This is a genomic window from Lentilactobacillus parabuchneri DSM 5707 = NBRC 107865, from assembly GCF_001435315.1.
GTDB classification, from domain to species: domain Bacteria; phylum Bacillota; class Bacilli; order Lactobacillales; family Lactobacillaceae; genus Lentilactobacillus; species Lentilactobacillus parabuchneri.
In genome coordinates, this window is record NZ_AZGK01000002.1 from 57,672 (window position 1) to 173,014 (window position 115,343).

A 115,343-nucleotide genomic window follows, 5' to 3' on the forward strand; every position below is an offset into this window, starting at 1 on the left:
ACGTTTATGAGCCGACTTTGGATAGTGCTTGTTCTTCTTTGTCAAATTGACATTGGCATACCGATTGATGGCACCTTTAGCTCGAACCGATTTTGGCAGTCTGCGGTGTCCCATCTGAACTAATTTTCGATTGGCAGTGACGTATTGACCATTATCCAAAATGAATCGGGTTGTCAGATGATAATTAACCACCTTTTTAACCTTGAGAACCGATCCCTGCTTATAATTTTTAACCTTATCACTTAAGTTCACCTTTCGATATCCGTTCACGCCCCGCGGGTTGATGACCGTAATCGTTTTCTGGCGGCTTTGATAATATACTGGGCGAACATACTTCCAACTCGCCGTGATGTAGCCGGTTTGGTTGCGATTCTTTGTCAGGTGGTTTACGTCTCGAACCTTGTAGCGTAGATTTCCGTTTCCATCACGGCTGTATCCAGTGACGACAAACATCGGTCGATAAATCCGTGGCTTTTGCACGTACCATGCTTTTCGACTACGTTGCTTAAAGTCCTTTGAGCCATACAAGCCAATCTTCTTAATCGCATAGACTACGGCACCTTTTTTGGCGACAGTACTTGGTTCAACAATTGTCGAACTGGAGGAACTGCTGTTGTCGTTGGAAGAAGGGGTGCTTGGCGTTGTTGGCGTTGCGGAACTACCCCCACCCCCATTGCCGCCAGGAGTTGGCTTAGGTGTCGGTTGGGCGGTAATCGTATAGGTTGCTTTGACCGCATTTAAATTAAAATCATCGTTTGGATACTTTGCCTGCAACGCTTTGATTTCTGCAGAAGTTAAGGTGATCGAATAACTGCCGACAGCCGATCCATCATTTTCAATGCTGTATTGGTCAGCCGTCAATTTGATGGTGGCTTGCGTCGTACCATTGGCATCCCTCAAAGTCAGCGTTGGCTGATAATTGCTTTGGCTGACTTTTTTGCCATCATAGACTTTGCTGCCATCGGTTAACGAGGCCGTCCCCTTTTGCTTGGTGACCGTCAATGTTGCTGTGGAAGTTCCATCGACCAGCTGATTGCTGGCACCCAGGATGCCGGCAATTCTTGTTTTACCGGAATCACTTAATACGACCCGGTAGCTTCCCGCATCGGTTACACCATTCTCGTGGTCAGCGACCATCAAATCAGAATCTTGAAGGGCGACCTTTGTCCCATCGCTCATGGTGATCGTAAAGTGACTAGCCGCCGGCAAATGAACTTTACCATCAAATCCAACGCTCTGTGATCCTTGAATGGTATATGAAACCTGATGAGGTGCCAAAATCGTATAGGTTGATTTAACGCTAGTTAATTTTGACAAGTCGTAATCTGAATAGGTGGTTTTTAATTGAGCAATCTCACTAGCTGCAATCGTGATTGAGTAGCTGCCAACTTTCGAGTCATCGTTGGCAATGTCGTACTGTCCCTTTTCAAGCTTAACCGTGGCAATCACGTTGTCGCCGTCCTTCAAGGTTAAGGTTGGCGTGAACCCACTTTCGCTGACTTTTTTGCCATCATAGGTTTTTGATCCACCACTCAAAGTTGCAACAACATTTTCGTTAGGGGTAATGGTATAAGTTGCACTTACTGCACTCAAATCTGAAAACGAAACATTTGAAAAATGTGCTTCAATTGCTGCAATGCCCGTTGCAGTCAGTTTAATTGGATAACTGCCAACCTTTGAATCATCGCCGACAATCTCATACTGACCGGCCGAAAGCGCCAGAGTACCCAAGGTATTGCCACTGCTATCTTTAACCGTCACAGTCGGCTGATAACTCTTGCTAGCGACCTGACCATCATAAACTTTGGTTCCGTCATTCAGACTGGCAGTTGCATTTCCGTCGCGAATCGTAAATGTAGCACCACTGCTATCCTGAGTCAGGTTATATTTATCGCCATAAGCGGCTTCAATATTTTTCTGTCCCTGATCAGTCAGATCAACCTGGTAAGTCTTTGCATCAGCGGCGTTATCTTTAACCGCAATGTCGCCGTCTTTTAGCGTGTAACTATCACCCGAGCTTAAACTGACACTATAGTTTGAAAGCGTTGGCTGCTGTACTTGACCATTATAGTCAACGGTTTGACTGCCAATTAATCCATATGTGATCGATTTTTTGGCAACCACAACGGGTACGGTTGTTGAATCATTGCCATAAGCATAAGTCACGTAATAGGTGCCAGCCTTGCTTGTATCAACACTGGTTAATGTCTTGCCAGACTGGTCTTTAACCGTCACCGTCATTTTATCGAGATCTTGGCCATCGTAATTATCAGCAGCCTTCCAGGAATCACCAATATAGATGGTGGAAGGGTGCGCCTTAATGGTCGGCACTGTTCGATCGACCGTGTAGTTACCAGAATATAGTTGATTATTATTATCTTTAAGTGTCCAAGTGAACGAAAATTGGGTTGTTTTGGCGGGAACATCAAACTTGCCGGTACTTTGATCGTAAGTGACGCCATTGGTTAAATTAGAAATGTCGATATTTTGATTCGTCTTCCCGTTGGTATCGATACTAAAAAGGTCACCAATCGATACTGTCGCCTGATCGGCAACAATTGTTGCGACCTGACCAACAGCACCACTCGTTGGCAGCTGAGCTGACGGGCTCGAAATCTTGGTAATATTATTTTGAGTAAACGCATCGGCTCCAATTGATGAGCTTCCTAAAAGGTCAACTTCTTTGATCAGGTTGCCAACAAAAGCCTGGATCCCGACTGATGTCACACCTTTAGGAATTGTCACCGTGTTTGTAATTTTATTGTAGGCAAAAGCAGATGTCCCGATAGTTTTAAGTGCATCATCAAACGTGACCCCGGTAATTTGATTACCAGCAAACGCCTGATTGCCAATGCTTTGAACAGCAGCAGGAATTGGAATCGTTCCTTTAAGTCCCGCATACACAAAGGCGCCTTCGCCAATATCTTTAAGTGAGGTTGCATCCGACCAATTAACGTCAGAGAGTTTACTATCATAAACAAAGGCTTGATCCCCGATGCTCACCAAATTGGAATTAAGCGATACTTTTGCCAAATTGTCCATCGCAGCGAAGGCTTTCTCGCCAATTGTTTGAACGCTTTGTCCCAAGTTCACTTGAGAAACGTGGGCATACGCAAACGCCAGTCGGCCAATAGTTGTCACTGAGTCCGGTAGTGTAATTGATGTCGTCTGTTGAAGGCCGACAAAAGCCAAATTACCAATTGTTTTTAAATTCGTTGCTTGAGAGAAATCAACATTGGTCAAATTTTTCAAGTACGCAAAAGCCGACTCTCCGATCGTTGTTAAGTATTTCGGGAGGGTCACACTCACAACGCCGTCCTGGTAGTCAAATGCATGACTACCAATACTGGTTACTTTATATGTTTGGCCATCATTGGTAACCGTATCAGGAATCACGACGCTACTTTCGGTATTTCCAGACTGACCAAACCAGACATTAGCGCCCGTTACAGTTGCTGTTTTGTTTACAGAATCAAAGGACCACTTAAAATCAGACTGTGGTGTTGATTCCCCCGTTGTCGCTGTGTCAGCGGCCAACGCATCACGAGGGGACATCAAATAACCAGTATCAACAATACCGGTTCCAATCCCCAATGTAAGTGTTAACAACACTGCTGTCAGCTTTGATTGTTTCATTTAAATTCCCCCAGAAACAGGTTGTCACTATTGCATTAACTAATTAATTATATTGAATCAATCTTAAGTTACCCTTAAAAAGCCAACAAATTATTTCCGATCTGGCCATTAAGCCCCTATAACTTCTAAAGAGACCTGATCATTGGCCGACAGCTGTAAATCGTTCATTATGATGAGTTGGATGTTCCATTTCATCATTAATCACTTTAGCCATCGTTTCCGAAGTAATTTCTGATTTGCCAGCTGCATTGGTCAACAAACTGTCTTTCCCAAGCACAAAATCTGTCGCATCCCCCGGCTTAAAATTAGCGCTCGGTGAAACCGCAACCCAATTGACATTCTTGGTATTCATTAACAGTTGGTATTCCTTAAACTGTTGGCGTGGCACCTCAATAAACGATTCGTTATTCGGCATCTTTTCAAGCTTGTCAATTAACCGATGTCCGTTGCCGGTTTCAAGGCTGGCAGCCCCCAGTATGAAGAACAGCCGGGGCTTGTCAGTATCCTTTGCCAATTCAACCAGTCGAGCAGCCAAGTCAACGTGCTTATATGCCTGACTCATATCGTGGGTGGCAAATGCGTCGACTAAGACATCCAAGTCTGAAATATCAACGCGTTGAATTTCAAAGGCGTCCTTCGTCACGAGTTTGACCCCGTCCGGCAGCATGTCCCTTGCTTTATCTGCATTGCGAACAAATCCTGTTACTTCAAAGCCACGGCGAACAGCTTCGTTGACAATTGCACTGCCAGCCATTCCGGTTGCCCCAATTACGCCTACTTTAAGTGTCAAGTTCAAGCCTCCCAAAATAATCAATCGCGTGTCATATTATTGTGCAAATTGTTTTAAATTATATGATTAGTATCCGCTGATTTGTCACGGTGGTCAACTATTTTGACTGCGCTACGCCTTGTTGCAACTGCGTTTACGGCCACAAAAAATCAGGAGCTTATCGACAGCTCCTGACTTGTTTAATGAATATTCAACTATTTATTAAGCTAACTTAACCGGCTTTCCGGCTACATCAATTGTGATCGGCTCACCACTGATTAATTTGAAGTGTGACCCATCCTGGTCGACGTCAACTTCAATCAGACGATCACGGAAGACCTGTCTGAATGAGTAGTGTGACCATTTCTTCGGTAGGAATGGTGCGTAATGAAGTTCGCCATCCCGAACCCGCATGCCGGCAAATCCTTGAACGACTGCAATCCAGCCACCGGTCATCGCTGTAATATGCAGGCCATCGACGGTGTCGTTATTGTAGTTATCCAAATCAAGCCGGGCAGTCCGTTCATACAATTCAACGGCCTTTTCTTCATAGTGAAGATCAGCTGCCAAGACTGAGTATATAGCAGGTGACAAGCTTGATTCATGAACCGTGTATTGCTCGTAGAAGTCAAAGTTCGATTTCTTCTCTTCCGGCGTGAAATCATCGATGAAGTCCCAAATTCCTTGGAGGACATCTCCCTGCTTGATGTATGGCGAACGCAAGATTTTATCCCATGACCAATTCTGGTTAAGCGGCAATTGGTCGGCAGGAATCTCTGAGACCGGCTTGAGGTCTTTGTCCAAGAAGCCGTCATGTTGAACAAAGATATTAAGATCCTTGTCATAAGGCAAATACATATTATCGACAATATCTTGCCAATGCTTCTTTTCGTCATCGCTCACATTTAACTTCTGAGCCTGTTCTGGTGAAACTTCTTTGAGAATTTCAAGTGTGTATTTCAACGTCCACTGGGCCAAAATGTTGGTGTACCAGTTGTTATCAACGTTGTTTTCATACTCGTCCGGACCCGTAACACCGTGAATCATGTAATTCTTGTTTCGTTGGCTATAGTGAACCCGATCAGCCCAGAAACGGGAAATCTCAGTTAACACCTTTGAGCCTTCGTTCAGCACATATGACGTATCGCCCGTGTATCGGGTGTAATTATAAATCGCAAAGGCAATGTCACCATTCCGGTGAATTTCTTCAAAGGTGATTTCCCATTCGTTATGACACTCGATTCCGTCAAATGTCACCATTGGGAACAAAGCGCCCTTGAGGCCCTGCTGTTTGGCGTTATGGTAGGCACCATCAAGCTGCTTGTATCGATACATCAATAAGTTGCGTGTCACTTTAGGGTCGGTGATTCCCAGATAAACAGGAACGGCGAACGCTTCGGTATCCCAATAAGTGGCGCCACCGTACTTCTCACCAGTAAAGCCTTTAGGACCGATATTCAACCGTGAATCTTCACCGTAGTATGTGGAGAAGAGTTCAAACAAGTTGAAGCGAATTCCCTGTTGTGCCTCGGTATCCCCATCAATGACGATGTCAGACTTATTCCAACGATCTGCCCAAATCTTTGTGTGAGCAGCAAACAACTCGTCATAGGATTGACTTGCGACTTGATCGCTTAATTGAGTCATGGCAGCCGTTAAAGATTCTGTTGAATCATAATCCCGTGAGGTCACGACAATCACACGTTTTTCAAGTTGAGCCGAGTCGTTTGGTGCCAACTCGCCTGTGAACTGATTAACAACTTCTTTGTCGTTTGGCTGAGAAACATTTACTGCCTTTAAATCCGTCACATTGCGCATTTCCATCCCTGAGGTAAAACGTGGGGTGCCAAATGCATTCGGCGTCGTTTTAGCAACGACATTTCCACTTTCGGTTCCCTGCTTGGTTGAAAGGACTTCCCAGAACCGTTCGTCATAATTGGCGTCTTCGTTTTTCACATCCGCGTCAATCGAAGAATCAATTGTCAGATCAACTTTAGTTGAACCAAGATTCTCAACGGATACCCGCTGGACGGAAAGTTCTTGCTGCGCAACACTCAAGAAACGTTCAAATTTAACGCCAACTTTGGCATCTCCTTTAGTAACGGTAAATGAGCGGGTTAACAATGCTTGTTTCATATCCAGGTTCAATTCAAAATCGCTGAATTGATCCTTAGCGAGGTCAATGGCGTCACCATTAATCTTGATGTTCATCTTAATGAAATTAACCGCGTTGACAACTTTACCAAAGTAATCTGGATAGCCATTTTTCCACCAGCCAACCCGGGTCTTATCAGGATACCAGACACCGCCGAGATAAACGCCGGCAAGACTGTCACCGCTATAATTCTCCTCGAAGAAGCCACGCATCCCCATATAACCATTTCCAAGGCTGGTCATTGATTCCTGCAGGCGTTTGTCTTCAGGCTTGAAGTCATGGGTAACAATATTCCAGGGCGCTACTTCAAAAGTTCTTTTCATAAGTTAATGTCCTTTCTATGCTCGATAAGTTTCTTTAATAAATCCAACTGAGACTGCTCCCAAGGCCATGATGATACCGGCTAACAGGAACATGTTTGGTTGTGCGTTTCCAAGTAATGGGAACAAACCAAAGCTGGCAAGTGAGGCAACAATTTGTGGCAGGCAGATTGAACCGTTGAATAGTCCGAGATAAGTCCCCATGTGCTCACCAGACAAGGCGTTGGTAACCATTGTTAATGGGTAAGTGTTCATAGATGCCCATGCCATTCCAACGAGGGTAAATGACACGATCAAAATGTACTGTGAATGAACGAAGAAGACGGAAATAAATCCAATTGCACCAAGCGCCAAGCTTAATGAATAGCCTAACTTATGGTGGTTATTTGGTAATTTAGCCAAAACGTATGACCAGATAACGGCGGCAATTGATTGAACGGCAGCGAGAACACCGTACCAGTTTCCGGCAGCTTGATAACCTGCAGAAGTTGCGTTGGTTGTGTTCCAAACGTTGCTGGCAATGGCTCCGGCAGAGTATGTCCAGAGGTATTGGAAGGCAACCCAGCAGAAGAATTGAACCAAGGTAACAGTCCAGAATACTTTTGGTGCCTTCTTCAGTAATTTCCACCAGTTGCCACCAGTTGAGTTGGCTTCTTCAGTAATGCCGTGATACTTGGCGTAAGTTTTCGGATCATATTCATGAACCTTGAAGATCGTTAACAGACTGGTAAGTAGTAGGATTGCGGCCCCAACGTAGAATGAAATCACAACTGATTGTGGGACAACCCCCTTCTTAGCGGTGTTGGCCACACCTAATGAGGTAAAGATGAATGGGAAGATGGCTGCGATGACCGCACCACCATTTGATAAGAAACTTTGAATTCCGTATGCGTAACTCTTTTGATCATCGTTAACCATGTCACCAACCATCATCTTAAATGGCTGCATCGCAATGTTTGACGACACATCCAGTAAGGCAACGGTAACGGCCCCAAATACCAAGGCTGTAATGGACGCGTACCCGAACCCGAAGCTTCCCGAGTTAGGCAACAGACACATGACGATAATGGCAATCAGAGTTCCAAGTGCCAAATAAGGTAATCGACGGCCACCCAATTTTGGTGCCCAAGTTCGATCTGAATAGTAACCGATAATCGGTTGAACAATTAATCCGGCAAGTGGTGGCAAGATAAAGAACCACCCCAACTTATTAGGGTCTGCCCCGATGGTTTGGAAGATCCGACTCATCTGTGAGCTCTGCAGGGTAAATGCAATCTGCACACCCAAGAAGCCAAAGTTAATCATCCAAATTGTGCTGGCAGGAAGCGTGGGTAAACCAGACTTCTTAGTCGCTGCTGAACTACTTACTTCATCCATTTGTGATTCCTCCAATTCAAAAATATAAATTATAATAGCGTTTACATTTTGTATTATGACACCTTTTAAAATAAAATGCAAACGGTTGCATGAAATTGAGTGAGCATTTTGATCAATTTGTTCTCCGATTCTTTCTGGTACCGATTCCATTGCGGCTCTTCTTACTATTGAAGGAATGGATTTCGGATGAGTCTGTCACCAGGTAAATGAGTGCCAAAATATTAAAGAAAAAAAGTTTTTTGACGATTTTCACTGATATATAACGTTTGTGGTCTAGACCTGAAGACAATTATGAAAAAGACGTATGTAAATACCGTCACTGTTTTCATTGCACTTCGATCAAAAATGTTTTATATTGAACAAGCATTCACAAGTAACTTGATGAACAACAATTTCATAAGGTGGTGAGATTTACATGTTGTTAGGTAGTGTTGAAGCTGGTGGTACAAAATTTGTTTGTGCCGTTGGTAACGAGGATTACCGGATTTTGGACCGGACGCAGTTTCCTACGACCACTCCAAAAGAGACCTTACAAAAGACTGTTGATTACTTCAAACAGTTCAAGGATCTCAAGGCAATCTCGATTTCTTCATTTGGACCAATTGAGCTTCGTAAGAACTCGCCTAAGTATGGGTACATTACAAATACCCCAAAAAAAGGCTGGGCCAATACAAACTTTGTAGGTCGGATTAAAGAGGATTTTGATATCCCAATTAGTTGGACAACCGATGTTAACGGCTCCGCTTATGGCGAGTACGTGATGGCAACGCTGTTCAACGAAAAAATTAATTCGTTGGTTTATTACACCATTGGTACCGGAGTTGGTGCTGGTGCAATTGTCAACGGAAACTTCGTTGGTGATATCGGCCATCCCGAAATGGGGCACGTTCGTTTGAAACGTCATCCGGACGACCTTAACTTTAAGGGAATCTGCCCTTACCATGGCGACTGTTTGGAAGGTTTGGTTTCAGGACCAACATTTGAACCACGAACTGGTAAGAAGGGGCAAGACGTTCCGATGACGGATCACACTTGGGACATTATGGCGTTCTACGTTGCTCAAGCAGCAATTCAAGTCACCTTAATGCTCCGTCCAGCCAAGATTGTCTTTGGCGGCGGTGTTGTCAGCGAGGACTTCTTGAAGAAGGTTCGGGCACAGTTTAATGACTTACTGAACAATTACGTTGACGTTGGTGACCTCGATAAATATATCGTGATGCCGCTGGTCAAAGAAAATGGTTCGGCAACAGTCGGGGACTTTGCCTTAGCTTTGAAAGAATACAACAAGTAACAAGTTATTTTTTTGACACATTCCGCAAACGTTTGTGGAATAACGGATATTAAAAGGAGATTATTTATATTATGAAAGCACTTGTATTTACTGGAAAACAACACATGGAAATTCAAGACATTGACAAGCCAGAATTAAAGCCTGACGAAGTACGTGTCGACACTGCTTACGCTGGTGTTTGTGGTACTGATCACGCCCTTTATAACGGCCTTCCAGGTTCAGCTGATGCTGTTCCTCCAATCGTCTTTGGTCACGAAAACTCAGGTGTTATTTCCGAAGTTGGTTCAAACGTTGATGGCTTCAAAGTTGGCGATCGTGTCACTGTTGACCCTAACATCTACTGTGGCAAATGTTTCTACTGCCACACTGGCCGTCCAGAACTCTGTGACAACCTCTCAGCCGTTGGTGTAACTCGTAATGGTGGCCTTGAAGAATCATTCACTGCTCCTGCCACAAACGTTTACCCTATTCCTGACAACGTATCTTTGAAGGATGCTGCTGTTATCGAACCAATCTCATGTGCCGTTCATGGTATCGACTTACTTAAATTGACACCATACCAAAAAGCCTTAGTTATTGGTGATGGCTTCATGGGTCAATTGTTCGCCCAAATCCTCCAAGCTTATGGTGTTCATCAAGTTGACTTGGCCGGAATTATCGACGAAAAGTTGGATCTCAACCGTGAAAAATTAGGTGTTACCAACACATTCAACACAACTCGTGACAAGCTTCCTGCTGACTACGATGTTGTTATCGAAGCCGTTGGATTACCACAAACTCAGGAACAAGCAATTGAAGCTACTCGCAAGGGTGCTCAAGTATTGATGTTCGGTGTTGGTAAGCCAGATGCTCATTTCTCAATGAACACTTACGAAGTTTACCAAAAGCAATTAACTGTTCAAGGTTCATTCATCAACCCTAATGCATTCGAAGACTCAATCGCCCTTCTCCAAAGTGGTGACTTGAACGTTGATGCCATCATCAGCAACGTCTTCGACTTAGACGAAGTTGAACCATTCTTGCAAGGTAAGACTAAGGGTGTTTCAAAGGCTGTTGTTAAAGTAGGTGAATAGTTTGAAAAATACCGAGGAATCAGCCAGCCAAGTATTAAATGGCCGGACGATCTCGATGTCCAAGTCGATTACCTTCTTCATCATTTCACTGGTAATCAACTCTGCCGGAAATGTACTGACACTGGTAACGAGTGCGCAAATCCACCCTTCCTACTTGGGATCGGCTTACTGGACTGCCGCAGAAGCTAACCTGGCTGTCGCATTTGGCTGGAATCTGTTTTGGACATTCTTAATTCTTGGAGTTGTGATTACAATTTTAAACGCCATCCTAGTGGGTCACTGGAGTTGGCGAAGAGCTTTAGGTAACTTGGTCTTCATGGTTCCTTTCTCCGCGTTGATTCAAGTATTTGAAGACTTCTTCCTTGGTAAGTACCCAGCATTGTTCAGCGGGTTTCCACCTGCAAAGACCCCATTCATGATCGGATTTTACATCGTCTTGAACTTCTTGGGTGTCGCAATGATTGGGACTGCAATCTCAATTTACCAGCGTGTCAACTTAGTGTTGCATCCTGCTGATGACTTAATGCAGATTCTGCGTTTTAAATATTTCAAAGGAAATGCCAACACAGCAATGTGGGCTTCTTACATCCCACCTACACTGATGGCGATCCTGGCATTCGCAATTACCCGTCAATTCACCAACTTCGGAATCGGAACCATTTTCGCGTTCCTATTCCAAGGTGGTATTACAGGAATTGCGGATACAAAAATCTTCCCTAACCTAAAGCATCAAGCGCTCGATGTTGGGAAAGATGAGTAAAGCTCGCATCAAATCGGCCTAAGATATTTCATCAAAAATCAAACACGATTTTAATGGACCTATCTTAGGTTTGATTTTCATAACAAATGTACACGGTTACAAAATTTGATACAAAAGAGGAAATTAATCATGGCAATTAAAGATGATATTACCGGAATCCAACACGTTGGTATTCCATCAGTTGATTTGGACAAAACAATCGAATTTTACAAGTCACTTGGCTTTGAAGAAGCCGGCTTGTTCCATAATGGTGAAAACCGTTGCGCATTCATGCGTTTCGGCAACTTAACCATTGAAACATGGGAAGGCGACCCAACTGCTCGTAAGGCTGGTGCAATCAACCATATTTCATTGAACACACCAGACGTTGAAAAAGCATTTGCTGACGCCAAGGCCCAAGGATTACGAATGGTTAACGACGAAATCCAATCAATTCCTTCATTCTGGGATAAGGGGATCAAATTCTTCAACATCCTCGGCCCTAACGAAGAAACAATCGAGTTCTGCCAAATTCTTTAGTCCCCGTCGGATGATTTGTTTTTGAAATAACTCTCAAACTACCTGATGGGACTCGTGCCATCAGGTAGTTTGTTTTATAATGAACTTAACTAATTAATCTATTCTTGAGAGGAAGTACTATAATGGCTCATATTTCTTTTGATGGCTCAAAATTATCAAAGTTCGTTCACGATAATGAACTTGGCGAAATGCAGGCATTGGTGAACGCTGCTGACGACGAATTGCGTAAAGGAACAGGTGCCGGCAGTGATTTCCGTGACTGGCTGACGCTTCCTAAAGACTACGACAAAGAAGAATTTGCTCGGATTCAAGCTGCTGCTAAGCAGATCCAATCAGATTCAAAGGTACTGGTTGTTATTGGAATCGGGGGTTCATACCTGGGTGCCAAGATGGCCGTTGATTTCTTGAACGACACCTTCTTCAACTATCTGCCAGATGACCGCAGAAAGTTCCCTCAAGTGATGTTCGCTGGAAACTCATTGAGTTCTTCATACGTCTATGACTTGATCAATCTGATCGGCGACCGCGATTTCTCAGTTAACGTGATTTCCAAATCAGGAACCACCACGGAACCTTCAATTGCATTCCGAATCTTTAAGGAACGCCTCATTGAAAAATATGGTGCAGAAGGTGCCAAAAAGCGGATCTACGCCACAACTGACAAGGCTCACGGTGCTTTGCGCCAAGAAGCTGATGCCAGCGGCTACGAATCATTCATCATCCCAGACGGTATTGGTGGCCGATACTCCGTCTTAAGTCCCGTTGGCTTGCTGCCAATCGCCGTTTCCGGCGCCGACATCGAACAGTTAATGAAGGGTGCCGCAGATGCTTCTGATGAGTACACCGACCCTGATTTAACCAAGAACGAAGCTTACCAGTACGCTGCGTACCGAAACATTTTATACCGGAAGGGCTTTACCACCGAATTGCTGGAAAACTATGAGCCAAACATGATGTACTTCGCTGAATGGTGGAAGCAACTCATGGGGGAATCAGAAGGTAAGGATGAAAAGGGCATTTACCCATCATCAGCTAACTTCTCAACTGATTTGCATTCCCTTGGCCAATATATCCAAGAAGGCTTACGTAACTTGATGGAAACCGTTGTTAAGGTTGATAAGCCAAACCACGACGTTGACATTCCTAAAGAAGCCGACAATCTCGACGGTTTGAAGTATCTTGAGGGCCGCACCATGGACTACACCAACACGGAGGCCTTCCACGCCGTTGTTCTTGCCCACACAGATGGTAGCGTGCCAAACATGGCCGTCCACATTCCAGACCAAACGCCATACACGTTGGGCTACTTGATCTACTTCTTCGAGGTTGCAGTGGCAATTTCCGGTTACCTTAACGGTATCAACCCATTCAACCAACCAGGTGTTGAAGCATACAAGCAAAACATGTTCGCTTTGCTTGGCAAACCTGGATTTGAAGAAAAGGGTAAAGAACTTAAGAAACGAATTTAATTTGCTGAGTTATCCAAATACAAAACGCCCGCTGGCATCTCTGAGATGCGGCGGACGTTTTTGCTTTGAAATGTGTTTGACCAAATATTCGAGAATAACCGTATAATCAACTTATAATGAAAAATGGAGTGAATGCAGATGCTTAAATTAATCTCAGATCTATTGATTATTTTGGTCGCCATCGAAGCCCTCTTCATCATGGGACTGGAGATGTTTGGCAACCAATCCAAGCTGGCACAAAACGCGTTTCACGTTTCTGCCAACTACCTGGCGCAACCAGAGGCCAGGACAAGCATGGCCAATCAAGGGCTTTACAATGGCTTCATCGGGGTTGGCATTTTGCTTGGCCGATTTGCCTTCCCAGGGGATGCAGTCTACCCCACCCTGCTGCTGTTTATTAGCTTTGTCGTCGTTGCGGCAATTTTCGGAGCGCTCACTGCTAATAAGCAAATTTTGTTAACTCAAGGGGCACCCGCCATTGTTGCGCTGGTGCTGTTGATTTGGGCACATTAGGGACTGTTGGTGGTCAAAAATCTTGTTATTTAAGCCTCATTACACCGGCATCCCAAGAAAAGTGATTAAGGATAAAATAATGAGTCCCACTGAAATGAAAAAATTCCCAGAACCAGCTTATTGACTCGATGCCCTTTGATTTTTGTTGTTAGAAGAATAATAAAGGATAGAACGCTAATAGGTAAACTAAGCTCTAACAATAATGAATACCTCCTCAAAGTTTGAGTTCATTAAATCTCGATTTCTCCGTCTCTATAAAACTTTTCTTAAAACTAACATACCATTTTGTCGCTAATTTATCAGGGTAGATAAAAAATAGTTCTCCCATAAGAAAACCCCAGGGAAGAATCACCCTGAGGCCTTTTGTTGTTTTTATAATCCCTTATACGTCTAAAATCATCTTGTGATTAGTGTCGAATTTTCCTTAATGAAAAGTGAAGCTTTTACCATCTGCTCTTCTGTATCAGGGGATAGGGTAGTTTCCATAACTAGATCTTGACCATCCTGCTCAGATACTTTTAAAGCGTAATTATTCATGTCCAAAAAGAATGCAGTGGCCATAAATGCGATTCGCTTATTACCATCAAAGAAGACGTGTTTCTTGGTTATTTTTTGAAGTAGAAATGCGGCTTTAAGCCAAATGGTCGGATAAGCTTCTCGCCCGAAGAATTGTTGGCTAGGTTGTTGCGCAATGGCTTCTAATCCGTGCGGGTCTGCCACACCAAACGTTCCTTCTTGAGCCGCTTCAATTACTAATCGGTTGATTTCAATTAAATCGTCCTTAGTTAGATAATTCATAGGTTTTTCAATCTTTCCATCAAACCTGCGTTCTCAGCATAAAGACGGTCAAATCTTTTTTTAAATTCTGGACTGATTTTTGGGTCGGTGGTGATCTTAGATATTTCAATCTTATTAGTTGAGGGATTAAATAGCAATTCAACATCGTCACCGGCAGTTAAGTTCATGGCTTCTTTAAGTTTTTTAGTAATTCTAATGGCATCTGAATTACCGTTCGAAAAAACCTTGGTGGTCGTTTTGATATCTGATGAATTTTGCATAATAATGGCCCCTTTCCTGTATGTACATACTATATTTATGTACATACAATGTCAATAATTAATCTTTTAATCCGGACAGACTACCTTATGTTCAGATTCCACTGTTTTTTAAAAATATTTAAGCCTTGAAGTGTGCGGTTCAATGATTTTCATGATTGTAAACGACACCCGTAAAATGTAGAAATGGGGGTCACTTCATAATAGTGGTATGCAGTACCAGATGCACAGTTCCAAGAGTATCACGACAAACAAGTGTAAACTTTGTTTGCAGATATCTTCTCAGAACTTGAGGCCCGAATTGATTCATTTGAGAAGATTGGTGATGTAAAAAACTTCTTGTTTAAGCATTTTAATCAAGGCGAAAAAAATAATTTAACCCCATATTTATTCCCAATCAGTCCCTCTACAGCCACCTGATGCGATACAATAGTATTAAATCACATCATAAGGCAGGTAATTAACATGCAAGCAAGCGGCATTGCCCATCGAAAAATTGATGAATCCTTCATTGTTTATGACGGCGAAAATCAGAAAGCTGTCATGGACTTTTTAAAGCCGCTGGAAAGTCATATCACTAAGAAGAAAAATAAAATTCAGGTGATTACACAAAACGGCGCCACCTCCATCGAAGCGGATCAAGTCGTCGTCAAGGGCTATCAAGATCGCATTGAGATCTTTTCTCAACCGGATTTTCTAGAAACCTATGAGATTCAAGGGGAATAGCCACCGGAAGCCAAATCAAAAGGGACGCTCATGTGAGTGCCCCTTTTTCTGATTCTGCATTTACATAACCCGCTTCTCTTTGGCTGCCCGTCGATACAATACGACCGCCAAGAGGATAATCGCTAAAATAATCATCCCCAACGCAAACCGATAAGCAAAGTGCATCCCGGCCACAAACCAGTCCGGATGCGCGTCGGGGTATGTTGTCACCCGTCGGCCAGCCTGGCGACTGATTCCAAAGTACAGTAGAGACGTGGCCAAAGAAAGTCCAATCGTCATGCCAAAGTTGCGCCCCAATGCCGCGATCGATCCTGCAATTCCTTGAAACTCCGGTGACGCATTGCCCATGATCATCGGATTATTTTGAAAGGCCCCGTTTGCCGTTCCAAACAACGCCAGGCCAATGATGAGCCACCAAATTGACCAGGAAGGCTGAATCGAAAGAAAGATAACTTCTGGAATCAAGAAGATAAACAGGGCATAAAAAGAAACCTTTTCGGCGCCAATGTGATCGGCAATGTATCCGCCCGTGGGTGCGCTGAAAATATTGAGCAACGGCACTGCCATCAAGATAAGCCCTGCAATCGCTGACGACAATAATAATCGATCCTGCAAGTAAAATGGCATGATAACGTTATTGAAATAACCGCAAGCATAGACCAGCATTGCCGACAGAATACCAAACGTAAATCCAAGGTTATGAAATATTTTAAGGTTGATCAGTGGCGCAGCGACTCGCTGTTCAATCACGAAGAATGCTGCGAACAATCCAATCGTCACTACCAGCAAGCTCAAAATTCGCCAATCGCCAAAGCCAATCATTTGCCCCCAAAAGATCATCACAAAGAAGCTAATCACAGCACCAGCGTAAGTCGAAAAACCGGGAACATCAACTTGAATTTTTCGCGTTGAGCGGGGTGTCCGTGGAAAGAAATGATGACCCAATAAATATGCGATAATCCCAATTGGAACGTTGATATAAAATATGTAATGCCAATTTAACCACGTCAAAATAAGCCCGCCAATTCCCGGGCCGGCGATGTTTCCCACCTGAACAAACGAACTATTAACCCCTAAAGCAATCCCATGCCGATGGGGCGGAAAAATATCGGTGATGATCCCAAAATTAGTGGCCATCGTCATCGATGCCCCCAAGGCTTGGAGTAACCGGGCGCCCAAAATCATGGGTAAATTCAGACTTAACCCGCAAAACAGCGAGCCGGTGACAAAGATCAGTGTCCCCGTCTGAAAGATCCGAACCCGGCCAATTTGATCTGACAATCTGCCAAAGAAAATGAGCAAGACACAAATTGATACCAAATAAACCGAAACAACCCATTCCGCCTGATTATTGGGAACGTGCAAATCCCGTGACATTTTAGGGACAGCAATATTTACAATACTGGCATCGATTGTCGACATAAAGGACACAATCGACGTCGACATCAATAAGAGCCATTGATTCTGCTGTTTCATGTGATTTCCCTCTAACTCCTAGACAATTTGGTGGCCGACAATAATATGGCGGTTGGCCGCTTCACCATCTTCCGGCTTATCCAACAGCAGTTGAACTGCCGACTTGCCCATTTCCCCGGGATGAATGTCCACTGAATGAAAATGCGTATCGGTAAGCTCGGCAGGTAATGAATTGTTATAACCCAGTACCTCAATGTCTTTATCAGGGTAAATCATTTTGAAACGGTGGTACATCTTGAGACCGCTATAATCGTCGATAGCAACGATTCCGTCCATCTGTGGGTGATCCTTTATAAACTGGTCGGGAACGGCGTCATCGGCGTCAGGAATCGAAAAGACAATCGGTTGTTTGCCAGCTTGATTAATTGCGTCCAAATACCCTTTTCGCCGGTCAATTTCAAACGGCCAATCATTATGGGTTTGAACGAATACTGGATTTTGTGCGTGAAACTCATTAATCAAAAAATTGGCACCGTCAAAACCGGCTTTAACATTGTCGTTATCAACATAAAGCCAATCCTGCCCCGCCGCTGGTTTTCCGATAGTGACAAAGTCCACGTCTTCATTTTGGAGCATCTCGATCACTGGGTCATTTTGGTGTGAGTACAGCAAAATAAAATGTTTAATTTGAGCCCGGGTGATCATTGATTTAACGTTATCAATAACCTGTTCGGTACTGTCGCCAATTGCGATTGACAGGACATAGTTGCGCTGATTCAATTGGGCGTTCATCCCCCGTAAAATGCCGACGTAAAAGATGTTGTCGACGACCCGATTATTGACCGGGAAAACAACTCCGACGGTGTTCGCTTCACGGTTGGTCAGATTTTTAGCATTATAGTTAGGCTGATACCCCAGCTTTTCCGCCATTTGATGAACGTTTCTGCGAGTCTTGATGCTGATGCGTTTATTGTCATTGAGTGCCCGTGATACGGTCGAAACCGACAGGCCTAGTCTCTTTGCGATGTCTCGAATTGTAACCATTTGTACCTGCCTCCCCTCTCCTAAATTTTACCCTTTTTCGGTTGCGATCTGATTAAAGTTTTGTATCAATTATTAATATTGAAGCGTACGACTAGATTTTGCCAGTGTTATGTGATAATTTCAACATATGAGGTGATTATGGACATGAAAAAAAGCAAATCATTAGCCGCTATTTTAGTGGTCGTTGCAAGCTTTGCACTGGTATTGGCAGGCTGCAGCAGTTCCTCAAACAAAGGAACTTCAAAAAATGACAGCAGTAAGGCCAGCATGCAAAACGCGGTTCAACACAAGTCTGCAAAGGAAGTGCTGACTTCAAATAAGAATCTATGGTACATGAACGGCTCGATCAATTATAAGAGCAAGTCGGGAATTGATGCTTACAGATTTAATCGCAAGAACCACACTGTCACGATTTATAGCGTTAATAAAATGTATAAGACTTATGATCAAGCCAAGAAGGCTAATGATTTGGATAAGCAAGGAACACTGAAGTACGCGTTTAAAAATAACTCGGACAACAATCCAGTTATCTATATGAAGGGGAAATTGTCAGATATCCCGATGCACCAAACCGTTTCGGTAAAGGATACCGTGTCTGGCAAGAACCACGATGCAAACTTGAGTGTGACCGGCTATAAGGTCGTCCGCAATCTGGATGACGACCCGGCAACACAGGTATGGGTAACGCCGAAAAATTAGAGAGTGCGGAGCAAACCGTTTAACTTTCGAGCATTAATTGAATCATCAGTTTTGACGCGTTATCGCGTCGAAAGTGGTGATTGGATTAAGCGGAGAAAGTTGGTTTGCACAGCACGTTTAGTGCGGAGCAAACCGTTTAACTACTAGACGCTGCACTTCGTTTGCGGTCGTCGGAGCATTAATTGAATCATCAGTTTTGACGCGTTATCGCGTCAAAAGTGGTGATTGGATTAAGCGGAGAAAGTTGGTTCGTGGAGCACGTTTAGTGNCGTTATCGCGTCGAAAGTGGTGATTGGATTAAGCGGAGAAAGTTGGTTTGCACAGCACGTTTAGTGCGGAGCAAACCGTTTAACTACTAGACGCTGCACTTCGTTTGCGGTCGTCGGAGCATTAATTGAATCATCAGTTTTGACGCGTTATCGCGTCAAAAGTGGTGATTGGATTAAGCGGAGAAAGTTGGTTCGTGGAGCACGTTTAGTGCGGAGCAAACCGTTTAACTACTAGACGCTGCACTTTGTTTGCGGTCGTCGCCCACAGGACTAAACGCTACACTCCGTTTGCGGTCGTCGGCGCATTATTGAATCGAATACTTCAGCCGAGAGCACAATGCTCCCGGCTTTTTTTACGCGCACGATTCCTCACTATGATATCATGAAATCGTCTATTCAAAGAGGAGATAATTGAAATATGAAGGATCAAAAGCTTTTAAGAAACGCTACGCGAACTTTCTTTCACAATTGGGGTGCCTACGTCAGTTTGCTCATCGTCATTAACCTTTTATTGAGTATAATTGTCGTTCCAATCATGGAATTCATGACAAGTGTGATTTTAAAATCAAATGGTGTACCTTACATTTCATATACGAATGCCGTCTGGCTGCTCACGCAAAAACCACTTGCAATCCTCGAACTCCTGCTATTATTAATTGCCATTTTTGCATTGGTCTTTTGGCAATTTGCCTTCATCCTTTATGGGATTGACAATATTGCCCTTCAGCAGAACATGACGCTTTGGCAAGTTTGCAAAAGCGCGCTTTCAAACATGCGACGTCTTCGAATCGGCAGCTTTTTATTCTTTATCGGCTACTTTATTTTAATTCTGCCACTCTCATTTGTGTACCTGAATTCTCCGTTGCTGGCAAAAGCCACCATTCCGGTCTTTATCCTCGATGATCTTGAAAAAAATCCACTGATCGCAATTCTCCTTGCCGTGCTTGGTCTACTGATCTTTTACCTTGGACTTAGATTGATCCAGGTGTTGCCACTCATGATTATTCACCAACAACGGGGCTTTCAAGCCGCTCGAAATAGTTGGCAGTTAACCCGCCACAACGGCTGGCAGTATCTCTGGCGAATTTTCCTACTTGGCATTATCAGCTTTCTTTCAACAGCCATCGTTTCATATGGCCTTTACTTCCTCCAAAAATTTCTGGATACGCAATCCAAACTGGTTGCCTTTATTGGTGCGGTTACGAATATGGGCCTACTCACTGTCTGGCAACGACTTGTCGCCTCGTTTAGCATGGTTGTTTTCATGCTGATTTTGCTAATGGTGTTGGATCAATCACACTGGAAGCGAAACACCTTACTGACACGTTTGCCGAAAAAGAGTCGGGTTAAAAGACGCTGGGTTGGGGCAATTTTAATCGGGTTGTTCTTATTCGCCGGAATTTCTTATAATGTCGTTTACCTTAAAGGCGCTTTGTTCAGCCAACCGGTCACCATTTCCCACCGGGGCGTTGATGACGGAAACGGCGTTCAAAACACCATTCCAGCCCTCAACCGAACCAGCCGGGAAAAGCCCGATTACGTTGAAATGGACCTTCATGAAACCAAAGATCACCAGTTCGTCGTCATGCACGATGAAAATTTGGCTAAATTAACCGGCGTCAACGCTGCTCCTTATCAGTTAACGTTGGGCCAAATTACCAAGCTAAAGGCCCGTGAGAATGGCCATCAAGCTTATATCCCGAGCTTTGACGCGTACTTAAAGGCTGCAGAACACGACCATCAAAAATTATTGGTTGAAATCAAAACCACTTCTTATGATAGCAAGAACATGTTGCAATTATTTATCAATCGGTATGAAAAACGGCTTTTACGAGACCATGATCACGTCCATTCACTGGACTATCACGTCATTATGGGGCTCAAAAAGCACGCCCCTCGATTATTCGTCAGCTATATCTTACCTTACAATTTTTCGTTTCCTGAAACGAAAGCCAATGCCTACACCATGGAAGAAACCACGCTTAATCAGCAATTTGTCGGCGAGGCGCATCTTCATCGCCAACAAGTGTACGCTTGGACCGTTGACGACCAGCCGCACATGACACGGATGTTATTTCTAAATGTTGACGGAATTATCACCGACAATTTAACAGAATTGAAGGCCACCATTCGTTCAACCTTTGACCACCCGTCGTATGCGCAACGTTTACTCATTTACTCCAATGAATTACAAGATGTTAATAATTAACCCGAATACTAAAAAAGAACCCCAGCCGAGGTTCTTTTTTAGTATTTACGGAAATTAGGCCAAGGAATCCCAAGCCGGCAATTCGATTGGTGCTTGTTCAAGCAATGCCTGCTGATCCTCTGACAGGTACTTTTTGTGGACAACCACCTCATAGACATAATCATCCATCCAATCGTCGTTCATGGTAAAGTAACCTTTTTCTCCGTTCTTGTCGCCCCAGGAATTTTCAACTTTCCATTTGGTCGGTGTATCACCGTTTAAGTCGACACCAGTAAAGGTCATGGCATGAGATACTGCGGCTTGATGATACTTCAACCGGGTTGCTTTGTCCATTTCTAAATCGGTATCAAATAGTTCTGAATAGCGGTACAAGTGGCTATCCAAAAGCCCTTTTTTGCGGTCCATTTGCTCGAGGACATCGTTTCCAAACCACACCGTTTCACCGTCTTTAAGCTGGGCAATGGTGGCTTGTTTGAGCGTACTCATGGGTAAATTTAAAAATTCGATTTGTTTTCCGCCAGCCACGTTGTTTTGGCTCGGCAGTGAATAGAGCTTGTTGTAGGCTTTTTCCGGTGAATTCGACACCACCACATAATCGTCAAGGTCAACGCCAAAGTATTGATCGTAAAACGCTTTGGGGGATAAACCCGAAATTTTGTGGTACTTTTTGTCATCATCTCGATAAGCAAAATCAACTGTCGTGGGTGGCTCCCCAAAGGAGTAGGCCGTGATTCGATACACGGCGCTTAACATTTGTTTTCGAGCCGCATTAATTTCGTCATCGGATTTGCCATCGTGAATCATCTCACGGAGCTTGGCGGCGTCAATCCGGAGCTTGCGGTTCATTACCGTGTCAAAGGCCCCGGTATTCTCAACATTGGCGGTTTCTGGAAAATCGCTCACCGGCACGACGCCATACTTTTGAACCAGGGCAGCTGCCATGGCCCACTGGCCACCGTCATCGCCGGGAAAGCTCAAATAAGCTTCAACTTCTCGGTCATCGGCTGGTCGACTGGCTGTGGCAATCATCCGGTCATAAAAGATATTCGCCCGTTCAATTTTGTCCCAGAAAAATAAATACTTCTGCGATAAATTAAAATCCTTAACCTGATACTTCTTGGCAAATTGATGGCGTAACGTATTCACCAGCGAAAATAACCAGCAACGGCCACTTTGTTTTTGATTGGTCACCGTTCCGGTTTGTAAATCGACTGAGAACACCGGGTTTAATCGAACTTGGGCCTCTGGATCCTGGGCCGCTTGATTAATGCCGTTTTGGGTAATGATTTTAGAAAGGACGTCGCTTTTTGGTGCATCCTTAAATTCTTGATGTAACTGGGTTATATCTTCTGTTGTTAATTGATGGTTATCTTCTGTCATTGTAGACATCCCTCCTCACAAAAAATGATTGATCATTTTGCAGTTAAATTCGTTTCTTTAATTTTGGCGTGACCAAATATGCGATCAAAGCCCCAACCAATCCTTGAATCAAATTAGTACCTATCCCGATGTAGCCGGCATACAGATTGTAGAGCACCGAATCGGCCACAAAGTAGCCCACCACCATAATGGCAATTCCAACCGACACCGCGATGAGTTTGGTCCATTTGCGATCGGCGTTCTTACCCGCAATTAAGCCAACAATCAAGCCTTCTGCGCCATGGACAATGAGTGAAAACCACATGTACTGACCGTATCCGGAAATCAGATCCAGCAAGAATCCACTGGCCCCACCGACAACGCCACCAACTTTTGGTCCTAATAAAATAGCACTAATAAAGATTCCCGCATCACACAGATTGATATTTCCGTGAGTCATGGGAACCGGAATAATGAAGAACCGGCTGATTGCGACGGTAACCGCGATAAACATGGCCGTCAGTACCACCTTAAAAATGTCACTGCTGACCTTTCCTCCAACACTTTTTCGATCCATTATTGCTGTCCTCCCAATACATAATCTTCTTTATTTGCTGCCGTAAAATCATACATTGCCCGCTGACCACCAATCAGTTTAGGCCGTGATGATAGGCAAACCACGTTAGCCGCCCCGACCTTTTTATTGGTCATTCTAACCGGAATCTGAACGTATTTGACATGCATCCCAATCTCCGTGCCACCAATATCAATTCCGCCAAATGCGGTGATGTGCTCAACTTCAACCGGATCATCCATCCTCTCGTAGGCTGCAACTTGAGTGCCGCCGCCTGCGTGGATGGCCGGGACAACCGACACAATTTCCAGATTGTGCTGCTCAGCAACTGATCGTTCAACCAGAAGTGCCCGGTTAATGTGCTCGCAGCCTTGAATCGCCCAGTGAAGATTTCTGGGAAGTAAAAATTCCTCCAACGTTGAAACGACAGCCTTGCCAATATCCAATCGGGAGTTAGTTCCCAACCAATCACCCGAAATGGCGCTGGTACTGCAGCCAACGACAAAAAGTCCGTTTTTTGGAAACTGAACCTTGTCAAAATACTCAGTTAAGACATCTGATAAATCATGTTTGACCGTTGCTATATCCATCATTTACACTTCTTCCCCTGCTTGTCCTAACGTAAACTTTGCGACATCATACAATGTTTTGGTTAAATTCAACCCAAATTTGTGCTGAATGGTTGGTGCTTTACTGGTTAACCGAACTGCCTCATAGACACCATCAATCGACTTTTGAATCGCCATATCAAAATCCAAGTTGAGGTTTAAGTAACCAATCAGGAGTGCCGAAAATACGTCGCCAGTTCCATAAAAGTGACCATGAAGCCATTTCGACCCAACCCATTTGAGCTGACCATCACGCATATAAACACAACCAATGCCTTCATCTCGCAAAACGCCGGTCACAATCACCCGCGCCTTAGACTGGGTCTTCTCTTGACACTTTTTGATGGCGTGAACTAGTCGATCGTCATCGGCGTCAGATACCAATTTTTCACCGCTTAATAAACTCAGTTCCGTGATATTTGGCGTCATCAACGTGGCGACTTCCACCAGGTGTTTGATGCTTGCCAGGTAGGCATCGTCAAAGCCTTCGTACATCTGTCCCCGGTCACCTAAAACCGGATCAATTAGCAGCGTCGTTAAATTCGATTTTGAACAGTAGTCGTACAACAAGTCAGCTGTACTGGATTTTCCGACGTAGCCGACGATCGCTGACTTGAATATCAAATCATCCAGCCCATTCCAGTGACCGGTTGCTCGCCTCAAAAAGCCATCGGTGGTCAGAGTGGTTGGCCGACCAAACCCCTCCGTCTGAGTAGATAAAATCTCTGTCGGTAACGTGGCGGTCTGACTGCCAAAAGCCGACAAAATCGCAAGCGCAGCGGTTGCCGACAGTCGACCAACCGCAGAAAAATCTTCGGCAATTAGTATACTCGACTTGATAATCATCATCCTTCCAGTCATGATGCGTTACAAACATTGTACCCTATTAACGATCTAAAAGTTAGTAGCTTACACATTAAATGTAACAAGTTCTCATCAAAAGTAGTTTAAGTATAACAAGAATTTTCAAAGAAACAATGGACAGTTTCTTTTTAGTGTCGAACTCGCCGATAACTCTGTTATAGTAGACCTGTAATGACATAGAGAAATTAGGAAAGCGTGATTATCATGAACTTTTCCACTAAAAATAGTCTGACGACCCTGGCGCAAACATTTATTATGGGGTCCATTGATGCTTATACCTTTCAAAATTTTCACGGCTCATTTGTGAGCGCCCAGACCGGAAATCTGGTGGTCTTTGCCTATGAATGGGCAACCAAGGGATGGCATACGGCCTATATTCGCGTGCCGGTATTGCTGGGATTTTTACTTGGGGCGTTTATCTCTCAAGCCTGTAAACACATTAAGCTCGATACGGATCGGCGCTTTAACGTCTTTTTGCTCTTCAGCATTCTGTTTCTTGGACTTTTAGGCTTGTCGACCCTGAACCATTTATCGATGCTGACGATGCTCTTTTGCCTCGGCCTATTTTCGGGCTATGAACTGACCGTCTTTAACAAAATCGGCAGTACCAGCGTCAATAACGGGATCATGACCGGAAACTTGAAGAATTTTTCCAACAACGTTTATGAGGGGATCTTCAGCCATGATCGGACGGCGATGATCAAAGCCGGCAGGTTTCTCAGTGGTATCTTGATGTTTATTTTGGGGATCGTCTTCAGTGCCTACGTTCTCCATGCGGCTGGTGATAAAGTCTTTGCGGCCGCAATTATCATCAATGTGGTTTTACTGGCGATTATCTATATCGACTTCAAACGAACACATCATCAGCCAACAATTAATTGACATCCCATTGAATTTGAGTTAAATTAAAAAGCAATTAGAAAACTTACGAAATATCAAGCTATGAGGAGAAGAGTAGCCACTCGGATCGATTTCAGAAAGCCTGGCAGATGAGAGCAGGTATCGAAATGACGGTGAAGATGAGCTCCAAAGGGCATTGTTCCGTTCACGCGGAATAATCGGTAGGAACCGTTAACTTCCCGGGTATCAATGGGTACCGTTGAGGCGTTGTTTGCAAAAGCAACGCGAATAAGGGTGGTAACGCGAGCATTCGTCCCTTGATTGTCAATATGACAGTCAGGGGACGAATGCTTTTTTCGTAAGTGAAACTTTGCCAAATTTTAGGAGGATCTTCAAATGACAAATTCAATCGTTCAAACTAAATTTCCGTATCGTTATGATGTTGTTGGGAGCTTATTAAGAACACAAACCCTCAAGGATGCCCACGCCAAATTTAAAGCCGGCCAAATTACTGCCGCCGAGCTTCAACAAGTCCAACACAACGAAACCAGGAAAATTGTTGCCAAACAAGTTGACCTTGGACTCAAGGACATCACTGACGGCGAGTTTAACCGTAGTTGGTGGCACCTTGATTTTCTTTGGGGATTAACCGGCGTTGATAAATATGACTACCATAAGAGCTACAAATTCCATGGCAGCAAGACCCGTACCGATAATGCCGAATTATCCGGCAAGGTGGCCTTCAACCCCGACCACCCATTTTTTGAAAGCTTCCAGTTTCTTCAATCAATTACACCAGACGGGATCACACCAAAGCAAACCATCCCTTCACCAACCATGCTCTTCCGCGACAACCGCAGCGATAACTGGCCAAAGTTCTATGACACCTGGGATCAATATTTAGCCGACGTTGCCAAGGCATACCACGAAACCATTTTGCATTTCTACGAACTTGGTGCCCGCTACATTCAACTCGACGACACCACCTGGGCATTTCTAATTAGCAAGCTCCACGAAACCGCCGATGATCCGGATGCCCATGCCAAATATATCAAGTTGGCTGAAGACTCCGTCAAAGTCATCAATCAACTTCTTGAAGACTTACCTGCCGATTTAACCGTGACGACTCACATTTGTCGGGGAAACTTCAAATCAACCTTTCTATTTTCCGGCGGCTACGATGGGATTGCCGACTACCTCGGTCAGCTAAATTACAACGGCCTTTTTCTTGAGTACGACAGCGAGCGGGCCGGTGACTTCACGCCACTTGATAGGATCTGGAATGGCGACAAGAACAAGCGGATTGTTCTGGGATTAATTACGTCCAAGGCACCAAAATTAGAGGATAAAGATGCCGTCATTAATCGTATCAACCAAGCCAGTGCCAAAGTACCACTTGAAAACCTTGCACTTTCAACTCAGTGCGGCTTTGCTTCAACTGAGGAAGGCAATAAGCTGACCGAGCAGGAACAGTGGGCTAAGTTAAAGCTCGTTCGAGACATTGCCGAAGAAGTTTGGAACGTCGATTAAGCTGCTCATATCCGAAAAGAGGGATTCTCATGGATAAATCTACGCAAAAAAGCAATCGGACACAGACCGTTTATAATCACGAGACCCATTGGCTTGGGCTGGCCCTCGGACTGGGCTTTGGCCTAGCAATTGATGCCTTATCCGGATTTAAAACCGGGACGTTCTTCACATTTGTGGGGATTGTCTTGGGAATGAGCGGCTTGTTGGATTTTAAGAAAAAATGATCAGGTCCCTTCAAGCTGTCCGTTGTTGTCGGCTGGATCAATAAGGCATATACTTTTACCAATATCTTTCAGTAAAAAAGGAATGATCAACATGCTGGCTTGGATTAGTCTGCAACACAGCATTATAGAATTCAACGCACTTCAGTCATAGTCGAAACTTGGCACGCTACCAAACGGACCGGTACTAAATACCCCGTCTGGCCGTGCTCACCGTAACTGGAGTGCGTTATCATGAAAAACAAATATCCAAGTACCATCGCGAAAGGCTACACATACACATTTTTTTCTTTCTTTGGGATTACTTCACTGTGGGTCATCTACCTTCAGATGCAAGGATTAACCCTCGTTGAAATTGGTCTTTGTGAGAGTATCTTTCACGTGGCCAGCTTTCTCTTCGAAGTTCCGTCAGGTGTCTTGGCGGATCGATTTTCGTATCGCTTTTCCCTGTTTTGGGGCAGAATCGCAGCGATTTTATCAGCGGTTATTATTTTGATGGCCGATAGTTTTTGGCTGTTTGCGTTAAGTTTTGTCCTTAGCGCGCTTTCTTACAACCTCCAATCAGGGACGATTGACGCGTTGATGTATGACTCGTTGGTGGCACCAAAGCTTACTGATAGATTCCCAAAAGTGATTAGTAATCTCAATGTCGCCATTGAATTTTCCCAAACCTCCGGAGTCGTTATTGCCGGCTTTCTGGTTCACTGGCACTTTGAGCTGACCTACGTTGTAGCAATTATAATTGGTGTATTTGGCTTGATTACCGTTTTGTTAATGCAAGAGCCTAGGATTCCCAAATCAGTGGAGACCCCGGAACAAACCATCCGGACAATTGTAATCATGGCCTATCGCACCTTAAAAAACAACCGTCAACTTCGTGGCTTGATGGGCTTTCAGGCGCTCTTTGACGGTGTCTGTACCAGTTATTTTTTCTACTTTCAATCGTTAATGGAAACGCACCATTTCTCTGGCACCCTCATTTCACTACTGATGGTCATCTCAGCGGGAATGGATATAATCGGAATCAAATTGACTCCCTGGATCCAAAAACGATTGTCAAAATCAACTCTGGTCATGAGTTTAAGCGCTGCGCTCGTCTGCTTATTACTACTGAGCTGGTTTAACTGGATTCCGGGATTGACCGTCCTGTTTTTAACCTCGCAATTACTGGGCGCCTTAATTGAGCCAATTTTTAGCAGTTATTACAATGAACTCATTGACTCAGAGCAGCGGGCAACCCTGCTGAGCGTTGCGAGCGTTTTGTTTTCAGCTTCAATGATTGTCTTATTCCCACTCATTGGCTGGCTGGTTCAAACTTGGACGTTTTCCATGGGATTTGGTATTATCGGCTGCATCATTTTACTTTTATTAATCTTAAATAAATTCAAATTGAATTTTGCAAACTAAAAGGATGGTTCAAGAAGTCGTACACAAGCGATTTCTTGGACCATCCTTTTTGATTTGAGTTTTTAATTAACAATGACTTTACGATTTTAGGAGTGCTTCTCCTTTAGCATGGTCAACACGGCGTTCGCTTTCTGGCATCATACTGCCGCCAGTTGCCCAAACAATATGAGTGGCGTTTTCCGAATTGAAATCAGGCACTTCTGTAATTGCCCGTTCAATGGCGGTAAAGCCTGCAGCAGCTGATGGTTCAACGGTTATATGCTCGGTATCCATTAACTGGGCCTCGTATTTGTAAATTGTGGGGTCTTGGAAAGTCGTGCTGCCAAATAAAAGGGTTCGCATAACTTTGCCGGCAATTCGAGAGGGCCTTCCAACGGCCAAACCATCGGCAGCAGTCTTGCCATCTAAGCCAATATCAAAGACTGAAATCTCGTTGTTCAGCTTGGTCATCATCCCCAAAGTCACTGACGGCACGTGGGTCGGCTCACAGAAAATGGCATGAATATTTTCGCCAATAATTGTTTTCAGCCCAAACGTAACGCCACTTGGGCTTCCGCCAACGCCGGCTGGTAAATAAACAACAACCGGATGGTTCTGATCGACTTTAATATTTAAATCATCAAGTTGTTTTTTCAGGCGAACACCCGCGACTGCATAACCAATGAACAGGTCTCGGGACCCCTCGTCGTCAATGAAATGAATCTGATCATCTTTGGCCGCGGCTTCCCGGGCCTTTGGAATAACAGATGAAAAATCAGTGTCCAACTCAACGACATTCACACCACTAGCCCTTAACTTGGCCTTTTTCCATTCCTTGGCATCCCGCGACATATAAACGGTTGTCTTGAAACCAAATGTTGAGGCCGCAATCCCGACGCTTAACGCCAAATTCCCCGTTGAGGCAACCATGACACCATACTGGGCAAAAAGTTGCTTATACTTGGGTGATCGTAAAATTGCATAGTTATCAGTCGGCTTGAGGTCGCCCTTTGTCAAAGCCACGTGTTCAGCAAATTTCAGCACTTCATAGATACCACCACGGGATTTAATTGATCCAGAGATTGGCAGTTGACTATCGGCCTTCAAAAAAAGGCTGCCAGCGATAGCCGTTTGATGATCCTGATTAAATAACTGCTTCATCTTGTCCAATCTAATCAGTGGCGACTCAATGATGCCATGCATATTAGCAGTTTCGGGAAAGGCCGCCTCAATGAAGGGCGCAAAACGATCCCAGCGGGCAACTGCATCAAATATCTCTTCTTTAGAAAAAGGGAGGTCAGCAGATTTCCCATAGTCTGGATTCTTCCAAAAAATCGGCTTTTTAGCCATCATTTCTTTTACTTGTGGATACTGGTCGGTCAAGGTCTGTGTATTATCCATATCCGGTTATCTCCTAAAATTTAATTGCTGGTCATATTGTAGCCCTAATCAATAACGCTGATTGACTGACCCGACAACCTTTACCAAGGTTTAACCATGCTGGCAATTCCGCGTCACATTAAATACAAATAAAACTTATCATCTCCATGATAGGTTACTCATTGACTTGATTGGCACTTGGAGCGTTATTTTTAATGTTTTCGGGCACCTTAAACACCTTAACGCGGTTAACGTTGGTATAAGTTCCATCAATTTGTTCAGAAATTGACTTCTTAGACTTTTTATCCTGATACTGCATATAAATAAAAGTGCTCTGTGGCAAGTGCGTCTTGTTGTCTAACGTGTACTTATAGGTAAACTTCGTAATCTTAACGTTCTGAAGGGCATTTTTTGTGCTTTCACTATGGTTGGCTTCCGCCAAAATGATCTTCTTGGCAACCATCGAGCCCAGTTTGCCAGCCCCAGTATAAGACAGAACATCTGATGTTTTGGTCTTCTGCAGCTTGAGGTCATTTTTTAAATAATCCATCGCCCTGACAGTTGCACTGGCAGTCATTTGGCGGCGGACACTTTTAATCAATGGACTATTCTTTGGCAAGACCTGCTTGGACCAATTATTATCAGCGTGAATATAAACGGTCCGCCCCTCAATGAAGTAGTCGTAATTTTTGACCAAACCACTGACATTATTTAACTTAGCTTGAACAACCATCGGCTTTAAATGAAATTTGGCCGTGATTTTTCCCGTGTTCGTTTTATTATTTTGGGTATTTTTGGTTACCAAAACAACGTTGCCAGACTTCAGTTTCTTGGCAGCCTTTTGCGCCTGATTAACCACCTTCACGGCTTCAGTCGGTTTGGTCTTATTTGATTGATGTGATGAGCACCCCGTCAGTAAAAGTCCAAGAACTGCTACAAAAGCAATTGTTATCTTCTTCATCATATTTCTCCTTGAATAAATTCATTAAACCAAGCTAAATACAGACCACAGCACAACATAAGCGCCTGTCACAACTGTCAAAGACAACCAATGCGCACGCAAAACTCGCTTAACGGCCGTTGCCCATTTCGAAAAATAGTAATGAGACTTCTTCTTTCGTGTGACCTGAATAATCTGAAACGCCATCATTGTCGCACAATATATCAAAATAATGTAACTCATGATAAATAACAGGTCAATGGCAATTCCCCGCCAATTACGGCTAAGGGTCACGAGGGTTAACTGCCAAAGATAAGATCCAAGAATGCCGAAGTAAAGAAAGCCGGGAATCGCGATGGCTAATCTTGAAGAGAAAACGGTGAAAACAACGTATACCAATAACAGTAATCCGCCTCTCAGCAGTCCTGCAAGCAAACGGCCATCATTAATTGAAAAAGAGATCTTGATTGCCTGGCTCTTAAAAATTGAAGAAGCCACAAAAAATGCGGCCATCCCCCATAAAATAAAGATAATATAAGTGGATCGGCGTAATTTTAAGTTATCCAGCAAACCAGTCCCTCCTACTCCAATTGATTAATTCACTTAGTCCACCACAATCATTACTTCCGGCTTCCAGGACTTGGCAGTTTTATCAGGTACGACATATAAGCCATAGTGACCATTCACAGAACTATCCGCCGCACTGGAAACGTGGCTGGAAATAATAGAAGCGTAATATTTCAGTGCATTTGTTGTTTTATGCTTTGCCCAAAAAGCGTAGTACCCCGTCATTGTCTTGGGATCTACCTGTTTGACCGTAAAGCTGGTGGTCTTGGGATTGGAAATCCCCGCTTTTTCGGCGGCATCTCGGGTGCTGACATCCTGAGTAGCTAAAATTTTAGCCATCGCATCCAGCTTTTGATCTGAGACATCTTTAGTCAAATTGGCAGCCACCTGATCACTGATCAACTTTTGAAACTGGGACTGCGGCAAACTCGCCAGCGTCGTCAAATTATCCTGGAAGAACTGTAACGAGCGTTCAGACGAAAGATTCACAATCGACTTGGAAGCCGCGTTCTGTGAGGGATTAACACCCTTGGTTAAATAACCCCGCCAAATGAAGCCATCTGAGGCATTCCCATAGTTATAAACTTCATAGTAAACGTGCTTTTTGGTCCCATTTTGCATCACGACACTATTTTTAACGTACCAAGTTGTATTGGGGTAATTCTTGAGATTATGCAGTCGCTTGGTGTGGGTAGCATTCCACAAATATACCGGACTATTGGACTTGGCATGGTACGCCACCGCATGATTACGACTGAGGACTTTCGTCCAAACATAAGTCGATGAAGCAGTCGCTGCGGTATTCGCTGTCGCAATCAAATTGGTGTTTCCTGAAACTGGAAGACTCGTTGCGGCCACAAACCCAACCGTCATCAACGCGAGTAATAATAACTTTTTCATTGTGTTTTCCTCCTATGTACTAGCCAATTAATTATATCAGAAAACATCCCTAAAATATGGCCTATGTTAATTATATACGTAAAAATGCCCGCTAATTTTTTAGCAGGCATTTTTTTCAAATTGTTAACTTATTTACTTCTGATAGCTCAATCCTCTGCGTAGTCGTTTCCAAAATGACGTATCATCGGTCTGTAAAATCAAGCCTTCATAGATCTGGCCAATGTACCAGGTCAATAACCCAATGCTGACAACTAAGATGGCTAAGGAAATTGAAATCTCCATCCCACTGGCGTTGTCGTTAATAATTCTCATCGGCATAAAATAAGAAGAGAAAAACGGAACGTAAGACAAAATTTTGGCAATTAAGGCGTCAGAATTACTTTGAAACGGCATCGTCAAGAAGAAGGCAATCATACTCAAATAAATTGCCGGCTGGGCCGCCTTGGGTGCATCCTCTGCTTTGGCAACCAGCGCCCCGCTGAACGCCGAAATAATCGTGTAGATAATGACCCCTAAGAAGACAAATAACAGGTTGACGTTTAACATATTGCCGATAATCGCGTTCACCAATGACCGGTTATCAACGATGATCGTTTTGATGTTGTCAAGATGCATGGCAATCTGAAAGAAGCCGTAACCCCCGACAAGGTATACAAGAATCTGTGTCAAAATGACACCAAAGACGCCCAAAATTTTGCCAACAAAATATTTAGAGGCTTTGGTACTGGAAAAGATAATCTCCATCACTTTGGTCCCCTTCTCTGACGCAATTTCCTGGGCAGTCACTGACGAATAAGTAACTAAAATCATGTAAATCATGAAGACCAGAATCCAAAATGACGCAATCTTGGCAAAATTGGCGCCACTATCAGACTTCTTGATTTGCGCTTTAAATGACGGCTGCACTGCTAACGACTTCATCTGCTTGGCACTTAACTTGGCATTGGCTAAATTAAGTTGCTGCTGGGTTTGCGAAAGGAATACGTTAATTTTTGTTTTCATGCCGCCGCCCAGTGAATCAGTCGAATGATAGGTCCCGGTCACTTGGCGCTTATCAGAGGACAATACCAAGTAGCCGGCAAGCTTGTTGTCGTTAACGGCCTTTTGAGCCGCTGCCGTTGTTGTTACAGTCGTTTTAACGTCATCCCGATTTGCTTTAATAAATTGTTGGCGTAATGTTGGGTTATCTGAAACGACCGCAATCCGCTGTTGATCCGAACTGGAGGTTGCACTGGTGTAACCAATTCCAAGCGAAATCGCCAGCAAAATGAACGGCGACAGCACCAACACGATAAAACTCCAGGACTTGACCTGTCTAAGGTAGGTTTCCATGGCGACAATTAATGTTTTATTCATTGGTCATCCCCACTTTCATTCTGAAAATTTCATCCAGTGTTGGTGGCTGCTGACTGAATTCTTCAATATATCGACCCGCTGTCAACTTTTCGAACACTTCAGGCCCCGCACTGGGATCATCTACCCGCAATAAAAATCGTTTGCCACGAATATTTTGAACCATGGTAACGTGCGGTAGTTGACGTAATTGATCAGAAGTCCAGTCGGTTGTGACATAAATTTCTGATTTACCAAACTGGTCGCGGACTTCGCTGATCGTTCCATTTAAAACCATTTCACCCGTCCGAAGCATGACGAGTCGATCACAAACGGCTTCGACATTTCCCATATCATGACTGGAAAAAATAATGGCTGCGCCAAGGTCACGGGCCTCAAGAATTGCTTGTTTTAACAAATCCGCATTCACCGGATCCAATCCGCTAAAGGGCTCATCTAAAATAATCAATTTGGGCCGATGAATCAGCGTCACGATGAGCTGAACTTTCTGTTGATTTCCTTTTGAGAGATCTTTAATCTTGTCAGACTTCTTGCCCTTAACCGCAAACTTCTTCAACCAATCGTCAATCTGGGGCCGAATCACTTTGGCAGGCTGATTTTTTAATCGTGCCAAATAAACAATTTGCTGTTCAATTGTCAGCTTGGGCATCAAGCTGCGTTCTTCTGGCAGATAACCAATTGAATCAAAGTCAGCTTCTGAAATGGGCTGGCCATTCCAGCGAATCTCACCATCATATTTTAAAAAGTTGAGAATACTGTGAAAAGTCGTCGATTTGCCGGATCCGTTTTGGCCGATCAACCCGGTAATCTGTCCGTCCGGAACATTAAAACTCACGTCGTTGAGGGCTTCGACACTACCAAATTGTTTGTGGAGATGGTCGATTGTAAGCATGCAAGTAGCCTCCTTTGTTATCGCTTATCATACCATACGTGAAACTTTTTAAAAATAATTTGATTTATCGCTGAATCCGTTACCATCGTTAGTCCTATTGGAATTTGGCAACATTAATAATTTTCAATGATGACTCATAATATTTTAATTCAAATTTTGTTCAAATATAATTCATAAGTTTTTGCTAATATTTTCTCTGTACCTAAATCTTATGTAACTTTGGAGGAACATATATGAGCAAAAAACTAAGAAATAACGTTTTATTAGCGACAGGATTGTTGGTTGGCCTATCGACCACGTCTGCGATCGACCATTCCACGGTAAGCGCTGATGAAACATCCCCAACCGCAGCCGTATCTGAAACTGTGAATGCATCACAAGCCGAAGAACAGGCAGCTCAATCGGAAACCACAACCTTTCAGAAGCCAGCTGCAGCTGAAACTCCCACAACCGATAATTCGATACCACAAGCATATTCGACTTCGACAAATGCTACAACTACTCAACCAGCTTCGACGACGCCTGCCAACCAATCTCCCACTGAAGATACCACAGGCACACCAGTATCTAATCAACAAGAATCGAAATCGACACCAAGTTCTCAATCAACTAACATAAACAAGCAAGTATCATCTCAGACAAATCAGTCTTCAACAGGCAACTCGGTTCAAGAAACTTCACCTGATCAGTCCACTTCACAAAAGTCCCAAACTCAATCAGAAGCACAAACTGTATCAGATACTAATCCAACATCTGAAGACACTTCAACTACCAAACAAAATCAATCAAAGACGAATCAAGCGTCTCAACGCGCCAAAACCAAAAAATATATTCCTTATCATGAAGCGACAGGTGAAAACCAATATGGTCGCATCATTTATCGACAAACTGATTCAGAAAATAATTCAAAGTATTATTTGTATGACCAAGAGAAAGATCAATATTTTGAAATTGTTGACGATGAGACCATAGAAGAAGTTACTGGTGCCGACGCAGCTGGAGTGATTTCTAAACATTACTTTGGCGACCAAAGTGAAATTCCAGAAACTGACCGTCAGCAATTAGAAGATGCCATTGAAAATGGTGACGACAATATTAAAGAATATAAAGTCGTAACCACTGATGAAAGGCCCGCTGACAACATTCTGGTGTATAACCATGTTGATAAACAATACTACAAAGTTGGTGAAGGCCCTGCCGATGCCAAGACCGTCATCGCAGTTCAAATTGATGGTAAATACTACTCATATGACGGAAAAGACCAAAATGGCGACCCCAAATACACAGAAATAACAGACGAATATAACGAGGCTGAATCAGTCGCTCAGACTTTCTATGCTAATTCTGGCCCAACTGGTGACTTAGATACGATCAAGCAAGCATATGAAGCGGCCAAAGAAGACGGCACCGTATTGACTCACTATCATCAATATCAAATCGTGACAGGAGCAGAACAGCCTGATTTATCTGACAATCAATATTTCACCAATACGGAGACAACACTTTACCATCCTGATGAAACAAACTTACCGACCGACACAAAAATTGTAACTGTGTTTGAAGACGCTTCAGGTAACCTTCTAAAATACGAGAAAGATCGGTTTGAACCACTAAGTGCAGCGGAAAAGGCACAATACATGGAGGCCAAACAAAGTACCTCAGAGTCGTTTCCAAACGGCTTAGTGAAAACTGACACCCTCAAAGACAACCAAGAGTCCTTCGGGAACAGCCAAGCCATCGAAGAAGCCGTTCAAAATGGGCAGGACATCATTACAGTTGATGGCAAACAGTATAGGATCAATGGCGTCCACAGTAAGGAAACACTTGATGAGCTCGGAGAAAACGTTGCATATTATCTCGATGTTAAACCATTTGTCGAGAATGAGAGTGTCGTTCCAGAAGGCAATTTGACTGAAGTCGAATCCCCTGCAACAGCCGGTGTCAAAACGACAATTACCGATTACTGGATTTCAAGTGAGAGCGAAGATAAAGACAAATCCAAACTGATGCAATCTGGGATCAACGCTGGTCATACCCTTAAATTTTCAACGGGAACTGGAGATGGCGAAGAGTGGAACGACTATAACAGACACGTCATTTTCACCGGGATTGTCCAAAGTCAACTTGGAAGTGACGGCTATCCTGTCCTGAAGGTCGGGGGCACAACTGAAGCAAATGGTACATCGCCTGAATCATTAAGGTACCTCTTCGATGGCTCATCAGATCTTGGAGATGAGACCACCAAAGGATCACGAAAAAACTATGTATCAGGAAAAGAAATGCCACTGTTCTTAAGTGACGGCAAAGGAAACTATACTTTTGATAGTAGTTTGCATTACACACAACTGCAGGAAGACCAAAACGGCAATTACCGCTTGGTTGTTTATAATATTCCTAACAAGCCCAATCAGGACAGTACCGGCCAATTCTTCCCATTTGACGAAAAAGAGATGTTCTTCGATTCGCAAGGCCAGCCCATCAATTACAAGACAAGCAGCACGTCTGAGGTAACGCCAAACCATTATTTTGGCGTCAAAATGGAATTGGAATATATCCAACCCGAAAATGGCATGCTGGTTGAGAAACAGGATACAACCAACAAAGAGACGTCAGAAAAACCGATGACCTTTGATTTTAGCGGCGATGATGACTTCTGGCTGTTTATTGATGGCCATTTGGCACTCGACATCGGTGGGATTCATGACAAAGCATCAGGGACAATTGATTTCAGTACTGGAAAAGTCAAAATCACTGATGCAACCGGTCATGTAACCGAGCAGGCCAATCTTGATGATGTATTCGCCAATACAGGAATCGATTGGCGAGAAGCCGGCTCAAAACACACAATGAAAATTTTCTACCTTGAACGTGGAAATAACCTCTCCAATTTAAAGGTTCAATTCAATCTACAAATACCAACTTACTACTATGCCCAACAAAGTTCCTATGGTGTCCATGAAGCTGTTTCATACGTTTCTGCTGAAAACCAGCAGTACGATAAGACCGAAACCCCGCTTTACAGTTATGGGGTTAACGAAAAATATGGGGTTGAGCTTGTGGACGAAACCGTCCCTCCAGTCACACCGCCCGTCACACCACCGGTGACACCCCCGGTAACACCACCAGTCACACCTGAAACCCCGGAGCCCCCGACAACGCCAGAAATACCATCAATTCCTGAAGTTCCGGTCACCGAATCCCCTTCGACTGACCTCCCAGATGACATTGAAGACCCAATGGGAATTCCTTCAATTGATGACGAAACAACTGCCCCGCAATCAAGCAATGACAATTCCAATGTTGAATCCGATGAAGGGCTTCTTTACTTGAAAGCTGGTACTGATCTGGCAACTCCAAAGAAAGCCAGTCATTGGAACTACGAGAAGCATGGCACACCGCATGTTGATCTGCATCAATCAAAGATTAGCAAAGCAGGCATCGGCCAAACACTCCTTCCACAGACCGGAGATGCCCACCAGTTGAACTGGCTGGCAGCCCTTGGATTGTCACTTCTTGGCCTTATGGGTCTCTCAAAGCTAAGGAAGCGCCGTGAACAAACCAAATAAATAATTCTCTGATCCTCAACTTCTTGTTGGGGGTCTTTTTCGATCTATATAAAAAACCAGGACCCAAAAAGCCCCGGCTAGTTCAATATTCATCAATTAACGATACTGTTTCATTGGCTTAACGAAGTGCCAGCTGCGTTGCTGGTAAGCCTGGTCCCAGAACTCCCATTCCAGTTCACAGCTCTTCAAGAATTCTTCTTTGACAACGTCTAAATGATGCTGGTCATAGTGCTCGGATTCGCGGTCGATTAAAGCAAATAACTGTGGCAGAATGCTGTCATCGGAATCCTCCATATCGGCATAAAAGTCGATCCAAGGCTTGAATACATTGTCATCAGTATTCTTCCCCTGCTTCACAAACCGGTTTGCGATTTCCAAGTAAGTCCATGGACACGGCGTCATGGCGGCAACAATGTCAATCAAGTCGCCAGTTCGTGCAGATCGGTACATATGTTCATTGTACAGGTAGGTCCCCGGTGCTTGAGGATCATGTTGCAGCGTTTCGTATTGAACACCCGCGACATCGCAGAAGTTGTGGTGCGGATGAATTTCACTATTCAAAACAAAGTCAATTTGCTTGGCAAAAATTGCCATGTCTGCTCTGGTTTCCGACTTCTCGATCGCGGCAGCATACACCTTGATGAAAGCGTTCAGGTAATTGAAATCCTGACCAACGTAAAACGTCAGTGCCTCCTTGGGAAGATCTCCGTTGCCGATTCCTTCGACAAACGGATGTTGATAGATTTGGTTCAAAATCGGCTGTCCAGCTTCAACTAATTCTTCAGAAAATTTCATGGGTCAATGCTCCTTAAAGCAAAATTTTCAAACAGAACGTAACCGGACTTGGTACAGATTGTTCTCATTTCTTCCACTTCCCTACGTTGGTATTAACCAAATCAGGTTCAAAGGGATTGGCGAATTGCCATCTCAGCACAAGGCACCCCTAGTGATCTTATTTGAATATCCAAAGTCTAACATATTTGGGCGGGGGTTTTACGATTTTCTTTTAATCAAAAAGAATTCAGCAATAGTAACCAACGCATGAAAAGAAGCTGCTGATCTCATATTGAGATTTACAACGTCTTTAACTTTATATTGTTATTACACTTACGACCTATCCATTCTTCACCGCAAACATCGGTAACGTCTTCAAGAACACGCAGTCATTTCGATCAGCTGCGTGACCTTCGGCTAAAATTGAGCAACGTTGAACGACTTCGGCACCAACCTTTTTTAATAAGTGTTCAGCTGCGGATAATGATCCGCCGGTACTAATGACGTCATCCACAATAATGACCCGTTTTCCGCGCAGCATTTCGGCATCGCAGCCATCTAACACCAATTGTTGATGATAGTCCGTGGTAATTGACCGCATCCCAATCGCAATTGGATTTCGCATATACGCCTTCACACTCTTCCGCAGGACAAAATAACGCGGGTGATGCGTGATCAGGCTCAATTCTTGGGCGAGTGGAATTCCTTTGCTTTCCAAGGTGACCAGATAATCAAATGGAATATTGATCCGCTTAGCCAACTCTTCGGCAGCATAGTGAGTCAACTCGGCATCCCCCAGCAGCACAAATGAGGCAATTGCTGCCGTATCTGTAATCGGAATAATCGGTAATGTCCGCTTCATCTTGCCAATCGTCAGTTCATATTGTTTCTGCATTATTATCCCCCACGTCTATATATAGAAAGAAAAAGTGTAACGTGAAATGAAAGTTCCCATAAAATTTTTAAAATCCAAAAGATTCATCCATACAATATTTTACTTTTTATATTTTTCGTTCGTTTATAACTATGATAATACCTTACTTTGGCATTAATATCCATGCTTATATATTAAAAACCGAATTTATCCGTTTGAAACCATCAAAAAATGAAATTGGCACACAGTATGTTAGCTGGACCCGCACATAACGTGGTTCGTTTATCGTCTTCGAAACCACATACTGGGTGTGATTATCGCAAATTTCACTAACAATTTGTTGTCTCCAATCCCACTCAAAGTGTGATTAAAAAAAGTTTCAAATCGAATAATCCGCGACTCGACGCGATTATGCACGCTACAAGCAAATTTGCCAAATACACAATATATTGATTAAAGGTCGGGATAGAGATACTATATATAGTATCAACTCAAGCGAAAAGAGAATATAATTCTACATAGGAGGAATCATTATGCAAGCTATGAAACTTTCATCAGTTTCACTATCTGATGAATTTATAAACCAAGTTAAAAATGAAGTGACACCCCACTGGGGAGAATTAGGCTGGGTAACCTACAAGCGGACTTATGCGCGTTGGCTGCCTGAAAAAGGCCGGACAGAAAACTGGGACGAGACCGTTAAACGGGTTGTTGAAGGAAATATTAACCTTGATCCTCGTTTACACGAAGACAACGTTGATCCACAAGTTGTCAGCGACTTAACTGAAGAGGCTCACAAGCTTTACAAATTAATCTATGGGCTGTCTGCCACTCCATCTGGACGTAACCTTTGGATCTCTGGTACCAGCTATCAGGACCGTAACGGTGACGCCTTAAACAACTGTTGGTTTATCGCGGTTCGACCACAATCTTATGGTCACAGCCACATCCTGCCAGACTATCTTCAACCAGAAACGCCTGCCGTTTCGATGCCATACTCATTCATGTTTGACCAATTGATGAAGGGCGGCGGTGTTGGTTTTTCTGTGACAAAAAACAACATCCACAAGATTCCACTAGTTGATAACAAGATTGACTTGAAAGTGATCATCGACAAGAATAGCAAGTCCTACAAAGATTCACTCGAAATGGGCGCTATGGACAAAGACGAGTGGTTGAAGAATCATTCGATTAAAGACGTTCGCTACTATCGTCTTCCAGATACCCGCGAAGGCTGGGTAGTTGCCAATGCCCACTTGATTGATATGCATTTTAACGGCACAAATATTGATGGTAAAACTGACTTGGTTCTCGATATGAGCGATATCCGTGAAAAGGGTGCTAAGATCAAGGGCTTCGGTGGAACTGCTTCAGGTCCAATGCCACTAATCGAAATGCTCATTGATATCAACGAACTGCTCAATTCGCGCGTTGGCCGTCACTTGTCCTCAGTTGACGCTACTGATATTGGTAATTTGATTGGAAAAACGGTTGTTGCCGGAAACGTCCGTCGTTCAGCTGAATTAGCTTTAGGATCGGCTGACGACCAAGACTTCATCACGATGAAACAGGACAAAGACAAGCTGTACCATCACCGTTGGGCATCAAACAACAGTGTTGCTGTTGACTCTGCATTTGATGACTACGGCCCGGTTGCCGACTCTATTCAGCATAATGGTGAACCGGGAATCGTTAACTTGGAACTTTCACGAAACTATGGTCGAAAGATCGACGGTAAACAAAAAGATGTTGATGCCAACGTTGAAGGTACTAACCCATGTGGTGAAATTTCATTAGCAAACGGTGAACCATGTAATTTGTTTGAAGTCTTTCCTTATGTTGCAACTCAACAGGGCTGGGACCTCAATGAAGCCTTCACTTTGGGAACCCGTTTCTCAAAGCGGGTTACATTCAGTAACTACGATTGGGAAGTTTCCCGTAACGTCATTGAAGAAAACCGCCGAATCGGAATTTCGATGTCAGGTATTCAAGATTGGATCCTGGCAACATTTGGAAATCGGGTTGTGACTGGCTATAAAGATGCAACTGACCCTGATACTGGTGAAGCAATCAAGGAACCCATTTACGATCCAAGAATTGTTAAAGAAGTCGACGGTTTGTACAAAGCTGTTGTTCAGGCGGACAAAGATTACTCCGATACGCTTGGATGCAAGCCTTCTATCAAGCACACCACGGTTAAACCATCAGGAACCGTTGCTAAATTAGCCGGTGTTTCTGAAGGAATGCATTTCCACTATGCCGGTTACTTGATTCAACGGATCCGGTTCCAGGATTCAGATCCCCTGCTGCCAGCTTTGAAAGCTTGTGGCTACCACGTTGAACCGGATGTTTACACCAAGAGCACGATGGTTGCTGAGTTCCCAATCCGCGCATCCCATGCGGATAGTGAAAACTTCGCTTCTGCCGGAAACGTTTCAATCGCAGAACAATTTGCCACCCAAGCATTCCTGCAAACCTACTGGTCAGACAATGCGGTAAGTTGTACCGTTACTTTCCAACCAAATGAAGGTGACCAAATTGCGCCACTGATGAGACAATACCGGTTCACAACCAAGTCAACTTCATTGCTTCCTTACGTGGGAAATGAGTTCAAACAAGCCCCTAAGGAACCAATTGACGAAAAGACCTACGAAGACAAGGTTATGGAAATCCACGGTGATGTCGCAACGGTCTTCGCCAAGCAAAACGGTAACCATGATAAAAAGGATATCGAGTTGGTTGACCAAACCGATTGTGCAGGTGGCGCTTGCCCGGTAAAATAAGAGAGTGTGACAAGCAACGTTTTGACACGGTGAGCTAAGTGCGCTTTGATTTAAATCCTGGGTTTGGATTTGAATCAAAGTGTCTTAGATCGCAGTGTCAGTTGCGTCGGAACACGTTTAGAGTGTGACGAGGGCTGGGTGATGCGATTTCTAAGGCAGCTTTGGTTTAAACCCTGCTTTTGGGTTTGAATCAAAGTTGGCTTAGAAGTTAGCATCAGGCCCGTCGGAACACGTTTAGAGTGTGACGAGTAACGGGTGATGCGGTTTCTAAGAGTGCTTTGGCCTAAACCCTGGTTCTGGGTTTGAGTCAAAGCGCACTTAGAAGTTAGCAGCAGTTGCGTCGGAACACGTTTCCACTAGGTAAAATGGAGACGCGAAACCGAGATGCCCTATATATAACCAAGTCACCCAACTAAAACAGTGTTCAACCTTGGCCGATCGGTCCCCCGCCGTTTGGCCAAGCCCTAAAATAGATCATTTGCACGAAGGAGGCCAGGGCAGAATTTGAATTTTGCCCTGGCCTTTTTCATTACATACTTGATGGAGGTAAACAATGTTAAAAATTTATACCAAGGTCGGCGATCACGGGAAAACCAAACAGGTCACCGGAAAAATGGTTCCCAAATATGACTTACAAATTGAAGCACTCGGTGCCTTAGATGAACTGGATTCGTGGTTAGGCTACGTCGTTTCAGTGCTTTCGCCTAAAAGTGCCGAATTGGCCCCAGCAATTCAAACCGTACAGCGAAACCTATATGAATTGCAGGCTGACATCACGGTCAAACGGCATCACAATATCACGTTTGACGAAACCAAAAAGTTGGAGAATGAGATTGACGAGATCATGGCCAAACTACCAGCAATCAAAGCGTTCATCTTACCGGGTGGCAATCAAGCCGGGGCTTCACTCCAATACGCCCGAGCATTGGCAAGACGTGCAGAACGGATGGTCATTGAGTTAAATGATAAACAGCAACCGCTCAACGACGAAATCTTTGAGTACTTAAACCGACTCTCAGACTACCTGTTTGCCCTGGCCCGTTACGCAAACTATCTTGAAGGCTATGAGGAAATTAAAAGCAAATAACCGTGTACTCGAAAAGGAGAACCGAAAACCACGATGCTGGTTTCCGGTTCTCCTTTTTAGTGCAATCTAAACATTGATTGTGTGTTTAGTCGGCTTACCATTAATTAATTTCAACGTATCATCAAGTGACTGCTTGACCATATTTTTAACCGCAATATCTGTATAGAACGCAACGTGAGGTGTCAAAAAGACGTTATCCATGGATTTAAGCTTTGTATATGCCTTCAATGGAATGTCGCCTTCAAATGATTGATTAAAGATTTCCGTCTCGTCTTCGATCACATCAATGCCGGCACCGGCAATTTGCTTGTTCTCCAACGCATCAATTAAGGCATCGGTATCAACAATTGGTCCACGAGAACAATTAATCAAAAATGCGGAAGGCTTCATTTCGGCAAATTGTTCACTGCCAATCATATGATAATTATCCTCACTCATGTAAGTGTGCATGGTAATGATATCGGCATTCTTAAAAATATCGGCTTTAGATGTATATTCTACGAGATCTCGAAAATCATCATTTTCCTTAATATCATTTCCGAGGACCCGAGCACCAAACCGCTTAAATATTTTCGCAACGGTACTTCCAATTCGACCCACACCGATGATCCCGATGGTCATCTCCGATAATTCGCGTGACCGAAGTCCTTCAACGATGTAGTCGTTTTTCATCATTCGTGCTTGGAATTGAGGAATATGGCGGACCAGATTCATCGCATGGGTCAATGTCATTTCAGCAACCGCTTCAGGTGAATAAGATGGGACGTTCGTGATCGTTAGGCCGTTTTCCTTGGCCCATTTCAGGTTACAGGAATCAACACCAGCCGAACGTAATGCAAGTTGGGTAATACCAAATTCGTGCAGTTTGCGATACAGATCCGGCGTTCCGCTGAGCTTACTGCGTTGACGATAATCAATGCCGTCATAGCTCTTTGCCAAATCAACAGTATCGTCATGGAGTTCCACGGAATTAAAATCAACTTGTACGTCTGGATGCTCAGCTGCCCACTCCAACACGAATTCTTTCTCATAACCTAAAATGTTATACGCCAAAATTTTTTTCATTATTCCACCTACCACATTCGTTAATATTATAAAACAATTAAAATTTGCATATAATATAACTCATAATTGACGCCATGTCAAAGTCATTTTTCTACAAAAACCTTTCAATCTGGTAAAATTTACCGGCATTTTGAACCATGAATCGCAATATAACCGATTTCAACTTCCAGAAGGTACGGTTATAAGTTAGAATGAAAGTTATTAATAATCTATATTCATGGGAGAGGATAATTGAAATGACAAATTCGATTTTGAACGACCCCTTTAAAAATAAGGGAACAGGGTTTACACAAGCTGAGCGCCAACAATTGGGGATTATCGGCACGTTGCCCCCGAAAGTTCAAACTTTAGACGAACAGGCAACCCAAGTTTATCAGCAGTACCAAACCAAACCGTCAGCGTTAGAAAAACGCGTTTTTCTAATGAGTATCTTCAACGAAAATCGGGTTCTGTTCTTCAAAGTATTCTCACAACACGTCGCAGAGTTCATGCCAATTGTATACGATCCCACAATTGCGACGACTGTTGAAAATTACAGTCAACTATTTATCCAGCCACAAAACGCTGCCTTCCTTTCCATCGAAGACCCCGATTCAATTGAAGAAAGCTTAAAAAATGCCGCCGAGGGCCGGGACATCAAACTACTTTGTGTGACCGATGGCGAAGGAATTCTCGGCATTGGCGATTGGGGTACCCAAGGTGTCGATATCACCGTTGGTAAGCTGATGGTGTACACAGCTGCTGCCGGAATCGATCCGAGTCAAGTGCTGCCAGTTGTCATTGATGCCGGAACCAACAATGAGTCACTGCTTGAAAATCCACTCTATCTTGGGCTGAAACAGCACCGGGTTCGAGGTGAACAGTACGATTCTTATATTGATAAGTTTGTTGCTGCCGTCGAAAAGTTGTTCCCAGATGTTTATCTTCACTTTGAAGACTTTGGCCGCTCAAACGCCGCCAAAATTTTGAATCGCTATAAGGACCACCAACTGGTATTCAACGATGATATTCAAGGAACCGGAATTATTGTTCTGGCCGGAATTATTGGTGCTTTAAACATTTCCAAGCAAAAAATCATTGATCAAAAATACTTATGCTTTGGTGCCGGGACAGCCGGTGCTGGAATCACCATGCGAATCTTTAACGAAATGGTTGCTGCCGGCCTATCTCCCGACGAAGCCAAAAAACACTTTTACCTGGTTGATAAGCAGGGTCTACTGTTCACGGATACGCCCGACCTAACTCCGGAACAAAAGCCATTTGCCCGCTCACGTGATGAGTTCGAAAACCCTGATGAACTGACAGATCTTCTTGCAGTTGTCAAAGCCATTCATCCAACCATTATGGTCGGCACTTCAACACAACCCGGAACCTTCACTGAAGCCGTCATTAAAGAAATGGCCGCCCACACTGAACGGCCGATTATTTTTCCAATCTCAAATCCAACCAAGCTGATGGAAGCAACGGCTGCTGACTTGATCAAATGGACCGACGGTAAGGGCTTAATTGCCACGGGCGTCCCATCGGCTGCCGTTGACTATAAGGGTGTCACCTATGAAATCGGCCAGGCGAACAACGCCTTAATTTATCCGGGGCTGGGGCTTGGCGCCATTGCCAGTTCGGCCGCTGTCTTAAATGATCAAATGATTTCTTCGGCTGCCCATTCACTAGGTGGCATTGTCGATCCGAACCAGCCTGGTGCCGCAGTTCTTCCACCCGTTTCAAAGCTCAACCAATTTTCGGATACAGTTGCCAAAGCAGTTGCCCAAAGCGCGGTCGATCAGAAACTGAATCAAAAACCAATCGATTCGGTTTCCGATGCAATTCACAACGCCCAGTGGGAACCCAAGTATTAATCGGAGGGACATATGACTGAATATCGAATTGAAGCAGATACTTTAGGAAACGTGAAGGTGCCAAAAAACGCACTCTGGGGACCGCAAACTGAACGGAGCCGCCATAACTTCCCGACTGGTCCACAGATGCCGGTTCAGGTTATTCGCGCATTACTGACTATTAAAGCGGCAGCTGCCCAAGTCAACCAATCCCAAGAAACTTTGGCAACCAACAAAGCCGACCTAATCGAGACTGCTTGTCGTAAACTTTTATCACTAAACGATCCCGATTTAATGGCCGATTTTCCACTTCATGTCTACCAAACCGGCTCTGGAACGCAAACCAACATGAATGTGAATGAAGTTATCGCCAACCTCTGCAAACAATTGGATCCTGCCATCGAAATATTGCCTAACGATGACGTCAACCATTCCCAAAGTTCTAACGACACCTTCCCAACGGCAATGAATATTGCGGCAACGCTGGCAACCCTTAAGCTCAAACCGCAAATCGAACACTTGATTGCAGTTCTCAAACAGAAGCAGAGTGAGTATTGGGATGTCGTTAAAATCGGCCGAACTCATTTACAAGATGCCACCCCGATCACATTTGGTCAGGAAATCAGCGGTTGGGTCAGTGCCTTGGAACACGATTTGCACTTTATTGAAGAAACCCGTCAATCACTATTGGAACTTCCGATTGGCGGAACCGCTGTTGGAACAGGGCTTAACACAACTTCGGACTATGCCGATGCCATGGTTACGACCCTTAGTACGGAATATGCACTACCATTTAAACAGCAAAACAAGTTCTACGGTCTTGCTAACCATTCAGGTCTCGTCGCAACTCACGGCACCATTCGAACCCTTGCGGCCGACCTGGTAAAAATTGCCAACGACATCCGCTTTTTGGCTAGTGGCCCCCGGGCCGGCTATGGTGAATTAAGTATTCCTGCCAACGAACCGGGATCGTCAATCATGCCGGGCAAAGTGAATCCGACTCAGGCAGAGGCAATGACGATGGCCGCAACTCGTGTGATGGGAAATGACACGACGATTACTGTCGCTGCCAGCCAAGGCAATTTTGAAATGAATGTTTACAAGCCAGTCATTATTTTCAGCTTTTTGGAATCGGTTGATCTATTGACCGGCATCTTAGATAATTTTACCGAAAAAATGGTCGCTGGAATCACCGTCAATGTGGACCGAATGCAGCAATTGGTGGACAACTCACTGATGACTGTGACGGCGCTGTCCCCTCACATTGGCTACCACAAAGCGGCCGAAATTGCCCAACTCGCACATAAAGACGGCACAAAATTGAAAGTCGCCGCCCTGAAATTGGGTTATGTCAGTTCCGCTGACTTTGATAAGTGGATGCGGCCGATTGATATGACCAATAATGACCGAAAATAAATCAAATGGATTGCGACTTGCAATCCATTTTTATTTGGAACTATACTTCCATATTTTTAGGTATCTGTTTAAAAAGGAACTATACTTCCATTTTTGGGGATTTTCTCATATAATGGAAGTATAGTTTTGACTTGGGGGGCGAGATTAAATGCTTCAAAGACCAACGTACTTAAAACAATTAATCCAATTTAAAGATAATGATCATATTAAAATCATTACAGGCGTCCGTCGCTCTGGAAAATCCGTCTTACTGATGCTGTATCGCGATTATCTCATATCACAAGGAATCTCAGAGCAAAACATCATTTATCTGAATTTTGAAGACTTTGATCTGCTTTCGGTCCAGAGTCAGGACCAATTGAGTCAACTTCTTTCAAAACGACTTAACAAAAATGTCCGGACTTATCTACTTCTTGACGAAATTCAAATGGTCGATGGTTGGCAACGAGTCGTTAACGCTGTTAGAGTCAGCTTCAACTGCGATATTGTCATCACAGGTTCAAATGCACAAATGTTATCTGGAGAACTCGCAACTTTGCTAAGTGGCCGATATGTAGAAATTCCAGTATATCCATTTTCGTTCAAAGAATTTCTACTAGCAAAGAACATTGATCCAAACGCTAGGCAAGTTGATAATGCTTTCTCAGAGTACGAGCAATATGGTGGATTCCCATCTGTTGTCTTAGCGTCAAAAGAAATTAAGGATACCATTCTTTCCGGCATTTATGATACGATTATTTTAAACGATGTCTCGATGCGATCAGGAATTCGCGATACTGACATTTTAAGTTCATTAGTCGCATTTCTATCTGATAATGTTGGCCAGTTAGTAAAGCCAACCAAAATTGCGAATACATTATCGAGTAATGGCTTTAAAACCAGCAATCACACCATTGAACGTTACTTAACATTACTTGAAAATGCATTTTTATTCTACAGAACTCGACAATACAATATTCGTGGAAAAGAATACCTCAAAACCAGTGGAAAATATTTTATCGTTGATCCCGGCCTCAGGAGAAATGCCGTCAGCAAACATCCAGGAAATTATGGCGGTCAGTTAGAAAATATTGTTTTTCTGGAATTAATCCGTCGTGGCTACACAGTAGATGTTGGAAAACTAGACTCCAAAGAAGTCGATTTTGTTGCCCGAAAGGTTGATGAAATCCTTTATGTCCAAGTTACGTATGAGATTCCTAATAATACACATGAAACCGACAATCTTTTAAACATCCGCGACAATTACAAAAAAATACTCATTACACAAAGATATTATGAATTTAAAGAAATCGATGGGATACCAGTGATTAACGTTGTTGACTGGTTATTATCAGAAGATTAATTCGAAAATTTAAAAAGGGGTCTGCGATTTGACTGCAGGCCCCTTTTTAAGTTTAAACTTTGGGATCTCACGAATCGAAATGACAACTGAAATTGTCAATAATAGCTGATTTCAAAGGAATCGGCAAGCCTTCAAGCGCTAACCAGCAAACAAACTCACTAATAAGTAAAAAACATAGCTCCCCAGCAAGGGCTGCCAAAGCTCCCTCAACGACATTTTTAAAGCCCCAAACCACCTTACCAGATAATGATCACTCTGAATAAACATGTTATTATGAATAATTCGTAAGGTTATCAAAGAAAACACGTAAACGACGGCACCAAATACCAACGTGTGGAGCAGGTAACCCATCCCGTCAACAAATTGTCCTTTAGAAAAAAGTAATACCACCATCAAAGCCCGAATCGCAAACGCTGAATAGTACCAAACTGCTGGGACAACCACCGACCATTTCGTATGGATGAGTGAAAAAACCAGATATGTGAGTGGTAGCCGCCACGCAAAGTATAGTGCGTTGGAAATTTTCGTATCGGAAATCCCGATGCCACTGGCGACAGGGACAATTTCCTTAAAGTGCGGAATGATGATCAATAAACCAATCAACCAAATAAATGCGCCATACCAAAAAAGAGATTTCACAACTGATTTATTCACAGTCAGCTTTTCCATAAAGGAACACCTTCCAATATCAAATATTTCTTAATAGTTATAACGTACCACTAAATTGGACAAAACAAAACTGCCATCAGAAACCATCCGATGGCAGTTCTTTAATTAATCACTTCTTGATAGGTGCCCACATCCAGCACCAGTGTGACAGTCAATACCAGAATAATTTTGAATAGGTCCGCCTCTTGAAATTGTCGATAGACGATTGACATAAATGGATCGACTAATAGATAAGCGGCAACCAGATTCAAGATGATAAAAATAATCGCAAATATTATTCTCTTTGCAGTCATGAAAAAGCCCCGTTTCATTCCCTTACCGTTGTCTAAGTTGGTGTAAGTGTACAAAGATCCAATTCATAAGTCAAGCAACTAGCATATAGTTTCATAAACTCAATCTAATATACAACTTTTTTTCCAAAAACGGCTTATAACAACAATATTTGAAATGCAACAAGACATATTCACCTTAAGGTTAGCTATCCCGTTTTAGCCGATATCCTTTTGGTTCGTTTCATCACCAAATACCCAAACAACGATCCCGGCAAACAGCGCAATGCCGCCAATTGTCCAAAAAATCATGTTGGGACTTGTGACTTTGAGCATCCAAGCAACGACGATTGGCATGGCCACCGTGAACAACTTGGCTGCGCCATTAGCAATCCCTGATCCGCGGAACCGGAATTTGGTTGGGAAAAGTTCTGCCACGTAAACGGCAATCACTGAGGCCATCAACACATAGAAACATACTTCCAATAAGAACCCAATCGTCATAACGCCAGCAACCGTTGACTGCTGACCATACATGAATCCAAAGACGGCTGTCATGAAGAATGCTGGAGCAATCGTCTTTTTGCGACCAATTCGGTCAACTAAGTAGGCACCAATTGCACAGCCAACCGGAGCGCCGACCATCATAAAGGCCGACATCCACAAGGAACCAGAAATATTGATACCCCGATTGCTTAGCAAGGTTGGAACCCAAGACGTGAAGGTGTATTGGCAAATGATCGTAGCAGAGGCCGCAACCGTTGCGACAAATAAACTAACTCCAAGCGAATGGTGAACAACTTCATGCTTCTTAACGATTGGTGTTACGTCCTCATTAACGCCATTGACCTCCAACTTTTGAATAATTTCTTGTGCTTCATCGTTTCTTCCATGGGCCATTAACCAACGGGGAGATTCTGGAATATTTCGCCGCAGATACCACAAAATGGCAGCCACGATTCCGACACCCATAAACATTACCCGCCAACCGAAGCGGGGAATGATTGCACTCGCTAAAATCATTGTGACCGGAGCGCCACAGTTCGCAACCAATGACGTTGTGGCACACCACTTACCACGACTGTGGATTGGCGCAAATTCATTCACCATCGAATAACCAGTCACAATTTCAGACCCAAGGCCAATACTTGACATTAAGCGACAGAAAATTAAAAACGACATATTAGGTGAGAATGCCCCTAAAAAGGTAAAGCCGCCAAACATCAACAGGTTAATTTGATAAGCGACTCGGCGTCCCTTTAAATCACCAATAAACCCAGCAATCAGTGAGCCGATAAATAGGCCTAAAAAGCCACTGGATAAAAAGTAAGAGTTTTGCTGCAAGGTGGACCAGCCGTCTTTTAAAACAGTTGTTGCCACTGCGCTGGCTAAGTAAACGTCAACTGCGTCCAAAAACATGCCGCCGGAAACCAGGGCAAAAATTTCATAAAACAATGGAGATTCTTTCGTTCGGTCGATTCGACCTTGTAATGTGATCGGTCTTTCCATAGGCATCTGCCTCCAATAACGTCATTTTTCCATCAACTCAGGAGTTGATTCACTGAAGCCCGCCGCTGCTAATCAAAGCTTGGGATACTGGCCTCGTAGTCTTCAATCTGCTGCTTGTAATCCATCGTAATCGCAATATCATCGAGCCCGTTTACAAACTTGTGTTTCCACAGAGGGTCAATCTCAAAATGAAAGGCGCGTCCTTGATATCTGACTTCTTGATTTGGGAGGTCAACGGTAATTTCAGCATCTGCCGGGGCACTGGCTAAGAAGTCTCGTTGATCCTTGGGTAAAATAATTGCTAAAAAACCGTTTTTGGTACTGTTCATATAAAAAATATCACTATAGCCGCCAGCAATGACCACTCGAAATCCCCAGTCTTTCAGTGCCCAGACAGCATGTTCCCGTGAGGACCCACAGCCAAAGTTATCGCCGGCAATTAAGATTTCAGCCCCTTGGCGTTCCGGTTTGTTAAGAATAAAGTCAGGATTGGGTTGATGGGGCTTTTCATAGCGCCAATCGTAAAATAGATTTTTGCCATAGCCGGTCTTTAAAATATTCTTCAAGAACTGCTTTGGAATCAATTGATCAGTATCTATGTTGTCTCGCATAATTGGAATTGACGTGCTTTTGATAACCTTAATTTTTTCTACCATAATTTAGACCCGCTCCTTTGAAATATCGATAAAGTGACCGTTAATCGCGGCTGCAGCAACCATCGCCGGGCTTGCTAAATGCGTCCTGGAGCCTACCCCTTGGCGGCCTTCAAAGTTTCTGTTTGACGTAGAAGCGCAGTGGATTCCCGCGGGAACGTGATCGGGATTCATCCCCAAGCAAGCTGAACAACCAGGTTCGCGCCATTCACAGCCCGCATCCTTAAATATCTGGTCGATGCCTAATTCTTCGGCCCGTTCCTTAATCGTTCGTGAGCCCGGCACCACCCAAGCGGTTAATCCTTCGGCGATGTGGTGGCCCTTTAAGACCGAAGCGGCAATTTTCAGGTCAGACAAGCGGCCGTTGGTACACGAGCCGAAGAATGCCCACCGAATTGGAATTTCTTCCGGCTTACCACCCGGTTTTAAGCCAACGTACTCATAAGCCTTACGATCGTCTTCATCCTTAATTTCGGGAAAGCGGCCGTTTACAGGAATTGACATGCCGGGATTGGTCCCCCAAGAAATATATGGTGAGAGATCACTGACATCAAAATCAATCACTTTATCAAATGCGGCTTCATCGTCAGTCGTAAACTGTTTCCAGTATTCAATCGCCTTATCAATCTGTTTTGGTGCATATTTACGTCCGGCCACATAGTCAAATGTGGTCTGATCAGGCTGCACACTTCCCATCTTGGCGCCACCTTCAATCGCCATATTGCAAAGCGTCATCCGTTCTTCCATGCTCATATTCGAAATTGTGTCGCCATAAAATTCAGCCGCATAACCAGTTCCAAAAGCAACGCCTTCACGGGCAATAATGCCCATAATGATGTCCTTAGCGTAAACACCATGGTGTAATTTCCCATGAACGTGAATCCCCATCGTCTTTGGCTTCGTCTGCCAGATTGTTTGGGTTGCTAAAACGTGTTCAACTTCACTGGTCCCAATCCCAAAGGCAATTGAGCCAAATGCGCCGTGAGTGGCAGTATGTGAATCGCCACAGACAATGACCATCCCCGGCTGTGTCAGTCCAAGTTGGGGCCCGATCACGTGAATAATGCCTTGGTCTTCATCACCCATACCGGCCGAGCGGATCCCAAATTCATCGGTATTTTTTTGCAGGGTATCAATTTGTTTTCTGGCAATGGCGTCTTGAATATTAAAGATATCAACGGTTGGGACGTTATGATCCATGGTCGCAAAGGTTTTATCGGTTCGCCGGACTTTTCGATGATTTTCGCGTAACCCTTCAAACGCTTGTGGAGAGGTCACTTCATGAAGCAGATGCAAGTCCACGTATATCAGTTGTGGGTCACCGGGCTTTCCGGTAATGACGTGTTGATCCCAGATTTTATCGAACATCGTTTTCGACATAGTTGTGCCTTCTTTCGTAAATTTGTTGAATAATCGCGTTTGTCACTTGGTTGGTGGTTGCATTTCCACCCAAATCAGGAGTTACGGTGCCGCTATCGATCACCGCATCTACACTTTGGCTGATTTGATCCGCAAGGTCGGAACGATCAAATGTATGGGTTAGCATCATGGCCACTGAGTTAATCATTGACAACGGGTTCGCAATCCCTTTGCCTGCAATATCGGGGGCTGATCCATGAATTGGTTCATACAATGCCGGACCATCACTCCCCCGACTCATCGAAGGAATGGTTCCAAGAGAACCGGTGATTTCAGCGGCCTCGTCGCTTAAAATATCACCAAACATGTTCTCGGTTAAAATGACGTCAAACTGTTCAGGGGCACTAATAATCTTCATTGCCGCAGCATCAACATAACTGGTATCGTAGTGAACTTCCGGGAAATCGGCAGCGACTTCAGCAACCACTCGGCGCCAAAGGTTACTAGTCGCCAAGACATTGGCTTTATCAACCATGGTCACGTGTCGTTTGCGTTTCATCGCCATTTCAAATGCCACCCGGGCAACCCGGCGAATTTCATCGACTGTGTAGCGCATCGTATCAATTGCGTGGGTGTCATCAATTTCACGGGGCTTGCCAAAATAAATTCCGGAAGTTAATTCACGGACAATTACAAAATTAACTGGTTCCACCTGCTTAATTGGAGAATAACGTTGCATCGCCGCGCTAATCGACGTTGGTCGAATATTCGCAAATAAATTCAATTCTTGTCGGATTTGGAGTAATCCTTTTTCCGGCCGGTTGGGCGCGTCATCCCACTTAGGCCCGCCAATTGCTGCTAATAAAACCGCGTCACTCTGCTTGGCTGACGAAAGAGTCTCATCCGGTAGGGGAACGCCAAATTGATCAATACCGGCACCTCCAAAGGGTTGTTCATCGATTTGGTAATGAAATTGATCCTGACTGACGGCTTTTAGCACCGCTAAGCCGGCCTTCATAATTTCTGGTCCGATATAATCTCCCGAAAGAACGGTGATTTTTGCCACTTGGTTTGTCATTAACGGACGGCCTCCTTTACTTTGTTCATAATCACTCGTAGATCTGATTCATCAATAATGGATTTGGTATCCGCCATTTGTTTAAAGATTGGAAAAATTTGCTTCATATCATCTTGATCAACGTCAAAACCAATTTCCTTGAGCTTCGCCATTACAGCATGAGAGCCTGACAATTTTCCAAGTGGCAAAGTGGTCTTAGCGGCCCCGACTGATTCAGGTGTCAAAATTTCGTACGTTTGCGGGTTCTTCAACATCCCGTCTTGGTGAATCCCTGATTCGTGGGCAAAGGCATTAGCACCAACAATTGCCTTGTTATGAGGAACCGGCATGTTGGCAAAGTCACTGATGATATCTGAAACGTGCTTGGTTTCTTGCAGGTGAATGTTATTCGTTGCTTGATAGTAATCTTGACGAACATAAAGGGCGGCGGCAACTTCCTCCAATGCAGCATTACCAGCCCGTTCACCAATGCCATTGATCGTCCCTTCAATTCGAGTTGCACCGTTTTCGATGGAAGCCAAACTATTGGCCACTGCCATCCCCAAGTCATCGTGGCAGTGAACGGAGAAGGTAACGTCGTCAAACTCTTTCACATTTTCTCGGAGATTTTTGAAAATGTTGCCAAATTCAACCGGGTTGGTGTAGCCCACGGTATCGGGAATATTGATCACGGTCGCCCCAGCATGAATGGCGGTTTCAATCGATTCAACTAAGAAATCCGGCTCCGTTCGGGTGGCATCTTCTGGTGAAAACTCAACGATATCAAAAAATTGATGGGCATAGGCGACCGAATCGTGAATTGATTGGATAACTTGTTCCTTTGTCATGTGAAGTTTAGAGTCGCGATGAATTGGCGACGTTGCGATAAAGACGTGAATTTGTTTGTTGACGGCGTCTTGGGTTGCTTTAACGCAGGCATCAATATCACCTTTGCGCGCTCTGGCAAGTCCTGTTACTTGGGTGTGCTTGACGGCTTTGGAAACAGCTTGGACAGCTTCAAAATCTTCGGGGGAAGCCACGGGAAATCCAGCTTCGATCACATCAACGCCCCACTTTTCAAGAGCTTGGGCAATTTTGACTTTCTGGTCAACACTGAAGTTGACCCCAATCGTTTGTTCGCCGTCACGCAATGTTGTATCAAAAAATTGAATTTGTTTTGTCATAATCAAGATCTCCTTAGTTGATTACAAGTGTCATTTAGTCAAAAAGTTGTAAAAAAATAGTACCACCAGCAACCTGGGGTACTTTTGAGGGCCCCATTGTTTCTCAAATAGGACCCGACTATGATGTCAGAGTCCTGTTTAGAGTAATAAGGCGAATAATGTCGTTGCTTCAAACGAAGCTGGTTGAACGATTTCTGTATTGATACTTGGCATTTGAAACAACTCCTTTCTTAATTGCTAAAATACTGGCTTCTATGTCGTTATGTGAATTTTGAATAGGTGTTTTATGTGTGAATCAATGCCGTGGAATCACCGGCTATGTGAACGATTCTAATTGTGAGTTGCCTTTGACCATAAGTGTGGTCAACTCACATTCGTTGTTAAATTCATCTGATGCACGTTAACCATCTCCTATCTAAAGTTTCAATTTGACAAAAAAAGTCCCTTCCGGCCGAAGCCGAAAAGGACGTTTTCACGTGTTACCACCTAAATTTGTAAGACACTTGCATGCATTACCTCAATGAGTCCCATAGTTGGAACCCTGACATTCATACGGGAAGTCGCTCCCAAGTCTCTCGAAAAAGGCTTTCGCTCACATGCACTTTCACCCACCAGGAAGATACATCCTTCCATCAACGATGCTTGCTTTAAAATTCGCTGGCAGTTACTTAACATGTGATTAACACGTCATCGATCAAATTGAATGGTATCAGTATACATAGTACCTTGAGAAATTGTCAACCAAATTTTAATCATTTTCTTTTGATTTTCCAATATAAAATTAATCGTGCCCAATGTTTAAATAAACGAATTGGCATGTATGATCTCAATGTTTTTAGATCTCTTAAACACCAGAGAAAACATGTTATCAGAGGCAAAAGATTCAATTGCACAATTTAAAAATAAACGTTACATTATCAATATCCAATGTCATCAAAGTACAAAATTTAACTTCGTTGCACGAAAATAAAATGAGTGACTTTTGATTTTTCCTAACCCAATTCTTTTTAACGTTGAGCCTTTGCCATCGGGCTAAAAGATTGTTCAGATGACGGTAACGAAAGCCTTCTGAAAATAAAAATGGCTTGGCCCCTTTAAAAAAGGAAACCAAGCCACCTTTATTTGAATGACTATCTAATATAACTATTGTCGGACAACATCACCGTGAACTTGCTTATCTACGCGGCTTATTTGCCTTAGCTTCATGAATAATCTTCAAAGCGCGCTTGCGAACCTTGATACTTGGGCTCTTCAGCCGGCGATGGGCACTGGCTAAATCTTGTTTTTCCATATTCACCACTCCTTAGTAAAAATATTTACCAACTGGCTTTGTGGACACCTGGAATCTGTCCCAAATGGGCATACTTCCGGAAGTTCAAGCGTGACATGCCAAACTTGCGCATGTAACCACGTGGACGACCGTCTAATTCATCACGATTCCGAAGCCGATTAGGATTTGAGTCTTTAGGCAATTTGGCCAAGGCTTCATAGTTTCCCTGCTTCTTCAATTCTCGGCGGATATCCGCATACTTTGCGATCAGAGCCGCTTGCCGCTTGTTCTTTTCGATTTTTGATTTCTTTGCCATGTCATTCCTCCAAATAATCGTATTGTTGTTTTTGGGTTTTAGGTTATTTTGTGTACACTCAATAGTAACGATTACTATTATTACAATAAACTGGCATTCTGTCAATCATCGGACTTAAAAAATTTGTGTTTTAAATAAACAAAGTCACCCCAGTATCCCAAACACAGTGTAAAATCGTGCTCGGCCACAAGTTCTTCGTCCGGTAAAACATCCAGCCAAAGATCAAGCCCAAAGGAAAGACGTTAATGATGTTAATGAACCAAGACATGAGCGATAACCCCTCCAGGTAATATAGCGGAAAATGACTAATCTGAAACAGAATTGCCTGAGTGATATTGGCGGTCACAATCCCATAACGGGTCATTAAAAAGTTCATAAAGAATCCCCGAAACAAGAATTCTTCAATCAGACCGGCTCCCAGTGTGACGCTTAATAGCTCACCACTTTGAAGTAAATTGGGTTTAATGTAAAAGCCATGGTGTGCGCCAAACATTAGAAATATTAAGTAGGCAAGAAGCATCGCAAGAACAATCCAAAATTGAATCGGAAAGTTTCCGTTATATAGTTTGCGTTTTGATACCCATAATTGGTCGTTGGTCCGGCTGATAAAGAACACTCCCAGACCAACCATAATGACTGTTTTAATAATCAGGCTCGTCAAATCGCTTGCAAGCCCATCGGTAAAATGATGGGTGATAAAATCGATCAGCTCCCGACCGAAGAACCAAAGAACAATTAAGAAAACATAGCTCAGATAAAATGTCGTTAACGACCAAGTCTTTTTCAAGATGACTGCCTGCCCTTTCAGTTTATTCAGAGTTTGATTATATCATTAAACTGACATTGCATACCAACAATGGCGACAAAAAGACCGTGGCAAAACCATTCGTTTTGTCACAGCCTGTGTCATAAGATTATACCGGGTTGCTTTTAAGGCAGTTTGCAATAAAGGCGAACTAACTAGTTCTCTGTTTCCACCCATTTTTTTAGCAGGTAAACAATCCCAATCGATTCGAGCAGGCCAAATACGATTAGGTACAAGGATGCTAAGAATAAGTTGGCGTATAGATTGCTAGACATGCCTTCAAATAAGTGGAAATGCTCGATGATATCGCCAATCCGGTTTGCGAACACGGTGTAGATGTAGCCAAATGCGAAAACCACGACGATGTAAAGAACAAAACGGAAGAACTTTTGCCGGGCATCCGGTAAAAAGTTGGTTAAGGTATACCCTGTTAAATGAATGAGGCTAATTGACGTCCAGAAAAACAGTAACGCAACAACCGCCAGCACGATTGCACTAATGATCGATAGCGTGACATTCATCGCGAAGTGGGCCTTATTCGAGCTTTGATACAAGAAGTACATTGTTGTTTTAAACGCACTTCCGAACTGTCCCCAGTATGGGATCAAAGTCACGAGGTACAATACCAATTGAACGAGTCCGACGTAGATCATCGCAATGAAAGAAGATAGCAGATTAGCTGAAAATAAATTGGTATCACTTGTTGGGATTAGGCGGTAAGAATCACTCACAAAGATGTGTTCGCTATTTCTGGAAAATAGGATAAATGCAACGATCCCGACAAATATCGAAAATAACAAAGAAATGGCAATTGGGGTTTGAGTTTCCAGTTGTCCTTGATACACTTCATAAAGTAGCGCCACAACGATCGCAATTACATCTATTAGTAAAATTCGGTTTGCGATTCTGATTTTTGGTCTGGTTAACGTTTTATTGAGATTAAAAAAACTAGTCATCGAAGTCATTCCCTTCATATATGCTTTCGTAGTATTGCTGAATTCCCTCCGCGTACTTTGAACGGATCTCTTCGGTACTCTTGTGCGTATAAATGGTTTTATCTTTAATAATCACCACTTCGTCTAAGATACTTGATATTTCGGAAACGTAGTGATCGGAAACCAGAATGACGGCATCATCGCTTTTCCACTTAATGATACTTTGAATAATCCTTTTTCGGGTCATACTGTCAATCCCACCAAACGGTTCATCCAATAGATAAACTTTCGTATCTCTGGATAGTGTCAGTCCAATAACCAACTTCTCCTTCATCCCTTTTGAGAGTGCTGATAACCGCAAACCTTCATCAATCTGCAGGAAACCTGCCATTTGGTTATATTTCTCAGTGGAAAAGTCCGGGTACACATCCTCATAAAACCGAATGATCCGATCAATTCTCATGTTGGGATTAAACCCACCCAACTGCTCACTGAAACTGATATAGGATTTCATTATTGGGACTTTATTTTGCCCAGCAACTGTAATGCTTCCAACCGATCCCTTGGCAACACCGGCAATCAACCGCATCAACGTGGTCTTACCGGCCCCATTCTCTCCAAGCAACCCAACCGTCTTGCCAGCCTCAATAGTCAAATTTACATCTTCAAGAATACTGCGATAGTTCTTTCGATAGGTTAGATTCTTTATTTCAATTGTATTCGTCATAATTGCACCTGCTTTCTTTCGTTAATATAGGTTTGTAAATAGGTCACGATTTCGTCATCTGTAACATTCAGCTGATAGAGGTTTTCATATAATTCCTGAAGTTGTTCTGTAATCAACATTTTCTTTAATTTTTCAATGATTTCACGGTCCTCTGTGACAAAGTTACCTTTTCCACGCTGAGGTTCAATAATCTTCTCTGAAATTAATTCGCCAAGCGCTCGTTGGACCGTATTAACATTCACGGTTAAATCAACGGCTAACTGGCGGACCGCCGGCAATTTATCCCCTGGTGCCAGCTCACCGACAATAATTTCACGATAAATGTAGCTCTTGATTTGGTAATAAATTGGGATCTTATCATCAAATTTCATTGTGCCACCTCCCTAGTGTTATATTTTACTATTACACTATAACGCCAATTATCTAAGAGTGCAAGCCAAACTTATTTTGTTTTTAAAATAAGGCAAAAAGAAAACCGCTGCATCGCCACCTGAAACGGTTTTGGGGTCAGAGATAAATGCAGCTGACTTACTCCAACACGATCTTGTCAGCTAGATCACAACCCGACATTGTCCCACTCATCAACAACATCGTGCAACTCCCCTCCAAAATCTTACAGATCGATGGCGTGGTTTCCGCCGGGACTGGTGAAGAAGTGGTTGATGAACGTGATGAAATGGACTCCGAAGGTAAATTACCGCACGTTGATTATCTGGTTAAAATCAACGGTGATTCCATGGATCCCATAACGCGGTGTCGCAAGTACAACTCATATGCGGTCGAAATCACACCAGCGGTACCAAATATCTTGTCACGTAATTTTGATACGAGTTTGCCTAATCAAAAATGGGTCACTGATATCACCGAGTTTTCAATCCCTGCAGGGAAGGTCTATCTGTCTCCGATTGTAGACTGCTTTGACGGGGGCACCCCTAGCTGGTCAATTGGTACCAGTCCAAATGCAGAATTAGTTAATACCATGCTTAAGACCGCTGCCGATACACTATCAGAGAGCGAAAGACCGATCATTCATTCAGATCGTGGCGCACACTATCGCTGGCCGGAATGGATTGGCTTAATGAATCAATATGGGTTCACTCGCTCAATGTCCAAAAAGTCTAGTACACCAGATAATGCACAGGCTGAAAGTTTCTTCGGCCATTTAAAGACCGAGTTCTTCTACAACCAAAGTTGGCAGGGAAAGTCGGTGCAGGATTTTATGAAAGAACTTAACGACTATCTTGAGTGGTATAACACCAAACGAAGAAAAATTTCTTTAGGAGGAAAGAGCCCTCGTGAATACCGCCAAGCCAAGTCTGCATGACGGTTCTGGTCCAGAAAAAGGTCCGCACGTCTTTTCCACATTTTACGATTGCCATTTGCATATGGTACAATTTGTAATGTCGTTTTTTGTTAATCGACACAATTAATAATGTCTGGGAGGACAGAGTGCGATGCAATCAATAAAAGAATATTTCACAAAGATGTTTGTTTTTGGGGCCAGCGCCACGCGTAAGCAGTTCTGGATCCCATACTTCACGATCTGGATAATTACCGCCATCGTCCGGTTGGCGACGGGGGCCAATGATTTTACTAATGCGCAGGGCGAATTCGAGTTGGAATTGAACGGCCGGGCCATTGCGTTTGGCATATACTTAGTGGTGGTCTGGATCGCGAGCTTTACGCTCAAGGCGCGCCGCTTACATGATACAAACCGCAGCAACTGGTGGATCCTCATTGAACTCATTCCGATCATCGGATGGATTTGGCTTTTTATTTTATTCCTGTTACCGAGCAAACAGAATACCCGTTGGCCGATGAACCAATCCGATGTGCATTAGCGTTGGTGATGAACGCAATAGTTGAAATGGGATGAAAAAGAGTTTGGGACAAAAGTCCCAAGCAAAGAAAAATGACCTCCAGAATTCCTCCTGGGGGTCATTTTTTGTGGTTTCACAAAGTCGGCTTTGTTATCATTGTATTGACCAAAACACACTGAAAGAAGGCCGCTTTATGTACCTCCAGTATAACAACAACCAAACAACTTTAACAATCCCGGTGACAAGTACTCTTTTGTTTGGCGCCGAGCCGTCGAGAAAAATGAGGCCAGACTGGATCCCAAAATCGACGCTCTTTTCACTGAATTAGTGCAAAACAAAGTGGACTTGGCACTCGCTAAAGAAATGGACCCGATCGAAAAGCTGGTCACGGCTGACAACGCCCTCACTGCTGAAATCGTTCAGTTGGACGAAACCATCGCGCATGAGAAGGTGGAACCGGGCGGTTCCACAAATAAACAGCGGCGCCGTCAACTAAAACATTTCCACCATGTCATCACCACCGACTTCTTACCGCGGAAACAGAAATATGTCCAGTACAACGCGCAGTTCGGCGACCGTAACAGCTTTTCAAAAACCGACATCGATGCGACCTTCATGCGGATGAAAGAAGATGCGATGCAAAACGGCCAGTTGAAGCCGGGTTACAACCTTCAAATTGGCACTCAAAACCAGTTTGTTCTCTATTATGATATTAACCAGAGACCGACGGACCAGCGGACGCTAATCCCGTTTCTTGAACAGATCAATTTGGTGGATCATCCCTTTCAGTACACTGTCGCCGATGCTGGTTATGGCAGTGAACGCAACTACCGTTGGATTGAGGAGAATAGCGGCGCTATTGCTTTGATCCCGTACACGATGTACGACAAGGAACAGAGCCGCAGCTACCAGAAAGATCCGCATAAACGGATGAACTGGGACTACGATGAAGAAGCGGATGTTTACACTGATGATCGCGGCATCAAGTTTGCCTTCCAAAAAGAGTACGACAAAACGGAAAAGGATGGCACTGTTAAGCATTTCCGCCGGTATGAATCCCTTAATTACCAGGATCCGGAAGGATACTACTGGGCTACTACGCGCAATGGTTATCAACGCCGCATCGATATCAACCCAACTTGGGAACATTACAAAACAGACATGCGCGAAAAGCTTTCAAGTGAGGAAGGCCAACGTCTCTATGGATTACGGAAAATAGAGGACGAACCGGTTTTCGGCAACTTGAAGGCTCATTTGAAGTTCCTCAGATTATCGGTCAGAGGCATCGCGAAGGTCCGCAACGAAGTTGGTATCGCCCTGCTGGCATATAACATCATGAAATGGCAGCGGGCCATTTCGCTATATTCATTTCTGTCCGCCATGATTAGTGAATATATCCAAAAAATGGGAATTCAACCACTACTTATTGTTTCTAATAAATGCAAACCAAAAAAGATATGGCCTTCAACTGATATAAGATACATCATCATGTGTCAATGAACAAGTCATCAACCCATTCAACCCATTCATGTCACCGTTAGTTATGCACGATTCCTGGCAACTCCTGCCCATTAGCATCAATCGCTAATCGGACCAAGATCAGCTTGCCAGAATCAATTGGGACACCGTCAATGTAGACTTCACGGTGTTGATCATCTTGGAGCCTTTTAAAGCCCTTCTTTTGAATCGTGTCGGTTAATACTTTCAGTGCTTCGCTATCCGGTGTCACGGTTCCGGTGTTCACAGTTTGAATCTCAATGCCTTCAGCCAGGTGCTCGAACTTAATTTCTCCCAAGTTAAAATCCGAAAAGTCAGTTCGGGTTAAGGCAGCATCAAAGTCCTTTTCGTTAATGAAAAGCGGTTGCTTAATCCAAATCTTAAAATCTTCACCATCACTGGTCTTTGTCCAGACCGCCTGTACCGGGTATGGCCGGTATGCTTTGAAGCCTTCAACCGGAATCCCCTTGTCAGGGCCACCGCTAATGGTCTGAGCAACTTCAGCAGCTGCCCCCGCCAGCCTCAAAAAGTTGGAGTCATCCGTATGCTTGGTCGCGTGACCTTCAGCGGTAACGTAGCTTCTCGTGGTTAAATCCACATAACTTGGTTCTGGGTTGCGGCTATACTCGTCTGGTTCAAACGTCTCCCAATTAAACATATCGATTCCTCCTCAATTTAAGTTCGCGGTAAATATAGGCTAAATTGTGGGGGAAATCAAGAAAACAGACCTTTAATTACGCCTAAAATAGCCGTGAAATTAAGTCACGACGGACAGCGCAGATTTCAACAATGCATTTGGTTGCTTTCCATACCCGACCAATTATAATTAAGGTGAATGACGAAACCGCTTTCATTTCACAAGGGGGATATTATTATGACAATTAAAAACGTAACGGTTGCAGGTAGTGGTGTTTTAGGAAGCCAGATTGCCTTTCAAACCGCGTTTAAAGGGTTCAGTGTCACTGTTTATGATATTAATGAGGATGCCATCAACAAGGCAAAGGAGCGAATTAAGGGCCTTCGCCACATGTATAAGCACGATATTGCCGCAACCGACGAAGAATTTGAAGCCGGCCTATCACGAATCACTTATACTTGGGATCTTGAAGATGCTGTTAAAAACGCTGATTTAGTGATCGAAGCGATTCCGGAACGACTCGACATCAAGAAACCATTCTATGACAAGATTGGTAAGTTAGCACCAAAAGAAGCTATCTTTACCAGTAACTCATCTACGTTAGTCCCAAGTGCATTAATGGAAGATACCGGCCGTCCGGCACAATTCTTAAACATGCATCTTGCCAACCAGGTTTGGCTGAACAATACTGCTGAAATTATGGGGTCACCAAAGACCGATCCAGCCATCTACAAAGAAATTGTTCAATTTGCCCGTGACATTGGCATGATTCCAATTGAGTTGAAGAAGGAGCAACCTGGCTATATTCTCAACTCACTATTAATTCCACTCCTCAGTGCTGGTGAAGGATTATGGGTAAAGGGCGTGGCTGATCCTGAAATGATTGATAAGACCTGGATGGCAGCAACTGGCGCTCCAATGGGGCCATTTGCGATCTTGGACGTTGTTGGAATCAGAACTGCCTATAATATCACGGAAGCACAAGCCAAGGCCGGCGACTCAAACGCTCAAGTGCTTGCCGATAAATTAAAGGAATTGTTGGATCAAGGTAAGCTCGGAATGGAATCTGGCGAAGGATTCTACCACTATCCAAATCCGGCTTATAAGGATGAGAACTTTTTGAAGATTTAAACTAATGTTCATTAGATATATGAAAACCATCAAGATTTGAGTCTTGATGGTTTTTAGTATGCAATCATATTTGTTATACTTCAAGTTTCATAGCTTTTGAAGCATCAAAATTCGCTGAGACAACCCCTTAACGTTTCTTAAACAACGTCCTAAACAAGAAGAAGTTCACAACACCAATCAACGCCATCATCGCAAATGCCAACTGGCTTCCAGCGGCAACATTTTGAACATGGGAAAAGCTGGGGATATGAACTGACGTCATCATCGCTGCAATGATGGTCGTTCCAAGCGATCCAGCCAGCATATTTCCAGTTCCATAAATCGCGTTGGCGTCATTTTGCTCGTCACGGGACAGATGTTTCAAGCCGTATGCCATACTATTTCCAAATGCCATCGACCGACCGGTTGCGTAAACGGTATACAAAATTGTAATCAAGACAACGGACATCTGCTGGCCCATAATCGTCATGATCAACACTGGTAACAAGAACAGGGTATTCCCTAAATAAAGTGGCAACTTGCCACCAAAGCGATCCAGCATCCAGCCATAAATTGGTTGTCCCAACCCATTCAAGACACTACCAGGCAGCAGAATGACCCCACCGATGAAGGCCGTTGCACCATTTACCATCTGCACGTAGCTCGGTAACATGAAATTCATTCCAATGTTTGAATATTGCAGCAAAATATAAGGCAAGAAACTAAATAAAAACACCGGGCGTTTGAAGACCGATAACTTGAACAACGCTTTGTGACTGTATTTTGATAGCCAGCCAAATGTGCAAAATAGCACTGCACTGACGACCATATACAAGGCAAATTTAATCAGCACCCCTGGCTGACCCATGATGTTAAAGCCCATTAATAAGCTAATCATTCCAAGCGCAAGCACGCCAAAACGCAGCCAGTCAAAATCATAGTGCTGTGTCGGTGTGTACTGCTTAATAATGAAAATGCCCAAGATTAATAGGACAATGGTAACCGGAACGGTAATCCAAAAAATCATCCGCCAACTGGCAAAAGAAACCACCGAACCGCCAAAAGTAGGTCCAAGTGCCGGCGCAACCAAAACGATCAGGTTGGCCATTCCCATATAGGTTCCCAGCTTATGCGGGGGAACAACATCTAAGATAATGTTATTCATCAAGGGACCCGTTAGTCCAACACAACCGGCCTGAATCAAACGGCCCACTAAGAGCACCGGATAAGTTGGTGCCAAACCGCACATTACGTCACCGGTGATAAATAACAGTGCAGCTGAGATAAACAACTGCTTATTCGTAAATCGACGTTTTAAAAATGCCGATGTGATTGTAAGTAAGGCCACCGTGAGTAAGTATCCGGTTGTAACCCACTGGACGGTTGGCAACGAGATATTAAATTGCTTCATTAAGGTTGGAAGCGTAACGTTCATGGACGTTTCAGTCAAAACGCCCATAAATGTCATTAATGCCACAACCGTGATAACCAAAAACGGGTGTTGTTTGGCGTTATCCGTTTGACTATTAGCTGAAAAATCCACGCTGGTGCCCCCTGAATATTAGTTAGTCGAATTTACCTGCAACTAACATACTACCATTTACAGTGGGGCCCACACAATTAAATTTTTGGAGTATCAATGACCTCAAATAGCTCACAAATACAAGGGCTTTCTAGTGAAAATGTTTTCCCATGAATTTTTGCCTGCTTGCGGAAAAGTTGCTTATGCAGTTGCCGCCAGTATTTGAGTGAGCGATTCCCTTCGCCCTCGAGAAATGCGTGTTCTGAAGACACCCATTTAAACGGCACGATTTCAACGACTTTCAATTGAATGATGCAGGCCGGATCGCCATTTTGTTTGAGCACCATGCGGTAATCGCCCGCGGTGGGTACCACCTGATCTGCGTCGTAGAAGTTAAACCAAGAACTATAAGCAGTCTTTTGTCCTTTAACCACCATTTCAGCTAACATATCACTAGAGTTGGGACGATCAGAAAACGCCCAAGTATCGAAATTGGCATGATTGATGTTGTTTCGACGCATAAAATCTTCCCAGTATTCAGTTGCATCCATTTTTAAAACATCCATTTAGATTCCTCCATTCATTTTTAAATGATGGTAAGAGTTTAACTTGAAGACCTTAAGTGAAGCTTATATGGCATCGCGGGTTCATACTTGCACACAAAAAGACCGGGGCAAAATCATTTGTTTTGCTCCGGTCTCTTCGAATTTCATTTCATCATAATCTCAAATTTCTTCTATAATACATTCTATTTGGCGTGCTATGTGTCAGGATTTACCTGCAGGTCGACTGAGTGTCGCCAATATGTGGGTGGTACTTCTGAGTTGGTCCATTTTATTGATATAAATGCTGGTATCAACCCCCTTATCGGATGCGTTAAATTAACGGACACCGGAAGTTTCCGTTTGCGCAATGGTTTCCTTAATCGCGCTTCCCAATCGTTCGATGCCGGTCTGAATTTGATCTTCGGACATGTTGGAGTAGTTTAATCTAAAGGTGCCAGGCGTAACCTTGTCCGGGTAAAACGGCTCGCCGGGAACAAAGGCAACGTTGTGCTTGATGCAGGTATTAAATAACTCGATGGTATCGACATCGCCAGGTACTTCCACCCAAATGAATAAGCCGCCTTCTGGATGACTGTAGTTGACGCCAGCTGGGAAATACTTCTCAATGGCTGCCATCATAACGTTTTCACGCTTTCGATAAACCTTCTTGATTTTGTTCACATGTTCGTCAATGTCATATTCTTCCATGAATTTGGCGACAATGTGTTGGGTTAAGTTATCAGAATGAACATCGGCAGATTGCTTCATCACGCTATATTTTGGCATTAAGTCCTTATTCATCACAATCCAACCTAATCTCAAGCCGGGTGCTAAAATTTTCGAGAAGGTGCTGAGGTAGATAACCCGCTCCTGCTTATCATAAAATTTAACAGGTTCAATATCATCGCCGGCAAAGCGGATGGCACCGTACGGGTCATCTTCCATAATCATGATGTCGTACTTATTGGCAATTTCAATCATCTTCTCACGACGCTCCGCTGACATGGTGCGTCCAGTCGGGTTCTGGAAATTCGGAATCGTGTAAATGAACTTCGTGTTGGGATTATCGGAAACAGCTTTTTCCAACTGGTCCATCTTCATGCCGTCTTCATCCATTTCAACGCCAACAATGTGGGCACCATAGCTTCTAAATACATCTAAGGCGCACAGGTAGGTCGGCTTTTCGACAATCACCGTATCACCAGGATTAACAAACATTTTAGCGGTGATGTCGATCGACTGTTGTGAACCAGTGGTAATCATGATGTTATCAACGGTTGCTTGAATTCCCTGCTTATTCATTCGGTTTGCGATTTGTTCGCGTAAAGCTGGATAGCCGATCGCTGACGCATACTGTAATGCGGAACGACCACTTTCATCGAAAACTTCATTGGTCACTTTTTTTAAAGCGTCAATCGGAAATAACTCTGGTGCTGGTAAGCCGCCAGCAAAGGAAATAATGTCTGGACTGCCAGCCACTTTTAAAATATCCCCGACTGGATCACTGTCATTTGTTGGAACACGTTTCGAAAACTGGAAACTCATACGCGGACACCTGCTTTCTTTGAATCGTTCTGTTGATCTGCAACGTTGGTTTGTGGTTGGTGATACTTACGCATCATTTCGGCCATGTGGACTTCTTGGACCACGAATTCGTGGGTGCGGCAAACATAATCATGCTCACGGCCAATTTTGGCAATGTAGCCGTTAATATAATCAACTTCGGTTGGTCGACCTTTCGAAAAGTCCTGATACATTGATGGATAATGATATTTGTAATCCTGGCTGACGGTAATGACGGAATCAACCTGTTCTTGTCGAGTTGCGATTAAGTAAATCCCAGCCCGTTCACAAGCATCGTAGGCTTCATCGAATAATTGCCGAGACATTTTGCGAACACCCGGATACTCAATGAATTGGCCCATTTGCATTTCAAACATTGTGCATAATGTGTTGGTTACGGCGTTGAACACCACCTTCGACATACACATGCCCATCCATTCATCGGCGAATACTGGTCCTAACTTGGCCTTGGTAAAATCATCAAAGATCGCTTGGGTCTTTTCGTCCGGCTTTTCGTTGTTATAACGCGCCATATGCATGACTTCATCACCCTCAGCCCCCATAAAATCAACATCAGCGGGACCATCCATTCGAGTGGCGATCATTGCAGTTCCACAAATAATATTTGCCTTTGGGAAGTAATTGGCAATCTTCTCAAAGTGTCCCATCCCATTCATTGCGGAGAAGACATACTGGTCATCATGGAAAATTCCGGCTTTATTGTCGCGCTCTAATTCTTCAGCTAACTGCATCTGCTTTTTAAAGACAATCCAAACATCTGGATGTCCTTTATATTCTTCTGGATAGTAGATGTTGACGGGAACGATTCTGCGGTTTGCGTGATCACGGGCAACTGAAACGCCGCCTTGTTCGCGGATCTTTTCAACATTCGGCTCCCAAGTATCGATAAAATCAACATCGACTCCGGCATTTTCCTGTAACATTACGCCATACCTTACTCCCATTGCTCCTGCGCCAATAATACCGTACTTCATAACGACCACTCCTTTTTATTTTTATTCATCCGACTAAAAAAACGCCCCTTGGTTATAAAAACCAAAGGACGTTAAGTTAACGTGGTACCACCTTAATTTGAGTCATCTTCACAAACAACTCCTCGAAGCGTACGGGAAAATATTCCGATACGCCGGCACGTTAATGGGTACTACCATCTCACCTCGAAAAGTGAACTTATCGGGTTCAATCTTTTAATTCGTAGTTTTAATGCCCTCACACCATCCAGGCACTCTCTTTGTAAAGCTAAGAATCGACTCCATTGGACCAAATCAATTAGTCGTATTTAGATGTTGCATGAACTATAGCTCATGTTTGACGGATGTGTCAACAACTTTTTTTGAATTTAATTAGACCAATCTCATCAAAATGCCATTTTATCAAGGGGTTTGGCATTTTAAAATAATTTTATTTTCAATCCATCGTTGATTTCGGGTATACTCGAGATAACAAATGATTTGAAAGAGGTAAACTCAATGCGTGCAATAATTGGAATTGCTGGATTAATCTCAATGGCAATGTGTATTGGAGCAGTCATTTTCTTAATTATGGGAAATCGAACAGTCGCGGTCCCACTCGTTTCGGTCGGTCTCGTTATTTTGATTGTGAGTTATGGTGCTGCAACCTACATTTCGCATAATGACAAGGGAAGATAAATTGCGGTTTTTTACATAATCTGACATGTAAAGAAGGGTGCATATGCTACTAATTAGGACCATTCGCCAAAGTGACTACTCAGATGTCAGCGATTTAATCAGACTGGCATTTTCCAAAACACAAAACGGCTATCGAAATGAGGCAGCGATCGTCGATAAGGTCCGGGAAGATCCCACTTACAACAAACGTTTAGAAGTTGTCGCCGAAAATAATAACAGGATCATTGGCCACGGATTGCTTAGCGAAATCCAAGTTATCAACGCCAATTCCTCATCAACCGGGCTTTGCTTAGCACCGTTATCTGTGTCCCCGGAATTCCAAAAAAACGGGGTCGGCACTGCCATCATCAACGAACTTGATAACCGAGCGATTCGTTTAGGCTATAAGTTTATCGTCGTAACCGGCTGGCCTGAGTACTATCCACGCTTCGGCTACCAAAAAGCAAGTCGCTTTGGAATCAAATCACCATTTCCTGTACCGGATGAGGTCTTCATGGTGAAGCCACTGGTAAAAGACGGCCTTAGCGGTGTTTCGGGAACCGTCAAGTATCTGGAAGCATTTAACTAACGCTTATCGAGTAGCAAAGTAATATCAAAACTAAAGGGGCTGGAAGCTAAGCATAACTTGCTTACGTTTCCAGCCCTTTTTGAATACGGCCGGTCATATCTGCTTAGTTGAGCGCATCCCGTACTTCTCGAATGTCATTGGGAGTTGTTCGACAGCAGCCACCAATGATCGTTGCCCCGGCATTGAGCCATTTCGGTGCCAAATCTGAGAATGATTGCGAACTTGGATCGGGTTTCCACTTTTTGGTTTCCGGATTATAAATGTCGCCGTTATTCGGGTAAACAACAATCGGCTTTTCAGTGACTGACCGGATGGTTTTGACCGCTTCTTCGATATTTTCCATTCGGGTACAGTTCACCCCAATCGCCGTAATCTGTGGATAATCATTGAAGTAAGCGACGGCTTCCTCTAATGGGGTTCCATCACATAAATGCTTTGCATCTTTAACACTAAAGGACAGCCAGCCCGTTCGATTCGCAAACTTGGTTTCCAACAGGTTTGCGATTGCTTTTGCTTCTTCAAAGTTCGGTTGGGTTTCAAATGCAAACAGATCAATTCCGGCGGCGTCTAATAATCGCATTCGCGGTTCGTGGAATTCGAGATATTCACCCTCTGAAAGATCATAATCTCCCGTATACTCGCTTCCATCAGCTAGATACGCCCCAAATGGGCCAACACTTCCGGCAATTAACGGATATTTCGCCCGCTTTTGCCGTTCCTGAGTCGACAAGTTCGAATAGAATTCTGTCCTGACTTCTTGCGCAAGTTTCACGGCATTGGTCACCATTTTGCTGGCCTGATGAGGTGTGAAGCCGATTTGCTGGAATGAATCGAGGTTCGCTTGATACGTATTGGTAATCGCCACATCGGCACCAGCTTCAAAATACGAGCGGTGAACATCTTTGACTGCCTGTGGGTGATTAATCAGTGCGGCCGCCGACCATAATTGGCTGTCCGTATTCACCCCACGCTTTTCAAGCTCAGTTGCCATTGCGCCATCCAGCACCAAAGCTTTTTGATTTTCTAAATCTTTTTTGAGTAAATCAGGCATATCGAAAACCTCCAACTGATCAATTTTTTCTTGAATATTATCTTCATTTGATGCACTCTATTAACTATGAGACTTTACTCATTTTATTCTTATCAAATTAAAAGTGCAATATTGGAGGGAAATTGATGAACAATAAACCACACATTAATCTTGAGCGAAAGATGGAATCACGTCATCTGCTAATGATTTCCCTAGGCGGTGTTATTGGGACTGGTCTGTTTCTCAGTTCCGGATATACGATTCATCAAGCAGGGCCAATCGGGACGATTTTAGCATATGCCATTGGGGCCGTTGTCGTTTACCTGGTGATGCTTTGTCTCGGGGAACTCTCTGTGGCAATGCCCCAAACTGGGTCTTTTCATGTTTATGCCGATAAATACATTGGGCCGGGCACCGGATTTACCGTGGCAATTCTTTACTGGCTGACGTGGACAGTTGCTTTAGGGTCCGAGTTCACCGCTGCCGGTCTGATTATGCGGACATGGTTTCCAACCACTCCCACGTGGATTTGGAGCGCCTTGTTCATGATTGTTATTTTTACTTCCAATGCCCTGTCGGTTAGATTCTTCGCAGAAACCGAATTCTGGTTTTCAAGCATCAAAGTGATTGCCATTATTTTGTTCATTGTTCTGGGTAGCTTGGCCATTATCGGCGTCATCCCCATTAAGGGCGTCCAGCATGCGCCCCTTCTAACCAATCTAACTAAAGATGGACTGTTCCCAAATGGCTTTAAAGCCGTTTTTACGACGATGTTAACCGTTAACTTTGCCTTTTCAGGAACCGAACTGATTGGTGTAACTGCGGGTGAAACCAAGGATCCTTCCAAGAATATTCCGAAGGCCATCCACACGACATTGTTTCGGCTGATTATTTTCTTCATCGGCAGTATTACGGTTATGGCTGCCTTAATCCCCTGGCAAAAGGCCGGTGTTAACCAAAGTCCGTTTGTCTTGGTATTTAACAGTATCGGCCTCCCCTTCGCCGGCGATATTATGAATTTCGTGGTTCTGACCGCAATTTTATCGGCCGCAAATTCAGGGCTTTATGCCTCAACCAGAATGCTTTGGTCACTCGCTCATGAAGGCATGATTCCGTTGAAATATGCCAAAACCAATTCGCGTGGCGTCCCCATGCTGGCACTGGTTTTCAGCATGGCCGGCGGTATCTTGGCGTTGATTTCCAGTGTTGTCGCCGCTTCGACCGTTTATCTGGTTCTTGTCTCGATCTCCGGTCTGGCCGTGGTGATCGTTTGGATGGCGATTGCCCTTTCTGAAATTAATTTTAGAAAAACATGGCTGGCAACCGGTCATTCCGTCGATGAATTAAAGTTCAAGACACCTTGGTATCCAGTGTTGCCGTGGACCGCGTTTATTTTATGCTTATTATCATGCGTTTTAATCGTCTTTGATCCAACCCAACGACCAGCGTTATTTTACATGATTCCCTTCGTTGGGCTTTGCTACATCGTTTATTACGGTAAGGCTAAGCTTTCGGGACGAAAAAAAGGAACCATCAGCAAGGATGATTCCAGTGAAAACTAGTTAGTCTTTTGTGATCGTCTCGTTATCCGAGAGGGTCATTTTTTTATCTTCAATTGCTTGATTCGCAAGCTTAACCAGGAACTGACCGTATTTGATGACCACGAAGATAACCATGAACGTCGCTACGGTGATTTCCAAGTTCGCAATCACTCCAATGACTGAGTTCAAGCCGTTTGCCAAATGGAAGCTGTTGTTAAACAGGTTCAACGCAGTGGCTGAAATCACCAGTGGGAAAGTGAACGCACCAAAGCTTGGGTAAAACGATAAGCGAACATATTTGAAAATCTTGGTCAACGTGCCCCAATACAGAGTTTGTGCCAGAAGCACCATGACCAATGAAAAGGCCCATGACGGCGCTGTATTCATTGTTAAGTAACCTGTTAGGCAAAGTGATGCGGGTGCTGCCATGATTGTCAGCAGTGGCAGGGTTGCTTCAAACATAAACTCGCGTCGGAGCAATCGGATGCAAACGATTGGCAGAAGAATCGCGTAAAGTCCAAGGGAAAGCCATAAGATTGGCGTTCCGAGTGCTGGAATGAAGTTGTTGGCGGTGACCGGAATCACACCAATGCCGACAAAAGTTACAAACCAACTTGGGTACACATGATCCAATTCAACAGTTGGACGTAATAAATGGCGATAAATAAAGTAGCCCATAATGACGAATTGCAAAATCACTGCAAATGTCCAAACTGCTGTTGGTAATACCGGAATGCCCCATGATTTCAAGAATGTACTGATAATCATCAAAGACATCGTGAAGGTTGGTGCGACTGACGCAATAATCGGATCATTTAAATCATTCATGCTCAGCTTAAAATGAATGCCAATCTTTGCAATCACCAGTAAAATCAACACAAGTGACAAGATGCCCCAAGCATTCCCAATGACGGGCAAGCCAATTGCTTTAAACAAATTCCCCAGTGAGGCAATTCCAAGTATCAATCCACAAATTGGTAAAGGTAACTTCTTCAAAAATAACTTCATACGGTCCTCTCCTCTCTTAGATGAGCTTAATTATATCGTGTATGGTACAATAAATAAAATTGATAGTATTTATATTTATTATAGACGAAATCTATAAGGAGCCAAAACGATGTTCAAATTCCTCGAAACCTTCATGGTGGTCTACAAAACCCGCAGTTTCTCACTGGCTGCCCAACAACTATTTATCACCCAACCAACCGTGTCAAATCAAGTCAAACAACTCGAACTTCAGTTGCACACGGAATTGTTCGAACGTAAAAGCCGGCGGGAAATTGTCCCAACCGAAGCGGCCAATTTGCTATACAAACGTGCAGGAAAAATTCTCAAAAACTGGCAGGACGTGAACGATCAAATCACACGATTGGGAAATGAAGACAACGAGAAGGTCAAGTTTGGTATCTCGCAAACCGTTTCGAGGATCCTATTTGCTAAAATTGCCAATCAGTTGGTCGCGTCGTTACCCCACGTTGACTTCGATGTTACGGTGTCGAACTCTGAAGGTGTCTTAAACCAATTGGAAACCTATAAGATTGATATTGGCATTATCGAAAAACCACTTGTGACAGAAAACATCTCCCGGATTTCCATTGGTAAGGATCAACTTGTGAAGGCCGGTGTTGACAACGGGAACTGGATTACCCGTGAACCAGGATCCGGAATTGGCTACTATACCGAGCAGTATTTCCGCGAAGCAGATGTCCAGCCCACCAAGCTGATTCACGTTAATAATAGTGGCTTGATAAGGCGAATGGTGGCGCAAGGAGTCGGCCAGGCACTCCTATCAGACAAGGACTTACCGGAAAACGTGCCGGTTGAATCATTGGGGGAACATTTTGTCCGCGATTTTTATTTGCTGGCCAGAGAAGATAGTGAGCGGGATAAAACCCTGGCACACATTAGAAAGATTGTTGAATCGTTTAATTAGGCGTAAAAATGAACCACAAACTATGGATTTCAAAGTTTGTGGTTCATCTTTTTTGATATTAACTTTTAAATCACCATCTTAAGCCTGGTCGCACTTACAGCGGCGCTCCGGTAAATCTTTTCGATGGTCTTTTCGTAGTCACTGTTGGCCACTCCAAAGACGACTTTGATGTCGCTTCCTTCTTGGACCACCAAATGAATTTTGATTTGACTGTTATCCAATAAATCAAGAATCTTACCGGCAATTGCAGGTCGCTTACCCAGTTGGGACGAAACGGCCGCAACCATAGCGATATTTTTCTCCAGCTTGACGGCATCCAAATCGCATCCGGACTTCAAAGCCGTCACGATAGCCATCAACTTACCATCAACGTCAGCCCGTTTGGCAAGGAATTGAACTGAATCAGTTCCGGCTGGAACATAGTCGAATTTAACACCAAATTTTTGAATAACTGAGAACACTTTGGCCATAACGTCAAGGCGTTTATTCAGTTGATACTTTTGAATTGAAATAACCACGTAGTCTTTCTTACCGGCAATTCCGGTTACCAACTGGTTGGCATTACTATCCGCCGAATCAACTACCAGAGTTCCATCTTCTTCAGGATGATTCGTATTCAAGATGGCAATTGGAATCTGCTTTTCTTTAGCAGGCTGAATTGCCTCTTCCTGAAAGACGCTGATGCCCATATAAGAAAGCTCCTGAAGCTCTTCATAAGTCAGCTCGTTGATCTTACGGGAGTTATTGATAATCCGTGGGTCGGCCATTTTAATGCCGGATACGTCAGTCCAGTTCTCGTATAAATCAGCATCGACAAAGTTGGCTAATAATGCGCCGGAAATGTCACTCCCACCTCGAGGCATCAAGTGTGTCAATCCATTTTCGTCAACCCCGTAGAATCCGGGAACGACGATATGCTCATCATAGCTCATGAAATCACGCAGGCGGTTGATTGATTCGCCGTAGTTTACCTCATTTTGGTCAAATACCAAGAAGCGGGCAGCATCAATGAACTGGTAGCCTAAAAAGTCGGCCATTAATTTAGCGGTCAGAAATTCACCCCGAGACACTAAGTAATCATGACTGCAGTTGGGAATCTGCTTGGCAATCTTCTGCAGGTCGGATTCAATTGCGACCTTCAAACCAAGTGCATCTCGAATGCCCACAAAGCGACTTTGGATATGGTTAAATACTGGCATGTAGTCGTCACCTGCATCCCGCAACTTCTCTACTTGAATTAACAAGTCGGTGACCTTAACGGCCTCACTATCACTCTTACCGGCTGCGCTCACCACAATTACCTTGCGATCTGCGTTTGCTTCAACAATTGCGCGAACTTTTTTAAATTGGCCCGCGTCAGCAACTGAACTTCCACCAAATTTTGCTACTATCATTTTACTGCTCCTCCTTTCTTACTGGGTAAACTCGCCATAAAGGCTGTCTCATCTCGTTTAAGAACCTGTCTCATTAAGCTGTGCATCTCACCTACCGGAATGTCGTGAATCAACAGGTAGTCGCCACGAAGCTCCGGCTGGTACTCGCCAAACAGTTGAGAACAATCAATTTCCGACCTCACAATGTAATCGTGCATCGTCAAGTTGGGATCGAACTTAAAGCTGCTCTTGAACTCGCGCTTCAAATGCTCCTTATCTTGGAAAATGTCCAAGATATCTTGAATGACGGCGTTGGCAGTTGGCAACTGGCCGGCTCCCTGGCCCATAAACTTCAAGGTCCCAATGGTTTCACCAATCAGTGAAATCAAATTGTAGTTATCTCGAGTATGGGCTTCTAAAGCATCGCCATAATACAACGTGGGTTCAACCATATAGTCAAACCGATCACCGCGTTGGTGACTCTTTCCCATTAACTTAATGGTCAGCCCCAACTTATCAAAGTGGGTCATGTCATCTTCGGTGATGTTTCGAATCCCAAAGACCGGCAGTTCCGCCGTCGGCTTGATAAACAAGTCATAGGCGATATCAACGCTGATACATAACTTATTGGCAACGTCCAAACCATCAATATCGGCACTGGGGTCAGCTTCGGCATAACCAAGTTGCTGGGCTTCCATTAAAACCTCATTGAACGACTTGCCGGTGCGGTGCATCTGGGCAAGAATGAAATTACTGGTTCCATTGAAGATTCCTTGAATCTTAGTGACATCGTCAACCCGTAGTGCCCGTTCCAATCCTTGGATCCAGGGAATCCCACCGCCGACGCTTGATTCAAAGTAGAACTTGGCGTTATTCTCAGCGGCGACCTTCGTGAACTCATCCATATACTGTGCAATCACGGCTTTGTTAGCGGTAATAACGTGCTTGTGATGCTTCAGTGCGTCCACTATGTATTGATGGGCCGGTTCGATGCCGCCGATAACTTCGACGACAACGTCAACATCCTGATCGTTTAAAATTTCATCAATGCTATCCGTCATTTCCGGTAAATCCGGTTTTTTATTCTTTCTGATCAAAATATGCTTTACATGGAGGTTTTGGGCTTGGCGCTTGGCATTTTGGATAATTTTGTATACGCCTGATCCGACTGTCCCAAATCCTAATATTGCAATATTCACAGCTCCAACCTCCAATTTTTACGGTGTTCACAAATAATAAACACTTGTGTTTTACATGAAAACAGATTATCATATAAATCATAGAAATGCAAGGAGTAAAGTTGATGAATAAATATTATACGAGTACCAGAAACGATTCAATCCAGATTTCAGCTAAGGATGCCATCAAAAAAGGCTTCGCTGATGACAAGGGTCTCTTCGTTTATCCCGACTTGGAAAAGCTCCAAGTAAACTTCGAAAAATTAATTCAATTAAATTATCAAGATATCGCGCGCGCTGTCTTATCTATCTTATTGCCGGACTTTTCGGCGGACGAGATTGACGAGAGTATCGACGCCGCCTATCAATCAAGCTTCGATACGCCAAAGATTACACCGGTCGTCGACGTTGACAATTTCCATGTCCTGGAGCTCTTCCACGGACCAACCAGCGCCTTTAAAGATGTTGGCCTACAACTATTACCGCAGTTAATGAAACATGTTTTAACCGACAATAATAAGGTAATGATTCTAACAGCCACAAGTGGTGACACCGGAAAAGCCGCTCTGGAAGGCTTCAAGGACCTCCACAACATGGGGATTATCGTCTTTTACCCAGATGGCGGCGTCAGCCAAATTCAAAAGTTACAGATGATTACCACTGGTGGTTCAAACACAAAGGTGGCCGCAATCGAAGGAAACTTTGACGATGCGCAGACCAACGTTAAGCAGATCTTTAATGATAATGAGTTGAAACAATCCTTGGGAGACGGTGTCACCCTTTCAAGCGCCAACTCAATCAATATTGGCCGATTGATCCCCCAAGTCGTTTACTACTTTGATTCTTACAAACAACTGGTAAACAATGGCTCAATTCAAGTTGGCGACAAGGTTAACTTTACCGTTCCAACTGGAAACTTCGGCGATGTTCTGGCCGGCTACTATGCTAAAATGCTTGGCTTGCCCGTCAACAAATTTGTTGTTGCTTGTAACGAAAACAACGTTTTGGCCAACTTCTTCAACCATGGCGTCTATGATCGTAACCGGCCGTTCTTCCAGACGGTCGCCCCAAGTATGGATATCCAAATTTCCAGCAACTTTGAACGTCTTCTTTACTATAAGAGTGGCGAAGATACTGACTACGTGAAACAACTAATGGACGATTTGGAAGACAGTGGAAAGTACGAAGTTTCAAAGGAAGTCCTGGCAAACATCCAAAAGGATTTCTATTGTGGCTTTAGCACTGATAAGGACATCGAAAGCTCGATTGCCGATGTTTATGAACAAAACGGCTACCTGATGGATCCACATACCGCCGCCGGTTACAAGGTGATGCGTGATTACCAGGAAATGGATCCGGATACACCGATGATTCTCCTAAGTACTGCCAGCCCCTATAAGTTCGTTAACGCAGTGGCAAACGCCGTTTTACCCGAAACATCAGATGACGTTCAACAAGTCATGAAGGATCTGCATGCGGCAACCAACGCGCCGATTCCCGACAATTTAAGCAAAGTCTGGGACCTGCCAGTCCGTCATGAAAGCGTCATTCAAAAAGACCAGATGACCGAATATGTTAAGCAAAAAGTCGAGGAGGTATTCTATGATAAGGATCAAAGTTCCAGCAACTAGTGCCAATGTCGGTGTCGGATTTGACTGCCTCGGCTTGGCGGTATCGTATTATTCAACCATTTCATTTGAAACAAGTGATGCGCGGTTGATCATTACCGGATCGCCGAAAGAATTTCAAAACGCTGATAATTTAGTCTATCAAGCCTTCGTTAAAGGCTGTAATTTTTTGGACAAACCGGTGCCAAACGTTAAAATTAATATCGAAGGCGACGTTCCGGTTGCCCGTGGACTTGGAAGCTCATCCGTTTGTGTTGTTGCCGGATTAAAAGCCGCCAGTGTGTGGTACGGCGACGCCATCTCAACTGATCAATTGTTAGTCTTGGCAACCGAAATGGAAGGCCATCCCGATAACGTGACGCCGGCTATTCTCGGTGGCTTATGCGTCTCGTTTCTTGACGACCAGAACCTGCCTCAAGTGGTTCAGTATCATGTCAGCGACCAGTTACATTTTGTCGCCATGATCCCTGATTATGAGGTCAGCACTCACGCCGCTCGCAAGGTGCTGCCGACCACTTTAAGCTATGCCGACGCCATTCACCAGGTCAGTCACTGTGCGGCAATGACCAAAGCTTTGGAACTTGGTGATCGTCATATGATCCACGAAGCCTGTGATGATCGGATGCACGAACCATACCGGGCAAAATTAATTCCAGACTACAGTCAGGCTAAAAACATTTCAGAGCAATTTGGCGGCACGATGTACATTAGTGGCAGCGGTTCAACCATGATGGCAATCACCGCTAACGAAAACGACGCTGATAAAATCGTCGAAAATGCCCAAGCAGCCTTTCCAAAATGGACGGTTCGCAAGATGGCAGTCGATTCGACAGGCGTAACAAGTGAGGTAAGTGAACGTGGAAAAGTATTACATCGTTGATAGCTCCATTCTCCCTGAATCTTTTGACAAGGTCATTCAAGCTCGACAATTGCTGGAAAGCGGTAAAGTCAAGCAGGTCAGTGAGGCTGTCAAAGTTGTTGGTATCAGCCGGGGAACCTTCTATAAATATAAAGACCTGGTCTTCTTGCCCGAAGAAAACATGATGGACCGAAAAGCCGTTATTTCCTTAATGTTGGAAAACCAACGCGGCATCCTTTCGAAAGTCTTAACAACCATCTCAGAATCAAGTGCCAGCGTATTAACGATTAACCAAAACATCCCGATTCACAACATCGCAAGCATCGTCATCTCACTGGATTTAAGTCATTTTCAGGGAACTATCGATAACTTGTTAAATCATATCAGGAAAGTCGATGGCGCTAGTAATGTCCAACTGGTGTCAATTGAATAACAACGTACACGACAACCTCATCATGTGAGATTCTCAAAAAGGTCTTCGATCCATAAATATGGAATTGAAGACCTTTTTTGCGTTTAGCATTGTTTACGCCGAATCTAAAGACCCTTTTACTGCCGTTCGCGTTCTGGTTATGTTAGCCTTAAGTTAGATGTTTAATATGAATTGTTGAGTATGAGCCTCAACATATAGTTAATGGGGGTAACTAATGTGTAATTTCAAGAGATGGCTTTATGTAGGCTTTTGTTCACTTTTATGTATCATAATGAGCTGGTTAATGCTAGGCACACTGGCCCAAGCATCAACGACTGGCTTAGGTACCTTTTCAGCTGTTGAACAGACACCTCTCCAAACAGGATTTCAGACGGTCACACTCACCCCAGCAAACGATTCAAATACGCTGAAAACAAATGGTGGTGTTTTTCCAGACGAATCGACTCTGGCCATCAAATTTATGGATGGTGATCAACTGGTTGGCACAAAGACTTACACTCATGGCACCAACGCAAATGTTAACCTGATTATTAACAGCTGGATTCCCGATAACTACCAATTTAACTATGCCAACATTACTCCTGAACCTAATCAATTCGTTTACCTGAACGGAAATGAAGTTCATGTTTGGACGAACGTTTTCGATCAGACTGTCATTATCAATGTCTTACCAATTGCGCCACAAAAAACGACGATTTCGGTTCATTATGTTGATGAATCCGGAAGTCCAATTTCCGGGATTACTTCCAAAAGTTTTACCCAAGAAGTGAACAGCAGCTACGATGTTTCAGGTGCTGATTTTAAGCCTGTCATTCCAGGCTACACGTTGGACACCTCTAAGTTGCCGACAAATGCAACTGGAATCGTTGGCACAACTCCTATCTCAGTCACCTATGTCTACCGGAAAAATCCGGTGATTGCCCAGCCGGTGACCGTTAAATACGTTGACGAAAATCATCAGCCAATTGCCGATGATCAGATCATCACCGGCTATGTTGGCGATAGCTATAATGCCGCAGAGACACCGTACAAAGTCGATACGCTCACAAGCCACAATAATATCTATCAGTTAGTCACGACGCAGTTGCCAACGAACGCAACGGGACTACTGGGCAATGAGGCAATCACGGTCACCTACGTTTACCGAAAAGTGGCGACTACCGCAGACAACGCCACCGTAATCGTAAATTACGTTGATCGCGACAGCCATTTAATGATTAAAAACAGTCAATCGATTAGTGGAAAAGTTGGTGACCCATACCAGGCCACTGGGAACTATCAGCCCAGCACTATTGTCTACAAGGGCGATACGTATACGTTAGATACTAACCAGTTACCCGTTAATGTCACGGGAACTTTTAGCGATAGCACTCAATTTGTGACTTATTACTATTTCAAGAAACAAACGCCGACCCCACCGAACCCCAATCCGGAACCAACACCGAATCCACAACCGACACCCAGTCCAGCGCCCGATTCAGGGGGCGGAACAATCACCAATCCCAATGAAATTGTTTCACGTGGAACAGTCGTTTACGCAATCAATCGGATCTATCTCTACCAAAACCCAACTTTTAAAATTAACCAACGAACCGTTAGATACGTCAAAAAACCACGCATTTATCGACCAATGTTTGTCGTAACCGGCTACGGCAAATCAACAAGTGGCCGCCTTCGATACAAAGTCCGCGATGTTAATCACCTGAGTAAAACACGCTATAAGACCGGCTATATCACGACGCAAGCAACACATGTGGCACCGGTCTATTATCAGAAGTTGCATACGGCCATTTCCGTTATCAACCCAAATGGTGTCAATTCATATGTGTACAAGAATCTAACCGGCAAGGTTAAAAATTATAAACAGGGAACCGTCTTAAAAATCGACGGAATAGTTCAACATCGTCTGACTACCCGGTTTGTCCTCCGTAATGGGAAATTCATAACGGCAAATCGTAAATTAGTTCAATTAAGACACGCAAATTATCCCGTCAAAGTTAAAACAATCTCTGCCATCAATCGATACAGTAACGCCAATTTCACCAAAAAGAATGGCCGCTTTAAAGCAGGGACCATCTTAAAGGTTTATCATGTCGACTACTCATGGGGAAATAATTTCAATAAACGATGCACATTGAGGTATCGAATCGCTGGTGGCTACATCACTGCAAATACCCGATACATCAGACCAATTAAATAGCACAAGCCGAGCCCTTGATCGTCTATTATCAAGGGTTTTATAATCTCATTTAATAAACTTCCAACTGTAAGCCCTTTCCAACTTGAAACTTGTTTCATGGCACGCATATAATACAATATTGTATGCAATCATGAATTTTAAATTATTCTGGAGGATATCATGGCAAACAGCGAGGAACCAAGTGCACCAAAAAAATTCCATTTATCACAAAACCACCACATGACAATTCCCTGGAAATCATTCACACTTGACGAATCAGTCCCCGCAAAACAAGCCGGCTTGAGGGAACGGGCTTCAATTGTTGGTCGAGTCGGAATCGTGATGTTGTCGTGTGGCACAGGGGCGTGGCGGGTGCGAGATGCCATGAACACCATTGCCAGGGTCTTGGGGCTAACCTGCTCGGCAGATATCGGGTTGAGTTCGCTTCAATTTACCTGCTTTATCAATGATCACAGTTACTCCCAAGTACTGGCCCTGCCCAACACCGGCGTTAACACCGATAAATTGAACACGCTGGAAAATTTCGTCGATCATTTTGAACGAGACTTCGGCACCGCAACCGTTAAGCAAATCCACGCCAAAATTAGCGAAATTGAGCAGCGGCCGGTTCAATACACCCCCATTATTTCAGGCTTGGCGGCTGCTTTGGCCTGCAGCGGCTTTATTTTTTTGCTGGGTGGCGGCATTCCGGAAATGATCTGCTCCTTCATTGGTGCTGGAATCGGGCAGTATTTCCGGGGCCAAATGGGAAAGCAGCATATCACCACCATCGCCAGTATTTCTATTGCGGTTGCCATTGCCTGTTTAGCTTACATGTTCTCGTTTAAGCTTTTTGAGGCCAACTTCCAAGTTCTGGCTCAACATGAAGCGGGTTACATTGGCGCAATGCTGTTTGTCATCCCCGGATTTCCATTTATCACCAGTTTCTTGGATATTTCAAAACTAGATATGCGTTCCGGGCTGGAACGATTGGCGTACGCGATCATGATTACCGCTGTCGCAGCTTTAGTTGGTTGGCTGGTGGCGCTGCTATTTGATTTTCGACCAGAAAATTTCCTACCACTCGGTTTATCGCCGGTGTTACTCATGTTATTGCGGCTTCCCGCCAGTTTTTGCGGGGTTTACGGCTTCTCAATTATGTTTAACAGTTCCCAGAAAATGGCGATGACTGCCGGCCTGATTGGGGCGGTTGCCAACACGTTGCGATTAGAACTGGTTGATTTAACCTCCCTGCCACCTGCAGCAGCCGCCTTTATTGCCGCGCTGGTAGCCGGATTAATCGCTTCTTTAGTCAACCGATATAACGGCTACCCAAGAATCTCGTTGACGGTCCCATCAATTGTCATCATGGTACCGGGACTTTATATCTACCGGGCAGTTTATAACATCGGCATCAACCAAATAAGTGTCGGTGCCCTGTGGTTAACCAAAGCCGCCTTAATCATCATCTTCCTACCAATGGGCTTGTTCGTGGCAAGAGCCTTGATGGACAAGGAGTGGCGACACTTCGATTAAGGACGGTGAGCCGTGTCATGCACAATGGCAAAGCAACCACGAATTACTAAAAATACAACTTAAAAGCAAACGAAAACCGGATCTCACGCGAAAGCATGGCGACCCGGTTTTATTATTATTTATCACAATCATTCACTTATCCAGCTACAATCACCACACGGCCATCGTGTTTTTCCTCTAACAACTGGTGGCCCTTCACAAATCCTTCGCGGTCAAATGGCAGCTTATAGCCAATGTTAATATCTAATTTCCCGTCACGCATCAAATCAATGACTGCCTGAAGTGCTTCGCGGTCGGTCATCGCATCCGTCGGGTAAACATGGACAAAGTTTAACGGCTTGTCGGTAGTTGGCGAATTGTGGGCAACACTGACAATCGTACCGTTTGGCTTCACCATCTTAACGTCATCATCGGTGCCGGCACCATTCATCGCACTGTTTAATACAACGTCGCCAGTGTCAGCCAATTCGACTGCCGGATCAGTTTGATCATAAGCCACAAATTTGGTCGCCCCAATTGATTTGACATAATCTTCATTATGGCTGGATGCAATCCCAATCACCGTGGCACCCAGATCCGTCGCAATCTGAACGGCTAGTGACCCAACACCGCCGGAAGCGCCTTTAACAATAACGGTTTGGCCAGACTGGATATTACCAAAGTACTTAACGGCTTTATAGGCCGTCAGCCCCGGGGTAATCAATCCAGCTGCTCTGGTAGGCGTAATCCCGTCAGGAACGCCGACTGTCGCGTCCAGATCTCCCAAAACGAATTCCGCATAGCCGTGTTCCGTGTGGGTCATGACCAACTCACCAACGACAAATTGATCGACCCGATCGCCGACCTCAACGACTTCACCCACAACATCACGGCCTGGAATATTTGGTGTGGATAAGGTGCCAAATCCGCCGCTACGCTCAGCCCGCTCACGGTTATTCAAACCAATCGCAATTGTTTTGATCAGCACTTGATTAGAAGCTGGCTCCGGCTTTGGAACGTCGTATTCTTGAAATACGTCGGGTGTACCATGTTTTTCATATCCATATGCTTTCATAATCTCTTCCTCCTCATTTATCTTACTAGCGCAATTGTAAGCGCATTCACAGATGTGGGCAAGAATCTTGAATCGAAAAGCTTGCCTCTAACAATGTAAAAGTTAGGTATTAATCTTGTAAATAATGGGTAAAACAGTCCTTTTGACAGCAATTTTATGGCATGCTAATCCTATAAATTTAAATGATGGGGAGTTTATTGGATGTTAGATATTATTAAAGCAATTATTTTAGGCATCGTTGAAGGGATTACCGAGTTTCTGCCAATCAGTTCCACTGGGCATTTAATCCTGGTCAACGAATTTATCAAAATGAGCCAAAGTACCCAATTCACTGACATGTTTAACGTGGTCATTCAACTAGGCGCCATCATGGCGGTTGTCGTATTGTATTTCCATAAGCTTAATCCGTTGTCGCCAAAGAAAACCCACGTTGAGCAACACGAAACTTGGGTTTTGTGGTTCAAGGTTATCGTTGCCGTCCTGCCATCCGTCGTCATTGGCCTTTTGCTCAATGATTGGATGGACGCGCATTTAATGAACTGGCAAGTCGTTTCTGCCATGCTTCTGATTTACGGTATTTTGTTTATCGTGATTGAAAATCGCAACGCCCATCGGACCCCACAATTAACTGATTTGGGACGCCTATCTTACAAAACCGCGTTTATTATCGGCATGTTCCAACTGCTTTCACTGGTTCCGGGAACATCTCGGTCCGGTGCGACCATCCTCGGTGGGATCCTAATTGGAACCTCACGATACGTCGCAACCGAGTTTTCCTTTTTTCTGGCGATTCCAACGATGTTTGGCGCCTCATTGTTGAAAGTGTACAAATACTTTCATCACGGCGGCGTTTTCACCGGCATGCAGACCACCATTCTGCTCACTGGAATGATCGTCTCGTTCTTAGTTGCCTACGTTGCCATCCGCTTTTTGCTTAATTATATCCAACACAATAATTTCAAGGTGTTTGGCTGGTACCGAATTATTTTGAGCGTTATCGTCATCACCTATTTTGGCTTTCTCGCCAGGTAAATTTAATCGCATCAAAATGGGAGTGTGCCAAAAGGCGGGTTTGCTTCCGCCAAAGAGGCTTGGCATTTCATGGCCGGCGTAGCATAACCTAGAATGACTTTTTGAGCTGAAAGCTCGGAAAGTTATTCGTAGTTATGCCTAGGAAGCAGCCTTTTGGCACACGTTCCAGCTATATAAAATTGAAAAAGCAAGGGGCTGTTGGCAAAACGTTAGTTTTGTCACAGCCCCATTTTTTGCTATTTTCAATTAAAGTGGTTTTCCATCGCTTAGCCTGACGTGCAGTAACCATGTTAAAACATCCGGTAAAATCTTTTGCCAGTACAGCCAATCATGGCCGCCGGGTTCTGTTTGATAAGTCACATTTAAGCCAAGTCGATTGTTCAAATACGCAGCAAAGGCGTCGCTTTCGGGCTTCATCTCGTCTTGATCGCCCATTAGATAATAAAATCGCAACTTTCGAAGTGCTTCTTTGGGGGCTGCTTCTGCCAAATGCTGTAAATATCGATCTGGCAAAGCACCATCAAAGATCGCTCGAAAGTCCGGCATCATTTTTGGCAGGGTTGTCAAATCAACCACCGGAGACATCGGAATAACCGCACTAAACCAGTCCGGATGGGTGAAGGCTAATTTTAAGGCACCAAAGCCACCCATCGATACGCCGCCGACAAAGTTATCTGACCATTTTGTGGAAAGCGGCAGCAGTTTTCGCATTTCCGGGATCACTTCTTTGGTAAGGTAATCCCAGTATGGCAACCCATTAGCCATATTCATATAGAAGCTGCGATTCATTTCGGGGGTGATGACTGCCAAATTCGTATACTTGGTTAAAACTTCCAAATTCGTCTTTCTGATCCAGCCGCTGCCGTTATCTCCCAAGCCATGAAGCAGCCAAAGAACCTGCAGCTTATTTTTCGGATCAATTTGATTTGGCAGTACCACGTGAATTGTCGTTTGTTCTTCTAGTGCCTGCCAAGCCCGGGTAAAACTCAAGATGCTCATCAAAACGCTCCTTTGCCTTATCTAATTTTCTTCAACTGTTCATCGGCAATTTTTTCCAGCAGCTTCTTGTCCTCATCTTTGGTAACCTGGGCTGCCAGTTGGTGCAAACGGACGTAGTTCACGTGGGCATCCGTGATAGTTCCTGTAAGGTCTTGGATTTCTCTAGCAGACTTACCAGTCTTTTTTGCCTTGTTTGGGGCAAATTCAGAAAAATAGGTTGCAGAATACCGGAGCGTCTTGGATCGTTTCCGCACCTTGTGAACCATTGGGTAATCGGTAAAATCCAAATTTTGATAACGCTTGGTCAATTGCTTATCGCGCCGGGTAAGCTCGGAAGATACATATTGATGCCAACCGGTCATATCGTCAAACTTCAAGCGATTTAATTGCTGCCCAACTTGCTGCAGCCAGGTACTCAGTTCCTGCTGTGCTTGCTTGGACAGTGTCCGTTGCATTTCCTGCTCACGACTGTCCCGCAAAAGTTTAAATAAGTGTCGGTAGTTAACTTGCGCGTCAGGGTGGTTGTATGCATAAACGCCGGCTTCTTCAATCAATACGTCAAGTTCCCGCAGCGTCCCGAACAAATTGGCGGAACGGCTTAGCTCGGCATCCATTCCCGTATATATAACCGGATCGATTCGCCGTTTTAAGAACTTAATTAATCCACGCAATGTTCGAATCATCACCCGCAAGTCATGTGCGCGATTCGGATCATAAGGGTTGTTTAGGTACCGTGTCCACTCAACTTGGATGGCTTGGTAACGTTTTTCAATTATCTTTTGGATTGTCATGATGAACTGCCTCTTTTCAGCTCTAAAACAAAAGATTTAACATCACAAAAAGTACAACTTTAATCTAGCATAGTTTGATCTCAAAGCGGTAATAATTAGTCAAAAATTTGTTCATTGTTGATCATGACTTGCCTCGGCGATATCTCAGATATAGGCGTTTTGATTCCAAAATTTAAGCCCAGCAATCGATTATTCCTGGTTTTGGAATAAATGATTACTGGGCTTAAATGAAAGCTAATGGCTAAATGTCACAAGCACTTAAAATAATAGCATTTTGAACGGGTCGATACCCATGTTGTCAATGAATGAACGGTTACTCGAAGAATGAATCAAAAATCTTATCGGCCAAACTGCCACCAGTGCTTTTTCTTGGGTGCTTCTTGAAATCGCGCGTTACTCGGCTGGTAACTATCGGGAATTTTATCTCCCTTGGGTTGTTCTTCGTTCACGGTTTCTGGAATAGTTTGCTTTACCGAAGAAACACCCTTATTTTCGAGTTGTTTAAGCTTGTTTTGAACATCCAACTGCAGCCGCTGGGATTGGTCAAGCAATTGATGCAATTCAGCAATTTGCTTATCCTTGGCTTCAATCTGCTTTCGTTGATCTTCCAGCTGTTCAGCTAACAAAGCTGTTTGCTTGTTATCACCCTTAGTCGCAAGTTGGTTAGTGGTTTGCTTTTCGCGTTCTTGTTCCACGTGTCCGTCTTGGTTCTTGAATTGACCTTTGAGAAGCTCAACGCCCTCGTCTTTGATCAGAATCTTGTTTCCTTTTTTTATCGTATATGTATCTCTGAACTTATCGTCCATATGTTTTCTGATTGCAGTTTTCGATACCGATAATTCGTCCGCCAACTCTTTGATAGTCAGTTCCATAATGTCGCCCCCAACATAAATAGTATAGTTTGCAAACAGTGTGTTTGCAGTCGCACATCATTATTATAGTGATTAACATGCCGTTCGGCAAATAAATTCTGAAGTTTGCTCGGATTTTATTATAACAAATCCCCTCTTAAAATGAGATTTTAATTAGATTATTTGTTGACAATCTCATCTAAAATGCGGTAAACTACTCGCATGCTGAATGTGAACTGAAAGAAAACTGATTTTTTGCCATTATAATTTACATATTGTTGGTCGAGGAAGGAAACCGCGATCGTTTTCGTATTTAGTAAGTGTGGTTTCCAGATCTAAAGTTTTCGTTTAACGATTTTCTTAGAAATGAAAGTAGGAGTGATTGTATGAGCAGTTTAACTGAAAAAATGTTCCGTAAGGAAGATCCCCTTGTCTATCAAGATAAGGATTCTCATTTGATTCGAAGCTTAACAACCAAAGATTTCTTAGCCCTTGGTGTTGGAACAATCGTTTCGACTTCCATCTTCACGTTGCCCGGCGTTGTTGCCGCTCAACATGCCGGCCCAGCCGTTGCCCTTTCATTCTTGGCAGCTGCGATTGTTGCCGGAATTGTCGCTTTTGCCTACGCTGAAATGGCAGCTGCAATGCCGTTTGCCGGATCCGCCTATTCCTGGATCAACGTGGTCTTTGGCGAGTTCTGGGGCTGGATCGCAGGCTGGGCGCTGCTGGCAGAATATTTCATCGCCGTGGCGTTCGTGGCATCCGGTCTGTCGGCCAACTTCCAGGGACTGATATCTCCTCTGGGCTTTAAGCTGCCAGCTGCACTCTCTACAGCTTCAACCGGTAGTAACGGCGGCTTAATGGATATCGTCGCGATTATCGTTATTTTACTGGTTACAACACTGCTCTCCCGTGGTGCTTCACAGACCGCCCGAGTTGAAAACACGCTGGTTGTTTTAAAAGTGATCGCAATTTTAATTTTTATTTTTGTTGGCGCAACCGCCATTAAAATGAGCAACTACACACCATTTATTCCAAAGTATCACGTTAACCCGGATGGGTCCGCATTTGGTGGTTGGCAAGGAATCTACGCTGGGGTTTCCGAAATCTTCCTGGCCTACATTGGTTTTGATTCCATCGCTGCGAACTCTGCTGAAGCTAAAAATCCACAAAAGACCATGCCACGAGGAATTCTTGGGTCACTGGTTATTGCCGTTATTCTCTTCGTTTCCGTTGCTTTGGTTTTGGTCGGGATGTTCAAATATTCTGATTACGCAAACAACGCTGAACCTGTTGGTTGGGCGCTTCGTCAAAGCGGGCATGCCGTGATCGCAACGGTTGTTCAGGCAATTGCGGTTGTTGGGATGTTTACCGCCTTAATCGGGATGATGTTGGCCGGATCACGTTTGATCTATTCATTCGGTCGTGACGGCTTACTTCCTAAGTGGCTTGGAAAATTGGATCACAATTTACCAAACCGTTCATTGATCGTATTGACCATTATTGCCATCGCCTTAGGTGCATTCTTCCCATTCACCTTCTTGGCACAATTGATTTCCGCCGGAACTTTGATCGCCTTCATGTTCGTATCGCTGGGCATTTACGCTTTACGTCCTCGTGAAGGTAAGGATATTCCGATGCCAAGCTTTAAAATGCCGCTTTATCCAGTGTTGCCAGCACTTGGCTTCTTAGGTGCATTAGGTATCTTCTGGGGCTTGGACATCCAAGCTAAGACTTATGCCCTCGGCTGGTTTATCCTGGGCATGGTCATTTACTTCGCATATGGGATTACACATTCAACCGCGACTGTTGATAAAGCTGCGGAACACGAAAAAGACTAGTAAGGGGTTGAGGATTTCATGGGTAAGTTAGATAAGGCTTCTAAATTAATTGGTGAAGAAAATCAGTACTATGCACAATCCGCGCGAATCAACTACTATAATTTAGTGATCGATCACGCTCACGGTGCGACATTAGTGGACGTTGACGGCAACAAATATATTGATTTGCTGGCAAGTGCATCTGCAATTAATGTCGGCCACACCCATGAAAAAGTTGTTAAAGCAATCTCTGATCAGGCACAAAAACTGATTCATTACACCACCGCGTATTTTCACCACGTTCCAGGAATGGAACTATCTGAAAAGCTCGCTAAAATAGCCCCGGGAGAGTCACCAAAAATGGTGAGTTTCGGAAACTCGGGTTCAGACGCAAACGATGCGATTATCAAGTTTGCAAGAGCCTACACCGGTCGCCAGTACATTGTTTCGTATATGGGCTCGTATCATGGCTCCACGTATGGTTCGCAAACCTTATCGGGAAGTAGCTTAAACATGACCCGAAAGATTGGGCCAATGCTTCCAAGCGTGGTTCACGTTCCTTATCCTGATTCATACAGAACTTATCCCGGAGAAACCGAACACGATATCTCACTTCGTTACTTCAACGAATTCAAGAAACCGTTTGAGTCATTTTTGCCCGCTGATGAAACGGCTTGTGTCCTGATTGAACCAATCCAGGGTGATGGCGGCATTATCAAGGCACCGGAAGAATATATGCAGCTGGTTTATCAATTTTGTCACGAACATGGTATTTTGTTTGCGATTGATGAGGTTAACCAAGGCCTTGGCCGAACGGGTAAACTTTGGAGCATCCAACAGTTCAAGGACATTGAACCGGATTTGATGTCCGTTGGCAAGTCACTTGCATCCGGCATGCCTTTAAGTGCTGTCATTGGTAAAAAGGAAGTGATGCAAAGCTTGGAGGCACCGGCGCACGTCTTTACGACTGCCGGTAACCCAGTGTGTTCCGCCGCATCACTGGCAACTCTTGATGTCATTGAAGATGAGCATTTGGTTGAAAAATCAGCGAAGGACGGCGCTTACGCCAAGCAAAAATTCCTGGAGATGCAAAAACGTCACCCAATGATTGGTGACGTTCGCATGTGGGGCCTCAATGGCGGCATTGAATTAGTCAAAGATCCAAAGACAAAGGAACCCGATAGTGACGCTGCAACCAAAGTCATCTATTATGCATTCGACCACGGCGTTGTTTTAATCACGCTCGCAGGCAATATCCTGCGTTTCCAGCCGCCACTGGTTATTCCTCGAGAACAACTCGATCGCGCCCTCCAGGTGCTCGACGATGCCTTTACAGCCGTTGAGAACGGTGAGGTTGAACTACCAACGAATACTGGTAAGATTGGCTGGTAACCCACTACTATAATTAACTGAAAAATTTAAATCAACATGACAAAAGTCTGAGGGTAGTAAAATGCCTCAGGCTTTTTATTTCAATTCAAATTCCAGCACTTCAGGATTGTGGTCCGAATTTTTAAACCCTAAGGACTTAACGTGGACGCGCTTCACTTGAATATTATCTGAAAGCAAGAACCCATCAATCAATGATGTGTAGGTTTTTCCCGGGTAATATGGGGTCCCATTTGCGCGAACTGACGGGATTTTCTTCTCGGCTAAGCCTTGCTTGGCAATCCGAAAACCGGTTGGCAATTGATTTGCCGGAAATGGATGCGTCCAATTCATGCGTTTACGGGTTGTCTTAAAGACTTCCGGACTATTCCCCAACATATCATGATTGTAATCCCCCGCCACCATCACGTAATTGCCGGCTTGCCTTTCACTGGTCATTTTGGCAAAGAGTTTATTGATTTGCGCTTTGCGAACCTTGGCGTTTTTGGTGAACGCGGATAAATGCAGATTAATCACAGCCAATCGCTTACCGTTACTAACTGGAATGTGACTAACCGAAATCGCCCGATCCAAATCCATAAATTTGTTAAAATCGGTGTCAATCGGCAACTGGTAGCGGGTGCTATCAGTTATTTTCGCCTTTGCCAATGTCAGTAACCCTGATTTAGCTCGTCCAATCGGTCGATTGAGGGGATAAAACAGATAAGCCGAGTCATAATTTTGAGCGTAAACACTGGAATAATTAGCCATCCGGTTCTCGAGCCAACTGACTTCGTTAACGTGATAGGAGCGGTCGCCGTTAGTATCTACCTCTTGAAAAAACATCAACGTTGGATCTTCTTGTTTAACGGCTCTGTGAATGCCCGCCAAGTCCGCCATAACCGATTGGCGGCTAAAAGCCCGTGAATACTTGCCGCCATCCATGAAGAATGAATAATTATCAGGATAAGCCGCGTATCCAATGTTAAACGTCATCGCTTTGTACAGGTGGTTCGCTTTGAGAACTTGCTGATTTTGATTATGTGGTTTAAGTTTCACGTTATCAGGAATTCGATGGTAAGTTAAAAATACGTAAGCGGCGTACCCACCGACCATCACAATCAGACCAGATATAACCCACAGTACTACCTTAATTAATTGTTTCATATGATCCCTCCACATCTAATATCATATCAAATTCGCTAACGAACGATTGGAAATATTTTTAAACAATTGGTACCGGTTACAACGTTTTAATGATAAAATTTAGGTATCTTTGTTCATCCTTGAGGAGGGAATATCATGAAGAAATCAAATTTTTTGTTTATGCTATTATTTGCTGGTGCACTCAGCATCGGGGTCGGAACATCTTCGCAAAGTGTTTCTGCCAAAACAGTTAATATTTACTTAACACGTCACGGCCAAACAATGTTTAACGTTAACGGCCGTGGTCAGGGTTGGGCTGACAGCCCGCTAACCGATACCGGCATTCAAGTTGCCCACCAACTGGGATATGGGTTGTATGGCTTGAAATTCAAAGCTGCCTACTCAGCAGATAACATGCGGACCTTTAAGACAGCAACCTATGCGCTTCAATCATCAGGCAATGGCAACTTGAAGGTCAATTGGACGCCAAATCTTCGAGAAGGCGGCTATGGTAGTTTTGAGGGACAGAAGTATGACGATGTTAATAAAATTACCATGCCACTTGTAAAACCAGCTGGAACTTATTCCGGTCCGCAAGATTTTAGCAAAGCACAACAAGCCCTTGGCAAAGACTTCTGGCCAGCACTGCAGGACGCCTATCACGAAGCAGAGACCGTTGATTTTGGCAAATACAGCGATCCAAGTCTTCCGGAATCATTGAAAGCTGAAAGCTCTACTCAGGTGATCAACCGCATGAACAATGAATTAACATCTATTGCTCAAAAAGCAGAAAAGACAGGTGGCAATGTCCTCGTCGTCAGTTCAGGGATGTCGATTCCAGAATGGCTATCAGCTGAAAAGAATTACACAGTTCCTAGATTTGTTAATTGGGGAAATGAAGCCACAATGAAGGTAACGTATAAGAATGGCCAATTCTACTTTCCATCAAATGTAACCGATAAGACAATTCTTTACACAATTAATAAAGGTGCCGCATTACAAAAGCTTCCCAAAAACACATTAAAAGTGAACCGATTCTATTTGAAAAAGAACCGGGTTTCTGGTAAAACTTCAACAGGTGCATCACTCATACTTGCAAACGCTAAAGGATCATCATTGAAGAAAGCAACTGCAAACCAAAACGGAAACTTTGTGTTTAAGTTGAGTAAATCAACTCTGGCGAAACTTAAAAAGGGTATGAATTTGAAACTAACGTCAATTCCAAAGAACGCAGCGGAATCCCACAATATGAATTCTGATCAGATTTCGCAAACCGTATTTGGCAATAAGACAGCAACCGTTAAAGTGCTGAAATAACAAAGTTCAATGTAAAAGGGAGTGTGCCAAAAGGCGGGTTTGCTTCCGTAGCATAACCTAGAATAACTTTTTGAGCTGAAAGCTCGGAAAGTTATTCGTAGTTATGCCTAGGAAGCGGCCTTTTGACACACGTTCCGGCTATATAATATTGAAAACGTAAAGGGGCTGTTGGCAAAACGTTAGTTTTGTCACAGCCCCTTTTCTATACCCGAATTTTGTCTTTTAAAAATCTCATCGACGCCCATAACAACAATGCACACGCGGCACCAATAACAATATTAATCCAGGCAATTGCCGTCACCGGAGTTGCTTCCGCGACTGAAACGATCACCATTCCAATGCTACCCATGATGGTCCCACCGGCACTGTATAAAGCAGATGCAGAACCGTTATCGTTTTCCTCTTGTTTTAACACCAAATAAGTTCCAGGCGGCCGAACCATGCTGCTGGCCAGAGTTGCCGGAAACTGGGTTAAGGCAAACGCAATCGGGCTCATTTTACCAAAGGAGAGTACCAGAATGCCGGCGACAATACTCATGCCAAACGCTGTGTAAATGATTGTAAAGCGATCGACGTACTTTGACAGCGGGATATAGACCAATGGCCCCATCAGCATGCCAATCGCGTTAAACGAGAAGAATAAGCTAAACATCCGGCTGCTTAAATGAAACGTATCTTGAAAAATATACGATGATGAGGAAATGTAAGATAAGGACACAATCGACATCAAAGAAAAGCTAAACAAAAGCGCCGTAAATCCAGGGTTTAAAAGCAATACCCCCAGCCGACCGAAGGATCTGAGAACGCTGGTTGTTTCGTGGTTGGCTTGATGGGTTTCCTTAAAAATCAGTGCTCCGTAGATGACTGACGCGCCCAATAATGCTTGAGCGAAGAAAATACCCCGCCAAGAGATAAACGTTAGCAACAATGACCCAATCACCGGCGCAATGGCTGGCGAAATAACCACCATTGATTGCACGATCGCCAATGTGGTTTCCTGTTTGCGACCAACAAAAACATCCTTGATGACCGCGGTGGCAATGGTTGTCGCCACCCCGCCACCAATAGCTTGAAGAACCCGGAAAATAATAATTTCATACGCATTTGTCGCAATCCCGCAAAGAATACTGGCAACCATATACAAGGTTAGGCCAATCAGGAGAATCGGCCGCCGTCCGTATCGATCGCTGAGCGGTCCCCAAAAGAGGGTTGCGATTGAATAAAAGACAAAAAATAAAATTAAAGTCAGATTCATCACGATTTCAGGAACTGCAAAGAACTTGGTCATCTCAGGGAGTGCTGGTAGATAAAGATCGGTTGATAACGGCACAAAGGCACTCAAAAGCGCCAGAAAAACAATAAAACCGGTATTGCCCATTCTGGGTTGCACTTGGTTGGTTGCCATCTCAACACCTCCTAATCTCTCTCCCACTTCATGCGAACCGCAAACTCATCGGTCACTTCATCTAAATCATGACTAATTTCATGAAAACCCTGTTGGATATAAAAACGATAGGCCCGCGAATTCTTCTCGTACACGGACAATGTGAGGACCGAATGAGTTGATTTGGCAGCCGCGATTAATTGTGAACCAATGCCTTGATCACGAAATTTGGCGGCCACAAATAGCCCCGCTATATAATTGCCATCCATACCCAAGAACCCTTTGACATGGCCATCAGATTCAAATATAAAGAGTTCAGCCTTTGAAATCGCCTTCTTGGCGCCATCATAATAATTCTTCCAATACATCGGATCAATAAAGGCGTGGGCCTCAAGATTTGAGCTCAACCAAATATCCGCCACTTCATCTAACATAGGTCCCGACAGACCAATCGTATGGGTAATCATCACATAACGCCTCCACAAAAAGGATTTGTTTCTTATTTTATACCAAAAAGGGAATTCCGAGGTGGAATTCCCTTTTTGAAATAGATTACTTAATCACTTTGACGTATTTTGAGTTTCCAGTGATATAACCGCCGGAAATGTGATACCTCAGTGCACCGTGGTTTGAGACGCTGTTTGCATGTGAGTAATCGTAGTTTTTAATTTTAATCTTGGCACCCTTCTTAAAGGCGACTTTCTTGTTGCGTTTACTGAGGTTGACATCTCGATAACGATAAATTGTCTTTTTAACCTTAACATAACGCGGTTGTTTTTGCGTACCCATCGTTACCAGTTTGCGGTTTGCGGTAATGTACTTGCCATTTGATAAGACGTATCGCGTGGTCAAGTTATGCTTTACAATCGCAGTAACATGCAAGACAGTTCCCTGTTTGTAATTTCGATACAAACCGGTCAAATTCTTATACATGTAGGCGTTAACCCCTCGTGGGTTAATGACCGTTACTGATGTGTGCATCGTCTGGTAATAAACTGGGCGGACGTATGCCCACTGCGCAGTGATATAACCTTTTTTACCACGATTCTTGGTCAAATGGTTCACATCGCGAACTTTGTAACGAAGACGGCCATTCGCAGAGTGACCATAACCGGTAACGACAAACATTGGCCGGTAAACTCTCGGCTTGGAAACATAGCCTGCTTTGCGCTCACGTTTACTGAAGGTCGTATTCTTGTACAAATAAATCTTCTTTAGTGAGTAAACAACCGTGCCCTTCGCAGCGACATTGCTACCGGAGTTTGAATCACCCCCACCAGGTGTTGGGGTTGGGGTAGGCGTCGGTGTTGGCGTGGGGGTGGGGGTTGGATTAGGTGTTGGGGTAGGTGTGACATCCTTCTTCACATAAATTTTTACTGGTGAAGTCGTGGTTCCCCAGACAACAGTCGGTTGAACTTTTCCGTTCAGCTCACTACCGGAAGCAATATGATAACCGGTTGGCACTGTACCATACGTTAAAATCTTATTTAGATCCCACGTGTCACCAGTTTTGGTCGTACTTGACGGCGTTAACGTAAATTTGTTGTTTGGAAAACTTGTTTGGCCATCAACATCGACAAATTCAGCATTTAAACTTGTGAGATTATCATCTGGAATAATCTTCAAGCTTGCATATTTAGTGGCACTTGATCCATTGGTATTTGACGCAAAGATTGGTATCTGATAAGTTTGTCCGCCGTTTATCTTGCCGTACGCTAATTCTGATTTGTAATCATAGCCCAGGCCGAAGTTCAATGCGTCGTCAGTGTGGGGATCATTATTATCGGTGGTCGTCGCAAACTGACTCAAAATATCTTTTGCCGATTTCAATTGTGTGTTGTTATTAAACAACAGAGCTCTGGCTTGGGATAACGTTACTTTCAGGTTCTTCACCGTTAATAACGGTATGAAGCCAGCCCCAATTGTACTGTTATACATCATTTGAGCAGTTCGATCTTTAACGGTACTATTGTTACTGATATTTGAAATACTTGAAGTAATCACAAACTTATCTGAAACCAATTTCGTTTGAACTGCAAACGGAATGTTTAGACTACGACCGGCATCATTAGGACCAAGGTTGTCGATCGTAACAGTAACCTTTCCCCCCGTACTAGTTGGATCAATCGTCCATTTAGTCGTTGGTGTGTTGGAAATTGGATGTGTATTATCCGGGCTTTCATAAACTTTTAAAGCCTTTGGATCTTTGATTAAATTAATGGCGTTACTCGAAGATAACGTCCACGTGAACGACTTGGGAACTTTGTCAACGTCGGTTGGCAACGTAACCTGCGCCCAAGCAACGGTCGCGTTTTGATCGTACCAGTAGATTAGGTTTTTATCATAAGCAGTACTAGAAGCATCCGGAGAATAGGCATAGAAATTGCCATTATAGATATCCCCGTCATCAATAAAGCCCGATGGCGCAGTTAATCCACCGAGTCCCCCAAATATTTCTTGGCTAAGGGTATCAGCACCACCACCTGAATTTCCGGGAATGTTGTTAACATTCAAAGTTCCATCTTTAATGACAGTTGTCTGACTTCCTCGTATATAGTTAACCTTGATAGGATATGAGACCGTTGACTTTTCGTTAAGATCACTGGTTGCGGGTTTCATATAGATTGAAACCCCTGCGTGCGCAAGATTGGCGTAATCAGGACCACTCTTTGCAGTCAGCGTAATTGTTGCCGGGTTAGTACTACCATCTGTCGAGACGTCAAAGAAATTCCCCGACGAAACAGCATTGATTTGAAGCGAGCTAAGATCAAATCCAGCAACGCCATCGCTATCTTTTCCGACGGAAATTTGAATCTTATCGCCTGGTTTAATACCAGCGGTCTCTGCAAGTAAAAACTGCATATTGATTGCCTGGCTACTATTATATGTTGCGTCATTTTTAAAGTTCGTGGTGTAGGTAAATGGACTGGTTAATTCAGAATCATCCGCGTTAACAGTCAGCCCACTCAGAAACATCCCAAATAAAAGACTAAACAGCCCAATCACTAAAGAAATGATAATACTTTTGTTAAAGTGACGATGATGCGCCACATTTGATAAACCAATATCACTATGCATTTTAATTCCCCCGTTCCTATATCTCTATTGTAATATGCCAGACCGTTCATTACAATCAGTAATGGGATTTCTGGTCTAAATGTAATGTTCTTATTTATAAGCCAAATATCATAATTTTGCGGACTTTTCACAAATTTTCATGTACAATTGACTTAAAAATAAGGAGGAACACCTACATGTCAGTCTATCAGAACAAAGTTTATCTTGCTTCGCCATTTTTCAGCGACGGTCAAAAGGATCGGATTAACCAAGTTGTTGAATTACTCAAGCAGAACCCAACTATTGAAAGTGACGGTATTTTCATCCCTCAAGATCACCAATTTGAGTCCGAACCTTTCGGCAGCTTCAAATGGCAAGACGCCGTATTTGCCTCGGACATGCGCCAAGTACATAAAGCCGACGTTGTCGTAGCGATTTTGGATTACCAACTTGAAGAGGGCCTGACAGAACCCGATTCCGGAACGATATTTGAAATCGGCTCAGCTCATGAGGCCAACATTCCCGTTATCATGGTTCAATTCGGTGAAAATAGCGAATTGAATCTGATGCTGGCCCGCAGCTACACAGCTTTCTTCAATGGCAAGGCTGACATTCAACACCTCAAGGACTACGATTTCAACAACCTCGAACAACGTTATACGGAGAAAAAAGTCCTTTAATTATATGTAAAAATGCTAGGCACCCTCTAAAATGGGACCTAGCATTTTTTGTTACCGATCGCCTGAAACCCCGTTTTCCATATCCAACGACAAATCCGCTTTGTCATCAGCCGGTAGCAGGTGAATCGCGTGTTTCAATAAGAATGGCGCAATCAGCGTTGATAAAATAATCACTAAAATCAGGTCTGAATAGTAAGCATCTGACAACAAGCCGGATGAGAACCCAATTTGAGCGGTAATCAATCCCATCTCACCTCGAGAAATCATCCCCGAACCGATCATATAGCTGCTATTCAGGTTAAATCCGTTGAGTATCGCTCCCAAGCCACATCCAAACAGCTTACTGATGCAGGCCAAGAAGGTCAAAATACCAACAAATAGGATTGAGTCGCCAATGTGGGCAAACGACATGTTGAGACCAATGCTAACAAAGAACATCGGGACAAACACCGCGTAGCCAATCGGTTCCATATGATTCTCAATGGTTTCCCGATAGGGTGTGTGAGCAACCGCAATGCCGGCGAAAAACGCGCCAACCGCGCCGCTTAGGCCAACGACCTCAGCAATGTAGGCCATCCCCAGACAAATCACCATCGAAGTGATCGTCACACTCGAGGCCATCAACAAACGCTCCCCGATTCTCATCACATAAGGAACAATCCATTTGACCATTAAATAAGTGAGGACAAAGAATGCAATTTGCTCAATAAAGACCAGTGCCAAAGAGGTCGACGAACCACCCGTCTTGACACCTTGAGAACCCATTAAGCTAATCATAATTGACAACAGAATCACACCAATAATATCATCGGCGACCGCCGCGCCAAGGATCGTGGCACCCTCCTTTGTGTCCAAGGACTTGTAATCCCGTAGAACTTCAACTGAGATTGAGACCGATGTCGCACTGAAGACCACACCGATGAAAATCGCTTCTAACGGTGAAAATGAAAAGGCAATGCAGGCGGCGCCAATCATGACGACTGGGAAAATGACCCCAATGACGGCCACGATAATTGCCGGCCGTAGGTATTTTCTCAGTAACTTCAGATTGCTTTCCAGACCCCCAATGAACATTAAGATAATCACGCCAATTTGTGAAAACAGGTTAATCATATTGTTCAGTTGGATCCAGTTCAGTAACGCCGGTCCCACGATAATTCCGACCAGAATCTGGCCAATAACCGAAGGAATTCCAATTCGATTGGATAAGTGCCCAGCCAGCGTGGTCAACACCAGCAACAGGCACAGGGCACCGATAAAGGTCATCTGATAATCTCCCTTCTTTAAATGTCGTTTGATTCAGTAGGTTTATGTGTTAAAAAATGCAGCGAACTATGTGTTAAATTCTACTAACTAGTCATTTTCCATTTGAGCCGCTCTTGCGCCCATCAAAGCACTGATGAAGTGAATGGCCAGGCCGATGATGAGTCCAATCGCAGCTGGTAACAACCAGTCCATTCCAAGAGATGCACCCGGCAGAAAGTTGTCTAATTTCAAGATAGTTGTCGCAAAAGCCGACTTTGAAATAATTGCCGGAGCTGCAGCAATCGCATCCAGAATTGCTGGGATGATGGTAAAGATTGTCGTCCAGATATAAACACGACGGTCGTGGTTAAAGAGTGGGGACGCAATCGACAGGATAATCAACGTAATTGCCAGTGGGTACAGGAACATCAGCATTGGTGTTGACCAGGCGATAATGGTATCAAGACCAAAGTTGGCAATTCCAAATGAGAGACCTGTCGCAATCAACAGCCAGGTCCGGTATGAAATCGAGGGGAATTTAGCGTGCAATGCTTCAGAGAATGATGTCGAAAGGCCAACGGCAGTTGTCAGGCAGGTCAGTGTTGCCATCGTGGCTAAAATAACCTCACCTGTGATCCCCAGGAAATGGTTGGCAATCTGGTTGAAGGCGATCCCACCGTCAATTGAAAGATTAAATTTACCCAGGCTGGTGGCTCCCAACCAAATCAATCCAATATAAATTAATGCTTCAAGCCCGATTCCAAGGGCGCCGGATTTAATTGTCGTCATTGAAATATCTTTGGCGTTTGTTTGTCCCAAGCTGCGAATCGCCGTAACGATCGCAATTCCAAACAAGAGACCTGCAATACAATCCATCGTGTTATAACCTTGAAGAAATCCATTAAGAATCGATCCATTTTTGTAGGCAGCATCAGTAATGGGTGCGTTGGCTGCCTGACTGATTGGGCTCGTAAATGCAATTGCGAAAATAATAGCAAGTAAGGCTAAAAATGCGGGATTCAAAATTTTACCAATTGAATTAATAATGCCTGCTGGTTTGCGGGAAGCCCCGTAAGTAATCCCGAAGAAAATCAATGAGTAAATAAATAACCACATTGGCTGCTGTGCAGCACTCAGATGGCTTGCAAAGCCGATTTGAAATGGCGTTGTTGCCGTCCGTGGTGTCGCAAACAGCGGTCCCAAGGTTGCACAAACTAATACCATAAAGAAGGTCGCATAGCGCTTCCCGATTGGCTTAGCCAAGTCATAGATCCCGTTACTATGAGTTACCGCGATTGCAATAATCGCAAGCAGTGGCAATAACGTCCCAGTCAGCAGAAAGCCAATCCCAGCGGTAAACCAGTGGGCCCCGGCTAATTGTCCCAAGTGAATTGGAAAGATTAAGTTGCCGGCACCGAAGAACATTCCAAATAGCATTGAGCCGATAATCAGATAGTGTTTGAATGATAATTTCTTTGATTTAGTTTCCATATTGAAGACTCCTTATTTATTAAATACGTTAGATATCTCAATTTTCTGTTTTTAAATCGTTTAAATTCATCATTTGTGACTCGGATAATGCCACCTGACTTACCCTGGCTTAAATTCATTTTCATCGTAATAACCCCCTTTAATGACAAAAAAACGTCCCTCAAGATTGATTTCAATCTCAAGGGACGTTTACACGTGTTACCACCCAAATTCTCAACAACTTCACAGCTGCTGACTCACCATGTACGGCCGAAACAACTTCAGCGATACACTGGCGCTGTAATGGGCGCTCCCAACAAACACTCGCAGCATCGCTCGCATTTGTCGCTCGAAGGCTACTTTCATCACTTAGGCTTTTGAATCGTTCTCACTTACCCGATTCTCCCTGAAAAAGCGCTAAGAGATTACTCTCCTTGTCTTAGCAAAATCTCATATTTCTGATTGCCATAAATACTAACCCGTTTCTGATCAGATGTCAACCAGTTTTATTTAACTAATTTCACATTGTGTTTAGTGTAGGTTAAATGCCAGCCCTTTGGCAATGAGTGGTGGGCAAATTTACCCGAGAGCTTGCTGGATTTCAAGATGACAACGCCGGACTTGAGGCCCTTGGCGTTCTTCACAACCACTTTGCCACCAAGCTTAGCGTGACCGGAAACTGATAACTTGCTATTGGCATTCAGCTTCAGAGTTGCCTGACTGCCTTGGGTATAGCTGCCCTTCACAACCACGCTCTTGTTGGATAAGGTTAATTGACCGCCAGCCAAGTTCAGGCTACCATTGCCCAATGCATGGGCGTTTTCAGCAACCAAAGTTCCAGCCTTAATTGTGGTGCCGCCCTTGAATGAATTATCACCAAGCAGGCTCAACGAACCCGTGCCTTCCTTGATCAAGCCGCCCTTACCGGAAATATTATTCTTCCAAGTATCAGCAGCGTTGAAACCACCTTTTTTCGCATCCATATTGACGGTGGTGTCAGACAAGAATTCGCCAAACCCATTAGCAGCCTTAAAGAGGTTCAAACGGCCCCAGCCTTCGGTATCATCGGTCATTGGATAGCCGGATGGAAGACCAGTTGTGTAAAGTACCTCACGCCTTTGAGTGGCATTTAGATATGGCAGCCGGGTTGCCAAGAGTACCTCAGCTCCCTTTGGCACAACCATCGGCTTTGTGGTGTCACCAATTGGTGAGAAGCCATAAGTCAGACGATAGGTATAGTTCTTCAAATTTGTCTGGTAATCGCTAAATGAATCCTTGGCCGATTTGTCCTGTGCCTTGGATAAATCTTTCTGCGTATCCTGGTATGCTTCACTCATTAATTGTTTGTTGTCGGGGTCGTTCAAAGTGGCCGCTGTCATTGCAGTCCCAATCACCCGACCGCCCATAACGGCAAGCGGTGAATGACGGCCTGCCAATACTCGGTCGTAACCGACTTCCGAGGAACGGGTAATCAATTGCTGGTATCTTTCTGGGAATAAGTAAGCTAAGGTTTCACCTGTCTCAAATGCTGCCGTGGTGTGACCGCTTGGGAAATCGTAATCATTAGCAGCGGCTGAAGCCATAACGTTTTTCAAGTAGGGATTCACTTTGACTTGATCACTTTGACGATAAGGACGGGTGAATTTGATGTAAGCTTTTGGTGTCCCGGTTCCAGACCAAGTTGAATCTTCAGCAATGTCCACCAGCTTGACTGCAGAACCCAAGGTGGCGTTCTCGTCGGCCCACTTCATGGAGCTGTAGGGAGAACCTGCAGGCAGTGGCGCGTTAGGTACGGCATTAAAATCCGTCTGCGCATTTGTGTCCTTAATAAATGCAGGTGCGTATTGACCAAAGCCACTGATGAGGTTATATCGAAGGTCGCGACGGTCCGTTAAATATGAACGATCGATTTCAGCCTGCGATGCACCATTTGAAATTTGAATCGATTTATCCAAATTCTCTTGTAACAATGATGCGTTGGTTTTTGTGCTGGTCGTTGGATTCCAGTATGTCAAAAACGTATTGTTGAACAACGCAATTGCCGGATTTGTATCCGGAGTCGAATTGGTCTTCACGTTTTCCTGATAGTGATCAACGAAATACCCGTACGATGCCGGTACCGGATTCAATTCACTGGATAGACTTGAATCACTCTTTGCGTTTACCTTCACATCGGCATTCTGTGAACCTAAAACGGCGGTTCCGGTTAACGTCAAAAGAAAGGCGCTTTTCAGAACCGTTTTCAAAATTGTGCTGCTATGTCTGCTTCCCATGCTTAATCCTCCCAAAATGAAACAATTTCTATGAAATGCCTATCAGAACAACAAGTATCAGCAAAACCACAAATGATATCTCCCAGCCCAACTTGGGAGTATGCTTGATTTCGTACAACATTGTTGACATATTCACACCATCCTTTAGATAGTCCCTGATAACCACTCCTGATTCATCTTTAGTGTACTTTCGGGATGTAAATTAGCCGCAAAGGATTTGTAAAAAGTGGGTAAAAGTTGACCAAACACATTGATTTTCTCCAACTCAAAAAGGCCCGGGCAAAATGCTCGGACCTTTTGACAAAACATCGCAATCCCGCCTACTGCGCAGCAGACTGGTCGCATTTAATTTCTGCAGATTGTTTTTGGAAAATTTCCTGCAGCTGAGCAGAGTTCAGTAACTCATCGCTTTGAATCAGCTTGTAGGCTCCCATAAATGTCGAGCTGATGAGTTCCTTGAGCTTTTCTTTCGGGAATTCATCGGGGTGTTGAAGCCAATCGTAGCACACCCAGGCAAAACCGCTGGATAGGAAAATAATCGTGTAATTCAAATCCCATTGGCGATCCCTGGTCGGATCATTTCCGAGTCGACCTCGGTTAAACAGCCCACCGACAAATGAAATTGCCTGCTTGACATCTTCTTGAATCATTCGAGTAAATAACATGGTGTCAACGGTCGATACCAGCTTAATACCTCGACTATTGTGACTCATATAATCAACCGCTTGGCCAACAGATTGGATAATTGCTTCCATCGGATCATCCTGATTTTCCCAACCTTGGGAAAATTGGTTTAACTCCTTGGTGTACTTATCTTCCAGCTGGTCAAACAAGTCATACACGTCATGAAAATACGTGTAAAACGTCCGGCGGTTAATATGAGCGGCCTTGGTCACTTCGGTCACACTCACTAATTTGAGTAGTTCGCGGCCATCCGACAACCGGGTTGCGGCTTGACTTGTCGTCACTTTATTTTCCATCACGGCAATAAACGCGCGAAAGATTGTTTGTTTCATCGAAATGTTTTGAAACATATTCGTTCCCCCTGTAAGAAACCCCGAACATAACCCCTAATTGTTATTCGTCTATGGTTATTATAACCTACATTGACTAATAATATTAGATACAGGAAAGCAGCCCCCGGAAAAACCGGTGGTTGCCAACCTGAAGATTACGACGTAAGTTCCCCTTCTAATTAATTTAGAACTAATCTACTGAAAACTTACGACGATGAGAAATCCAGACGTAACCAAGAACATCAAGCAACATTAGGAGTAATCCTAAAACTGCGATCAGGACTTGATTTCCGATATTCTCATTTGTTTGAGGTAACTTCTGTTGAGCCTTTAAACCATCTTTACCCGTCACTGAGTCAGGAACCAAGGCTGATTTTGGCGTCGTCATCCCTGATAATCCATTCATCTGTGACGAATTTGTTTCGGCGTTTCGATTACGGTTACCATTTTCATTATTTGTATTTTCGCTGACTTTATTCGATTTTCCATGATTGGTTGATGGGGTTGCAGGGAATTGGCTGTTCCCTCCAACATGATTACCTGTTGAAGGGACTTGGCTAGTTCCTCCGTTATTTGAATTATTGGAAGCATTTGGCAAACTCGGCAATGAGGAAGTGCCATCGGCGCTAACCGATGAGCCTCCAAGTGTCGGTAAGTTAATGAATCCATTATTCGTGGTACCACCAAACAATGATGAACCGAATCCATTTTGGGCACCCAGACCAACGATCGGAAGGATAATTGGCAAAAGTGCTGGAAGGACAACTGGAATACTGATAACAACTGGGAGTAATGGGACCATTGCGACAAGGACTGGCAATCCAAGGACAACGAGCGGCAATACAACCAGTGTGGAAATGATGATTGGCAGTATGACTGGTAACAACACTGTCAATACAATTGGTAACAGTAACGGAAGCAAGGCAGCTAACAAGACCGGTACCAACAAGATCGGCAATATCAACGGAACGATAATTGGGATAATGATTGGCAGTATAACCGTCTTATTTCGACCAACTAGGGTTTGAATCAATCCTGGCAAGATTGAAGCAAGCGACTTAATCAGCGAGTTTGCGCCATTTCCGATTACGGCTAAAGTACTCATGAGAGGAATCAATGCTAACAACAGTGGCAAGCCATTGAAGTTAATATTGATGTTAATGTTATGATTCTTGTTCCCGTTCAACAGATTGCCCAGAAGGCTTCCCAGCAAGCCACCAATCAGTGGTGATAAGAAGTTCTTGAGCGTATTTCCAAGCTGCTTAATGCCATTAGCAATCAAGCCAGCTCCGATAAGTGGTAACACACCGAAGCCGATCAGCGGAAGAACAAAGCCCTTCATGAATGATTGGGTAGCATTCTTCATCAGACTGTAGCCGATTAATAATCCTGTGTTGAGTACGAGAATTGTTTGTGCAATTTGACCAACTGTCTTCAACAAATTATCAAGCCAAGCTGGAACTTTGATGGTTGGAATCAATCGTGATAACAACGATAAGCCAACCATTTCGGCACCGAACAACGTTATGTTCATCAAGTTCTTTATCAACTGTGAAAGGCCACTCTTTAGTGAATCGGCCACAGTTGAAATTGCGGACTCAATGGCATTTACAACGCCGATCAAGCTTGTGTTGAGGTTATCAAGAACACCTTTGAAAATCAGGTTCAATAATCCAGAAACGATGTTCTTGCCCACGTTGAATAACGTGGTGATTGGTGCAAATAATACGGATCCAATTCCAGAAATGATTCCTGGAATCACTTTCAAGAAACTAACGAGGTCAACCACATGAGTCAACAAGCGACCCAAGAGGAATCCAGGAAGACCAAGGATGACGGCATTGAAAATTGCGAGTGGATAAGTGATAACTTTACCCAAACCGGCAATCACGTTGCCAATCAACTCTGGAACTCCTTTGAACGAAAGTACTTGAATTGGGAATGTGATGAGCTTAATGAAGAAGTTGGCAACATTTCCAAACATCTTGAAAATCTGCTGACCAAGTTGATTAAGCCCGTTCGTAACGAACCAAATTGGTGCAGTAACAGCAAACATCATCAGATTAGTCAACGTGTTTTGAATGCCTTTAATCGCATTCCCAACAAATTTCTTAATCCCGTTCACTGTCATGATTGCTTGAAGAAGGCCGCCGATGATCAACGGAACAACCGTATCAAATACCTTGAAGAACAAACCGTTCTTGACCAGTAATTTAACGAATTGAAGCGGTTTGATTCCAAATAACATCAAAGGCAAAATCAAGCCAAACGTGAGTAACTTACCTAATCCTTTTGTCAAACCACGGGTAATCAATGTCGCCAATCCGGATAAGGCAACTGTCTTAAACAGATTTTGTAAGAATGATCGACCGCCATTTAACAAGTTGCCAAGACCGGACAGAATAATCGCCGGCAGCCATTGAACGAAACTGTTGCCTAATAATGCCAATGGAACGGCAAGAATTAAGCGACCAAGTCTGTTACCAGGCAATGACAACAACAAGGTTGGTAAGAAGAACAATGGAGAAATAAGCGTTAAGCCTAAGCCGGTGAGACCACTGGCAATCAGCGGCAAAACGAGTTGATTCATCAGCCAATTGAATGGGCCGACGACGACTTGCTGGTTAACTTGTCGTAAGAATCCAAGAACACCAAGTGCTCCAGGAACAATGGCAAATCCTGTCAGCAGATCGCCCAAGTGTTTGATTCCGCGAATGAAGAAAGTAAATGTTGAGCCGATCTTCATCAATCCCTGAACGATTCCTTTGAGAACCTTGGGAACGACTTGACCTGCGTTCCACATCTTCTTGATGTTGGAAACAAACGATCCAATGGCTTTAAGTGGATTGCTGCCGTTTATGATGAATAATAAACCGGCAATGTTGAGCAACAATTTACCAAACAGGCTTGTGATCAAGTGGGTAATAATTGTTACCGCTCCAGAAATCAGGTGGAATACGAATGACCCTAATGCAAGGCCAATCCCCCAGATGGTTTGTAATCCCTTAAAGACGGTATTAACTGCGTTGACAATATTTTTCAATATGCCATTCAGTTTATTTTGAGCTTTGATTGTATCAATAACTGACTTCACGAATCCAACAATAAGAGTCAATGGATTCAATAAGGTATTGAGAAGTCCCAATCCAAAGAAGACAGCAATTGGTACAAGGTTGTTGATGACGAGATCAAGAACGGGTTTGATGAACAAACTATACGGCAGGCCAAGCAGTGCCAGGCCGGCAGGAATCAATCCACCAAGCAACATTGCGCCTTTGAACAGACCACCGAGTGGGTTGACGATATCAGGTAAGCCAAGAACGGCTAACTTAACGAATCCACCCAAACCATTTAAGAAGGCCTTAAATAAGTTAGGAATGACAGCGAACAACGACTTGATTCCGTTATTAAACAAGTCTTTGAGACCTTGGAACAATCCTGATAAGCCTGTCTTAAACAAGTTATGTGCCAAATCTGTCAGTCCCTTGGTTAAAAGACCAATGAGGACTAGTGGCATTAACAAGCCGCCAAGCAAACCAGCTGCGATGCCAAGAGCCAAACGGCCGAAGTCGTTCATGATGTCTCCGGCAATGTTTCCAAGACCTTTGAAGCTATTAATCAATGAAGCAAACAGCTTAGGAACTTGATTCAATGCGAGTAACCAGTTAAGTGGGAAGATTGGCAACAGCAGTGAACCAAACATCTTAAACAGTGACATCCCTGCTGATAATCCTTCAGCAAGGGTCTTAAGACCATCAAGGACAAATGCAGATAACGGACCTAAGAGATCCTTTAAGACATTGCCCATCTTCTCAAACACGTTTAGCAATGGATGCTGACCATTCAAGACACTCTTCAAGACGTTAACCAATCCGATTAACGGCCAAGTGAACAATGCCAACGGTAAGAGAAGTAATTTCGCCAAATCAAGGGTTCCGTTAATCAATAACTGACCGATTAGGTTAATCAAATCAGGAATTACTTGAGCCAATGACTTCATGTGCGCCATGATCAGTGGAATCAGCATTGCAACTCCAGCGATTAATGGCAATCCAAGTAAAGCAAGTGGACTCAGCAATAGTGAGATGATTGAACCGATCATCGTCGCGATGACTGGAATCATCAGCCCAATCAAAGGCATCCCGAGCAGACGAACAATGGTTTGAGCAACACCTGCCAAGGTGGCAAAGATAATCAGTGGTAAGACCACATTCTTAATCAAGTCACCTAACAGCTTCAATGGATTGAGATCATTTAAGAACCCAAAAGTATTTTGAAGCAGTGCAAATGCTTGTTGAACAACCCCGATCCGTCTCAAAACATTCAATGCTGGAATGATTAGATTCATCAAGCTCAGAGCAGCTTTAACGATGTTACCCATAAACTTGGCAATCTGGCCGACAGTGAGCATCAAGCCAACAAGACCTGCTCCGATAAGCGGAAGAATCAGACTTGTCAATGGATTCAATAGATTTAACAATCCAAGAATCCCAAATCCGATGAGATTGAAAATCGTGGTAATTGGAGAAATAATCAAACGGCCTAGTGAACTGAAGATCGTTTCCGGAATTGAGAATAACAATCCCGTGATTACGTTTGAAACTAATGACCATAATCCAGCTAATGCTTTATTAATAAAGTCATTGAGCTTCAAAGCTTGTTGCATCAACCAAGCTGGCAGGGTTAACAAACCACCGATCAAGCCCTTGGGAAGGATAACAATGATGTTCAAAATGGTTCTGAGCAAACTGTTGAGCAAGTTGTTACCAAAGAGCTTCTCGAATAAAGTGGTAACCGCGCCAGTAAGGAATCCAGCAACGTTTTTAATCAAACCTAGTAATGGATTAATGACGCCTGAAATTAACAGTGCAGGCAAAGCAATTGGTAATGCAACCAAGCCAATTGGCAGCAAGTTAATCAAAATTCCGAGCGGAATCAGGATTAAGCCTGGAAGACCAAGTGACAAGAGCATCGATAAGCCAATTACCGTTGAGAATGTCAGAGGAACGGCGGTCATGATAAAGATCGCGTAGTTCAATACGGCAAACATTCCCGGAACCCAAGTTCCAACAATCATCCAAAGAATGTCAACAATTAAGGCGACAATCCAGCCAATGATTGGAATCAGGCCAATCCAATTTGCCATACCCCAAATTGGATTTTCCATAATCAGGTAGTAAATAAACAATTCAATTGGGAAGACGGATCCCAACCAACTTTGGGCAATCATAAAGGTTCCCGCAAGGAAGGCCGGAATGGAAGCAACACCCAATACGGCAAAGATAACTGCGGCTAAAACAGCGGCCAATGGATTTGCGATAAATCCAGCAATTAATGCAAAGCGTAGGCTTCCGACAATTCCAGGTAACGCAATTAGAGTTGCAACCAAGTCACCTATCAGCATCAATGGTAATGTGATCAGGGTAATGCCAACTCCAAGGAAGGCGGCCATTGGTAAGAGAACCCAGTAGCTTAAGAATGAAGGAACGTTAATTCCCAAATTCAAAACTTCTTGAAGAATGATGACGATTGCCCCAATTCCGACCACGATAAAGGCAATGAATGCCAAGGCGAGGACGGAAGGAATGGCGTTGAGAACGTACAATCCAATCAATCCGATTAATAACCACTTTGCGTTGAACAATGCAAGGCCGGCTAATAATCCGACACCTGGAATCAAGCTGATCACATTGACGTTTAATCTGAACAGATCCATAGTTCCCAATCCGAGGACTGCAAGTAATGGAAGCGCCAGGTAAGCGTAATTTGTGATGTTCTGGAACAAATTACCAAGTGGATTCAACCAGTTTGTGAACGAACCTTGGAAGAAGAACAGTGTGGCAGGAATGAAGATGCCACCTAATCCCCAGTACAAGATTGGTTGAACAAACATCGTGTAAACCATGATAATAAATCCTTCAAAGTCGGCAATCGGGTTAACCGCTAATGTCAAGCCAATTGGACCTAAGAACCAAGTCCAGATGATGTTGACAGCAATACCGTAAATGGTTCCAAGAACTAATCTGGCAATACCCAACACGATGGCTGGTAATGCAAGAAGACCAAGCAAGACCGCCCCACCGATAAGAAGAATTGGTAAGCCGAGCAATCCGGCTAATCCCAGTGATAAGAATTCTGCAGCACCGATGACGGTTGAGAATGTGAGTGGCACTTGAGTCATGATAAAGATGGCGTAGTTCAATAATGCAAACATGCCAGGTACCCAAGTACCCACAATCATCCAAATAACATCAACGATTAGCGCAACAATCCAGCCAATAATCGGGATTAAGCCAATCCAGTTAGCCATCGCCCAAATTGGATTTTCCATAATGATATAGTAAATCGCCAATTCGATTGGGAAGACTGACTTCAGCCAACTCTGTGCGATCATGAAGGTTCCGGCAAGAAATACTGGAAGTGATGCCACTCCAATCACACCGAAGTTAAATGCAGCCAGGATGGCAGCCAGTGGGTTAACCAATAAGCCACTAATCAAGCCAAGTCCCAAGTTACCAACGATGAAGGGTAATCCAATCAGTGTTGCCAAGAGATCACCAACAAGCATGGATGGAAGGCTAATCAGAACAATTCCGACACCCAACATCGCAGCCATTGGCAAGAGGACCCAGTAACTTAAGAATGATGGAACGTTAATTCCGAGGTTAAGCACTTCTTGAAGGATAATGACGATTGCGCCAATTCCGACCACGATGAAGACAATGAATGCCAGAGCGAGGACGGATGGAATGGCGTTAATCACAAATTGTGCGATCAAGCCGATTAACCCTAATTTAGCAAGTGTCAAAGCGATGAAGCCAATCAAGCCAACGCCTGGGAATAAGTTCAGCGTCAGCATTGAAAGCCGAAGACCATCGATGGCACCGAGACCAAGTAATGCAAGAATTGGTAATGCAAATTTAGCAAAGAACGTGATTCCTTGATAGAGATATCTTAATGGGTTCAGCCAGTTCATAAATGCCCCGGCAAAGAATAAGAAGGTTGTCGGAACCGTCAGACCTGCAAATGCGATATACAAAACAGGTTGAGTGAACATAGTGTAAATTGCAATGATAAAGCCGATTGCATCAGCAACTGGGTTGACCATCAGATCTAGCGCGATTGGCCCTAAGAACCATGTAAAGATGATCAACGAAGCGATTCCGTAGACGAGTCCAAAGATTGCTTTGCCGACTGATTTAATAATGCTTGGAATAGCTAACAATCCTAGAAGAATTGCGCCTCCGATAAGCAAAATTGGAGCGGCAAGAATTCCCAAAAGTCCAAGGGAAAGCAATAAGGAAACGCCGGTAATCATTGAGAATACCATTGGAATAGTTGTCAAAGCCCAAATTGAGTAATTCAGGAATGACATCATTCCAGGTACCCAAACACCCATGACGAGCCATAAGACATCAACGATTAAGGCGACAATCCAACCAATGATTGGTACCAGGCCAATCCAGTTAGCCATGGCCCAAATTGGATTGTTCATCACAACGTAGTAAACAAATTCTGCAAACGGGAAGACTGATGAAAGCCAGCTTTGGGCAATCATGAAGGTCCCAATGAAGAATGCTGGGATGGCAGCAACTCCGAGAATTCCGAAGTTCAAAGCAGCTAAGAATGCAGCTAGTGGATTTGCTAAGAATGATTCAAGCAAGCCAAGTCCCAAGTTACCAACGATAAATGGCAACCCAATGAGCGTTGCAAACAAGTCGCTTACCAACATCGATGGAAGTATCAAGATGACCGAAAGGACACCTAAGACAGCAGCCATCGGTAAGAGTACCCAGTAACTCAAGAATGATGGTACGTTAATTCCGATGTTCAAGACTTCTTGAAGGATGATGACAATCGCACCAATTCCAACAAGCAAGAAGACAATCGCACCTAAAGCGAGAATTGAAGGAATGACGTTAATCACATATTGCGTAATAAGTCCGATCAATCCAACAACCCCATTGAACAAACCAAGATTTGCCAACAATCCCATTCCAGGAACAAGACTGATAAAGAGATCTGAAATTTGAAGACCAACAACGGCCGCAAAGCTAAGCAGCAAAATTGTCGGTAATGCAAATTTCGCAAAGGAAGTTAAGCCTTGGAACAAGATTCTCAGTGGGTTTAACCAATTAAGGAACATTCCGGCGAAGAACAATCCCGTTACAGGAATGCTAATGGCGCCGAATACCCAGTAAAGAAGCGGTTGTTCAAACATGGTGTAAAGTTCGATAACGTAGCCAATGAAGTCGGCAATCGGGTTAACCGCCAAATCAAGTGCAATTGGTCCTAAGAACCAAACGAAGATGATGTTAGCTGCAATCCCGTAAATCAGGCTGCCGATCAATCCTGCAATCGTTTTAATAATGCTTGGAATAGCCAACAATCCTAGAAGAATTGCGCCACCAATCAAATTAATCGGTAATGCAAGTAGACCAACAAGCCCCAGTGACAACATCAGTGAAACGCCAATGATTGCAGAGAACGTGGTTGGAACGGCTGTTGAAATAAAGATTGCGTAGTTCAGAAGGGCAAACATACCAGGTACCCAAGTACCCACGACCATCCAAAGAACGTCAACGATCAAGGCAACAATCCAACCGATAATTGGGAATAAGCCAATCCAGTTAGCCATTTCCCAAATCGGATTCTGCATAATCAGGTAGTAAACAAATAATTCGAGTGGGAAGACGGATGAAAGCCAAGTTTGGGCAATCATAAATGATCCCGCAAGGAAGGCTGGAATTGAAGCAGCTCCGAGAATACCAAAGCTAAATGCAGCAATTGCTGCGGCAAGTGGATTTGCAACAAAGGCAGTCAATAATCCAAGTCCCAAATTATTAACGATAAACGGTAATGCCAACAAGGTGATATTGAAATCATCCCTGAGCATCAGTGGTAATGTGATCAAAATCGCAGTAACCGTTAAGATAACTGCCATTGGTAACAATACCCAGTAGCTCAAGTACGATGGCACGTTAATTCCGATATTCAATACTTCTTGAA

The 115,343-nt window shown here is 43.9% G+C and carries 92 protein-coding genes, 1 pseudogene, 1 riboswitch and 1 other annotated feature (2 of these 95 cut by a window edge); of the genes and pseudogenes, 37 read left to right on the forward strand and 56 right to left on the reverse strand.

The window, feature by feature from the left end:
- The 4 genes from FC51_RS02825 to FC51_RS02840 form a co-directional block, all read right to left on the reverse strand.
- On the reverse strand, nt 1-3,636 hold the 5' portion of the coding sequence (locus FC51_RS02825) for an MBG domain-containing protein (RefSeq protein ID WP_057911140.1). Its footprint begins 123 nt before the window's first position; the window shows 3,636 of its 3,759 coding nt (coding positions 1-3,636); its start codon is at nt 3,634-3,636; its stop codon lies off the left edge, out of view.
- Nucleotides 3,637-3,775: 139 nt separating this feature from the next.
- A complete protein-coding gene (locus FC51_RS02830; protein WP_057909864.1) occupies nt 3,776-4,426 on the reverse strand; it encodes an NAD(P)-dependent oxidoreductase in 651 nt (216 codons plus the stop codon).
- A gap of 201 nt (nt 4,427-4,627) precedes the next feature.
- Nucleotides 4,628-6,883: a glycoside hydrolase family 65 protein gene (locus FC51_RS02835; protein WP_057909863.1), complete on the reverse strand. Its 2,256-nt coding sequence runs from the start codon at nt 6,881-6,883 to the stop codon at nt 4,628-4,630.
- Nucleotides 6,884-6,898: 15 nt separating this feature from the next.
- Nucleotides 6,899-8,257: an SLC45 family MFS transporter gene (locus FC51_RS02840; protein WP_057909862.1), complete on the reverse strand. Its 1,359-nt coding sequence runs from the start codon at nt 8,255-8,257 to the stop codon at nt 6,899-6,901.
- A gap of 415 nt (nt 8,258-8,672) precedes the next feature.
- On the opposite strand from FC51_RS02840, the gene scrK reads away from it, so the two are divergent.
- The 6 genes from scrK to FC51_RS02870 all read left to right on the forward strand — a co-directional run bounded on the left by scrK (nt 8,673) and on the right by FC51_RS02870 (nt 13,882).
- Nucleotides 8,673-9,548: a fructokinase ScrK gene (gene scrK, locus FC51_RS02845; protein WP_057909861.1), complete on the forward strand. Its 876-nt coding sequence runs from the start codon at nt 8,673-8,675 to the stop codon at nt 9,546-9,548.
- Between the two features lie 71 nt (nt 9,549-9,619).
- A complete protein-coding gene (locus FC51_RS02850) occupies nt 9,620-10,621 on the forward strand; it encodes a zinc-dependent alcohol dehydrogenase family protein (protein WP_057909860.1) in 1,002 nt (333 codons plus the stop codon).
- A gap of 1 nt (nt 10,622) precedes the next feature.
- Nucleotides 10,623-11,381 (forward strand): DUF6198 family protein, encoded by a 759-nt coding sequence (locus FC51_RS02855; RefSeq protein ID WP_057909859.1) that lies wholly within the window; start codon nt 10,623-10,625, stop codon nt 11,379-11,381.
- Between the two features lie 129 nt (nt 11,382-11,510).
- Nucleotides 11,511-11,900: a VOC family protein gene (locus tag FC51_RS02860; RefSeq protein ID WP_057909858.1), complete on the forward strand. Its 390-nt coding sequence runs from the start codon at nt 11,511-11,513 to the stop codon at nt 11,898-11,900.
- 122 nt (nt 11,901-12,022) lie between these two features.
- On the forward strand, nt 12,023-13,369 hold the full coding sequence (locus tag FC51_RS02865; protein ID WP_057909857.1) for a glucose-6-phosphate isomerase: 1,347 nt from the start codon (nt 12,023-12,025) through the stop codon (nt 13,367-13,369).
- Between the two features lie 138 nt (nt 13,370-13,507).
- On the forward strand, nt 13,508-13,882 hold the full coding sequence (locus FC51_RS02870; protein ID WP_057909856.1) for a DUF1304 domain-containing protein: 375 nt from the start codon (nt 13,508-13,510) through the stop codon (nt 13,880-13,882).
- A 396-nt stretch (nt 13,883-14,278) separates the two neighbouring features.
- On the opposite strand, the gene FC51_RS02875 is transcribed toward FC51_RS02870, so the two are convergent.
- The gene (locus FC51_RS02875) at nt 14,279-14,680 is read right to left on the reverse strand and encodes a type II toxin-antitoxin system death-on-curing family toxin (RefSeq protein ID WP_057909855.1); all 402 of its coding nucleotides are present in this window, start codon (nt 14,678-14,680) and stop codon (nt 14,279-14,281) included.
- A complete protein-coding gene (locus FC51_RS02880) occupies nt 14,677-14,940 on the reverse strand; it encodes an AbrB/MazE/SpoVT family DNA-binding domain-containing protein (protein WP_057909854.1) in 264 nt (87 codons plus the stop codon). The genes FC51_RS02875 and FC51_RS02880 overlap by 4 nt, the downstream gene beginning before the upstream one ends.
- A 462-nt stretch (nt 14,941-15,402) precedes the next feature.
- On the opposite strand from FC51_RS02880, the gene FC51_RS02885 reads away from it, so the two are divergent.
- Complete coding sequence (locus FC51_RS02885) at nt 15,403-15,663, forward strand: hypothetical protein (RefSeq protein WP_057909853.1); 261 nt, start codon at nt 15,403-15,405, stop codon at nt 15,661-15,663.
- 60 nt (nt 15,664-15,723) lie between these two features.
- On the opposite strand, the gene FC51_RS02890 is transcribed toward FC51_RS02885, so the two are convergent.
- Together FC51_RS02890 and FC51_RS02895 are read right to left on the reverse strand one after the other, a co-directional pair.
- Nucleotides 15,724-17,139, reverse strand: coding sequence for an MFS transporter (locus FC51_RS02890; RefSeq protein ID WP_057909852.1), 1,416 nt, complete (start codon nt 17,137-17,139; stop codon nt 15,724-15,726).
- 18 nt (nt 17,140-17,157) lie between these two features.
- The gene (locus FC51_RS02895; protein ID WP_057911141.1) at nt 17,158-18,123 is read right to left on the reverse strand and encodes a LacI family DNA-binding transcriptional regulator; all 966 of its coding nucleotides are present in this window, start codon (nt 18,121-18,123) and stop codon (nt 17,158-17,160) included.
- 144 nt (nt 18,124-18,267) lie between these two features.
- Between FC51_RS02895 and FC51_RS02900 the strand changes: the two genes are divergently transcribed.
- A complete protein-coding gene (locus FC51_RS02900; protein ID WP_171031852.1) occupies nt 18,268-18,822 on the forward strand; it encodes a putative periplasmic lipoprotein in 555 nt (184 codons plus the stop codon).
- Between the two features lie 687 nt (nt 18,823-19,509).
- Nucleotides 19,510-21,300, forward strand: coding sequence for a glycerophosphoryl diester phosphodiesterase membrane domain-containing protein (locus FC51_RS02905; protein WP_057909849.1), 1,791 nt, complete (start codon nt 19,510-19,512; stop codon nt 21,298-21,300).
- 54 nt (nt 21,301-21,354) lie between these two features.
- On the opposite strand, the gene FC51_RS02910 is transcribed toward FC51_RS02905, so the two are convergent.
- From FC51_RS02910 to FC51_RS02925, 4 genes are read right to left on the reverse strand one after another with little or no spacing between them, the layout of a single operon-like run.
- Nucleotides 21,355-22,680 carry a C1 family peptidase gene (locus tag FC51_RS02910; RefSeq protein WP_057909848.1) on the reverse strand — a complete coding sequence of 442 codons (1,326 nt, stop codon included), beginning with the start codon at nt 22,678-22,680 and terminating at the stop codon, nt 21,355-21,357.
- A gap of 43 nt (nt 22,681-22,723) precedes the next feature.
- Nucleotides 22,724-23,236, reverse strand: a complete 513-nt coding sequence (locus tag FC51_RS02915; RefSeq protein ID WP_057909847.1) for an ECF transporter S component — start codon at nt 23,234-23,236, stop codon at nt 22,724-22,726.
- Nucleotides 23,236-23,823, reverse strand: coding sequence for a TIGR01440 family protein (locus FC51_RS02920; RefSeq protein ID WP_057909894.1), 588 nt, complete (start codon nt 23,821-23,823; stop codon nt 23,236-23,238). The genes FC51_RS02915 and FC51_RS02920 overlap by 1 nt, the downstream gene beginning before the upstream one ends.
- Before the next feature lie 3 nt (nt 23,824-23,826).
- Nucleotides 23,827-24,690: a PfkB family carbohydrate kinase gene (locus FC51_RS02925; RefSeq protein WP_057909846.1), complete on the reverse strand. Its 864-nt coding sequence runs from the start codon at nt 24,688-24,690 to the stop codon at nt 23,827-23,829.
- Between the two features lie 219 nt (nt 24,691-24,909).
- Here FC51_RS02925 and FC51_RS02930 point away from each other — a divergent pair, with 219 nt between their 5' ends.
- From FC51_RS02930 to FC51_RS02945, 4 genes are all read left to right on the forward strand, one after another.
- On the forward strand, nt 24,910-25,587 hold the full coding sequence (locus FC51_RS02930) for a YoaK family protein (RefSeq protein WP_057909845.1): 678 nt from the start codon (nt 24,910-24,912) through the stop codon (nt 25,585-25,587).
- A 354-nt stretch (nt 25,588-25,941) separates the two neighbouring features.
- A complete protein-coding gene (locus tag FC51_RS02935) occupies nt 25,942-27,075 on the forward strand; it encodes a vitamin B12 independent methionine synthase (protein ID WP_057909844.1) in 1,134 nt (377 codons plus the stop codon).
- Between the two features lie 29 nt (nt 27,076-27,104).
- On the forward strand, nt 27,105-27,299 hold the full coding sequence (locus FC51_RS02940; protein WP_057909843.1) for a hypothetical protein: 195 nt from the start codon (nt 27,105-27,107) through the stop codon (nt 27,297-27,299).
- A 231-nt stretch (nt 27,300-27,530) separates the two neighbouring features.
- Nucleotides 27,531-28,703: an MFS transporter gene (locus FC51_RS02945; RefSeq protein WP_057909842.1), complete on the forward strand. Its 1,173-nt coding sequence runs from the start codon at nt 27,531-27,533 to the stop codon at nt 28,701-28,703.
- 78 nt (nt 28,704-28,781) lie between these two features.
- Here the strand turns inward: FC51_RS02945 and FC51_RS02950 are convergent, their stop codons facing one another.
- The 6 genes from FC51_RS02950 to FC51_RS02975 form a co-directional block, all read right to left on the reverse strand.
- Nucleotides 28,782-30,083 carry a D-serine ammonia-lyase gene (locus FC51_RS02950; RefSeq protein ID WP_057909841.1) on the reverse strand — a complete coding sequence of 434 codons (1,302 nt, stop codon included), beginning with the start codon at nt 30,081-30,083 and terminating at the stop codon, nt 28,782-28,784.
- Nucleotides 30,084-30,237: 154 nt separating this feature from the next.
- Nucleotides 30,238-31,023, reverse strand: coding sequence for a DUF6612 family protein (locus FC51_RS02955; protein WP_057909840.1), 786 nt, complete (start codon nt 31,021-31,023; stop codon nt 30,238-30,240).
- Between the two features lie 24 nt (nt 31,024-31,047).
- Nucleotides 31,048-31,572: a hypothetical protein gene (locus FC51_RS02960; protein ID WP_057909839.1), complete on the reverse strand. Its 525-nt coding sequence runs from the start codon at nt 31,570-31,572 to the stop codon at nt 31,048-31,050.
- A 33-nt stretch (nt 31,573-31,605) separates the two neighbouring features.
- Nucleotides 31,606-32,469 carry a hypothetical protein gene (locus FC51_RS02965; RefSeq protein ID WP_057909838.1) on the reverse strand — a complete coding sequence of 288 codons (864 nt, stop codon included), beginning with the start codon at nt 32,467-32,469 and terminating at the stop codon, nt 31,606-31,608.
- Nucleotides 32,470-32,601: 132 nt separating this feature from the next.
- Nucleotides 32,602-33,825, reverse strand: a complete 1,224-nt coding sequence (locus FC51_RS02970) for an ABC transporter permease (protein ID WP_057909837.1) — start codon at nt 33,823-33,825, stop codon at nt 32,602-32,604.
- Nucleotides 33,818-34,714: an ABC transporter ATP-binding protein gene (locus FC51_RS02975; protein ID WP_057909836.1), complete on the reverse strand. Its 897-nt coding sequence runs from the start codon at nt 34,712-34,714 to the stop codon at nt 33,818-33,820. The genes FC51_RS02970 and FC51_RS02975 overlap by 8 nt, the downstream gene beginning before the upstream one ends.
- A gap of 233 nt (nt 34,715-34,947) precedes the next feature.
- Here FC51_RS02975 and FC51_RS02980 point away from each other — a divergent pair, with 233 nt between their 5' ends.
- Nucleotides 34,948-38,280 carry a fibro-slime domain-containing protein gene (locus FC51_RS02980; RefSeq protein ID WP_057911142.1) on the forward strand — a complete coding sequence of 1,111 codons (3,333 nt, stop codon included), beginning with the start codon at nt 34,948-34,950 and terminating at the stop codon, nt 38,278-38,280.
- A 96-nt stretch (nt 38,281-38,376) separates the two neighbouring features.
- Here FC51_RS02980 and tenA read toward each other — a convergent pair whose 3' ends face one another.
- Nucleotides 38,377-39,075: a thiaminase II gene (tenA, locus tag FC51_RS02985; RefSeq protein WP_057909834.1), complete on the reverse strand. Its 699-nt coding sequence runs from the start codon at nt 39,073-39,075 to the stop codon at nt 38,377-38,379.
- Between the two features lie 61 nt (nt 39,076-39,136).
- Nucleotides 39,137-39,235: riboswitch (TPP riboswitch) on the reverse strand.
- 159 nt (nt 39,236-39,394) lie between these two features.
- Nucleotides 39,395-39,949, reverse strand: a complete 555-nt coding sequence (locus FC51_RS02990) for a phosphoribosyltransferase family protein (RefSeq protein ID WP_057909833.1) — start codon at nt 39,947-39,949, stop codon at nt 39,395-39,397.
- A 512-nt stretch (nt 39,950-40,461) separates the two neighbouring features.
- On the opposite strand from FC51_RS02990, the gene nrdJ reads away from it, so the two are divergent.
- Nucleotides 40,462-42,711 carry a ribonucleoside-triphosphate reductase, adenosylcobalamin-dependent gene (gene nrdJ, locus FC51_RS02995; RefSeq protein ID WP_057909832.1) on the forward strand — a complete coding sequence of 750 codons (2,250 nt, stop codon included), beginning with the start codon at nt 40,462-40,464 and terminating at the stop codon, nt 42,709-42,711.
- A 553-nt stretch (nt 42,712-43,264) separates the two neighbouring features.
- Nucleotides 43,265-43,798, forward strand: a complete 534-nt coding sequence (locus FC51_RS03000; RefSeq protein WP_057909831.1) for a cob(I)yrinic acid a,c-diamide adenosyltransferase — start codon at nt 43,265-43,267, stop codon at nt 43,796-43,798.
- A gap of 66 nt (nt 43,799-43,864) precedes the next feature.
- Here the strand turns inward: FC51_RS03000 and FC51_RS03005 are convergent, their stop codons facing one another.
- Nucleotides 43,865-44,863, reverse strand: coding sequence for a D-2-hydroxyacid dehydrogenase (locus FC51_RS03005; protein ID WP_057909830.1), 999 nt, complete (start codon nt 44,861-44,863; stop codon nt 43,865-43,867).
- A gap of 236 nt (nt 44,864-45,099) precedes the next feature.
- Between FC51_RS03005 and FC51_RS03010 the strand changes: the two genes are divergently transcribed.
- The 3 genes from FC51_RS03010 (at nt 45,100) to FC51_RS03020 (ending at nt 49,456) form a co-directional block, all read left to right on the forward strand.
- Nucleotides 45,100-46,719, forward strand: coding sequence for a malolactic enzyme (locus FC51_RS03010; protein ID WP_057909829.1), 1,620 nt, complete (start codon nt 45,100-45,102; stop codon nt 46,717-46,719).
- 12 nt (nt 46,720-46,731) lie between these two features.
- On the forward strand, nt 46,732-48,114 hold the full coding sequence (locus FC51_RS03015; protein WP_057909828.1) for a class II fumarate hydratase: 1,383 nt from the start codon (nt 46,732-46,734) through the stop codon (nt 48,112-48,114).
- A gap of 148 nt (nt 48,115-48,262) precedes the next feature.
- Complete coding sequence (locus FC51_RS03020) at nt 48,263-49,456, forward strand: ATP-binding protein (protein ID WP_057909827.1); 1,194 nt, start codon at nt 48,263-48,265, stop codon at nt 49,454-49,456.
- A gap of 138 nt (nt 49,457-49,594) precedes the next feature.
- Here the strand turns inward: FC51_RS03020 and FC51_RS03025 are convergent, their stop codons facing one another.
- The 13 genes from FC51_RS03025 to FC51_RS03080 all read right to left on the reverse strand — a co-directional run bounded on the left by FC51_RS03025 (nt 49,595) and on the right by FC51_RS03080 (nt 60,580).
- On the reverse strand, nt 49,595-50,125 hold the full coding sequence (locus FC51_RS03025) for a hypothetical protein (protein WP_057909826.1): 531 nt from the start codon (nt 50,123-50,125) through the stop codon (nt 49,595-49,597).
- A gap of 101 nt (nt 50,126-50,226) precedes the next feature.
- Nucleotides 50,227-50,418 carry a hypothetical protein gene (locus FC51_RS12510; protein ID WP_057909825.1) on the reverse strand — a complete coding sequence of 64 codons (192 nt, stop codon included), beginning with the start codon at nt 50,416-50,418 and terminating at the stop codon, nt 50,227-50,229.
- 195 nt (nt 50,419-50,613) lie between these two features.
- Complete coding sequence (locus FC51_RS03035; RefSeq protein WP_099046968.1) at nt 50,614-51,909, reverse strand: MFS transporter; 1,296 nt, start codon at nt 51,907-51,909, stop codon at nt 50,614-50,616.
- 62 nt (nt 51,910-51,971) lie between these two features.
- Nucleotides 51,972-52,559, reverse strand: coding sequence for a 3-isopropylmalate dehydratase small subunit (leuD, locus tag FC51_RS03040; RefSeq protein ID WP_057909823.1), 588 nt, complete (start codon nt 52,557-52,559; stop codon nt 51,972-51,974).
- A 3-nt stretch (nt 52,560-52,562) separates the two neighbouring features.
- The gene (gene leuC, locus FC51_RS03045; RefSeq protein WP_057909822.1) at nt 52,563-53,936 is read right to left on the reverse strand and encodes a 3-isopropylmalate dehydratase large subunit; all 1,374 of its coding nucleotides are present in this window, start codon (nt 53,934-53,936) and stop codon (nt 52,563-52,565) included.
- Nucleotides 53,914-54,993 (reverse strand): 3-isopropylmalate dehydrogenase, encoded by a 1,080-nt coding sequence (gene leuB, locus FC51_RS03050; RefSeq protein ID WP_057909821.1) that lies wholly within the window; start codon nt 54,991-54,993, stop codon nt 53,914-53,916. Before leuB ends, leuC begins: the two co-directional genes overlap by 23 nt.
- A complete protein-coding gene (locus FC51_RS03055; protein ID WP_057909820.1) occupies nt 54,993-56,156 on the reverse strand; it encodes a 2-isopropylmalate synthase in 1,164 nt (387 codons plus the stop codon). Before FC51_RS03055 ends, leuB begins: the two co-directional genes overlap by 1 nt.
- A 1,174-nt stretch (nt 56,157-57,330) precedes the next feature.
- Nucleotides 57,331-57,447, reverse strand: a complete 117-nt coding sequence (locus FC51_RS12345; RefSeq protein ID WP_099046967.1) for a putative metal homeostasis protein — start codon at nt 57,445-57,447, stop codon at nt 57,331-57,333.
- 25 nt (nt 57,448-57,472) lie between these two features.
- On the reverse strand, nt 57,473-57,742 hold the full coding sequence (gene rpsN / locus FC51_RS03060; protein ID WP_057909819.1) for a 30S ribosomal protein S14: 270 nt from the start codon (nt 57,740-57,742) through the stop codon (nt 57,473-57,475).
- Nucleotides 57,743-57,872: 130 nt separating this feature from the next.
- Nucleotides 57,873-58,529: a CPBP family intramembrane glutamic endopeptidase gene (locus FC51_RS03065; RefSeq protein WP_057911143.1), complete on the reverse strand. Its 657-nt coding sequence runs from the start codon at nt 58,527-58,529 to the stop codon at nt 57,873-57,875.
- 173 nt (nt 58,530-58,702) lie between these two features.
- Nucleotides 58,703-59,503, reverse strand: a complete 801-nt coding sequence (locus FC51_RS03070; RefSeq protein ID WP_057909817.1) for a hypothetical protein — start codon at nt 59,501-59,503, stop codon at nt 58,703-58,705.
- Nucleotides 59,496-60,209, reverse strand: a complete 714-nt coding sequence (locus FC51_RS03075; protein WP_057909816.1) for an ATP-binding cassette domain-containing protein — start codon at nt 60,207-60,209, stop codon at nt 59,496-59,498. Before FC51_RS03075 ends, FC51_RS03070 begins: the two co-directional genes overlap by 8 nt.
- On the reverse strand, nt 60,206-60,580 hold the full coding sequence (locus FC51_RS03080; RefSeq protein WP_057909815.1) for a GntR family transcriptional regulator: 375 nt from the start codon (nt 60,578-60,580) through the stop codon (nt 60,206-60,208). Before FC51_RS03080 ends, FC51_RS03075 begins: the two co-directional genes overlap by 4 nt.
- A gap of 374 nt (nt 60,581-60,954) precedes the next feature.
- Here FC51_RS03080 and FC51_RS03085 point away from each other — a divergent pair.
- From FC51_RS03085 to FC51_RS03095, 3 genes and pseudogenes are all read left to right on the forward strand, one after another.
- A pseudogene (locus FC51_RS03085) lies at nt 60,955-61,533 on the forward strand (IS3 family transposase); the annotation flags it as partial.
- 130 nt (nt 61,534-61,663) lie between these two features.
- Nucleotides 61,664-62,050 (forward strand): DUF805 domain-containing protein, encoded by a 387-nt coding sequence (locus FC51_RS03090; protein ID WP_057909814.1) that lies wholly within the window; start codon nt 61,664-61,666, stop codon nt 62,048-62,050.
- A gap of 318 nt (nt 62,051-62,368) precedes the next feature.
- Nucleotides 62,369-63,529: a transposase gene (locus FC51_RS03095; RefSeq protein WP_057909813.1), complete on the forward strand. Its 1,161-nt coding sequence runs from the start codon at nt 62,369-62,371 to the stop codon at nt 63,527-63,529.
- A gap of 37 nt (nt 63,530-63,566) precedes the next feature.
- On the opposite strand, the gene FC51_RS03100 is transcribed toward FC51_RS03095, so the two are convergent.
- Complete coding sequence (locus FC51_RS03100; RefSeq protein ID WP_057909812.1) at nt 63,567-64,184, reverse strand: hypothetical protein; 618 nt, start codon at nt 64,182-64,184, stop codon at nt 63,567-63,569.
- A 216-nt stretch (nt 64,185-64,400) separates the two neighbouring features.
- On the opposite strand from FC51_RS03100, the gene FC51_RS03105 reads away from it, so the two are divergent.
- Entirely contained in the window at nt 64,401-65,294 is an 894-nt protein-coding gene (locus tag FC51_RS03105; protein WP_057909811.1) for a 3-hydroxyacyl-CoA dehydrogenase, read from the forward strand.
- A gap of 127 nt (nt 65,295-65,421) precedes the next feature.
- On the opposite strand, the gene FC51_RS03110 is transcribed toward FC51_RS03105, so the two are convergent.
- The 4 genes from FC51_RS03110 to FC51_RS03125 form a co-directional block, all read right to left on the reverse strand.
- Nucleotides 65,422-66,741 carry an MFS transporter gene (locus FC51_RS03110; protein WP_162261241.1) on the reverse strand — a complete coding sequence of 440 codons (1,320 nt, stop codon included), beginning with the start codon at nt 66,739-66,741 and terminating at the stop codon, nt 65,422-65,424.
- A 152-nt stretch (nt 66,742-66,893) separates the two neighbouring features.
- Nucleotides 66,894-67,361 (reverse strand): ASCH domain-containing protein, encoded by a 468-nt coding sequence (locus tag FC51_RS03115; RefSeq protein WP_057909809.1) that lies wholly within the window; start codon nt 67,359-67,361, stop codon nt 66,894-66,896.
- Nucleotides 67,362-67,676: 315 nt separating this feature from the next.
- Entirely contained in the window at nt 67,677-68,885 is a 1,209-nt protein-coding gene (locus FC51_RS03120; protein WP_057909808.1) for an aminotransferase-like domain-containing protein, read from the reverse strand.
- The gene (locus FC51_RS03125) at nt 68,882-69,898 is read right to left on the reverse strand and encodes a ketopantoate reductase family protein (RefSeq protein ID WP_057909807.1); all 1,017 of its coding nucleotides are present in this window, start codon (nt 69,896-69,898) and stop codon (nt 68,882-68,884) included. Before FC51_RS03125 ends, FC51_RS03120 begins: the two co-directional genes overlap by 4 nt.
- Nucleotides 69,899-70,393: 495 nt before the next feature.
- Between FC51_RS03125 and FC51_RS03130 the strand changes: the two genes are divergently transcribed.
- Nucleotides 70,394-70,573, forward strand: a complete 180-nt coding sequence (locus tag FC51_RS03130; RefSeq protein WP_057909806.1) for a hypothetical protein — start codon at nt 70,394-70,396, stop codon at nt 70,571-70,573.
- A 43-nt stretch (nt 70,574-70,616) separates the two neighbouring features.
- A complete protein-coding gene (locus tag FC51_RS03135) occupies nt 70,617-71,141 on the forward strand; it encodes a GNAT family N-acetyltransferase (RefSeq protein ID WP_057909805.1) in 525 nt (174 codons plus the stop codon).
- Nucleotides 71,142-71,244: 103 nt separating this feature from the next.
- On the opposite strand, the gene mmuM is transcribed toward FC51_RS03135, so the two are convergent.
- On the reverse strand, nt 71,245-72,192 hold the full coding sequence (mmuM, locus tag FC51_RS03140; protein WP_057911144.1) for a homocysteine S-methyltransferase: 948 nt from the start codon (nt 72,190-72,192) through the stop codon (nt 71,245-71,247).
- Between the two features lie 125 nt (nt 72,193-72,317).
- Here mmuM and FC51_RS03145 point away from each other — a divergent pair, with 125 nt between their 5' ends.
- On the forward strand, nt 72,318-73,733 hold the full coding sequence (locus tag FC51_RS03145) for an amino acid permease (protein ID WP_057909803.1): 1,416 nt from the start codon (nt 72,318-72,320) through the stop codon (nt 73,731-73,733).
- On the opposite strand, the gene FC51_RS03150 is transcribed toward FC51_RS03145, so the two are convergent.
- Nucleotides 73,734-74,720 (reverse strand): TDT family transporter, encoded by a 987-nt coding sequence (locus FC51_RS03150; protein WP_057909802.1) that lies wholly within the window; start codon nt 74,718-74,720, stop codon nt 73,734-73,736.
- Nucleotides 74,721-74,829: 109 nt separating this feature from the next.
- On the opposite strand from FC51_RS03150, the gene FC51_RS03155 reads away from it, so the two are divergent.
- Complete coding sequence (locus tag FC51_RS03155) at nt 74,830-75,645, forward strand: LysR family transcriptional regulator (protein ID WP_057909801.1); 816 nt, start codon at nt 74,830-74,832, stop codon at nt 75,643-75,645.
- Nucleotides 75,646-75,710: 65 nt separating this feature from the next.
- On the opposite strand, the gene FC51_RS03160 is transcribed toward FC51_RS03155, so the two are convergent.
- Together FC51_RS03160 and FC51_RS03165 are read right to left on the reverse strand one after the other, a co-directional pair.
- Nucleotides 75,711-77,039 (reverse strand): aspartate kinase, encoded by a 1,329-nt coding sequence (locus tag FC51_RS03160; protein ID WP_057909800.1) that lies wholly within the window; start codon nt 77,037-77,039, stop codon nt 75,711-75,713.
- Nucleotides 77,036-78,217 (reverse strand): homoserine dehydrogenase, encoded by a 1,182-nt coding sequence (locus FC51_RS03165; protein WP_057909799.1) that lies wholly within the window; start codon nt 78,215-78,217, stop codon nt 77,036-77,038. Before FC51_RS03165 ends, FC51_RS03160 begins: the two co-directional genes overlap by 4 nt.
- A 104-nt stretch (nt 78,218-78,321) precedes the next feature.
- Here FC51_RS03165 and thrC point away from each other — a divergent pair, with 104 nt between their 5' ends.
- The 5 genes from thrC to FC51_RS03190 all read left to right on the forward strand — a co-directional run bounded on the left by thrC (nt 78,322) and on the right by FC51_RS03190 (nt 84,831).
- Nucleotides 78,322-79,827, forward strand: coding sequence for a threonine synthase (gene thrC, locus FC51_RS03170; RefSeq protein ID WP_057909798.1), 1,506 nt, complete (start codon nt 78,322-78,324; stop codon nt 79,825-79,827).
- The gene (gene thrB, locus FC51_RS03175) at nt 79,799-80,704 is read left to right on the forward strand and encodes a homoserine kinase (RefSeq protein WP_057909797.1); all 906 of its coding nucleotides are present in this window, start codon (nt 79,799-79,801) and stop codon (nt 80,702-80,704) included. The genes thrC and thrB overlap by 29 nt, the downstream gene beginning before the upstream one ends.
- Nucleotides 80,682-81,116, forward strand: coding sequence for an ACT domain-containing protein (locus FC51_RS03180; protein WP_057909796.1), 435 nt, complete (start codon nt 80,682-80,684; stop codon nt 81,114-81,116). The genes thrB and FC51_RS03180 overlap by 23 nt, the downstream gene beginning before the upstream one ends.
- A 283-nt stretch (nt 81,117-81,399) precedes the next feature.
- On the forward strand, nt 81,400-83,316 hold the full coding sequence (locus tag FC51_RS03185) for a MucBP domain-containing protein (RefSeq protein ID WP_057909795.1): 1,917 nt from the start codon (nt 81,400-81,402) through the stop codon (nt 83,314-83,316).
- Between the two features lie 159 nt (nt 83,317-83,475).
- Nucleotides 83,476-84,831: a threonine/serine exporter family protein gene (locus FC51_RS03190; protein WP_057909794.1), complete on the forward strand. Its 1,356-nt coding sequence runs from the start codon at nt 83,476-83,478 to the stop codon at nt 84,829-84,831.
- Nucleotides 84,832-84,967: 136 nt separating this feature from the next.
- Here FC51_RS03190 and FC51_RS03195 read toward each other — a convergent pair whose 3' ends face one another.
- Complete coding sequence (locus FC51_RS03195) at nt 84,968-85,885, reverse strand: NADP-dependent oxidoreductase (protein ID WP_057909793.1); 918 nt, start codon at nt 85,883-85,885, stop codon at nt 84,968-84,970.
- 201 nt (nt 85,886-86,086) lie between these two features.
- On the opposite strand from FC51_RS03195, the gene FC51_RS03200 reads away from it, so the two are divergent.
- Nucleotides 86,087-86,917, forward strand: a complete 831-nt coding sequence (locus tag FC51_RS03200) for an undecaprenyl-diphosphate phosphatase (protein WP_057909792.1) — start codon at nt 86,087-86,089, stop codon at nt 86,915-86,917.
- A 246-nt stretch (nt 86,918-87,163) separates the two neighbouring features.
- Here FC51_RS03200 and FC51_RS03205 read toward each other — a convergent pair whose 3' ends face one another.
- The 3 genes from FC51_RS03205 to FC51_RS03215 form a co-directional block, all read right to left on the reverse strand.
- On the reverse strand, nt 87,164-87,916 hold the full coding sequence (locus tag FC51_RS03205; protein ID WP_057910832.1) for an alpha/beta hydrolase: 753 nt from the start codon (nt 87,914-87,916) through the stop codon (nt 87,164-87,166).
- Nucleotides 87,917-87,933: 17 nt separating this feature from the next.
- Entirely contained in the window at nt 87,934-88,707 is a 774-nt protein-coding gene (locus FC51_RS03210) for a CHAD domain-containing protein (protein ID WP_057910831.1), read from the reverse strand.
- Between the two features lie 338 nt (nt 88,708-89,045).
- On the reverse strand, nt 89,046-89,579 hold the full coding sequence (locus tag FC51_RS03215; protein ID WP_057910830.1) for an HTH domain-containing protein: 534 nt from the start codon (nt 89,577-89,579) through the stop codon (nt 89,046-89,048).
- 365 nt (nt 89,580-89,944) lie between these two features.
- On the opposite strand from FC51_RS03215, the gene FC51_RS03220 reads away from it, so the two are divergent.
- Together FC51_RS03220 and FC51_RS03225 are read left to right on the forward strand one after the other, a co-directional pair.
- Nucleotides 89,945-91,399 (forward strand): APC family permease, encoded by a 1,455-nt coding sequence (locus tag FC51_RS03220; protein WP_057910829.1) that lies wholly within the window; start codon nt 89,945-89,947, stop codon nt 91,397-91,399.
- Nucleotides 91,400-91,417: 18 nt separating this feature from the next.
- The gene (locus tag FC51_RS03225) at nt 91,418-92,770 is read left to right on the forward strand and encodes an aspartate aminotransferase family protein (protein WP_057910828.1); all 1,353 of its coding nucleotides are present in this window, start codon (nt 91,418-91,420) and stop codon (nt 92,768-92,770) included.
- 75 nt (nt 92,771-92,845) lie between these two features.
- Here the strand turns inward: FC51_RS03225 and FC51_RS03230 are convergent, their stop codons facing one another.
- Nucleotides 92,846-93,913, reverse strand: a complete 1,068-nt coding sequence (locus FC51_RS03230; protein WP_057910827.1) for an endonuclease/exonuclease/phosphatase family protein — start codon at nt 93,911-93,913, stop codon at nt 92,846-92,848.
- Between the two features lie 135 nt (nt 93,914-94,048).
- Between FC51_RS03230 and FC51_RS03235 the strand changes: the two genes are divergently transcribed.
- The gene (locus FC51_RS03235) at nt 94,049-95,209 is read left to right on the forward strand and encodes a histidine phosphatase family protein (protein ID WP_057910826.1); all 1,161 of its coding nucleotides are present in this window, start codon (nt 94,049-94,051) and stop codon (nt 95,207-95,209) included.
- A gap of 202 nt (nt 95,210-95,411) precedes the next feature.
- Here FC51_RS03235 and FC51_RS03240 read toward each other — a convergent pair whose 3' ends face one another.
- The 3 genes from FC51_RS03240 to FC51_RS12415 all read right to left on the reverse strand — a co-directional run bounded on the left by FC51_RS03240 (nt 95,412) and on the right by FC51_RS12415 (nt 99,671).
- On the reverse strand, nt 95,412-96,614 hold the full coding sequence (locus FC51_RS03240; RefSeq protein WP_057909476.1) for an MFS transporter: 1,203 nt from the start codon (nt 96,612-96,614) through the stop codon (nt 95,412-95,414).
- An 11-nt stretch (nt 96,615-96,625) separates the two neighbouring features.
- Nucleotides 96,626-97,060, reverse strand: coding sequence for a GNAT family N-acetyltransferase (locus FC51_RS03245; protein ID WP_057909475.1), 435 nt, complete (start codon nt 97,058-97,060; stop codon nt 96,626-96,628).
- A gap of 85 nt (nt 97,061-97,145) precedes the next feature.
- Entirely contained in the window at nt 97,146-99,671 is a 2,526-nt protein-coding gene (locus FC51_RS12415; protein ID WP_057909474.1) for a DUF5776 domain-containing protein, read from the reverse strand.
- Nucleotides 99,672-99,847: 176 nt separating this feature from the next.
- Between FC51_RS12415 and FC51_RS03255 the strand changes: the two genes are divergently transcribed.
- On the forward strand, nt 99,848-100,330 hold the full coding sequence (locus tag FC51_RS03255; RefSeq protein WP_057909473.1) for a nucleoside 2-deoxyribosyltransferase: 483 nt from the start codon (nt 99,848-99,850) through the stop codon (nt 100,328-100,330).
- A gap of 51 nt (nt 100,331-100,381) precedes the next feature.
- Here FC51_RS03255 and FC51_RS03260 read toward each other — a convergent pair whose 3' ends face one another.
- The 5 genes from FC51_RS03260 to FC51_RS03280 form a co-directional block, all read right to left on the reverse strand.
- Nucleotides 100,382-101,596, reverse strand: coding sequence for a cation:proton antiporter (locus FC51_RS03260; protein ID WP_057909472.1), 1,215 nt, complete (start codon nt 101,594-101,596; stop codon nt 100,382-100,384).
- Between the two features lie 87 nt (nt 101,597-101,683).
- Entirely contained in the window at nt 101,684-103,066 is a 1,383-nt protein-coding gene (brnQ, locus tag FC51_RS03265; protein ID WP_057909471.1) for a branched-chain amino acid transport system II carrier protein, read from the reverse strand.
- A 178-nt stretch (nt 103,067-103,244) separates the two neighbouring features.
- Nucleotides 103,245-103,495 (reverse strand) — a binding site (T-box leader).
- Between the two features lie 56 nt (nt 103,496-103,551).
- Nucleotides 103,552-105,318, reverse strand: coding sequence for a phosphatase PAP2 family protein (locus tag FC51_RS03270; RefSeq protein WP_057909470.1), 1,767 nt, complete (start codon nt 105,316-105,318; stop codon nt 103,552-103,554).
- Between the two features lie 320 nt (nt 105,319-105,638).
- Nucleotides 105,639-106,352: a TetR/AcrR family transcriptional regulator gene (locus FC51_RS03275; RefSeq protein WP_057909469.1), complete on the reverse strand. Its 714-nt coding sequence runs from the start codon at nt 106,350-106,352 to the stop codon at nt 105,639-105,641.
- 172 nt (nt 106,353-106,524) lie between these two features.
- Nucleotides 106,525-115,343, reverse strand: the 3' end of a protein-coding gene (locus FC51_RS03280; RefSeq protein ID WP_057911145.1) for a hypothetical protein. 8,854 nt of this gene lie beyond the right edge of the window; 8,819 of the gene's 17,673 nt are visible here — the last part of the coding sequence; its start codon lies off the right edge, out of view; the stop codon is at nt 106,525-106,527.

What these genes read in the sequence shown, in the direction of transcription:
- FC51_RS02835 (WP_057909863.1), bottom strand. Translation starts at nt 6,883, where the DNA reads ATGAAAAGAACTTTTGAAGTAGCGCCCTGGAATATTGTTACCCATGAC.
- FC51_RS02840 (WP_057909862.1), bottom strand. Translation starts at nt 8,257, where the DNA reads ATGGATGAAGTAAGTAGTTCAGCAGCGACTAAGAAGTCTGGTTTACCC.
- scrK (WP_057909861.1), top strand. Translation starts at nt 8,673, where the DNA reads ATGTTGTTAGGTAGTGTTGAAGCTGGTGGTACAAAATTTGTTTGTGCC.
- FC51_RS02850 (WP_057909860.1), top strand. Translation starts at nt 9,620, where the DNA reads ATGAAAGCACTTGTATTTACTGGAAAACAACACATGGAAATTCAAGAC.
- FC51_RS02860 (WP_057909858.1), top strand. Translation starts at nt 11,511, where the DNA reads ATGGCAATTAAAGATGATATTACCGGAATCCAACACGTTGGTATTCCA.
- FC51_RS02865 (WP_057909857.1), top strand. Translation starts at nt 12,023, where the DNA reads ATGGCTCATATTTCTTTTGATGGCTCAAAATTATCAAAGTTCGTTCAC.
- FC51_RS02870 (WP_057909856.1), top strand. Translation starts at nt 13,508, where the DNA reads ATGCTTAAATTAATCTCAGATCTATTGATTATTTTGGTCGCCATCGAA.
- FC51_RS02875 (WP_057909855.1), bottom strand. Translation starts at nt 14,680, where the DNA reads ATGAATTATCTAACTAAGGACGATTTAATTGAAATCAACCGATTAGTA.
- FC51_RS02880 (WP_057909854.1), bottom strand. Translation starts at nt 14,940, where the DNA reads ATGCAAAATTCATCAGATATCAAAACGACCACCAAGGTTTTTTCGAAC.
- FC51_RS02885 (WP_057909853.1), top strand. Translation starts at nt 15,403, where the DNA reads ATGCAAGCAAGCGGCATTGCCCATCGAAAAATTGATGAATCCTTCATT.
- FC51_RS02890 (WP_057909852.1), bottom strand. Translation starts at nt 17,139, where the DNA reads ATGAAACAGCAGAATCAATGGCTCTTATTGATGTCGACGTCGATTGTG.
- FC51_RS02895 (WP_057911141.1), bottom strand. Translation starts at nt 18,123, where the DNA reads ATGGTTACAATTCGAGACATCGCAAAGAGACTAGGCCTGTCGGTTTCG.
- FC51_RS02900 (WP_171031852.1), top strand. Translation starts at nt 18,268, where the DNA reads ATGAAAAAAAGCAAATCATTAGCCGCTATTTTAGTGGTCGTTGCAAGC.
- FC51_RS02905 (WP_057909849.1), top strand. Translation starts at nt 19,510, where the DNA reads ATGAAGGATCAAAAGCTTTTAAGAAACGCTACGCGAACTTTCTTTCAC.
- FC51_RS02910 (WP_057909848.1), bottom strand. Translation starts at nt 22,680, where the DNA reads ATGACAGAAGATAACCATCAATTAACAACAGAAGATATAACCCAGTTA.
- FC51_RS02915 (WP_057909847.1), bottom strand. Translation starts at nt 23,236, where the DNA reads ATGGATCGAAAAAGTGTTGGAGGAAAGGTCAGCAGTGACATTTTTAAG.
- FC51_RS02920 (WP_057909894.1), bottom strand. Translation starts at nt 23,823, where the DNA reads ATGGATATAGCAACGGTCAAACATGATTTATCAGATGTCTTAACTGAG.
- FC51_RS02925 (WP_057909846.1), bottom strand. Translation starts at nt 24,690, where the DNA reads ATGATGATTATCAAGTCGAGTATACTAATTGCCGAAGATTTTTCTGCG.
- FC51_RS02930 (WP_057909845.1), top strand. Translation starts at nt 24,910, where the DNA reads ATGAACTTTTCCACTAAAAATAGTCTGACGACCCTGGCGCAAACATTT.
- FC51_RS02935 (WP_057909844.1), top strand. Translation starts at nt 25,942, where the DNA reads ATGACAAATTCAATCGTTCAAACTAAATTTCCGTATCGTTATGATGTT.
- FC51_RS02940 (WP_057909843.1), top strand. Translation starts at nt 27,105, where the DNA reads ATGGATAAATCTACGCAAAAAAGCAATCGGACACAGACCGTTTATAAT.
- FC51_RS02945 (WP_057909842.1), top strand. Translation starts at nt 27,531, where the DNA reads ATGAAAAACAAATATCCAAGTACCATCGCGAAAGGCTACACATACACA.
- FC51_RS02950 (WP_057909841.1), bottom strand. Translation starts at nt 30,083, where the DNA reads ATGGATAATACACAGACCTTGACCGACCAGTATCCACAAGTAAAAGAA.
- FC51_RS02955 (WP_057909840.1), bottom strand. Translation starts at nt 31,023, where the DNA reads ATGAAGAAGATAACAATTGCTTTTGTAGCAGTTCTTGGACTTTTACTG.
- FC51_RS02965 (WP_057909838.1), bottom strand. Translation starts at nt 32,469, where the DNA reads ATGAAAAAGTTATTATTACTCGCGTTGATGACGGTTGGGTTTGTGGCC.
- FC51_RS02970 (WP_057909837.1), bottom strand. Translation starts at nt 33,825, where the DNA reads ATGAATAAAACATTAATTGTCGCCATGGAAACCTACCTTAGACAGGTC.
- FC51_RS02975 (WP_057909836.1), bottom strand. Translation starts at nt 34,714, where the DNA reads ATGCTTACAATCGACCATCTCCACAAACAATTTGGTAGTGTCGAAGCC.
- FC51_RS02980 (WP_057911142.1), top strand. Translation starts at nt 34,948, where the DNA reads ATGAGCAAAAAACTAAGAAATAACGTTTTATTAGCGACAGGATTGTTG.
- tenA (WP_057909834.1), bottom strand. Translation starts at nt 39,075, where the DNA reads ATGAAATTTTCTGAAGAATTAGTTGAAGCTGGACAGCCGATTTTGAAC.
- FC51_RS02990 (WP_057909833.1), bottom strand. Translation starts at nt 39,949, where the DNA reads ATGCAGAAACAATATGAACTGACGATTGGCAAGATGAAGCGGACATTA.
- nrdJ (WP_057909832.1), top strand. Translation starts at nt 40,462, where the DNA reads ATGCAAGCTATGAAACTTTCATCAGTTTCACTATCTGATGAATTTATA.
- FC51_RS03000 (WP_057909831.1), top strand. Translation starts at nt 43,265, where the DNA reads ATGTTAAAAATTTATACCAAGGTCGGCGATCACGGGAAAACCAAACAG.
- FC51_RS03005 (WP_057909830.1), bottom strand. Translation starts at nt 44,863, where the DNA reads ATGAAAAAAATTTTGGCGTATAACATTTTAGGTTATGAGAAAGAATTC.
- FC51_RS03010 (WP_057909829.1), top strand. Translation starts at nt 45,100, where the DNA reads ATGACAAATTCGATTTTGAACGACCCCTTTAAAAATAAGGGAACAGGG.
- FC51_RS03015 (WP_057909828.1), top strand. Translation starts at nt 46,732, where the DNA reads ATGACTGAATATCGAATTGAAGCAGATACTTTAGGAAACGTGAAGGTG.
- FC51_RS03020 (WP_057909827.1), top strand. Translation starts at nt 48,263, where the DNA reads ATGCTTCAAAGACCAACGTACTTAAAACAATTAATCCAATTTAAAGAT.
- FC51_RS03025 (WP_057909826.1), bottom strand. Translation starts at nt 50,125, where the DNA reads ATGGAAAAGCTGACTGTGAATAAATCAGTTGTGAAATCTCTTTTTTGG.
- FC51_RS12510 (WP_057909825.1), bottom strand. Translation starts at nt 50,418, where the DNA reads ATGACTGCAAAGAGAATAATATTTGCGATTATTTTTATCATCTTGAAT.
- FC51_RS03035 (WP_099046968.1), bottom strand. Translation starts at nt 51,909, where the DNA reads ATGCCTATGGAAAGACCGATCACATTACAAGGTCGAATCGACCGAACG.
- leuD (WP_057909823.1), bottom strand. Translation starts at nt 52,559, where the DNA reads ATGGTAGAAAAAATTAAGGTTATCAAAAGCACGTCAATTCCAATTATG.
- leuC (WP_057909822.1), bottom strand. Translation starts at nt 53,936, where the DNA reads ATGTCGAAAACGATGTTCGATAAAATCTGGGATCAACACGTCATTACC.
- leuB (WP_057909821.1), bottom strand. Translation starts at nt 54,993, where the DNA reads ATGACAAACCAAGTGGCAAAAATCACCGTTCTTTCGGGAGATTATATC.
- FC51_RS03055 (WP_057909820.1), bottom strand. Translation starts at nt 56,156, where the DNA reads ATGACAAAACAAATTCAATTTTTTGATACAACATTGCGTGACGGCGAA.
- FC51_RS12345 (WP_099046967.1), bottom strand. Translation starts at nt 57,447, where the DNA reads ATGGAAAAACAAGATTTAGCCAGTGCCCATCGCCGGCTGAAGAGCCCA.
- rpsN (WP_057909819.1), bottom strand. Translation starts at nt 57,742, where the DNA reads ATGGCAAAGAAATCAAAAATCGAAAAGAACAAGCGGCAAGCGGCTCTG.
- FC51_RS03070 (WP_057909817.1), bottom strand. Translation starts at nt 59,503, where the DNA reads ATGACTAGTTTTTTTAATCTCAATAAAACGTTAACCAGACCAAAAATC.
- FC51_RS03075 (WP_057909816.1), bottom strand. Translation starts at nt 60,209, where the DNA reads ATGACGAATACAATTGAAATAAAGAATCTAACCTATCGAAAGAACTAT.
- FC51_RS03080 (WP_057909815.1), bottom strand. Translation starts at nt 60,580, where the DNA reads ATGAAATTTGATGATAAGATCCCAATTTATTACCAAATCAAGAGCTAC.
- FC51_RS03090 (WP_057909814.1), top strand. Translation starts at nt 61,664, where the DNA reads ATGCAATCAATAAAAGAATATTTCACAAAGATGTTTGTTTTTGGGGCC.
- FC51_RS03100 (WP_057909812.1), bottom strand. Translation starts at nt 64,184, where the DNA reads ATGTTTAATTGGGAGACGTTTGAACCAGACGAGTATAGCCGCAACCCA.
- FC51_RS03105 (WP_057909811.1), top strand. Translation starts at nt 64,401, where the DNA reads ATGACAATTAAAAACGTAACGGTTGCAGGTAGTGGTGTTTTAGGAAGC.
- FC51_RS03110 (WP_162261241.1), bottom strand. Translation starts at nt 66,741, where the DNA reads ATGACATTTATGGGCGTTTTGACTGAAACGTCCATGAACGTTACGCTT.
- FC51_RS03115 (WP_057909809.1), bottom strand. Translation starts at nt 67,361, where the DNA reads ATGGATGTTTTAAAAATGGATGCAACTGAATACTGGGAAGATTTTATG.
- FC51_RS03120 (WP_057909808.1), bottom strand. Translation starts at nt 68,885, where the DNA reads ATGAGTTTCCAGTTTTCGAAACGTGTTCCAACAAATGACAGTGATCCA.
- FC51_RS03125 (WP_057909807.1), bottom strand. Translation starts at nt 69,898, where the DNA reads ATGAAGTACGGTATTATTGGCGCAGGAGCAATGGGAGTAAGGTATGGC.
- FC51_RS03130 (WP_057909806.1), top strand. Translation starts at nt 70,394, where the DNA reads ATGCGTGCAATAATTGGAATTGCTGGATTAATCTCAATGGCAATGTGT.
- FC51_RS03135 (WP_057909805.1), top strand. Translation starts at nt 70,617, where the DNA reads ATGCTACTAATTAGGACCATTCGCCAAAGTGACTACTCAGATGTCAGC.
- mmuM (WP_057911144.1), bottom strand. Translation starts at nt 72,192, where the DNA reads ATGCCTGATTTACTCAAAAAAGATTTAGAAAATCAAAAAGCTTTGGTG.
- FC51_RS03145 (WP_057909803.1), top strand. Translation starts at nt 72,318, where the DNA reads ATGAACAATAAACCACACATTAATCTTGAGCGAAAGATGGAATCACGT.
- FC51_RS03150 (WP_057909802.1), bottom strand. Translation starts at nt 74,720, where the DNA reads ATGAAGTTATTTTTGAAGAAGTTACCTTTACCAATTTGTGGATTGATA.
- FC51_RS03155 (WP_057909801.1), top strand. Translation starts at nt 74,830, where the DNA reads ATGTTCAAATTCCTCGAAACCTTCATGGTGGTCTACAAAACCCGCAGT.
- FC51_RS03160 (WP_057909800.1), bottom strand. Translation starts at nt 77,039, where the DNA reads ATGATAGTAGCAAAATTTGGTGGAAGTTCAGTTGCTGACGCGGGCCAA.
- thrC (WP_057909798.1), top strand. Translation starts at nt 78,322, where the DNA reads ATGAATAAATATTATACGAGTACCAGAAACGATTCAATCCAGATTTCA.
- thrB (WP_057909797.1), top strand. Translation starts at nt 79,799, where the DNA reads ATGATAAGGATCAAAGTTCCAGCAACTAGTGCCAATGTCGGTGTCGGA.
- FC51_RS03185 (WP_057909795.1), top strand. Translation starts at nt 81,400, where the DNA reads ATGCTAGGCACACTGGCCCAAGCATCAACGACTGGCTTAGGTACCTTT.
- FC51_RS03190 (WP_057909794.1), top strand. Translation starts at nt 83,476, where the DNA reads ATGGCAAACAGCGAGGAACCAAGTGCACCAAAAAAATTCCATTTATCA.
- FC51_RS03195 (WP_057909793.1), bottom strand. Translation starts at nt 85,885, where the DNA reads ATGAAAGCATATGGATATGAAAAACATGGTACACCCGACGTATTTCAA.
- FC51_RS03200 (WP_057909792.1), top strand. Translation starts at nt 86,087, where the DNA reads ATGTTAGATATTATTAAAGCAATTATTTTAGGCATCGTTGAAGGGATT.
- FC51_RS03205 (WP_057910832.1), bottom strand. Translation starts at nt 87,916, where the DNA reads ATGAGCATCTTGAGTTTTACCCGGGCTTGGCAGGCACTAGAAGAACAA.
- FC51_RS03210 (WP_057910831.1), bottom strand. Translation starts at nt 88,707, where the DNA reads ATGACAATCCAAAAGATAATTGAAAAACGTTACCAAGCCATCCAAGTT.
- FC51_RS03215 (WP_057910830.1), bottom strand. Translation starts at nt 89,579, where the DNA reads ATGGAACTGACTATCAAAGAGTTGGCGGACGAATTATCGGTATCGAAA.
- FC51_RS03220 (WP_057910829.1), top strand. Translation starts at nt 89,945, where the DNA reads ATGAGCAGTTTAACTGAAAAAATGTTCCGTAAGGAAGATCCCCTTGTC.
- FC51_RS03225 (WP_057910828.1), top strand. Translation starts at nt 91,418, where the DNA reads ATGGGTAAGTTAGATAAGGCTTCTAAATTAATTGGTGAAGAAAATCAG.
- FC51_RS03230 (WP_057910827.1), bottom strand. Translation starts at nt 93,913, where the DNA reads ATGAAACAATTAATTAAGGTAGTACTGTGGGTTATATCTGGTCTGATT.
- FC51_RS03235 (WP_057910826.1), top strand. Translation starts at nt 94,049, where the DNA reads ATGAAGAAATCAAATTTTTTGTTTATGCTATTATTTGCTGGTGCACTC.
- FC51_RS03240 (WP_057909476.1), bottom strand. Translation starts at nt 96,614, where the DNA reads ATGGCAACCAACCAAGTGCAACCCAGAATGGGCAATACCGGTTTTATT.
- FC51_RS03245 (WP_057909475.1), bottom strand. Translation starts at nt 97,060, where the DNA reads ATGATTACCCATACGATTGGTCTGTCGGGACCTATGTTAGATGAAGTG.
- FC51_RS12415 (WP_057909474.1), bottom strand. Translation starts at nt 99,671, where the DNA reads ATGCATAGTGATATTGGTTTATCAAATGTGGCGCATCATCGTCACTTT.
- FC51_RS03255 (WP_057909473.1), top strand. Translation starts at nt 99,848, where the DNA reads ATGTCAGTCTATCAGAACAAAGTTTATCTTGCTTCGCCATTTTTCAGC.
- FC51_RS03260 (WP_057909472.1), bottom strand. Translation starts at nt 101,596, where the DNA reads ATGACCTTTATCGGTGCCCTGTGCCTGTTGCTGGTGTTGACCACGCTG.
- brnQ (WP_057909471.1), bottom strand. Translation starts at nt 103,066, where the DNA reads ATGGAAACTAAATCAAAGAAATTATCATTCAAACACTATCTGATTATC.
- FC51_RS03270 (WP_057909470.1), bottom strand. Translation starts at nt 105,318, where the DNA reads ATGGGAAGCAGACATAGCAGCACAATTTTGAAAACGGTTCTGAAAAGC.
- FC51_RS03275 (WP_057909469.1), bottom strand. Translation starts at nt 106,352, where the DNA reads ATGTTTCAAAACATTTCGATGAAACAAACAATCTTTCGCGCGTTTATT.